We start from the raw sequence: 110,588 nt of genomic DNA, 5'->3' as shown, positions 1-110,588 counted from the left end.
TCTCGATCTTTCCCTTCGGATCGGGCTACTGACCGTGCGTGAAATCCGCAATAGTGGGCGCGACGTCAGAATTGCCCGCTATGCGGCTTCGGAAAAAGCGACCTATGCGATGTTTGCAGGGGGAGGGCTCAAATGGGCGGAGCAGCAGATCAAGAGCGGCCGGTATCTGGTCAAGCCGGGCCGCTACGCGACGAAGCCTGATCTGGCTGGCCTCAGCTGTGACTGGACCCCGTTCCCAAGCCAACGTGGCGAGATCCTGTCGCTGCTGGTCGAGCCAAGCGACCATATCAGTCCCGAGGTCTTTGCGGCGCTGGGGAAACGTGTGCTTGCGGTTTTCGATGCCGCGCCGCGCCAGTCTCATCCGCTTCCCGGCGGTGTTCCTTTGTCAGGAGAAAGTGGGAAGCAGGTCGATGCGAAAGGCTGGTCGGAGGTCGCCGCCAATTCGGATTTCCGCAAGTTCGACGACGGTTTGCGCCTGACGCTGGACTGCACGCCGGAACAGATCGACAGGGTCGAAGCGATCCTCGTTCCGGCAAGGGCGCGCGGCGAGATCAACTTCGGACTGCACCGCCAGTCGCATGCGCTGATGACTTGTCTCGTGCCATCGGACAGGCCGGATTCGCACCTGCATTTCCTCGACGGGATGGGCGGCGGTTATGCGAGGGCGGCCGAGATGATGGAGGCTGGTGCGCTTGGCGACGTCCAGCATCATGCGCGCTGAAACCCGTTCAGCCGGCGAGACGTCGTGACCGCCAAGAGACCTAAGCGGGTGTGCCTGGTTCCCGCATGGCCAGGTTTGCCAGCATCTCAGTGAGCTGAGGCAAGGCCAATTCGGCTTCTTTTTCTATCGCGGCGGCGGTGAACCATCTGAGCTCGGTGTGTTCATCACCGATAAGTCGCGGCCGGCCGTGCCATTTATCGACGTGATAGACATGGAACGTGACGGATGCTTCGGGCGGGCCTCCCGATCCGAACCGTCCTGCAAACTGCCAGAGCTCCGGCGTCACGCCTATTTCTTCCATCAATTCCCGGCACATTGCCGTCTCGGCGTCTTCACCCTCTTCGATATGGCCGCCCGGGAGGCTCCAGCGATCCGGGTGCACCTTGCGCTCCGAACTGCGCCTGGCCAGAAGAACGGTTCCGTTCCGGCTCAAGACGCCCATCGCGATGTCGGGCATGCATTCTCCTCTCCTCATCAATCTCACGCCGATGCTGCCCGCAGCCACGGCTCTTTGCAATGACCAGTCGTCCATCGAGACAGTCGAGGTACAGCCTGACAGGGTAAGTTGACCCCTGTATTGCCCGGGCGCATAGTCCCCGGACAGACGCGAATGACCTGCTGCTGCGAACGAGGTCGGTCAGTCGATCTTCGTCCGTTTCCGAACAGATCAAACGGAGAGGAGAGCGTCATGCCACCCACATCCCTATCAACGCCCACGCGGCGCGAGCTGCTTGCGGCCACGGCCGCCGCCGGAGCCATGACCATGCTTGCAGGGACGCGCATCGCGCAGGCGAATGGTGATGGGCTTATCCCCTTCAGCGTCAATTTTCCCGAGGATCAGCTTGACGATCTGCGCCGGCGCGTCGTGGCCACCCGTTGGCCTGACAGGGAGACCGTCGCGGACGATACCCAGGGCGTGCAGCTCGCAACGATCCAGAAACTCGCGAAGCATTGGGCGACGGATTACGACTGGCGCAAGATGGAGGCGCGGCTCAATCCCTTGCCGCAATTCATCACCGAGATCGACGGGCTGGATATCCACTTCATTCACGTGCGCTCCCAGCATAAAAATGCGCTGCCGTTGATCGTCACACATGGATGGCCTGGCTCGATCATCGAGCAGCTGAAGATCATCGAACCGCTCACGGATCCCACGGCGCATGGCGGGAGCGAAGACGACGCATTTGACGTGGTGATCCCGTCTTTGCCGGGCTACGGCTTTTCCGGGAAACCGACGGGGTCGGGGAACTGGAACCCGCCGCGCATCGCGCACGCTTGGGTGACGCTGATGCAACGTCTCGGCTACACGAAGTTCGTGGCGCAGGGTGGCGACTGGGGCAACGCGGTCACCGAATTGATGGCGGTGCAGGAGCCGCCGGGATTGCTCGGCATCCACACGAACATGGCGGCCACGGTTCCGGCTGACATCGCCAAGGCTCTTGCCGCCGGCGGCATGCCGCCAGCCGACCTGTCGCCGGACGAAAGGCGCGCCTTCGATCAGCTCGACGATTTCTACAAGAATGGGCTGGGCTATGCCATCGAGATGAACAACCGGCCGCAGACGCTCTACGGCATCGTCGACTCGCCGGTCGGGCTTGCGTCGTGGATGCTCGATCACGACATCCGCAGTTACCGGCTAATCGCCCGCGTTTTCGACGGAGAGCCCGAGGGGCTGACCAAGGACGATATCCTCGACAACGTCACGCTCTACTGGCTGACGAACACCGCAATCTCCTCGGCACGCCTCTATTGGGACAACGCGCACCATCCGTCGGGCGGGTTCTTCGACCCCAGGGGCATCAAGATCCCGGTGGCGGTCAGTGCTTTTCCCGATGAGATCTACCAGGCGCCGCAGAGCTGGGCGGAGAAGGCCTATCCGAAGCTCATCCACTACAACCGGCTGCCGAAGGGCGGTCACTTCGCCGCCTGGGAACAGCCGATGGCTTTCACTGCCGAGCTTAGGACGGCGTTCCGGCCGCTGCGGCAGTAGACCCGGCCCGGATCAGGCGACTGATGCCGCGATCACGATTTCCCCGGTTCGCCCTGCGTTGACCGCAGCAGGTTGTCGCGTAGCGTCGTCACCGATTTCTGCACGACGGGAAAGTCGTCGCCGAGGCCGATGGCGCCAAGCAGCGCGTTGCCGGGATCGGTTTCAACCAGTTGGCGTCCTGCCGGCGTCAGGCTGACCCGCACCTGCCGTTCATCGGCGGGATCGCGGTGACGGGTGATAAAACCATTCGACTCCAGCTTCTTGAGGATGGGAGTCAGGGTGTTGGATTCGAGGAACATCTTTTCCCCCAACACGCCGACGGTCTGGTCGTCCTCTTCGGAGAGGGCCACCATAGCGATATATTGGGTGTAGGTCAGGCCAAGCTCGTCCAGGATTGGCTTATAGGCGCGGCCGAAGGCGAGATTTGCCGAATAGACCGCGAAGCACAGGAAATTCGAAAGTTTCCGGCCGTCCTTGCCCGCCGGCGGGGAGGCGGGCGCGGGCATATCCGGCCCCTTAGCTGCTTTAGATGTTGGCATCGGTCCATCCTGTCCGGGCTTTCTAACGATGAGACCTATATAAGTCGTATCCGATTAAATCGCAATGGTGCCGAAGTCGGTTTTCGATCCTGCCGTGGTGACCCGACAAAGATCAGCGGAAACTCCTGGGAGGCTTCCCATACTTCTTGCGAAAAGCGGTCGCGAAATGGGCGGAGTCGGAGAATCCGATTTCAAAGGCGATCGCCGTCATGGGCAGTGGGCTATTTTCGACCAGAAAACGGCCATAGCGCAATCTCGTCTCGACGATAAAGCGCTTCGGGGTCATGCCGATATTGTCCTGGAAGAGACGCGCGAACTGGCGTGGCGACAGGCCGACCATAGAGGCCACCTGTTCCGGTGAGACGTCGCGGCCTTTCCGACTCTCGATGAGAACGACGGCTCGCTGTATGCGCGAATCTTCTGTGCGGCGAAATGTTGTGGCGCGGCCGTGATCGAAGACGCTCATGTGCTTCTGCTCCGTGAGCGAAAGCTGGTGCACCGCCTTAGCCGCCCGATCCGGTCCGCAATGCGTGCGGATGAGTTCAGTCATCAGCGACAGGATCGATACGCCGCCAGGCACGGTAATGCGACCGTTTTCGATCAGGAAATCATCGCGCGTGGAGAAAGCAAGACGCGGAAAGGCAATCCGGAAATCCTCCGCATGAAACGGATGAACGCACGCCTTGCGTCCGGCAAGCAGTCCTTCCTGCGCCAAGACGAAGGCGCCCGTGCAAACACCAATTACCGGGACACCTGCCGATGCCGCCACCCTGAGATAGTCGCGATGCTTGCTGGGTGCAGCGCGCAGATGTGGCAGGAGGCCACCGATAACCACGACGTAGTCGAAGTCGGTCGGGTTGGTGTAGGGCGCATCGGCATGAACCCGGATGCCGCAGCTGGCGACCGCTGCATGGCCCGGAGCCCCCATGATCGACCAGCGACAATGTAATGGACGGGAATTGTCGGCGAAGTCCGCCGCATGCCTGAGAGGCTCGACGATACCCGTCAGCGACATCATCGGGAAGGTCGGCCAGAGGAGAATGCCGACGGAGAGATCGGCCTTTCGGTCGCGTGCGACCAGAAGCCGCTCGGCCCAAAGATCGTCGAGCCAGCGCACATAGTCTGGCTCGCCGGCGGATGCTTCAGGAGGTTGCTCGGATGTGATCATGGCGCAGCCATGTCCTTTTTTCAAAGAAAATGTCTGATTTATAAAATTCAGGCGCGGTCTTCAGTGTCAAGTTTCTTCTCGTCGAACGCGACATCCGGGGAGCAGAAACCACCGGACCGGGGAACCAACAAATCAAGGATCACAGAACAATGGCACTTTCTCTTTCGAGAAGGATGGTGACGTGCGCTCTGCTGGCAGGCAGCTTCATGTCCCTTTCATCTATCGCCAATGCTTTCGAACTTGCCGAGCAGGGCAAGCTGACGGTTGCCTTCACCGGCGACATGCCCGGCTCCGGCTGGCAGGACGGGAAGCTGATAGGCTACGACGGTGAAATCATGCAGCGCATTGCCGACAAGCTCGGCCTCAAGATTGAGCCGGCGCTCATGGAATGGTCGGGTACGATCGCCTCCGTTCAGTCAGGCCGCGTCGACGTCATGCTCGGCACCATGGGCTGGACCGAAAAGCGTACGAAGATCATGAGTTTGTCTGAGCCGATCCACTACTTCAAAAATGGCATCATGCAATCGACGAAGACGAGTTGGGACAAGCTTTCCGATTTGGAAGGCAAGAAGATCGGCACGATCACCGGATTTTCGTTCATTCCGGAATTGAAGAGCATCAAAGATCTTCAGCTCTCGCTCTACGACACGTCCGACGCGGCCGTGCGCGATCTTATTGCCGGGCGCATCGACGCGGTCATCGGCGATCCGCCGGTGGTCTCCTATGCCATCAAGCAGAACCCTGATTGGAATATGCACTTCCTTGCCTTCACCGATAACAGCCCGGACTTCCCGCTGCTGACCGGTCTCGGCCAGGTGGTCTATGGCCTCAATCAGAAGAACGACGATCTGCGCCAGAAGATGGACGCCATCATCGCTGACATGTGGAAGACTTGCGAGATGAAGGAAATCGGCGCCCGCTACGGATTGTCGTCGGATGTCTGGTTCAAGCCGGTGGGCCAAAACTTCCGAGCCGGCGTCGATCGCCCGGCAGATTACAAGCTGCCGTCTTGCGCAGCTGGCGGATGAACGGCCGTGCGGACGGAAGCTGCACGGCAGCTTTCGTCCACCCTCTTCGCCTACTGCATAATTCCTTAAATCGGAATCGATTTCAGGAGAAAATTATGCAGCAATTCAAAGTGCTACAGCGTCCTTGGCGCGTCTGAAAAGACGCGCGGCGCTGTAGATATAGTCGCATAAGGAAACGGCGATGAATGCGCTTCTCAGCGTTGCAGGCCTGCGCAAGAGCTATGGTCCTATCGAAGTTCTCAAAGGCATCGATTTCGATGTCGCGCCAGGTGAGAAGATTGCCCTGATCGGCCCATCCGGCTCTGGGAAATCCACCTGTCTGCGCTGCATGAATTTTCTGGAAAAGCCCAGTGCCGGCGAGATCCGCCTCGACGGCGAGCGGATCGGTGTGCGCAACGGCCATGTCATGAGCGACCGGCAACTTGCACCGCAGCGCGCCGAGATGGGCATGGTCTTCCAGCTCTTCAATCTCTGGCCGCATCTGTCGGTGACGGAAAACGTGGCGATCGCGGCGCGCAAGGTGCGCGGCCTGCCTGCTGCCGAGGCCCGCGAACTGGCGTTGGAGATGTTGGCCAAAGTCCATATGACGCACCGCGCCGACGCCTCACCGCTCGAACTGTCCGGTGGCCAGCAGCAACGTGTCGCGATCGCGCGGGCGCTTGCCCAGAAGCCAAAGCTCATGCTGTTCGACGAGCCGACATCCGCACTCGATCCCGAACTGGTCCAGGAGGTTCTGAAAGTAATGGAGGAGCTGGCAGCCGAAGGGCGCACGATGCTGATCGTCACGCACGAGATCGCGTTTGCGCGCGACATTGCCGATCGCGTCCTGTTTCTTGACGGCGGCACCATCGTCGAAGCCGGGCCGGCGCGCCAGGTCATAACCGCTCCCCGCGAAGCGCGAACGCAAGCGTTTCTCAACAAGATCCGGCACTAGGCGCGTCATGACCGGATTTTCGATATTCTTCTCGGTCGTCCAGGGGCTCGTCGCCGGGCTTGGCGTAACCGTTTTCGTCACGATCGCTTCGCTGGCGCTCGCAGCCGCCTTCGGGTTCCTTCTCGCCCTGCTCAGGCAATTTGCCGGGATCAAATTCATCAATCTGGCGATCGATGTCTGCTGCGAGATTCTCTGCAATGTGCCGGCGTTGACGCATCTGTTCATCCTCTACTTCGGGCTTGCCAGCATCGGCGTGAAATTGACGTCGATCACGGCGGCCGTCCTGGGCCTCGGGCTCATCGGAGCGGCGATCACCTGTGCAATCTTTCGCGCCGGTTTCGCCGCGCTGCCTGGCGGGCAGGCGGAGGCGGCGCTTGCCGCAGGGCTGACCCCGCTCCAGACCATCTTTGAGATCCTGACGCCGCAGGCCATGCGGATAGCGCTTCCAGGGCTCGGGAACTACGCGGTGCAGCTTCTCAAGGATACATCCGTCGTCTCGGCCATCGCGGCGCCGGAAATCATGTTCTTTGCCCGCTCAATGGTGACGTCGTCCTTCCAGACAACAATGATCTACGCGACGGCGGCGGCACTCTACCTGTTGCTGAGCTTGCCATTGATGCAGGTCACGCGGTTCCTCGAAAGACGTTATGGGAGATTGAAAGGATGAGCGCTTTCCTAGCGCCCTATGGCGATTATGGTGCCGAATGGCTGCCTCTCCTGCTGCGGGCGATGGTGAATACGGCCCTGCTTTCTGTTTGTGCCTTTGCCCTGGCATTCGTTTTTGGCTTGCTGCTTTCGCTCTGCCAGAAATCCAGTTTCGCGGCGCTAAGGTATTTTGCGGCCCTTTATGTGACGATCATGCGTGGCGTGCCGCTGCTGGCGGTTTTGTTTCTGCTTTATTTCGGCTTGCCGGGTATCGGGATCGTCTTTGATGCTTTCGGCGCGGCGATTGCGGGCCTGGCGTTGTGTTTCGCGGCCCAGGTCGCAGAGCTTTTCCGCGCCGGCCTGAAGGCTATACCTGCCGGGCAGAGCGAGGCAGCGTTAGCCGCGGGCTTCACCCCGGCCCAGAGCTTCGTCCTGATCATCCTGCCGCAGGTCGCGCGTGTCATTCTGGCGCCCATGATCATCACCTTCGTCTCGCTGCTCAAGGATTCTTCGCTCGCTTCGCTGATTACCGTCAACGAACTGGTTCTCACCGGGCGGTCAATGGCGACCGAGTATTTCCTGCCCTTGCAAATCTACATTGCCGTCGGCCTCTGCTATTTCGCGATAGCCTGGCCTTTCTCGGTCCTCTCGCGCCGGCTAACCCTTCCGGCCACCCGCTAACTCGTCATCACAAGGCCAAGACCATGACCATTGAAACGACCGTTGCCACCGGCGACGCACGTCGGCATGCAACGCAATCGGATGAACCTCGTTGGCCGGTGATCCTCATGACGCCCGACCTCAGCGAAGCGCCTGATGCTCCGACCGAGAAGGAGTATGTGGTACGCGCCAACTATGCGGACGCCATAGCCGAGGCAGGGGGAATTCCGTTGATCCTGCCTTACAATACCCGGAACCTGGCACCGGCCTTGGCACTCGCCGATGGAATCCTCCTTACCGGTGCGCGGCCGGGGACGGAGGTGACAGGCGCGCGCAGGCAGTTCGAAATTCAGCTGGTCGAGCAAGCCTTGAAAACCGGCAAGCCGCTTCTCGGCATCTGCCATGGCATGCAACTGATCGGTGAATGCCTTGGAGGCAAATTTCAAACCGAGCTGCCGGCCGCCGACGTATCCCACATCCCGCAAGATGTCCCCGACGTGCTGGCGCACGAGATCATCGTCGAGCAGGGCAGCGTGCTCGCCAACTGGGTCGGGAAGAGGTCGGCGCGCGTCAACAGCCTGCATCGGCATGCTTTGGCCGGCCACGGACGATTCCGTGTCGCTGCAAGGGCGCCGGACGGCATCATCGAGGCATTCGAAGGAGAAACAGACGGCTTTTGCCTGGGTATCCAATGGCACCCGGAATACCGGCTGACTGAACTCGACAGGAATATCATGAGGGCCTTCGTCGACCGCAGCGCAGAAGCGGCGGCCCGCAAGGCACGCAATGCTTCGTCGGCTGGAAGCAATCGCGTGCGCGAACGGCTGGTACAGCTCGAGCTTGCCCTACCGGAAGCATCCTCGCCGCCGGGTGCATTTTCCGGAGCTGTGCGGACCGGCAATATCATCACCATTTCCGGTCAAGTGCCGTTGAAGGATGGCGTGGTGCTGCAGACGGGACACCTCGGAGCATCAGTCTCCATCGAAGAGGGGCGAGAATGTGCGCGTTGGGCGCTTCTCAATGCGCTTGCCCAGTTGGAGGGAGCTGCGGGCGGCTTCCACAAGATCCTGGGCTTCGTACGGCTGGCGGGCTATGTCGCGGCAGATGCTGCTTTCGAGCGCCACGGCGCGGTCGTCGATGGCGCTTCGGAACTGCTCCGAGAGCTTTTCCCGGATCGATGGACGCATGCCCGCATCGCGGTCGGCGTTGCATCCCTGCCACGTGGGGTTCCTGTTGAAGTCGAGCTGACGGCCATCGTCGGCGACGAGGCCTGAGATGGGGCGCGTTGCGGTGATCGGCGCCGGCGTCATCGGCGTGTCGTCGGCCTATCTTCTCGCCCGGGCGGGGCATGATGTGACGCTTATCGATGCGGCGGGCGAGCCGGGCACGGGGGCGAGTGCCGGCAACGCCGCGCAACTGTCCTGGGCCTACGGTGACGCAATGGCATCGCCAGCCCTGCTGAAGCATCTGCCAGCCATTGCGATGGGGCGCGATCCGGCCATCCGCATCCACTGGCAACTCGACCGGGACTTTCTGCGTTGGGGGCTGAAATTTATTGCCAATACCCCGTTCAGGCGTTGGTGGAACAATACGCAGGACATCCTGCGCCTCGCCGAGCAATCCCGTTACGAACTCGCGATCCTGCTTAAGGAAACCGATGTCGAATTCGATTACCGTGTCGCCGGAAAGCTGCATCTCTACGCCGACCGGCAGAGTTTTGCTGCCGCCCATTCCAGTGTCGTGCGCAAGAATGCCCTTGGCTTCGAACAGCGCCTGCTGACGCGGATGGAGGCGGAAAACATCGAACCGGCGCTTGCCGCGTATCAGGGAGAGATTGCCGGCGCCGTTTATACCCCGGATGATGCCCTCGGCGATGCGGCCGAATTTTGCCGCCAGCTGACCGCCTGGATGATCGGGCGCGGGCAGGTGTCGACGTTTTTCGGCAGAAGGGTTTCGAGCTTTGTCCAAACGGGAGGGGTGCTGACAGGGTTGAGGTTCGAGGATCGCGACGAGCTTCACGTCGACGCCGCCGTTGTCGCCGCAGGACCGCAGATCCGTTCCCTCGTGTCCGATCTGCCCGAGGCCCGGGACATACGCTCCGTCAGAGGCTACTCGCTCACCATTCCAAGATCCGGCCTTGCACCAAGTGTCAGCCTGACAGACGTCAAGCGAAAGCTTGCCTTTGCGGCAATCGGCGACCGTTTTCGTGTTGCCGGACTGGCAGACATCGAGCGTCCCGGAGCCGGTTTTGATGTCGGGCGTTTCGACACGCTCAAGCTGGCCGCGTCCGCAGTGCTGCCCGATCTTTTCGACCGATCGGACGAACTGACGAGATGGTCGGGCGAGAGGCCCATGACTCCGACCTCCAAGCCCATGATCGCCGCCTCCCGACGCATCAAAGGTCTCTACATCAATGCCGGCCACGGCATGTTGGGATGGACGCTCGCATTGGGTTCTGCCCGCCGCGTGGTCGATCTCCTTCGATAAGTCGGTTGTTGGCGCCCGGTGCTCACAGTTGCGGACGCCCACCTGCCGCAGCGTTCCGGCAGATGCGGGGACTTCGCTCAATTCATACCCCTTCACATCCATCGGATCGCTTCGGATCATAAAATCCGGAGCGAAGTGAGTGAGCGCGCGTCACCAATGGAATCTGTGGAATGACCCCTAGCCGAATTTCTCAGTCGTGTCGGCCTTGCCGAACACCCAATAGCCGGATGCCTTGATCCAGCCGAGCGGGCAACCTCGTTCCAGCAGATAGGCGCGGATATCGCGTGTTACCGAGGCTTCCGCCGCGACCCAGATGAAGGTTTCCGGTTGGATATCGACCGTGCTCAACAATTTCAGCAGCGCTGCGGCATCCGTTGCCTGCGAGAGAGGCCGATGCGCCCAGTGGATGTGCAGTTCGACTGATGTCGTGAAGACCTGCTCTTCCAACGGGCCGGTGACGGCTGCGATTGTGGTGATGACGGTTCCGGCACTGCTCTCCTCGATCCGGCGGCCGATTGCCGGCAGTGCCGTTTCGTCGCCGATCAGCAGCCATCGTTTGACTGTCTTCGAAACCACGGCGGAGCCCCTTGGTCCGCCGATCTCGAGCCTGTCGCCGGGGCGCGCGTCGATCGCCCATTGGGTCACGGGGCCTGCCTCGTGCAAGGCGAAGTCGATGGTCAGTCTGCGTTCGGCATTGTCGTAGCGGCGCGGCGTGTAGTCACGGCGTTCTTCCCCGCCATCGGTGGCCGGTACGAAAATCTTGATGTGGTCATCGGGTGCAAGACTGGTGAAGTCGGCGAGATCGCCGCCGGTCAATTCGATGCGGCGCATGCCGGGGGTGATGTCGATGACGCTTTCGACCATCAGGGTGCGCCGTCGCGTGTCGTGGCGGATCCGCTCGATGACAGGGGCGGGTGAAGTCTGTTCTTTGAGTTGATTGTTATCCATGTGTCCTTCCGGGGCTTTGAAGCTCGATCCGCAGGACATAGTCGCGCAGATCGAAGCCGCAAAAGCCGTTCGATCATACGCGTTGAGTGACGTTAACGCTTACGTGGCCGGGTGACCCGACCATTGAGCGCATGATGTAACCGACGCCGGCGGCATGTGCAACGGCAAGGTGGCCAACAAGGGCGATAATTGCCAAAGTTTAACTTTCCGGCGGTGTTTCGGTCGGGCAATGATCATCTGCTCAACGCGCATGAATTTCGTGCAGGCGGTCATGGAGAAGACAATGGGCAGCGGAATCCAGGACGTGCTCGACATCTATCACGCGATGATCGAGACGGAGCATAACAGCCCGCGCGAACTGCCTCCGGGCGGCCGCGACGGAGGACAGGATCAGCGGCTGCGCGCAGTCGGGCCGGAGACTGGGCAGTTCATCAATATCCTCGCCAGGAGCCTCAAGGCGCCGACGATCCTCGAACTCGGCACCTCCTTTGGTTATTCCGGGATATGGCTGGCGGAAGCCGCGCGCGCTTCCGGCGGGCGGCTGATCACCATGGAAATGCACGGTTACAAGTCTGCCTACGCACGCGACATGGCCGTCAGGGCAGGGCTCGCCGAGTATGTGGAATTCAAGGTCGGGGATGCTGTCCAGATGATTGGCGAGCTTTCCTCCGGCATCGACTTCGTGCTGGTGGATCTCTGGAAGGATCTTTACGTTCCCTGCCTCGAAGCCTTCTACCCCAAGCTTAATCCGGGCGCGATGATCGTTGCCGACAACATGCTGCGCCCGGGAGGCGATGATCTCAAACGCTATGGTGAGGCTGTCCGTGCCAAGCCAGGGATATCAAGCGTGCTGCTGCCGGTCGGCAGCGGGCTTGAGGTCAGTCGGTTCGATTGAGGCTGAGGTGAGATTAGCTGTCATTTTGTTTTTTGGTTGCAGAAAAAAAGAAGACACGTTTTAAGCTAATTTCCGACACGTTCCCGATCAAAGCTCTGCGTTATTGCGAGCTTTGGAGATGTGATGTCGGGCATTCTTGTCGCCACCCTTTTGGCAACGGTATCTGCAAAGATTCCAGCCGGGTTTTCCAGCGGTGACGTTCTCTATTCTGATTGCAGCGAGTCCCGGCAGTTTGTCGTCGGGTATGTTGCCGGTTGGTTGGACAAATGGAATAGTGATGAGCAACTCGCTCGTCGCATTTTTACCGAAGCCGCTCCCAGACCCAGCAGGATGGTGAACTCGGCGCATTTTGCAATCGCCGTTGGTGTCAACGTCTGTATCCCAGTCGGAACTACGGCGGAAGCGATCGGCAATACGCTATGCACGTTCCTGGAGGAGAATCCCGGCATACGCGGGGCCACCGGCGACGAGTTGATGACCACCATGGCTCATTATAAATACCACTGCCCGATTCCTTAGGGAGATTCACGCCGGCTTGTTGGCCTCGATGAAACGGCTGAGCGAGGTGGCGGCGTTGAGCATATGGGCGCGCATGCGCCGTGACGCCATCTCGCCGTCGCCTTCGGCGATCGCCTGCATGATGGCCTCGTGTTCGTCGCGGGAGCGGCTCAGCCTTTCGCCCTGGCGCAGTTGCGTGCGTCGGAAGGCGTTCAGGCGGTTGCGGATGGCGATCGCCTGCTCGGCGAGGAAGCCGTTGTGGGTGGCGCGGTAGATGGTCTCGTGGAATTGGCGGTTGAAGCTGTCATAGGCGTCGAAATTTCCGGCTTCGACAATCGGCTCTGAGAGCTCGTGCAGTTCGATCAGGCGGCTGCGCTCCAGCGGCGTCATGCGGTAGGTCGCGAGCCTGACGCAGACGGCCTCGATCTCGGCCACCGTCTCGAACATCTCCATGATGCGCTCCGGCGTCATACGGGCGACGACGCCGCCGCGCCGGGCGCGAAGCTCGACGAGGCCGCCCGCCGCCAGCTGACGCAGCGCTTCGCGAACCGGCGTGCGGGAGGCGCCGAAGCGGTCGGCAAGCTGCTGTTCGTCCAACGCTGCGCCCGCCGCCAGCGTGCCGGCGGCGATCTCGTCCGTCAGGGCGTTGCGAATGCGATCGGAGAGCAAGCCGCGATCATCACCGTCATCCTCGGTTTCGAAACCATTCTCCATTCCGTTATCTCCGATCTGTTTCAACATCGACGGCTCGATCGATTGTGTATGCAAATGCGATTGTGCTTGCCGCTCAGCGTATACACTTATGGCATCACGAAGGTGTTACGTATTCAATAATTGACTTTATATCGAATGGGAATACATAAATCTCCAGCGAGCAGGCTTCTACATACACGAGCCGCTTCAATTACCGAATTTGAATACGACGGGAGCCGCAACGCGACGAGGGCCAGCGCCCGCCGGGCAAAGCGAACCGTTCCGACACGGCATCACAGACCAACCGATTTTGACTTGGCTTCCGTTCTTCGGTCCCGAGCCGACATGCTTTCGATCCTTCAATTCCTGGACGCACAAGGAGCCAGATCATGATGATGAACAGACGGACTTTCTCGGCCGCCCTTGTTGCCGGCGCCGCCGCTTCTCTGCTTGCCACCCGCGGCATGGCCGCGACATCCGCTCCCTTGAAGGCGCGCAACGTCGTGCTGGCGCACGGACTGTTTGCCGACGGCTCGTGCTGGACCGAGGTGATCGCGCGCCTGCAGGTGGCCGGGCTCAATGCCACGGCGGTACAGAACCCGCTGACGACGCTGCCCGAGGCTGTCGCTGCCGTGAAGCGGGTGCTCGACCGACAAGACGGCCCGACGGTTCTCGTTGGGCATTCGTTTTCCGGCATGATGGTCACCGAGGCCGGCGTGCACCCGGATGTTTCGGCGCTCGTCTACGTGGCGGCGCGGGCGCCGGATGCAGGTGAGGATTATACCGCTCTCGCCAAGACCTTCCCAACGCCGCCCGCTTCGGCCGGCATCGTCTTTGACGGTGACGAGGGTCGGCTGAGCGAGGAAGCCTTCCTGCGTGATTTCGCCGGCGACCTGCCGGAGGCGAAGGCGAAAGTTCTTTACGCCGTGCAGCAGCCGTTTCAAAAGGCGCTGCTGACCGGCAAGACGACACAGGCTGCTTGGCGTTCGAAGCCGAGCTGGTATGCCGTCTCGACCGAGGACCGGACGATCAATCCCGATCTCGAACGCTTCATGGCCAAACGCATGGGAGCAAAGACCATTGAAATCCAGGCCAGCCATCTGTCGTTGATCTCCCACCCGGACGAGATCACAAAGCTGATCCTCACGGCGGCGGGGCAGAATAGGGACTGATGCCGAGGCCGGGAAGCGGCAGGGCCGCGGCGGCATCCCTAAAGCGGCGAGGGGCCGCCGCTCCTCTCATATCGGTCGGCGCAGCGGCCTGAACGCTGCTCGAAGCTCGGCGGAGAAGAGCTCCGGCTGCTCCCAGGCGGCGAAGTGGCCGCCCTTGTCGACCTTGTGGAAATAGATAAGGTTGCGATAGGCGCGACGGGCCCATGTCTCAGGGGCCTGGTAGCTCTCCCCAGGAAAGACGGTGATGGCGACCGGAAGCGCGATCTTGGAGGTCTTCTCCCCGGCCGCAAGGACGGGACTGCGCCCGCCGCCATATTCCCAGTAGATCCGGGCCGAGGAAGCGGCGCTGTTGGTCAACCAGTAAAGCGTGATGTCGTCGAGCACCTCGTCGGGAGACTTTTCGGGATCGCTGCTGTCGTAGGTCCAGTGCGTGAAGCCTGGATGACCGAGCGTCCATGCCGCAAGGCCGGCCGGGGAGTCCGATATGGCGTAGCCGATCGTCTGTGGCCTCGTGCCCATCATCGTGGCATAGGACCTGTTCCCCATCTTGGCTGCGGCGCTGAGGGCATCGAACGCCGCGCGTTCCTCGGTGGAGAGTCGCCGCGGCGCCGGCCCGCCCGCGGCGAGCACCGCGGCAACTTCGGGCGGCACGACAGCCGGCAGGTTGATATGGATGCCGAGCAGACCTTGTGGCGCGAGCCGTCCCATTGCGCCGGAGACCGGCGAGCCCCAGTCGCCGCCCTGGGCGACGTAGCTGCTGTAAGCGAGGCGCTTCATCAGTTCCGCCCAGGCCCGCGCGATGCGGTCTGGCCCCCAGCCGGTGCCGGTCGGCTTGCCGGAGAAGCCGTAGCCCGGCATCGACGGAATGACCACGTCGAACGCATCTTCGGCGCGTCCGCCATGAGCGGTCGGATCGGTGAGCGGGCCGATGATCTTGAGGTTCTCGAATACCGATCCCGGCCAGCCATGGGTGATGATGACGGGCAGGGCATTCGGATGTTTCGAGTGGACGTGAATGAAGTGGATGTCTAGGCCGTCGATCTCGGTGATGAACTGCGGCAGCGCGTTCAGCTTCGCTTCCGCCTTTCGCCAGTCGTAGCCGGTGCCCCAATAATCGACGAGCGGCTTGATCTTCTCGAGCTGTATGCCCTGCGTCTGGTCGTCGACCGTCTCGCGTTCGGGCCAGCGTGTTGCCAGCACGCGCCGGCGAAGGTCGAGGAGGTCCGCCTCGGGAGTGTCGACGCGAAACGGGCGGATCGCATCTCCCGTGGCAGCCGATGCCGGATAGGACGGAAACAGGCTGCGCGCGCCCGCGGCGGTGATCCCGATCGCCGCGGTGGTCAGGAACCTGCGCCGGTCGCGGTTCAGGGATTCCGAGCCGGCACTTGTGAGCAGTTTGAAGAGCATGGTCATGGCATTGTCCTTTGAAGCAGACGCCTTGGGCAAGACTTCGATAAGTTCGGCCATCGTCAGAATAGCATGGGCGTAGGTCGGGCCGTTCAGCTTGTGCGCCGCATGCATCATTAGGTGCGAGAAGGCGGCCGTCGCGTCGCTCACCAGGGTCGCGAAATAACCGAGTTCCATGGCGAAGCGGGCGGTGGATTCGATACAGGTATTCCCGCCGGATCATCTCGATGCGAGGCCGGCCGTATTGCGCAGGTGATCGGGATGCGTGCCGCCGCCCATACTTCTCGCCACCATCGCGACGATGGTTTCGAAGAGTTCCTTCTTTGCCTCGCTGGCGGTGATGTCGCCCGACGCGGCGGCATAGGAGAGGGCTTCGGCGGCGCCGAGCATGGCCCAGAGGCCGGCTGCGGCGATCGTGCCGGCACCGGTAAAGGGCGAAAGCGCGATGCGGCATTTCTCGATGAAGGCCGCTTCGTATTCGCGCTTGATCCTTTCGAGTTCCGGCGAGCCGGCAAGTGCTGCGATCACACCGGGGATTTCGCGGCCCTGAAGAAGCACGCAGTCGACATAGGAGGTGGCGATGACTGTGGCCCGGTCGGCGAGCGACGGCTGGCTTGCCGCAAGGGCTGCGTCCATCACAGTCGTCTGGCGGGCGTCGAATTCGCGGTAGAGCGCTGCGAGCAGGCCGGGGCGGGTTTCGAAATGATCATAGACCACTGGTTTCGTTACACCGGCCCGCTCGGAAAGCCGGCCGAGGGTCAGCGCTTCCGTTCCCTCGTCACGGGCGATCTGCCAGGCGACGTCGAGCAACTGGCGATGCCGATCCTGACGCGACAGGCGGCGGCGCGGTTGCGGATCGGTCGGCTGACCTGTTTTTTCGGCGCTTGACATCGCTATATACCAAAAGTAACTTACTGAAAGTAGCTTACCAAAGGTATACAGGCTGCGTCTTCCATCCGCAATCATTCAGCAGGAGTTTTCGCCATGCACGCGCTCATCGTCGTCGCGCATCCCGATCCCCAGTCGCTCACCCACCGCGTCGCCGCCCATCTTGCCGAAGGTGTCACACTTTCCGATGCCGGCCATTCCGTCGAGTTTGCCGATCTCGCGGCCGAGGGCTTCGATCCCCGGTTCACCGCGGCCGATATTGCTCGGCATCTGAGGAAAGGGGTGCTGCCCGCCGACGTTGCCGCCGAGCAGGCAAGGATCGACCGCGCCGATGCGCTGGTGCTCGTCTATCCCGTCTACTGGTGGTCGATGCCGGGGCTTATCAAGGGATGGATCGACCGGGTGTTCACCAATGGCTGGGCTTACGACGATCGCCCGGATACTGGGCTGGTGAAGTTGCTTGGCCGCCTGCCGGTGCATCTGGTCGGCCTCGGCGGCGCCGATGCAGGGACCTATGTGCGGCACGGCTATTTCGGCGCCATGAAGACGCAGATCGATCACGGGATCTTCGACTATTGCGGCGCCCGCGTCGTGACATCGGAGCTGTTGCTCGAAGCCGGACCGAACCATGCGGCCGCCCATCTGGAGACTGCGCGCGCCGTTGGCCGCAGGCTCTTCGACACATCCAGGCGATACGAGGCGACTGACCGCGTAAAGGTGCCCGAGTTCCGGTAAGGTTTATCGGCTGGCTAAGGCAGAGTCTTGCGCCGCCGGCCTTTTCACGAGACAAGCCTTGGATGAGTATTCCGACGACACATCCCTTCGACTTTGATCCGACCTACGGCATGCAGCTCGCAGACCTCCTTGCCGTCAAGCAGCCCGAGGCGCCTGAGGGTTTCGACGATTTCTGGGAGGCGCGTTATCTCAGGGCGCTGACGGTCGATCCGCAGCCGGTGCTGCGCCGGAGCAAAATCAGCCATCCCGACTGGCATGTGCTCGATCTCGTCTATATCTCGACCGGGTCATTCAGGATCGGCGGCTGGCTCATCCTGCCGCGTCAGGGGGAGGTGCGGCGCGGCCTCGTCGTCGGGCATGGTTATGGCGGGCGGGATCGGCCTGAATTCGATCTGCCGGTCAAGGAAACGGCAGTGCTTTTTCCCTGCTGCCGCGGGCTGTCGCTTAGCGCTCGTCCGCCGATCTCGCAGAATCCCTCCTGGCATGTGCTGCACGATATCGACAAGCCTAAATCCTATATCATCGGCGGCTGCGTCGAGGATACCTGGCTTGCCGTCTCGACGCTTGTTGCACTCTATCCCTGGCTTTCAGGGCATATCGGCTATAGCGGCATCAGCTTCGGCGGCGGTATCGGGGCAATGGCGATCGCTTACGACGAGCGCATCGATCGCGGCCATCTGGCGCTGCCAAGTTTCGGGGATCAGCCGTTGCGGCTGACCCTGCCGACAGTCGGCAGCGCGCGATCGGTGCAGGAGTATCATAAGAAACACGCAGATGTGCTTGAGACGCTTCGGCTCTACGATGCGGCAACGGCCGCTTCGCGGATCAAGGTGCCGATGTTGGTTGCCGTTGCGCTGTTCGATCCTTCGGTGGCGCCGCCCTGCCAGTTTGCTGTCGCAAATGCGATGCCGAAATTTAATGAAATCTTCATCCTAGATGCGGGGCATTTCGACTATCCTGGCAGCGCTGAGCAAGAGGCGGTTCTCCGCGACAAGGTGGGACAGTTTTTCAGGGTGCCATGAACCGCGAATATCTGCGCTGGTACAGTCAGCGGCTGCATCGAGACATGGAGATGCTGCTGCATAATTCCTTCAATCGGACTCGATTTAAGGACAAAATTATGCAGCCATTCAAAGTGCTACAGCGTCCTTTGCGTGTCTGAAAAGACGCGCGGCGCTGTAGTGTTCGGCCATGCCGGCGCCAGGGTGCTGGTCTTTCCGACGCGGGACGGGCGCTTCTTCGAATATGAGCAGCTCGGGCTGGTCGCAAGCCTCGCAGACAAGCTGGAGGCGGGCCATCTCCAGCTCTATTGCATCGAGGGCCTGGCGGCCGAGACCTTCTATGCCTTCCACCATCACCCGGCCGAGCGCATCCGCCGGCATGGTGCGCTCGAGGATTACATCCTGAATGAGGTGCTGCCGCTGATGGCGGCGAAGAATTCGCATGACTGCACCATCGTGCATGGCTGCAGCCTCGGCGCCTTCCAGGCGGCAAGCCTGTTCTTTCGCCATCCGCATCTCTTCCGCAAGCTCGTCGCCTTTTCCGGCCGCTACGACCTGACGATGAGGGTGGAATCCTTCGGCGACCTGTTCGATGGCTATTACGACGACAGCGTCTATTTCCACACGCCGACGCATTTTCTGCCCGGGCTCGGCGGCGATTGGAGACTCGCCAGGCTGCGTGAGAGCGACATCATTCTCACCATTGGCGATGCCGACCCTTTCCTCGACAATAACCGCTATCTCAGCCGGTTGCTCGCGGACAAGAACGTCGGCCATCAGTTACATGTCTGGGATGGACGCGCCCACCGCGCCGGCGCATGGCGGAAGATGGCGGCGCTTTATATCTGACACGCTTGGAACGCTGTCACGGCCAATGCAGCGCTGCGGTCGCTACCGGCGCATCCCAGAGCGCGATCTCCTCGTCGGTCAGTAAGGCAAGGGTGACGGACAGTCCCTGCATGTCGAGCGAGGTGACGTAGGTTCCGACCAGTGAGCGCTCGATCGGGATGCCTCTTTCCTCGATGAAACGGCGGGCGCCGTTATAGGCGAGGTAGAGTTCGGCGGGCGGCGTGCCGCCGAGGCCGTTGACGAAGAGCAACGCCTTGGCGCCTGGCGCTGCCGCGATGTCGCCGGCGATGGTCTGGCAGAGATGGCCGATGATGGTGTCGGAGGCGGCGAAGGGCTGCCTGGCATGGCCGGGTTCGCCATGGATGCCGACGCCAATCTCCATTTCGTCGGGTCCGAGCGAAAATGTGGTGCGCTCGGTCTGCGGCACAGTCACGCCATTCAGCGCCACACCCATTGAGCGGATGCGCGTATTCAAACCTTCCCCAAGCTGCTTCAATGCGGAAAGTGTCATGCCGCGTTCGGCCGCAGCGCCGAGGATCTTTTCGACGACCAGCGTTCCGGCGACGCCGCGTCGGCCTCTGCCTTCGCCGATCTTCGATGTTTCGATATCGTCACTGACGACCACCATGTCGAGGCTGTGGCGATCTCCGGCCATTTCAATCGCCATTTCGAAATTCATCAGGTCGCCGTCGTAATTCTTGACCACGAGCAGGCAGCCGGCGCCGGTATCGGTCTCTTCGATCGCGGCGATGATCTGACTCGGCGTCGGCGAGGTGAAGATATGGCCGACGCAGGCGGCGTCCAGCATGCCGTGTCCGACGAAGCCGATATGCATCGGCTCATGGCCGGCGCCGCCGCCTGATATAAGCGCCACCTTGCCAGGGGGGAGATGGCGGCGGCGGATGCATCTGCGCTCAGGCCCGAACACCACGAAGGCCTCATGGGCGCGCACGAAGCCTTCGACGCTTTCGGCGACCATGGTTTCCGCAGTGTTCATGAACTTCTTCATCGAGCCTCTCCCAAGGCCAAAAGCGTTACGTTACGTCAACCAGCTTACTCGTCATTCCGCACCCGATATCGCGACGATTTTCTGCACCAGATCTGAGATCGCCTCTTCCAGCAGGCGGTTTTTCCTGTCGTCGCCGAAGTCGGGCACCATCAGCGACAGGTGCCGCAATTTCTCGGAATGGCCGAGGTCCGGCAGCTTGCCGGGATGGGCGGCTTGATAGGCTTCGAGAAAGCGCTCCTGTTCGGCAGCGCTGAAATGGCAGACGCGGACGATCGTCGCGAGATGGCGCGCCGGCAGCGGCGTTGCATAGGTCGGGCTGGTGATCTGGGTGACGAAGCTGCGATGTTTTCCAAGCGCCGTCGCCAGTCGCTGGCGCGTGCCCGATGGCCTGTTGTCGATGATCTGCGCCAGAATGGACTTGTAGGTGATAATGGCGTCTTCGATGTCTTCGCGCGCCATCCTACTCTCCGGCTGCCCTTGTGCCATCGGCATTGAGGCCGATGATCGCCGATCTTATCGCGGGACGCCGGGCCGGCGCCACGGAAAAATGCCGGAGGCCGGCGGCGAGCAGCCTGGGCAGATAGCTGGGATCTCCGGCCATGTCGCCACAGATACTGACTGGCTTGCCGGCGGAAAGCTTCACCGCCTGGGCGAGCAGCCGGAGCACGGCGGGTGCAGCCTTGCCGGCATCGGCGTCCATATCGTCGCGGGCGGAGGCGGCGAGATATTGGGTGAGGTCGTTGGTTCCGAACGAGAAGAAAGCCGCCGACCCGAAGGCGTCGAGCATCAAGGCGGCTGATGGTACCTCCACCATCATGCCGATCGGCGGCATTCGGTGGGGCAGGGCACGGCGGCCCAGCTTTTCGGCTTCCTCGCGGAATATCTCGCGCATCCTGTCGACCTCGTCGGGAAACGTCACCATCGGCAGCATCACCGACAGCCTGCCGAAGACAGCGGCGCGCAACAGGGCGCGGGCCTGGACGCGGGCGATTTCCGGCCGGGCAAGCAGCAGCCGGATGCCGCGCAGGCCCGAGGCGAGAGCCGGCAGGTCTTCCAGGCCGGCGAGCGGCTTGTCGCCGCCGATATCGAGCATTCTTATGATCACCGGCCTGTCGCCCGCCTGCTCCAGCACGCGGCGATAGATTGCCAGCTGTCGTTCCTCATTGGCAGCATCGGCGACCGAGGCAACTGAAAATTCCGAGCGCATCAGGCCGACGCCCGCCGTTGCCGGATCGAGCGCATCGATCTCGGCGGGATCGTTGATATTGATGGAGAGCAGGATCGGCACGCCGTCCGCCGTGCGCAGCTCACTGCTGCCAGTTTGCGTGTCGCTGGCAGGTGCTTGTGCCGGTGCCGGGATCAGCATGCCGCCGGCCTTCAGGACGACCGCACCGGCGTCGCCATCCACGCGAACGGGATCTCCATCCGCTGCCGAAAAGCGACCCGTGCCGACCACCATCGGCACCGATTTCGCCCGGGCAAGCAGGGCGACATGGCCGGCGGTGCTGCCTGCAAACAGCGCGATGCCGCCGCCTTTCGACCAGTCATGGGCGAGAAAGCGGCTCGGCTCCATATCCTTGCCAACGAAGACCGAGCCAGGCGGGAAATCGGCGATCGGGGTGCCGGCGAGCGCCCCGAGCACGCGGTTCTTGATGTCGAGAATATCGACGGCGCGTGCCCGCATCTGCTCCTCGTCGGCCGCTTCGAGTTCACCGATATAGGCGTCGAGGGTGGCGACCCAGGCGAAGACGACATTCTCGTCGGCCTCCATGCGCGCGCCCGTCGCTTCCGCGATCGTCGGATCGCGCAGCACCTCGATCTGGAAATCGATGATATCCCGGCTTTCGGCATCGGCTCCATCGGCAAGGTGCTCGAGTTCGCCGATCGAGATGTCGATCGCCTTCTCCAGCGCGCTGTATCCACCGACGGCTCGGGATGCAGGGGCGGCGTCCGGCCGCTCGGCAAGAAAGGCCGGGCCAGATGCGATGCCCGGGGATGCGCTCTTCGCTTTCAGTCTAAGCGGTTCGGCCATGTTTCTTTTCCTCATCGAAGTTGCGCTCGATGAGTTCCTTCAGCGCGCGGATCGCCTCTTCGGCGAGAATGCCGTCGGCGCGGATCCTGAGGATCGACCCTTTTCGGATTCTCGCACCCATGATCTTGATGATGCTCTTGCCGTTCAGCCAGACGTCGCTGCCGTTGACAGCGATCTCGATCGAACAGGGGAAGGACTTGGCAAGCCGCGTGAAGGTGACGGAGGGGCGGGCATGCAGCCCGACACCGTGCTTGACTTCCACCTCCGTCTGGCAATTCACGTGCAATGGGTCGGGCTCCTGTTTTTCACTACGCAATCCGCTCGTCATCAGGGGGACAGTTCCTCGGCTGTGGCGACGACTTTGGCCAGCGACGCGCCCCCCGACGCCTCGGCAGCGGCGATGACGGCGCCTTCAACCAAAGGCGCGTTGCAGATGGAGACGAGGGCCGCGCGGGGAAGGCCCAGCATTTCGATCGCCATCTCGCTGTTGGTCTCGGCGCCACCGAGATCGACGAAGACGGCGACGCCGGCATCGGACCATGCGGCCTCGATCGCTCTCAGGATGCCGCCGGCATCGGTGCCGAGGTCGCCGTGGACGTTGCCACCCGACCAGGCGAGCGGCACGCAGTCGCCGACCATCTGCCGCACCATGTCGGCGATCCCCCTTGCCACCAGCGGCGAGTGGGAGACGATCACGATACCCACATTTGCGGTCTTTCCATTCATTGCGGACGGTGCTCCCCGAGATAGCGGCAGATCGCCGTGGTCAGCAGCGCGCAGCTCGACGCGCCGGGATCGACATGACCGATGGAGCGGTCGCCGAGATAGGCCGCGCGCCCGCGCATTGCCTTCATGTCAGCAGTGCGGTTGGCGGAACGCTCGGCCCTGCGGGCGATTGCGCCGAGCGGCGAGCGGCTGGCAAGTGCCGCATGCACGGGATAGAGCACGTCGAGCAGGGTTTTGTCGCCGGCATGCGCGCGACCGCGTCTGGCCACGGCATCGATCGCCTGTTTCAGCACCTGCGAAAAATCGGCCTTTTCATCACTTTTGCGAAGCTCGCGGCCGATCTCCATCAGCAGCGTGCCGTAGAGAGGCCCGGCGGCACCGCCGACATTCATCACCAGCGTCAGGCCGATCTTTTCCATGGCGTCGGGAAAGGGGAGGCTGGACAGGCTTTCGCCTTCGGCGCTCACTGCCTCGCAGCCGCGCCGCATGTTGGTTCCGTGATCGCCATCGCCGATGGCGCGATCGAGCGCGCAGAGATGATCGCTGTTTGCCGCGATCGTCGCGCGGCACACTTCGATCAATCCTGCCACAAGCACCGGTTCCGCCTGCACTGCCGTCCTCCCTGTCGCCGCGCCTCCTGCGGGCATTTGAATTTCACGCCGGTCAGGCGAGGCTTGCCGCCACGCCGAACGCGCCGGCAACCGCGACGGCGCCGGGATCGGCGACACCCGCCAGATCCCTTTCGCCGACATAGGAGGCGCGTCCGGCTTTCGCCTTCATCATCGTCTTCGTCGACTCCGCACCCGCTGCCGCAGCTCTTGCCGCGGCGGCGACATCGCCGGATGCGAGCGCCTGTAGGGCAGGCGACAACGCATCGACCATCGTCCGGTCGCCGACTCCGGCTCCGCCATAGAACGTCATCCTGTCAAGCCCGGCAAGAAGGGCTGCTGATATATCGGCTTTGTCAGCCATCGCCTTTGCCGCGGCGGTGAAGAAGATCGACAGCAGCACGCCGCTCGATCCGCCCATGCTGGTGCCGAGGATATCGCCGAGCGAGGCAAGCGTTGCCGCCGGCCGGTCGAGCGGCAGCGTGTCGAGGCGGGCAAGCACACTGCGGGCGCCTGAGGCCACCGTCGAGCCGGTATCGCCGTCGCCGACGCGCCCGTCCAGCCGGTTGAGTTCGCTTTCCTGCGAGATCAGATGCTCGCAGAGCGCCGTGATGAGGCGCCGGTTGCGATCATTTTCTCCGGCCTTGCCGTTGGCGCCGTTCAATCCGGCTGATGTTCTCGGTGCGGCGACGATCCTGATCTCGTGACGTTCGACGGCCGGCATCCAGGCGTGCGGCTCGACCGCTGCCGTCAGCGCCGCCTCGCGCTCGGCATCCAGCCGGATCAGCGACAGCGAGAAACCGTTCATGTTGAGCGCGGTCATCATAGGTGCCGGGCCGATGATCAGCCGGACGCGGCGGCCAAGCGGCGAGGACAGCACTGCATTGGCGATGACGGTCATTTCTAGCGGCGGCACGGCGCCGAGATTGTTGATGAGAAGGGCGTGGCTTCCCCCTTCACGCAGCGTTGGCGACAGGCGTGCCGCCATGGTGGCGACGATATCGGTGACCGGCTGCAGCGCGATGCGCTCGACGCCAGGCTCGCCATGGATGCCGAGGCCGAGCTCGCCTTCGCCCGCGCCGAGACGGTCTTCATGCGCCTGGCCGGGCACGCTGCAGGTGGACAGCGACATGCCGAGCGAGACGATGTCGCCGGCTGCTGCCGCGGCATGGGCCGCGACCGTCTTCAGATCCTCGCCTCGTTCGGCGTGATGGCCAGCGATCTTGTGAACGAATAGCGTGCCAGCCACGCCGCGCGGCTGATTGATGCCGGGGATGGCGATATCGTCGGCGACGATGACCATCTCGACGTCGAAGCCCTCGGCGCGCGCCTTTTCGGCGGCAAGGCCGAAATTCAGCCGGTCGCCGGTATAGTTCTTGACGATCAGCAGGGCGCCCTTCGGGCCGGCGACGGCGCGGATCGCCGTCAGCACGGCATCGACGCTCGGCGAGGCGAAAATCTCGCCGGATACGGCCGCCGTCAGCATGCCCTTGCCGACAAAGCCGGCATGGGATGGCTCATGGCCGGCGCCGCCGCCGGAGATGATCGCCACCTTCGACTTGTCCCAGTCCGCGCGCAGGATCACCTTGATGTCGGGAAAGCTGTCGAGGCGGGCGAGACGGCCATTGCTGCTCGTCAGAAGCAGACCGTCCAAGGCTTCGGTGACGATGTTTTCCCTGCGGTTGAAGAAATGTTTCATCGATTGAGACCCGTCTGTTTGTTTTTCATGCCATCATCATGTCTGTTTGCCGGTCAGGAAAGGCGCTGTCCACGCGCGTCGAAATAAAGCGGATCGCGCAATGTCAGGCTGATCCGGTCTCCCGGCGCGATCGCCAGATATGGATCCGCAAGTGTGACGAGCTTGTGATTGCCAGCCCTGATATGCAGATGGTTCTGGTCGCCGAGATGTTCGATCCAGTCGATCTCGGCATTGGCATCCTTGCCGACAATGATGTCGAGATGTTCGGTGCGGGCGCCGATGGTCTTCGTGCCGGGCGGCGGCTGGCCGCCCGGGAGCAGGTCCGCAGGCAGTAGGTTGATGTGCGGCTGGCCGAGGCGGGCGGCGACATGCAGGTTGGCGGGATTGCCGTAGATCTCGCGCGGTGTTCCCACTTGCATCAAGCGACCCTCGGCGACGATGCCGATCCGGTCGGCCATGGTCATGGCTTCCACCTGGTCGTGGGTGACATAGAGCAGCGTCGAGCCGAGTTCCTTCTGGATACGCTTCAGCTCCAGGCGCAGTTCGGCGCGCAGCTTGGCGTCGAGCGAGGACAAAGGTTCATCCATCAGGTAGATCGCCGGCCGGCGCACCAATGCCCGTCCGATCGCGACACGCTGCATCTCGCCGCCGGAAAGCCTGGTCGAGCGGTTTTCCAGCTTGTGGTCGATCCTGACCATGCGGGCGACCTCGCGGACGCGGCGGTCGATCTCCTCGGTGCTGAGTTTGCGGACCGGCGCCTTCAGCGGGAAAGCAAGGTTCTCGTAAACCGTCATGTGCGGATAGAGCGAATATTGCTGGAAGACGAAGGCGACGTCGCGTTCGGCGGGGGCTTCGGCGGCGACATTGCGGCCGCCGATTTCGATGCGGCCGCTATCGGGCTTTTCGAGGCCGGCGATCAGCCGCAGCGTCGTGGTTTTGCCGGCACCGGTCGGGCCGAGCAACACGACGAACTCACCGTCGCGGATCGAAAGATCGAGATCGGCCAGAGCCTGGGTGTCGCCGAAGCGCTTGGCAAGGTTCCTGAGGACGACATCAGCCATGCCGGGTCTCCTGATAGAGCGAGGATGGCACCGCACGGCCCGATGTGCAGTCGAAGAGCGCGAGTTTCGCCGGATTGAATTCCAGGCCGACCCTCTCGCCGATCTGGAAGCTGCGATTGGCGGGAACGCGGGCCTTGATCAGCCCGCCCGGGGTTTCCACAGCCACGACCTGATTGGTGCCGAGATATTCGCTGCCATAGACGGCGCCGCGGAGCCGCGAGGCGTCGCTGAAGCGGATATGCTCCGGCCGCACACCGAGCGCCAGCTCGCTTTCGGCCATGTCCTGATGGATCTCGGGAACGGCGACATCGACGCCGTCGAGCAGGATGGAGCGGTCGCCGCTCTTCAGACCCGAGGTGAAACGCATGAAGTTCATCGGCGGCGAGCCGATGAAATCGGCGACATACATGGTCGCCGGCTTTGCATAGATCTCCTGCGGCGTGCCGAACTGCTCGATGACGCCGTGGTTCATGACGGCGATCTTGTCGGCCATCGCCATTGCCTCGTGCTGGTCGTGAGTGACGTAGACGGTGGTCGCGTGGATGCGGTTGTGCAGTTCGCGCAATTCGTGGACCATGATCTCGCGGAACTCGGCGTCGAGCGTGCCGAGCGGCTCGTCCATCAGGAAGCATTTCGGACGCCGGACGATGGCGCGGCCGAGCGCCACGCGCTGCCGGTCGCCGCCGGCAAGGCCGGAGACCGAGCGGTTGAGAATATGATCGATCTGCAGCAGGCGGGCGGTCTCTTCCACGCGTTGACGGATTTCGGCCTTGGCCATGCCCTGCGACAGCAGCGGGAAGCCGATATTCCTACGCACGTTCATATGTGGGTAGAGCGCGAAGAGCTGGAAGACGAAGGCGATGTCGCGGGCGCTGGCGCGGTTGAAGGTGACGTCCTCGCCGTCGAGATAGATCTTGCCGCTGCTTGGCAGCTCGAGGCCGGCGATCATGCGCAGCGTGGTGGTCTTGCCGCAGCCGGAAGGTCCGAGCAGCGCCAGGAACTCGCCGTCATGGACGGTGAAGCTGGAATCCTGAACGGCGACGAAACTGCCGAATTCCTTGCGGAGATTTTCGATCCGGATGTCCGCCATGGTTTACTCCGGGAATTTCGAAACGATGATGAACATGACGGTGCCTGCAAGCAGGGTCACCAGCGAATAGGTGTAGAGCACCAGCAGGAAGGGCTGGAACAGCATCAGGAAGCCCAACCCGATCAGCACGGTCGCGATGGTTTCCATCGGGCCGCGGCGCAGGAAGAACGGCCGTTTCTGGCGAGCGGGCGCAGGTGTTTCGATCAGATGGCTCATTTGCGGACGGCTCCGAAGGTGATGCCGCGCAGCAGCTGCTTGCGCAGGAGAATGGTGAAGACGAGGATCGGGATCAGGAAGATCGTCGTGCCGGCGGCGACCGCCGGCCAGTCCTGCCCGCCTTCGCCGATGATCGTCGGGATGAAGGGCGGCGCGGTCTGGGCCTCGCCCGAGGTCAGAAGGGCGGCGAAGGCATATTCGTTCCAGGCGAAGATCAGGCAGAAGATCGCGGTGGCGGCAATGCCCGTCGTCGCCTGCGGCAGTACGACCTTGCGGAAGGCCTGCAGTCTTGTATAGCCGTCGATCATCGCCGCTTCCTCGTATTCGCGCGGGATTTCGTCGATGAAACCCTTGAGCAGCCAGACGGCGAGCGAGACGTTGACGGCGGTGTAGAGCAGGATCATGCCGAGCGCCGTGTCCGACAGGCCGAGCTCGCGGTACATCAGGTAGATCGGGATGGCGACGGCGATCGGCGGCATCATGCGCGTCGACAGGATGAAGAACAGCAGGTCGTCGGCGAGCGGCACCTTGAAGCGGGAGAAGCCATAGGCGGCGAGCGTGCCGAGAAAGACCGCAAGGAAGGTGGAGCCGAAGGCGATCACCAGCGAATTGACGAAGCGCGGCACGAAGTTCGACGGGCCGGCGATCACCATGTTGCGCCTGCGCGTTACCTCGTCACAGGCGCCGACCGGCGCCGGCAGCGAGGCGATATAATCAGGCGTCTGCCGGGTGCGCGTGGTGAACAGGTTGCAATAGCCTTCGAGCGACGGCGTGAAGACGATCTTCGGGGGATAGCTGATCGAATCCGGCGGTGACTTGATGCTGGTCAGGAAGATCCAGACGAGCGGGATGAGGGTGATCAGCGCATAGATGACGACGATGGTGCCGGCGATGCGCTTGCTGGACAGGCTCGGTTCGACGACCGAATGGGCTGAGTTGGCGGCGCTCATCGTTGTTTCACCTTGTTCAGTGCCTTGACGTAGATGTTGGCGAGACCGAACACCGCGACGAAGAGGATGATGGCAAAGGCCGAGGCCCGGCCGGTCGCCCAGCTTTCGAAGGCGGCGCGTTTCAGCGTGATCGAGGCGACCTCAGTGACTGAGCCCGGCCCGCCGCCGGTGAGCAGCGTCACCATGTCGAACATCTTGAAATTCTCGATGCCGCGGAAGAGCACGGCGAGCATGATGAAGGGCAGGGCCATCGGCACGGTGATCGACCAGAACTGGCGCCACGGCGAAGCGCGGTCGACCTCGGCAGCCTCATAGATATAGTCGGGGATGGAGCGCAGGCCGGCGAGGCAGATCAGCATCACATAGGGCGTCCACATCCAGGTATCGACGATGATAATCGCCCAGGGCGCCAGAGAGACATTACCGAGCATCTGAATATCCGATGTCGGGATGCCAGACACCATCGACACGGCATAGGCGAAGAGGCCGATCTGAGGCTCGTAGAGAAAGCGCCAGAAATTGCCGACCACGGCAGGCGACAGCATCATCGGGATCAGGATGATCGTCGTCCAGAAGGCATGGCCGCGAAACTTGCGGTCGATCAGATAGGCGAGCGTGAAGCCGATCACCGTCTGCAGCACGATCGTCCAGAAAACGAAATGCGCGGTGGTCTGCATCGCCTGCCAGATATCGGGATCGTTGAGGACGCGCTGGTAATTTCCAAGGCCAACGCCCTGGACCGGCGCATTCGGCCGGTTGGCGCGGTAATTGGTGAAGGAGAGGTAGACCGCCCAAAGCAGCGGAAAGATGTTGATCGCCAGCAGCAAGGTGATAGCCGGCGCGATGAACAGCCAGGCGATCGCCCTGTCGGAGAGGCCGCGGACGCGCCGGGCGACCGAGACGGGCGCCGCCCTTGCTGTCGCATCGGCTGTTTTCTCGACGATCGAGGAAGGGGAAATAGTCAAGTTTTCACCCGGTCTTTTGGGATATGGGAAATTTGGCGGCCCGGCTCGTCTGCCGATCCGGGCCGCCATCCTGAGGATGGCACGCATCAGGGATGCCGCGCGCTAGATCTTGCCGTCGTCCTTGAAGACGTCGCTCCAGTCCTTCACCAGACCGTCGAGCGCTTCCTTGGCGGTGCCATTGCCGGCGACCACGTAGTTATGGACGCGCTTCTGCATGGCCTGCAGCAGCGAGGCGTAGCTCGGCTCGGCCCAGAAGTCCTTGACGATGGCCATCGAGTCCAGAAAGGCCTGGGCATAGGGCTGGCTCTTGGCAAAGCCTGGCGCATTGACGACGGAGTTCAGGCAGGAAAAACCGCCGAGTTCCCACCATTTGGCCTGCACATCGGGCTGTGCGAACCACTTGATGTATTGCAGGGCAGCATCGCGCTTGTCGGAGTAGGAGACCACCGAGATGCCCTGGCCGCCGAGCTGGGCGAAGTGCGCCTTTTCAGCCGGATTGGGGAAGAAGCCGATCCTGTCGCCACCGACCTTCTCGTCCTTGTAAAGGCCGGGCCAAGTGAAGGCGAAGTTCATCTGCATGGCGACCTGGCCGGATTTGAAGGCATCGGCGGATTCGACCATATAGACGTTGGAGCTGCCGGGCGGTGTGCAGCAATCATAAAGGGACTTGTAGAATTCGAGGCCCTTGACCGCGTCGGCCGAGTTGACGAAGCCTTCCATGTCATAGGGCTTTTTCGGGTTTTCGTACTGGAAGCCCCAGTCGTAGAGGACGTTGGTCACGCCCATGGTGATGCCTTCGGAGCCGCGCTCGGTATAGATCGAGGCGCCGTAGACGGTCTTGCCGTCGATCTCACGCTTCTGGAAGAACTCGGCGATTTGCTTCAGCTCATCGTAGGTCTTCGGCGCTGCGAGATCCCGGCCGTATTTCGCCTTGAATTCCTTCTGCAGTTCCGGCTTTTCGAACCAGTCCTTGCGGTAGGTCCAGCCGACGACGTCGCCCATGGCGGGCAGCGCCCAGTAGTTCGGCGTGTTCTTCGGCCATTCCGAGTAGCCGACGACGGTCGCCGGCACGAAGTCATCCATCTTGATGCCTTCCTTGTCGAAGAAGTCGTTGAGCTTGACATAGTGGCCGTTCTCGGCCGAGCCGCCGATCCACTGGCTGTCGCCGATGATGAGGTCGCAGAGCTTGCCATGGGAATTCAGCTCGTTGAGGAAGCGGTCGGCATAACTCGTCCAGGGAACGAATTCGAATTTCATCTGCGTGCCGGACTTGGCGGTGAAATCCTTCGACAGCTCGACGAGCGCATTGGCGGGGTCCCATGCGGCCCAGCACAGCGTCAGTTCATCGGCTTTGGCGAGATTGGGCAATGCCGACGACATGACGAATGCCGTGGCCAGCCCCAAAAGGGCTTTCGATGTTTTCTGCATAAGTTCCTCCCAGAACCAAAAGCCGGCTCCCCGCCGGCGTCGCATGTTCACCCACTTCAGAGAATGCTCACATGAACTCCTCAATCATCATGTTTAGCAATATGTTTAGTGATATCTATTTTTATAAACATTGCAAGCCTCAATCGTTGCTGCAATGCGACAAGCGTGGCGCCACATGGGCGGATATTTTTGGGAGCCGATCTATTCGGCCGATCTCGAAAAATTCTTTGGCGAGCGTACCGATGCAGCGACATCTGGCCTCGCTGCGACATGGATCGCACGGTATGGACTGCGCGCCGCTCCTGCTTTTCCCCGGAGCGGATCAAGCTTGGCCTCGCTTCGGCGGGGCCTTTTTCTTGAATCTTTTCTTTAGCTGCCCGTAATCCGGATGCATCGGGAATATTCCTGCGCAGTGCGAGATTTAGCCTTTCCGCCCGGCTGCAACGGGCGTATTCAGCCAGTGCGCGGCTTTCCATGTCCGCGCTCCCCGCGCGGCAGATCTCCGATCGACTTCTTCCTGTTTCCCTGCCGCGTCATCCGGAATTTCTATTGGCAGATCCATGACCACGGCAGAGACGAGCGAGAATGGGCAAGAGGCGGCGAGCGGCCGCCAGGCGAAGATCGTGGCGCTGGTCGTTGCCGTTTCCTTCTTCATGCAGATCCTCGACGGCACGATCGTCACCACCTCGCTGCCGCAGATGGCGGCTAGCTTCGGCGTGCAGCCGGTATCGATGAGCATCGGCATCACCGTCTACATGCTGACGATGGCCGCCTTCATTCCGCTGTCGGGCTGGCTCGGCGATCGGTTCGGTGCGCGCCGTATCTTCCTGATGTCGATTGCCGTCTTTACCGGCGCCTCGCTGTTTTGCGGGCTGTCCGGCAGCCTTGCGGAATTCGTCCTGTGGCGCGCCGTGCAGGGGGCGGGCAGCGCGCTGATGACGCCGGTCGGGCGTATCATCGTGCTGAAAAACGCCCGCAAGTCGGAACTGGTCAAGGCGATCGCACTGATCACCTGGCCGGCGCTGACGGCGCCGGTGATCGGCCCAGTGCTCGGCGGCTTCATCACCACCTATGCCAGCTGGCACTGGAACTTCCTCATCAACATCCCGATCGGCATTCTCGGCATCGCGCTGGTGCTGCGTTTCGTGCCGGAGCAGCGCGAGACCAATCCCGGCCGGCTGGATCTCATCGGCTTCGTCCTTAGTGCTGCGGGCCTGACCTTCCTGCTCGCCGCCCTCGAACTCTCGGTCAAATGGGAGAGCGGGCTTTTGCCCGTCATATCAATGCTGGCGGCGGGCATCGTACTGTCGGTCATGGCGACGCGGCATTTCCTCGCCGTCGACAACCCGCTGCTCGACCTTTCGGCTTTCCGCATCCAGACCTTCTCGATGTCGACGCTGTCGGCGGGCACGGCCTGCCGGATGGCGATCAATGCGACGCCGTTCCTGCTGCCTCTGCTGTTCCAGCTCGGCTTCGGTCTGAGCTCGATTGCCGCCGGCACCTATCTACTCGTTTATTTCCTCGGCAATTTCAGCATGAAGGCGGTGACGACGCCGCTGCTGCGCTTCTTCGGCTTTCGCTCGGTGCTTGGGGTCAACGGGCTGATCGCGGCGCTTTCGATCGCCGCCTGCGGTTTCCTTTCGCCGGAGACGCCGCCGTTTTTCATCCATACGCTGCTCTTTCTCGCCGGCCTGTCGCGGTCGATGGAATTCACCGCGCTGAACACGTTGGCCTTCGCCGATATCGGCCCGGCGCAGCGAAGCTCGGCCTCTACGCTGTCGAGCATGCTGCAGCAGGTATCGATGCTGCTCGGCGTGGCGGTGGCGGCGGCCGTGCTCAACATCGGCTCGGCTCTCAGGGGCGCCGACAATCCCGTTCTTGCCGACTTCCGCTGGGCTTTCGTCGCGGTCGGTGCGATCGGCATCGTCTCGTCGCTGCGCTTTATGCAATTGCCGGCAGAGGCAGGGGCCGAAGTATCCGGCCATCGGAAATTCCAGAAAAATTAGCTTATTGGCGGAACCAATCGAGTCGCTCAGCGTTCACGCATTTCATTTCAGGTTTTTCGTTTCCCATCTCTTTCAAAGGCTTCCATGGGGAACCTCTCCAGGCCAAGGTCATGTTCTAAAAATGCCGGATTCCCGACATCCTCCTTCCGTGCCGACTGCGACAAGAGCGAGGGATAACCGCTGTTTACCCCAGACGGCCAATGCAATACGACATTCCCATGCGGACGACTCGGACGCTTGCGGGCGGTCGTCGCTGCGAGAGAACGCCGGGAGACTGAATGAGCAATTCTAGCGGCGATGCGGATGCCCTGATCCACATCCTCTATGTCGACGACGACGAGGGGCTTGCCCTACTGATGCAGAAAAACCTGCGTCGGTGTGGCTTTTCGGTCGAGTGGGCCGAGAGCGGCGCTGCCGGCCTTGCGAGACTTGGCGAAGGCGGTATCGACGCCGTCGTGCTCGATCATATCCTGGCCGGCGAGACCGGCCTCGACATTCTGCCCTGCATCACGGCGATGCCGGATCATCCGCCAGTGATCTATGCGACGGGTTCGGACGATACCAGCATCGCGGTCGCGGCGCTGAAGGCCGGCGCCGACGATTACATGCTCAAGGGGATCTCAGCCGATTATTTCGACCTGCTCGCGGCCGCGCTCGAACAGGTGCTGGAGCGGGCGCGTTTTCGCCGCGAGACGGCGCAGGCGCAGGAGGTGATCCGCCAGCAGCGCGACCTTGCCGAAATGCTGCTTGCCGAGGTCAATCACCGCATCGCCAACAGCCTCGGCCTCGTCGGCGCGCTGATCCGCATGCAATCCTCGATGACCAAAGACCAGGTGGCGATCGATGCGCTGCACGAAACGCAGATGCGCATCAACGCCATCGCCAGCGTGCACCGCAGGCTCTACACCAACCGGCAGGTCGGCTCGGTGCAGGTCGACGAATATCTGAACAGCCTGCTCACCGAACTCGAAGCCTCGATGCGCGACGACAAGCGGCCGCATCGGATCGTGCTCACCGCGCAGCCGGTCAACCTGGCGACCGACAAGGTGATCACGCTCGGGCTGATCGTCAGCGAGCTCGTCACCAATGCCTTCAAATATGCCTATCCGGACAGCGTGCCGGGCGAGATCCGCGTCATCGTCGACCAGACGGACGAGGCATTGCGCGTCATCGTCGAGGATGACGGCGCCGGTTTCGATCCGTCGAGCCCGGCCCGGGGGACCGGCCTTGGTACACGCATTCTGACGGCCATGGCCGCCAGCTTGAAATCGGATTTCGCCTATGACCCCGGCCATGACGGAACCAAGGCGACGCTGGTGTTCTCGTTGCATGAGGGGAAGTAGGGTATTCCCCGTTCAGTGCTGAGTTTGTCGCCATGCGGAACGCCGTTTCTTCTATTATTACAATAGCTTGCTGACGATACATCAAGAAACATGACGCTAGGGGAGGAACATGGCGACGATCCGCACACCGAAGGAAGTCTATGATTTCTGGTTCGTCAGATGCGGCCGGGAGCTGTGGTTCCGCGCGACGCCTGACCTCGATGCAGAGATCAGCACGGTCTTTCGCGATACTCATCTGGCCCTTGCCGCGGATGTTGGCGCCGAATGGCGGGCGGATGCGGAGAGCCGGCTGGCGGCTGTCATCGTGCTCGACCAATTTCCTCGCAACATCTATCGCGGCACGCCGCTTGCCGTTGCGACCGACGGGCTGGCGCTTCGCGAAGCCAAACTCGCGCTGGCATCCGGCGCCGACCGGGTGGTGGAGGCCGCATGCCGTACCTTCTTCTACTTGCCGTTCGAACATGCCGAAGACCTTGGCGAACAGGAACGATCGGTGGCGTTGTTTACCGCCCTCGGCGATGAAGAATATCTCGATTATGCGATCCGCCACCGCGACGTGATCGCTGCCTATGGCCGTTTTCCGCACCGCAATGCCATGCTTGGGCGGGAGTCGACGGCTGGGGAGCGCGACTATCTTTCCAAGCCCGGCGCCGGTTTCTAGGCCTTTCCAGGGAGCTTCCGCCTTTCTGTCGCCTTTCTTTACTATGACAAGCTGGCATTCTACCTCGACGACAACCCTTCCGGAGGCGCTTTTGCGGCTGAGACCTATCCTGCTTCGCACCATTCTTCTGCTGACGCTGGCGGTCGCTGGCGCGCATTTCAAGGGTGCTGCGGCCTTTGCGCAAGAGCCACAGGCGGCGGCGCAGGCGCCGCTTGCCGATACGCCGCTCGACCAGGCGACAAAGGAGATCGACAAGGCGAAGGTCCAGCTGACGGCGCTTCAGGACGGCGTCAAGCAGAATGCCGACAATGACGATGCCCTGGTCGGGCTTGCAACCAAGGCCGACGAGCTCAGCCGCGCCGTCATCACCATATCGGTCAATCTGAGGCCACGTTTGGATCAGATCAAGAACCGGCTTGCCGAGATCGGCGATCCGCCGAAGGACGGGCAACCGCCGGAGGCCGAGATCGTCACCCAAGAGCGCAACGCGCTCGCCGCCGAGCGCGCGCAGATCAATGCGGTGACGGGCGACGCCGAAAACCTGTCGATCACGGTGACGAAGCTCGTCAACGAGGTCACCGAAATGCGGCGGCGGCTGTTTGCCGACACGTTGCTCAGGCGCACCGAGATCTCTGTCTCGGTGCTCGACGATGCCGGCGGTGCCTTCGTGCATGAGGCCAGCGAATTCTTGCAGGCCCTGTCAAGTTGGGCCACGTTCGTCTGGAAATTCAAGCGTTTCCCGCTGTTTGCCGCGATTTTCCTGTCACTCGCCTCGGCCCTCATCCTGCTTTCCGGCAGTTACCGGCTGTTCGGTTCGTATCTCCGTCGCGACGAAGCAGTCGAGAACCCGTCCTATATCGGCCGGCTGTCGATCGCCTTCTGGTCGACGCTGATCCGCACGCTGGCGCTCTCGGTTCTACTCGTCACGTCGTTCTTCTTCCTCAATGGTTTCAACGTATTGCGACCCGACATCGCACCCGTCATCGGCGCTCTGTTCGGGGCGATCGGTCTCGTCTATTTCGTCGGCCGCTTCGTCAATGCCATCTTCGCGCCGAATGAACCGCGCTGGCGGCTCGTTCGACTTTCCAATCTCGGCGCGCGCTCGATCGGTTATTGCTTGCTGGCGATGGCCGTCGTCAACGCGCTCGATTATCTGTTCGGTACGATCGGCGAGGCGATGAGCTCGCCACTGGTGCTGACCGTGGTCAGGAGCCTGATTGCCGCGCTGATCATCGGCCTGATCCTGATTTCGGTCTCGTTCGGCAAACCGATGCTGGCGAAGAACGGCGATCCAGATGCACCGGGCCGGCATTGGCCGCGCGGCATGGCGATCATCCTGCGTGTCGTCGGCGCCGGCCTCATCCTCACCGCGCTGACTGGTTATGTGGGGCTGGCACGCTTCGTCGCTACGCAGCTGATCATCACCGGCGCGGTCGTCGTCACCATGTATGTCGGTCTGCTCTCCGGCAAGGCGATATCCAGGCAGGAAAGCTTCGGCGATACTTTCTTCGCGCGCTTCCTGACGCGCCGCTTCAAGCTCGGACCGGTGGCGATCGACCAGGCCGGCCTGGTCGTCGGCCTTGCGATCTATGCCGTGGCGCTTCTCGTCGGCATCCCTCTGATCCTGCTGCTCTGGGGCTTCCATGTGCAGGACCTGCAGATGCTTGCCTATAGGCTGTTCACCGAGGTCAGGCTCGGTGGCATCAGCATCTCGCTGCTCGGCATCTGCACCGGTATCCTGCTGTTTGCCGGCGTCTACCTGCTGACGCGCTGGCTGCAGCGCTGGCTCGACGGCAATGTGATGGCGCGAAGCCATGTCGATCTCGGCGTGCGCAATTCGGTCAAGACGGGTATCGGCTATCTCGGCGTCGGCATCGCGGCGATCATCGGCGTTTCGGCCGCAGGCATCGACCTCTCAAGCTTCGCGCTCGTCGCCTCGGCACTCTCGGTCGGTATCGGTTTCGGCCTGCAGAACATCGTCTCTAACTTCGTCTCCGGCTTGATCCTGCTCGTCGAGCGGCCGTTCAAGGTCGGTGATCATGTCGTTTCCGGCACGGCCGAAGGCATCGTCAAACGCATTTCGGTGCGCGCCACCGAGATCGAGACGTTCCGCAAGCAGTCGATCATCGTGCCGAATTCCGAGCTGATCAACGGCCTGGTCGGCAACTGGACACACCGCAACAAGATCGGTCGCTCGGAAATTCCGGTTTCCGTTGCTTACAACGCCGATCCGCAGCAGGTGATGGACATCCTACTGGAACTGACGGCCAAGATACCGCTCGTCATGCGCAATCCGGAGCCGCATGTCGAATTCCTGCGCTTCGGGCCATATTCGCTGGATTTCGAGCTGCGTTTCTTCCTCGCCGACATGGGTGACGGCATGGCGGTGCGCAACAATCTCAGGATCGAGATCCTTAAGCGCTTCAAGGCCGAGGGAATCGAGATCCCGCTGCCACAGACTGATCTTACCATCCATCGGGAGGCTCGTCCCGCGCTTGCCGATGCGGGCAGGGATCAACCCAACGAGCAGGAAAACTCGGCGGACACGCCCATGGAGGAGGAAGAGCAGCCGGTGCGGCAATTGCGCAGCAAGACGGCAGACGGCAATCGGAAAGGCTGAACGGGTCATTCAGCCATCATTCACAGCTATATGTGCATGATCTCCACTATCGGGATCGCTGCCGGGGGCAGCACCGATCGTTCGAGGGGAGGGCGCGCCAGCGCCGCCGCACATGATGGCAAGATTTGCCGCCGTTCTGCTTGTCCCGCTGCTTGCCGCGCCCGCGGTTGAAGCGGCATCCATCACCAACACCGATCCCGCCGCCGTCGTGCTCGTCATCACCGAGAGCGGCCAGCGCGTCGAGGTCGTCGTCGATGCCGGCGCTTCGGAAAGCCTCTGCCCTTCCGGCTGCTTCATGACGACGCCCGACGGCGACCGCATTGGGCTCGACGGCGGCGAGACGATCGACATCGTCAAGGGCTCGGCCGTCGTCAAGTAGCGGCTGCACTGATTAATGCGCTCAGGCTTCTCCGGGGTTGGGAACAGTTTCCGACCGGGCAACCGGGCGCGTCAGCCGCATAATAGCGGAGAATGCGGCGACGGGGATGGTGCTGAGCAATGCTGCGATCGACAGTGACCATGATACGCCGAGATTGCCCATCAGGAAGGCAAGTGCGAACGGCGCCATCGAGGAGACGACGAGACGGGCCGACATGATTTGTCCTTGCCGCCGGCCGTAGCCATCGCTTCCGAAGAGCGCGAGCGGTAAGGTTCCGTAGACGATGCTGTTAAGGCCGGAGCCGAGGCCGAAGACAATGGCGAAGACCAGCGCGCCGGGCACCGAGGGTGCGGTGGCGATGAGGATGACAAGGGCCGCCGGCAGCAGGATGGCGCAGATGATCGCCAGCATCACTTGCGACAAGCTCTCACCAAAGACCATATTGATGAGGCGGCTCAACACCTGTGACGGGCCGAAGAGCGTTCCGACCACCACTGCCATGGTGCCGAGGCCGAGTGCAGACATGACAGGCACCATGTGAACCAGAAGTGCCGAGTTCACGAAGCTTTCCAAAGCAAAGCCCGTTACCATCAGGATAAAGGCCGGCCGGCGCACCGACGGCTGAAGGCTAGGCTCGACGCGTTTGGCGGACTCCTTTCCTGTCCGTCTCCTGGTCTCGCTGACGCCACGGGAGAGCCAGGCATGAATGGGAAGGCAGATGGCGAGATGAAGCGCGGCGAAGATCAGATAGACATTCTGCCATGAGAGATGCGCGTGCAGCGCCGTGGTGATCGGCCAAAAGATGGTCGAGGCGAAGCCGGCGATCAGCGTCAGGTAGGTGATACTGCGCTGGGCGATGCGCGGCCTGATCTGCACGAGCAGGGCGAAGGCGGCGCCATATTGCACCAGGTTCGAGGCGATCTCGATGCCGATCAATGCCGCGACGAAAGCGACCTTTCCCGGCGCGAAGGTGCAGACGACGAGGGCAGCGGCGGCAATCGCCGAGCCCGATGTCATGATCCTGCCTGCGCCGAAGCGATCGATCCATGTGCCCATTAGAGGTGCGGCCAGGCCGCCGATCAGAAGGGCTAGGGAGAGCGCAGCGAAGATCCATTCCGATGACCAGTTGAGATCGCGGGCCATGTCAGGGGCGAGGATGCTGAAGCTGTAATAGAGCGATCCATAACCGATGATCTGTGTAAGCCCGAGTGCAACAATGGCCGCTACCGGCGGTCGTTCGGTGCTGATTGTCATAGGGATCTGAGGCTCACGCGCTGTTCGAGCTTTTCGGCTTCTTCTTTCCGCTCGCTGTAGCGGTCGGTCAGATAGTTCGACGCACCACGGGTCAGCAGCGTGAACTTCACCAGTTCCTCGCAGACGTCGACGACGCGGTCGTAATAGGATGAGGGTTTCATGCGGCCGTCGGCGTCGAATTCCTGAAAAGCCCTGGCGACTGATGACTGATTGGGAATTGTGATCATCCGCATCCAGCGACCAAGGATGCGAAGCTGGCCTACTGCATTGAAGGACTGGGAACCGCCGGAGACCTGCATCACTGCCAGCGTTTTACCCTGTGTCGGCCGGACCGAGCCGACCGACAGGGGGATCCAGTCGATCTGCGCTTTCATGATACCGCTCATTGCTCCATGACGTTCAGGGCTGATCCATACCTGGCCTTCCGACCATGCCGACAATTCGCGCAGTTCCTGAACTTTTGGGTGGCTCGCCGGCTCGGCGTCGGGCAACGGCAGATCTTCCGGATTGAAGATACGCACTTCACAGCCGAAATATTCGAGCAGCCGTGCCGCCTCCTGTGCGAGGAGGCGGCTATAGGACACCGCTCGCAAGGAGCCATAAAGGATCAGGATGCGGGGCTTGTGCGTCGAGAACGCCGGCCTGAGTGCGTCCATATCGGGTTGACGCAGATGCATCGGCGATACGGCAGGCAGATCAGACAATGCGCTTGCCCTCGGCATCGAGCACCTTCTCGCCATCTTCCTTGGTGAAGGCGCCCTTGTGCGTTTCCGGCAGGATTTCGAGGACAAGTTCCGACGGTCGCGACAGGCGCGTACCGAGAGGGGTGACGACGAAAGGCCGGTTGATCAGGATCGGATCTTTCAGCATCGCGTCGAGAAGCTGATCGTCGCTTAGATCGGGATTGTCGAGGCCGAGTTCGGCGTAGGGTGTATCCTTCTGGCGAACGGCATCGCGCACGGTGAGGCCGGCATCGGCAATCATCCCGACCAGTTCCTGCCGTGACGGCGGGTTTTCCAGATATTCGATGATATCAGGTTCTATGCCGGCATTGCGGATCATCGCCAGCGTGTTGCGGGAGGTGCCGCATGCCGGGTTGTGGTAGATGGTGACGTTCATAGCTTTGCCTCTGACGATAGGGTTGATGAAGCGCCTGGCTGCAGCAGCCAGGTGAACAGGAGAAGGGCTGCGACCGCGCCTGTTATTTCGGCGATCCAGAAGCCGGGAAGATCGACCGGGCGGATGCCGGAAAAGGTATCGGTCAGCGAGCGGGCCAAAGCGACGGCCGGATTGGCAAAGGAGGTCGAAGCGGTGAACCAGTATGCGGCGGTGATATAGAGCCCGACCAGCCACGGCACCGCCTTCTGCTCGAACTTGATGCCGGCGAGGATCACCGCCGCCAGGCCGAAGGTCGCCATGCCTTCGGAAAACCATTGCGCGCCGCCGGTGCGCACCTTGCTCGACATTTCTATAAGTGGCAGGGCAAACATCAGATGGGCCGCGACGGTCCCGACGATGCCGCCGAAGATTTGCGCAGCGATATATCCGGCGAGATCGCGTTTTGCCAGCGAGCCCGACATCGCAAAGATCAGCGAGACCGCCGGGTTGAAGTGGGCGCCGGAGATCTGTCCGAGCACAGTGACCAGCACCACCAGGATGGCGCCGGTCGCGAGCGTGTTGCTGAGCAGAACAAGTCCTACGTCCTGCGTCAGCGATGTCGCCATGATACCCGACCCGACAACTGTCGCGACCAGCATGGCGGTGCCGAGACCCTCGGCGACGAGCCGGCGTGGTAGATCGAAGCCCGTCATCAGCCCATCCTCGTCGTGCCGCGGAACGGCGCATCGCCAATGCGGTCTGCGGTCATTGCAATTCCTCTTTCGTCGCAGGTGCACAGCAGGCGGCGACGGCGGCAGCCGGCGCGCAGATCTGAGGGTTTCCGCTGCAGCAATCCTCCATCAGGAAGCGGATTAGGCCGCCCAGCGCCTCGTAATTGGCGGTGTAGATGATCGAGCGGGATTCGCGTTGTTGCGTAATCAGGCCTGAGCGTTCGAGCTCCTTCAGGTGGAAGGAAATATTGGACGGCGAGACCTCCGCCTTCTCCGCGATTGCACCTGCCGCCATGCCATTGGGGCCAGAGACCACGAGCATGCGGACGATGTGCAGGCGAGTCTCTTGCGAGAGAGCACCGAATGCGACGAGGGCTTGACGTTGATCCATATTTCAATGATCCTTGAATTATTGAAATGAGGATTAGCTGATATGAACGCGATCGACAACGGAAAAATTCAAGAGGACGACATCAGCCTTGGCCTGCTGCTCAATACGCTCGACGGCGAAAGGGACGCGCCGCTGGTTTTCTATTATGACGGCCGGCCGGTGAAGCCTGGTTATCATATCACCGAGGTCAAAGCGGGCCAATTCTCGGCCCTCCATTGCGGCGCCAATCCTGAGGCCTGGACGGAGATCTTCATCCAGCTCTGGGACATCGAAGAGGGCGACCGCACACACATGCCGGCCGGCAAGTTCCAGGCGATCATCCGCAAGGTTACCGACCACGTGCAGCTCGATGGTTCGGCGAAGCTGACCTTCGAAGTCAGCGATGGCGTGCGCCCGATGCAACTCTATTGTGCGGCGATGCCGATTCTCAGCGCTGGAACCGTCCATGTTTCGCTTTCGCCACGGCCGGCAAGCTGCAAGCCGCGCGACCGCTGGCTGGCAGAGGAAAACAGCAAGGCGGCGGCCTGCTGTGGGCCGCGAACGGCAACGCGCGGCTGCTGCGCGTAAGGGACACATGATTGTGCGGCAGGGCAGCGCGGGATCTTATTGACTGACCGCCAGTCAGTCATATAAATGGAGGCTGTCGGTTTGATGCCGGCGCCGCCCGTTTCACACCCGGAGATCGCAATGAGCGCGCAGACCCTGTTGAACTCTCTGTTCCGATACAAAGCCAGCGTTGACGATGAGCTTCTCGATGCCCTGAATGCGCTCGGGGCTGAGGCGCGATCTGACGACTTTCGCTCAGCCCTTCGTGTGCTCAATCACGCCCATCTCGTCGATCGTATTTTCGTCGCCAATCTTCAGCGGCTCAATCAATCCTACGCGGCGAGCTGGAGCAGCGAAGCGCCGCCGTTGGCGCAGCTGTCGTCCGATATCCGGGAAACCGACCGTTGGTATACCGACTATACCTCGCGTATAACGCTTCCGGAAATGGAGGAAGTCATAGACTTCACCTTCACCGATGGTGGGCGCGGGCGCATGTCCCGCGAAGAGATGCTGGCCCATGTGGTGACGCATGCCGGTTATCATCGCGGTGAGGTCGGTCGCCTGCTGCCAGAAATCGAGAGCATCGCCATGCGCGACGTTTTTACCGGCTACCTGCACAGGACCGACCCCACGCGCCGTCAATGAGAGTGGAAGCACCGTGTCGATGCCGGCCGATCCTGTTTCTAAACCGAGAACCAAGCCTCCCGAGGAGCGACGCGACGAGCTGATGACCGCAGCCGAGCGGCTGTTTCTGCAAAAGGGCGTGGAGCTGACCACGATCGAGGAGATCACGACGGGGGCGGGGGTCGCCAAGGGCACCTTCTATCTGCACTTTTCCTCGAAGGCCGATGTTCTCCAGGCGCTGCGCGCCCGTTTCGTGCAGGGCGTGCTGGATGGCATCGTCGCGGCGGTCGAAGGACGGAGACAAGAGGATTGGCGCGGGAGACTGGCGGCCTGGTCCATGGCATGCGCCACCGGCTATCTCGACGCGGCCGGGCTGCATCATCTCGCCTTCGTGACAGCACCTCCCGCAACAAGGGAAGGGCTTTCGCGCAACATCCTGATCGACCATTTGAGCGAATTGCTCGCCGCTGGCGCGGGCGAGAATGCCTGGTCGGTCGGCGATCCTGGCTTCACGGCGGTGTTCCTGTTCAATGCCCTGCACGGCGTGGTCAATCAGCCGGGCATCGGCGAGACGCCATCCGATCGCGCCGAATTGCTGCGGGCGATCGAGGCGCATTTCCTGCGCTCGCTGGGTTTGCCGTCAGGCATTGATTGAGGGCTGGGCATTCCACCATCTCAGCACCCGCATAGCCCGGAGCGTCACCCATCGCGACGGCTTGCCTTGCCCGTCGTCGATCTCGAACCACACCCGACCTGCAGGGCTCCCGTCGAGCTGCCAGCTGCCGTCCCGAAGGCGTCTGGAACGCAGGTGCTCGATCGCCTCGCCGAGACGCGGATCGGGATTATTGCCGGTCAGGATCGCGCTGGAGCGGAAATAGTCGAGCGCACGCAGAATGTCGTAGCGCCAGCGGTTCGGGTGCAGGAAGTGCAAGAAGCGCTCGTCGGCCGGCTCGCCGGTGCCGAGGCGGCGGAAGAGGTTGCGGGCCAGTAGAAACTCCTCGCCCGTCCTGCGCGCCTCTTGAGACCGATGCGTGCCGCCGGTCGACCTCTCGTATTCCAGCAAGCCTTCCAGCACGTTGATGGTGCTGGCGAAAGATGAGCGGACAGAGCCATTGATCCGCTCGCAGTTCCAGCCGCCGTCGTCGAGACGCTCGCCGGCCAGCCTGTCGACGATGGGCGAGACGTCGATCCCGAAATAGGCGCCATCGGCAATGGTGCGGCCGTTGATGCACTCCTCGACTTCGCCTTCCCAGTAGGGCTGGCCGCCTTCTTCCCAACGGGCGCTGGCGCCGATCAATTCGACGGTGCGCCTGGCGCACCCGCAGGCGGGATCAAGACCGAACTCCCTCAATTGCGATAGCGAGAAAGTCGTGGCCGTCCACGGCTGGCCACGCTCCTTCCACTCGAGAGCGTCGAAACCGGCGGGCAGGAAGGCGCCGCCCGCCCACTGCCCGTCCTCATCCTGGCAAGAGAGCAGCCTGGCGCCCCAACCCTCGGTCTCGACTTTGGCCCGCTCGGCCATCCATTCCCTATCTGGGGCATCGAGCAGGTCGCGCATCACCTGCCACCGGATCGACGGATCGGAGTCGAGAAGCCATTCGATCACCGGATCGGATTGGATCATGGGGCGAACCTGTTGGCGGATCGGGTCGATGGCTCGGTTATAATCGCTTCGGCTGAGCAGTGCCACCCGGACAGGCCTACGGGAAATCGTCTAAATCCGACGGGTCGCGTCAGGCGCTGGCGCTTGCGAAACCGCGGCCGGACTATGCCAAGGAAAGCACGAAGCTGAAGATCAAAATGCTCGGTTCGACCTATAATGCGACGGTTGTCGGCGAAAGCCCGCTCGATGCCTGAAATGCGGCGCTTCGCGCCTGATTTCTTAATCATATCCGCAAAGAAATCGGAGGCGGCGCCATTGAGCCGCCTCTTCGTTTAGAACTGGGCGCGCCGATTAATAATTATTCAAATCAATTGATGTATCAGTTTGATCCGGGGACAGATTTTACATCAAAGGTTTGCTATGGCGTTTCTAGGTATTTCGGGGATGCAATATTCCGGGGAAATGTTTGCTGGTGCGCGTATTATTGTCGCGGAAGATTCCAACGTATTCACCTCGATGATCAGCAAACGCCTCAAGGAGCTGTTCGACATCGATGTCGAGATTTGCCGCAGCTTCGAGGATCTGCAGGTTTCCTACGACAAGTCTTCCGATCCGATCACGCTGGCGATCTCGAACATCAATCTGCCCGGCGCCGAAAACGGCGAAGCGCTCGAATATCTGGTCGATCTCTCTATACCCACAATCGTCTTTACCGGCACTTTCCATGAAAGCATGCGCGACAAGCTGATGGCCAAGGATATCGTGGACTATATCCTCAAGGACAATATCTTCGCCGTCGACCTGCTGGCGGAATCGATCTGCCGCTTCCTCACCAATCACCGCCATCACGTGCTGATCGTCGATGATAGTGCGACGGCGCGCGCCCTGCTGTCGAGCCGGCTGAAGCGCTACAATTTCCGTGTCAGCGTCGCCGAGAGCGGCGGCAAGGCGCTGGAGATCCTGAAGGCCAACCGCGATATCGGCCTGATGATCACTGACTACAACATGCCCGACATCGACGGCTTCGAACTGACGCGGCGCATCCGCGCCAGTATCGGCTCGCACGAGCTGCGCATCATCGGTGTTTCCTCCTCCTCGAACCGGCTGCTTTCGGCGCGATTCCTGAAGGCCGGCGGCAATGATTTCATGCTGCGTCCCTTCATTGACGAGGAGTTCTATTGCCGCGTCAACCAGAACCTCGATACGCTGCTGCAGATTCAATCGATGCGCAAGGAGCGGGCGGTTGCCTGACGGCCCTTCCAGTATCGGTATCGCCAGAGGGGCGAATATCACGCTCGGGGACAGTCGTCGAATTTCTGCAATTACAGGTAATGTCGCTGTTATTTGTCCCCTTCACGCGTACAGGCCTCTCGGTTATCGTCCCCGCCGGGGAGAGGGCCGAGTCGAGCCCATCGGACGCATCGGGGAGTAGGGTCTGTGGCTTTTCAAGCGGATTTCCAGCGGGATGGTATCGGGCTGCGCTCCGGCGGGCTCAAGATACTTCTGGTTGAGGATTCCCGGATGTTTTCCGCCGTGCTCTGTCACCGATTCCAGACGGAGCTCGGCCTTGCCGTCAAATCCTGCCCGTCGCTGAAAGCTCTTCGCAAGGAACTTGCTGACGACGGTCACGGCTACACCATGGCCGTCGTCGACCTCAACCTGCCGGATTCGCCCTATGGTGAAGCGCTCGACTGCACGATCGAGCACGATATCCCGGCAATCGTCTTCACGGCGACATTCGATCTCAACACGCGCAACAAGATCATGGAGCGCAATGTCATCGATTACGTGCTGAAGGACAATGAATTCGCGCTCGACAATCTGGTCGCCACCGTCCGCCGGGCGATCTCCAACCGCAAGACGCGAGTGCTCGTCGTCGACGATGTCGTCTCGGCACGCCAGGTGCTCGTCGACCTGCTCAAGGCACAGCAATATCTCGTCGTCGAGGCAAATTCGGGGCTCGAGGCGCTGGCGGCGCTCGAGGCCTACAGCGATATCGAGCTCGTCGTCACCGATCACCACATGCCCGATATGAGCGGCTACGAGCTGACGCGGCGCATTCGCCATCGCTTCGGCTCGGACAGGCTGCGTGTCATCGGCGTTTCCTCCTCCAATGACCGCATGCTTTCGGCGAGTTTTCTCAAGGCCGGCGCCAGCGATTTCGTTTACCGGCCCTTCGTTGCCGAGGAGCTGCAATGCCGCATCGCCAACAATGCCGAAACGCTGGCGCAGATGCGGCAGCTGAGGGCGGCAGCGGCCTGCGACTACCTGACCGGCCTCTATAACCGCCGCTATTTCTACGACAATGGCCCGAAGCTGGTGAACGAGTGCCTGCGGCTGAAGGTACCGAGCTCCGTCGCCATTCTCGATATCGATCATTTCAAGCGGCTGAACGACACCTATGGCCACGAGATCGGCGACAAGGTGCTGAAGGCTGTCGCAAACAGGCTGTTTACGATCTTCGAGGGCAGCGACAATCTTCTATCGCGCCTCGGGGGCGAGGAATTCGCCATCCTCTTTCCGCAGATGGATTCCGCTGCTGCGACCAAGCTCTGCGACGAGATCCGCTCGGATATTTCGCGGCTGAAGGTCACGGCCGACGATGAGGAACTCGGAGTCACGATTTCGATCGGCATCGCCGAGATCGGCGGTTACGAGACCTTCGAGAATTACCTCAACGCTGCCGACCAGTTTCTCTACATGGCCAAACACAGGGGCCGCAACCAGGTCTATTCCGACGCCAGGATGACGGAAGAGGCGGCGCAATAGCGCTATCCGAAGGGCAGAGCCAAGCCGCCGCCTTTCATATCAGGCGGCAGATGGCCGTCTTATCGTCTCAAGCGGCGACCGTCTTTTATTGTCTCAGGCGGCGACCGTCCTCTATTGTCTCAGGCGGCGACGGCCTGGCGAGCGGTCGCCATGGTCATCTTGCGCTCGGCGCGCTCCTGCTGCGGTGAGCGATGGTAGAGTTCGCGATAACACTTGGAGAAGTGCGAGGCCGAGACGAAGCCGCAGGCGACTGCGACCTCGACGACGGGCATTGAGGACTGCACCAGGAGGTGGCGCGCACGGTCGAGGCGGATTTCCAGATAGTAGCGGGCCGGCGAGCGGCCCATCTCCTGGCGGAACAGCCGTTCGATCTGGCGGCGGGAGAGGCCGGCGCCGTCGGCGATCTCGATCAGCGACAGAGGCTCGGCGAGATTGCCTTCCATCAACTCGATGATCGACAGCACCTTGGCGTTCTGCACGCCGAGGCGGGCGCGCAGCGGCAGACGCTGGCGGTCGTGCGGGTTGCGCACGCGATCGGTCAGGTGCTGCTCGCAGATGCGGTTGACAAGGCTTTCGCCGAAATCCTCGCCGACGAGGTTCAGCATCATGTCGAGCGAGGCGGTGCCGCCGGCGCAGGTATAGAGATTGCCGTCGATCTCGTAGAGATCGGCATAGACCTCCGCCTGCGGGAAGGCTTCCGAAAAGCCCGGGAGGTTTTCCCAGTGGATGGCGCAGCGCTTGCCGTTCAGGAGGCCGGCCTGAGCAAGCACATGCGCGCCCGTACAGAGGCTGCCGACGGCAACGCCGCGATTGTAGCATTCACGCAGCCAAGCATTGACCGATTTGTTGTTGAACTGCTCGACATCGATGCCGGAACAGACGAGCACCATGCCCGGCCGGTTTTCGCCGCCGAGATGGCGGCGCTCCTCGGCAAGCGAGGAATTGGCCTCGACGCCGATGCCGCAGGAGGAATAGACTTTTTCCCCATCGACGGAGGTCAGTCGCCAGGTATAGGCCTGATAACCGAGCATGCGATTGGCGATGCGCAAGGTGTCCACGGCCGCCGAAAAGGGCAGCATGGTGAATTGCGGTACCATAAAGAAGACCAGCGAACGCTTTTTGATCTGCATCCTGTTCATAGCGAAATCCATGCTCGAGGGACGATGACACATTCGTTGCGCGGAATGCGTCGCGCCGATGTCCTGAAAGCGACACTGGCATGGAAAAATGCGGCCGGGAAGAGCAAATATGCGACATCGGCCACGATTTGGCCGATCAAACTGCCTGAATGGCTGCGGATAGGGCTGATGACGGGCGGATAGGCGACTGAAATTCAAGACTGAAAAGGGCTTGGGAATGGACGGTCAGGCCACGAAAAAGGCGGCATTGCGCAAAGCAGACGCCGCCCTTATCTTGGGTGGAATGTCGCATTCATTACATGGTCCGGTGTTTGCTGTCGTCCGTGCTCGGCCAGCCGATGTCCTTGCGGATGTCGAAGGGCATGGCTTCGATTTCACGAGCCGTCTGCCAGCGCGTCCAGGCGAGGGTGAGCTTGCGGGCATAATGTGCCAGATCGAAGCGGCCTTGGCCGGAGGTGAGGGACTTACCACCACCGCGATAGGTGAGCGTGGTCATTTTCCGGTTCCTTTCTAGGGTCAGGGGCATGGTCGTCAATGGGAGGTTCGTCCATGTCCATGATCGTAATATGGGCCTTGGGAACTCATCATTCAAACGAATAGAACTTATGGATAACATCAGAGATATTGAATGATGGCGGTGAGCCGGCTAGCCCGTCGAAGGCCACTATAGGGTCGGTCATCCTCATGGGCCTCCTGGCTTTCCGTGCAAGGAGATCTGCGGAGCGGAGCATAATACCGAAAGGAGTGTGCTGTTTTCGGACGACGTCATGCTCTGTTTGATTTAGTGGGCGGCGGATCAGACCGGTGACGAGTATCGCGCTGGCGATCGAGACGACTTTGCCGGAGGCGATGATAGTGGCCGTGATGCCGACTCGCGAGCCTTCTGCGAGCCACTCAGCGCGGGCATACGTCCCAGAAGCCCGTCGTCTTGTCGGGTGAGGTGTAGTACCAGCACTGACCGGACTGAGGCGGCGTACCTGCCAATGAAACGGCTGCAGCTCCGGCGACGAAGCCGATGGCGGCGCCTGCGGCGATGGCGGTACCCGGACGCCAGTAGCGGCGAGGGGTCACCACCACGACGTCGCGCCGGACGGGCGGCCGAACGGCAGGACTGGTGCGTCCGACCGCGGCGCACCGCGCGGTCCGCAAGCCGCAGCGCCGCAGCCCCTCGGACCGCAGGCCGCAGCGCCGCGACGGGCTTCGGCCGTCGCCGGTACGAGGAGGGGCGCGCAGACCGTCATCAGCACGGCAAGTGTCGCAAGCACATGCGATAGGTTGACCGGGAACTTCATTTCATTTCCTCCCATTGCTTTCGTGTCTTGTTTAAGGGCCTGAAGAATGCCGCGCTCAGGCCGGGTTCGTGGCGCTCGCCGCACTATGCGCCGCGAGCGTCTGCTGGGCAGCGGCTGCAACAGCGTCGTCCTTTCCGCCCGAGACCTGGACGGTTGGCACGGCGAGCTTGATGCCGTTTTCGTTGAACGCCTGATGGATCATCCGCAGGGCGCGCCGCTTCAGCGTGAACTGCTGGCCCGGAAGCGTCATGACCTTCATCCGCAGGAGCAGGCCGGAGTCACCCAGGCTGTCGATCCCCTGCATTTTCAGCGGCTCGATCGTCGTCGGTTTGAATTCCGGATCCTCGAACAGTTCGAGGCCGATTTTCTTGATGATCTTGCGGGCCTTCTCGATGTCGGAATCGTAGGTGATGGTGATAGTCATCTTCTCGATCACCCAGTCGCGGCTCATGTTCTGGACCGCTCCGAGCTCGCTGAAGGGGACGATGTAGACGGCGCCGCGGTGGTGCCGGAGCTTGATGGATCGCAAACTGAAGGACTCGACGGTGCCCTTGTAGCTGCCGCTCTGAATATATTCGCCCACCCTGAAGGCGTCGTCGAGCAGGTAGAACATCCCGCTGATCACGTCCTTGACCACGGTCTGCGCACCAAAGCCGATGGCGACGCCAACTACGCCGGCACCGGCGATCAATGGGCCGATTTCCACGCCGAGCGATGACAGCGCCATCATGATCGCGATGGCGACGAAGAGGATCATGAGGAAATTGCGAAGGATCGGCAGCAGGGTCCTGAGACGCGTGCGCCGCCGCTCCCGTTCGCTGCCGACTTCAAGGACGGCCTCGGTGTCGCCCAGCTTGCGATCGATCAGCACTTTCACCACATTCCAGGCGAGATCGACAACCAGGAGAATGATCCCGGCGCTGAAAAGACCGCGCACGAGGCGGAGAAGCGGCGAATCCTGCATCGTCATCTGCGTCAGCCTGACGTCCAAGGCGTCCGCAAGCAGAACGATCGCACCAACGATCAGCGCCGCCCTTATACCGCGCTCGATAATCACCGAAGCGACGGTGCTTCTTTGCTGGCCGTCCTCCTCGTCCGCGGAAGAGTGCAGGATATTGTTAACCGACGCCTTGGTGAGGGCGATGGCGCCGGGCAATGCCGCGCAGACCACCGCGATCCAGAACAGCTTCATGGCTCCCACCACCCACAGCAGCCAGACGCCAGCGAAATAGACCGTCCAGAGCCAATTCCGGGCGCGTAGTCCGATCCGGCTGGCTTGGCCGGCAGACAATCGGGACGGACGTCTCCAGACAGCTTCGATGCCGATGACGAGCAACACGAGGCCAAGCGAATAGGCGACCAGTTGCCGGGCCGGGTCGGAAAAGCCGAGAGTGCCGAGCAGGCGGATGGTCACCCAGCCAAAGGCATACCAGCCAACGAGATAGCCCAGGCGTTTCGCCCAGTGGCGGGCGGCATCCTTCGTGATCGGGACGACACGGAATCGGCCCTCGTCCTCTGCCCGGGGCGCGAGAAGCACGTCGAAAAGCGCGCTCGCCAGGCGGAAGACGACGATCGCGAAGAGATAGCCGACGACGATCTCCCGGATAACAGGCGGCCATTGGAACAGCAGGAAGAAGCCGATGCTGCCAAGCCCGAAGGAGAGGACGTAACATGCCGCCCACAGAAGCCTCGCGGCCAGTGCCACCACCCTCTCGCGGACCGTGGCAAAGGGCGCGCGCGCCATCCATGCGCGCCAGCCGGCGCTGATCCACCAGAACAGCCATTGCGCGGCCAGACCGACAGCGACGAAGGCCGCGACCAGGAAGATCGGCCTCGTCCCGCCATTCGCCTGGATGTCCCGTTCGAGCACTGCCCCGCCTTGCATCGTCTCCAGGGGAAAGGACTGGATAGCGCCGAGAAGGCCGGAGGCGTGGGTACGGAATCGCATCGCGAATTCCGAGAATGATGGGTCGGAGTTCGGGGTTGCCAAGGGCGGTTTCGCCGCAGCCTGGGCTGCTTGGGACTGCTGTTGCAGGAAGCGCTGGACGTCAGGATCCGAGAACATCCCAATGAAGCGTTGAACGCTTTCAGGCTGCGCGTTCGCAGGCGTCACGCTCTGAGCCACGGCAATGGAGGCACAAAGGAGAACGGCCGCCAGGGCGGCCGCCGTGAGAAGCGATCTAACCATGCGGATCTTGGAAACTCGTGGCATTGTCTATCCTGATCTTTGTGAACTGTCAGTTGCCAATTCCTGAACCGTTATTGCCTGCACGACTCCTTCGATCGGCCTCCGGCAGTGCAGTCGGGCGCCCGCTGCTGTTTGCCCATAGGACCCGTGAGGCCGCTGACCTGGCCGGCATAATTATCTCTGGTGTCGGCATCGACGACTGCGACCGGGGCGGCAAGGATCAGGCCGGCGGCGCTGCCCGCGGCGGCGGCTGTACTCGTCGTCGCGGCAAGGATCTTGTCCCCGAGCCCGACCTTGCTGTCAGTCAGCGTCTGGCCGTCGGAAATCCGCGCTCCGATCAGCTGAACAACCTCGGGCGATTCTGCAAATTTCCCGTGGTTCAGCCTGTCGCCCGCTTTGACTTTGGTGAGGTCGATCACCGTGATCTGGCTGTCGGCCAGTTCCTTCTTGAAGGGGGCCTGCTCGGGATCGATGGCGCCGAGTCTCGCGACGTCACCCCATACCCTGCGGGATACTGCGAGCGCGCGGTCATCTCGCGAGACGAACAAGGTGAACTGTGGATGCTGCTTGCCCATGTCGACGATCTGCTGCCGGAAGACATCGACATCCACGTCGGGCGAGGCCAGCATCACATTCTCGAACTTGGCAGGGAGGCGGCCGTTGCGGATCGCCATCTGGCGAAGCGCTTCCAGCGCCAGCCAGTTCCCCATGGAATGCGCGAGGATGGAGACTTCCTTCACTTCAGGATCCCTGGCGAGATATTGGAAGAGCATCTCCAATGCGTTGCGCGTGTAGTTCGTGCTCTCCCTGTCATATCCGTATGCAAGCAGACTGCCGCGCGACGGCCATGTCACGAGCACGGGAGCACTATGGACGCCGGAATCCTTGACGATCTGAGCGAAGCGATAAACGGAGTCTTCGAAGCGGTTGTTGAAGCCGTGGATGAACACCAGCACGCTGCGGTCGTGGCTCTTCCTGACCGAGGCGCTCAGCCATTTCTTGGCGTCGTCGCGCGTGATCTCGTCGGCTTTCAAGGTTGCGAAATCGGTTGCGGGATTGGATGGAAGCCTCTTCGGCCAGGCGACTTCGCCGACCTTTCGGACGTTTGCAGGGGGGATGGATACGGTGATGTCGGCAAAGGCCGGGGCGAGTGCGCGCTCGCCTGTAAACATTTCGCCCCGTATCGTGGAGCGGCTGCGCGTCGTGGTCACTAGCATGTCGACCTTGGTGGAATTCGGCGCGCTGTCGGCAACGGGGATGAGCACATTCTTCGGGTGGCCGCCACATCCGACCAATACGCAGAGCAGCAGAAGAGCCAAGATCCATTCCAGACCTGGGTAAAGTCTCGGTTGAATTCGGCCATTATGACATCTTGCTGTGCTCACTGCGGCTGCTCCTCATAACTCTGCCGAGTTCAGGCAGGCCTCGACGCCGCACGCCGCGGCGGTCGAAGTCTGCACAAGGCAAGACTACGCGAAGATCGGAGACGTTACCCGTATAATCGGGGTATGTTACGCAGAGACAGTGTCAGCGGGGTTGCAGATCCGAGACGGTGGGAGCAGCCGACGCCGATTATCGGGCACCGCCGCTCCCGCCTCGCGAACTGGCATCCGGACCTTCAACCCGGACGACAATTGGGACGTGACTGCTGATTGAACACGGTCGCGCGTGTTGGGAACCAAGTCTGCTCCACCTCGTTGCCGCTTCGTACCTGACAATGATGCAAAGGAGGAAACGATGATTTCCGCAGAGCAGATCCGTGAACATATGGAAGTGCGGGCTGCCGACGGCACCCATGTCGGCACAGTCGATCATCTCGACGGCCCCACGCGCATCAAGCTGACGAAGCTCGATTCGGAGGACGGCAAGCACCACTTGATCCCGATCGATTGGGTCGATCACGTGGATGCTCACGTCCATCTGTCGAAGAACGCCAGGGATGTTCGAAGCCAGTGGGCCACCATCAACTGACAGCCGGTCGGCTGCGGCTTGCGGGCCGCAGCCTCCTTAGAACAAGATAGTTAGAGCATGATGACTTTGACGCCGGCCACCGCCCGTTCAAGCGATAGGAGATCGATATGCCAGCCAAGTCCAGGGCCCAGCAGAAGGCCGCAGGCGCCGCCCTCTCGGCCAAGCGCGGCGAGACACCCAAGAGTGAACTCAAAGGCGCCTCGAAACAAATGGTCGAATCCATGAGCGAAAAGCAGCTCGAAGAGTTCGCCTCAACCAAGAGGAAGGGCAAACCCCAGCACGTTTCGAAATGAGGGTGCCGAGCACCGCCATGTGTTGCTGAACGTTTCCGCCGCTCAACAGCTACGGGGCGGTGACCTTGAAAGCGGGCTGCCTCTGCCGCCGGCGCCGGCCGCCTATCAACCGAGATTGGCGGTTCGTCCGCGGTCGGTGTATGGTTCCGACAATCGTTTCGCGGCAATTGCCCATCAGCTAGAAGAGCGCATCGCGCTAAAACGGAGTCCGAGATTGGCCGTCGCTTTTACCAAGGAAGAGAGTTTCGAAACCGCTTCGGAAACCCTGCTGCCCGATCGTCCGATTTCGGCGCATCCGAACCTTGTTACGGAAGCAGGACTGAAGGCTCTCGAGCTGCGCTTCAAAGAGGCTCGCGAGGCCTATGATGGCGCGAGCACCATCGACGACGTGAACGAACGGCGGCGGCAGACAGCCAGTCCCTTGCGTGATCTTCGCTACTTAGCCGCAAGACTTCGCACCGCCCAGCTCGTGCCTGACCCTACGTCAATCGACACCGTCGCCTTCGGCAGCACGGTGACTTTCCGCCGTGACGACGGGCGCGTGCAGACCTATCGTATCGTCGGAGAGGACGAAGCCGATCCCAAGGCCGGATCGATTTCCTACGTATCCCCGGTGGCGCGGTTGCTGATGGGCAAGGCTGTCGGCGATGTGGTGGAGACAGGCGGCCAGGAACTGGAAATCATCGCCATCGCATAGGAGCGCGCTATTTGCGTAGCCATCCCCGTTATTTTGGTACTATCCGGTACTTTATTTATCGAACCTTTACCATCCGTGGCTAGAACGATGACATTCCACCAGTGAAAGTCATGCTCATGGTCAGCGCAATTTCCAGTTCTGCATCCACCATTTTGAGTTCAGCCGCTACAACCTCGTCTTCCAGTTCGTCGGATCAGCTTGCCTCTCTCGAGGCACAGCTTGCCGAAAAGAAGGCAGCCCTGTCGGAAACGCAGGACGAGCAAGAGAAGGCCACGATCGAAAAATCCATCGATACGCTGGAAGCGAAGATTGCCAAGCTCGAAGCGAGCGAGAGCAGCCAAACTCAGGCGTCTGCTGCATCGAAGCCTGCCGGTGACGCTCCGAAAGAATTTTCCGGCGAAAGCGAGCGTATCGGCACGACGAATTTTGACGAGACCAGTGAGTTCGGCAGCCGCACGGCTTACGTTTGATAAAAGGGACCCGGTTCTGCTGCATTCTTGAGTGACGCGTCAAAGACGGCGCTTGGCCACTGTGACGACTTCGCGCGTCAGATCCGCCAGGCGATCGGCGGCGAGGCGGTTTATCTGCCAGTAGAGCGGGACATCGAGCGGTGTGTCGGGCACCAGCTCGACCAGCCGTCCGGACGCGAGATGCTCGCGGGTCAGCTGGGTCGGGTTCATCCCCCAACCCATGCCCGAGAGGCTGGCTTCGACGAAACTTTGCGGCGACGGCAGCCAATGGGTAGGATAGTCGAGATCGCGTCCGAACATCCGCCGCACCCAACTGCTTTGTAACCTGTCCTTCTGATTGAAGGTCAGAGCCGGGGCGTTGCGGATTGCCTCTGATGTCACGCCATGCGGAAAGTGCCGTGCGACGAAATCGGGTGTTGCAGTTGCGTGGTAACGCAGAATGCCGAGTGCAAAACGTCGGCATCCGCGGACCGGCTTTTCCAGGCTGGTGACAGCGGCGATCACCCGCCCGCGCTGTAGCCATTCGGCGGTGTGGTCCTGGTCGTCGACGGCGACGTTCAGCAGATAGGAAGAGCTCCTGGCGAAACTCGACATGGCCTCGACGAACCATGTCCCGAGGCTGTCGGCGTTCGTCGCGATTTGAAGCGTGACCCTTTGGCGAGGTTCGTCGGGATCGATGAGGGCCGGCAGCTGCCCGAAGAGTTCTGCTTCGAGCATGCCGACATTCTCCATATGGCGGCAGAGCCATTCTCCCTTTTCCGTCGCCGTGCACGGCGTGCCTCTGACGATGAGGACGACGCCGAGACGCTCCTCGAGCTGCTTCACGCGCTGCGAAATGGCCGACGGGGTCACGCTCAGGACGGTCGCGGCTCTCTCGAAGCTGCCTGTCTGGACAATGGTTGCGACGGCACGAAGAGCGGAATAGTCGAGCATGGATTAGTTTCACTTAATCTAGGTAAGTCAGATTAACTAGCCTAATTCTCCCAATCGCGATAGCGCAACCTTACCGAAATGAGGGGCGTTGGCCGAAGAGATGAATTTTTCGATCTATATAACCGGCTTGATGATGGGCCTCAGCCTGATTGTCGCCATTGGCGCGCAGAACGCCTTCATCCTCCGGCAAGGCTTGCGAAACGAACATGTCTTTGCCGTCTGCCTCGCATGCGCGGTATCGGATGCCGCGCTGATCGTACTTGGTGTGACCAGCCTCCAGCAGATCGCCAGGTTCATGCCCTGGCTCGACCCGGTCATGCGCTATGGCGGAGCCGCATTTCTGGTCTGGTACGGGGCAAGAAGCCTCTATTCCGCCTTGCGGTCGTCCGCTGCTCTGACGACCGGGGAAGCAAAGTCGTCGAGTTTTCGGCAGACGCTGGCGACCTGCCTCGCACTCACCTGGCTCAATCCCCACGTCTATCTCGACACGGTCGTGCTGCTCGGCACGATATCGACGCGATATCCGGGAGAGCAGGCTTCCTTTGCGGCAGGGGCGGTGACGGGTTCCTTCCTGTTCTTCTTTTCGCTCGGATATGGCGCAAAGCGGCTGAGGCCGATCTTCTCGAAACCCTCATCCTGGCGCATGCTGGAAACGCTCGTTGCTTTCACGATGTGGATCATAGCGTTCAAACTGCTGGGCGGGATGTGATCGGCGTTCGACCGTCGATCATCCGCTGCGGCGCAAGTCGAGTAAGACGTTGCGAGTTGCCCGGCATCGATGTGCCCAGATCCTGAGCGGATTCAAAGGGATGAAGCGTCTCTACCGCGTCCCATCGCACGCGCGGCGCTCCGGGACGGTCAACTCTAGCTCGCGCTGGCAATCTGCCAGCAGATGTGGCGGAAAGCGCCTTAGCTCTCGGAGCGCATGCTCATGGTTCGCATCCCTGCGCCTCTGCGACTTGAATGCGGAAAGGGCCTGTACGATATTCCAGATGTTTGTTTGAGGCATGTCGGGCCTCCTTTGCTGCATTTAGCTGCCGACGCCCGAAATATGAGGGTCAATTGACATTCAATCAAACAAAATGATATGGGGTTATGAATCAGAAAAATTGAAAGATGCGACGATGAGCATTCCCTTTCGCCGTCCCATTCCGCTGCTTGATAACGAGGTGCTGCGTACCTTCGTGGCTATCGCAGAGACAGGCAATTTTTCGACCGCCGCAGAGGCGGTCTTCCGCACGCCATCGGCGGTGTCGATGCAGATCAAGAAACTTGAAGAACAACTGGGGGCAACGCTGTTTCTGCGCGACGCCCGCTCGGTATCGCTGACGCGCCACGGCGAGATGTTGCTGTCCTACGCGCGCAACATCCTGGCGCTGTCGAACGAGGCGGTGTCGCGCTTCATCATGCCGGAGCTTAGCGGCGTCGTGCGGCTCGGCGCGCCTGAGGATATCGGCGAACGGCTGCTGCCGAGCATCCTGAAGAGTTTCGCCGAGAGCTATCCCGGCATCATGGTCGATGTGACGATCGACATGAGCATCGGACTGAAGAAGCGCATGGAGGAGCAGCGGCTCGACCTCGCGTTGATCAACTGTGCGACACGGCCGTTCCCGACGGGCGGCGAGGTCGTGTTCCGCGAGCGGCTGGTCTGGGCTGGCGCCAGGTGCGGTTCGGCGCATCGCCGAGATCCCCTGCCGATCTCGATCTGGGAGGATGGCTGCATCTGGCGCCAGGAGGCGCTCTCCCAACTCGAACGCAACAAGCGGCATTATCGCGTCGCCTATCTCAGCGGCCACACGATGGCGCAGCGCGCCGCCGTGCTTTCTGATCTCGCCATCGCGCCACTGCCGCTGTCCTATGTCAACGAGGACATGGCGATCCTCGGGCCTCAGGAAGGGCTGCCGGAACTCGGCGCCTTCGATATCCGGCTGCTAACCGCCTCGCAGGTGTCGGGGCCGATCGAGACGGTGGCCGACAGCATTCGCGGCGCCTTTGCCGAGAGAGCAAAGGCGGTCGCCGCCTAATCCCCGAAAATCCGATTCGATTTTCGCAAAGGATTATGCGCGGATAGTCTGACAGGTATCCTTCTAGCCGGTGAACCTTTTGGTTTGTCGTGCGTTATCGGCGCGGACGGCAATTGTCGCCGTTCGGGGTTGATTTCAAACAAGGATATCCGAGATGACGACAACGGCCAAAATTGCCGCAGCCTTGATGGTTCTTCTTGCCCTTTCCTCCTGCGGAAACACGATCCGCGGCATAGGAAAGGATACAGCAAATACCGTGAACGCCACGCAGGATGCCGGCCGCTCAGTCGACCGCGCCGCGAAGAAGTAACGACCGTTCAGATCGCTGCCAGAATCGCCGGATCAGGTGCTGACCGGAGTCGGATCATCCTAACGGATGACCGGGGCCGGACCATCCTAACGGATGACCGGGGGATAAACCTTTTCCAGCCCGCCGGATCGGTCGAGACCGGTCCGGAAGGCTTGGTAGGCGGGATGTTGGCTGGAGCGGGCGGTTTCCATCAGTCGGATCTGTAACCGGTCCGGCGCCTGGGTTCCGAGCCAAATTCCCAGATTTTCGAGCTTCAGCGAGTTCAGGAAACGCGATCCGGCGGCAAGATCGAGATGGCGGCGCAGGCCGTCGAGCAGGTTGTCGTCCTGGGCGGCGTTTTCCATCAGTAGCGCCACATACGACTTGTCGGTCTCCGACAGCGCGGCAAGCTTTTCCGCAACGGTATCGCGGTCGGGAAAGGGAACATTGCCTGTCATCGAATCGTCCATGCTTGCTCGTGTCTTGTCGTTATAAGCTCCCCTTGACCTTCTCGGCTACATCGACAGGCACCCATTTCGTCCACAGGCCCTCGTAATTGCGAAGGAAATAGATCGCGGCATCCTCGTTGCTTTCGCGTTTTTCGTCCTGCCAGGCGAGCACCTGGTTGATCGTCTCATTGTCCCATTTGCGGGTCTTGAGATAGGTCGTGACAGGTCCGGCACGGCTGGCGAAAGACCGGGTCATCAGTGTGAAGGCGCGCGAGACCGGGTAGGAATTCAGCTGCGGCCTGGCGCAGCCGGCAACTGCGGTACAGCGGTCCCATTCGTTCTTGTTGTGGCCGACGCCGAAGCTCAGGCGCGTCATGTCATATTTGCCGAGGATGGCGGTCGGCGCCCAGTAATAACCGAGCCAGCCGACCTTGTTTTCGAAAGCGCGGGCAATCGAGGCATCCAACTGTTCGGGACTGCCGGTTTCGACAAGCTCGAAGCTTTTCTTGTCGGCAGCAAGCGCCTTGAACAGGTTGGTGGTTGATATCTGGCAGCTCCAGTCGGCGGGACAGTTGTAGACTGCGCCCTTCGATGGGTCGTCCTCGGCGGGGAAGAGCTCGGGATGTCTCAGCGCGTCTTCGACCGAGCGGATGTCGGGGTGGGCGTCGGCGATGAATTTCGGGATCCACCAACCCTCGACGGCGCCGTCAGCCAGGATTTCGGCCCCCTGCACCAGCCGGCCGCTGTTGACGGCTTGATCGAGCAGGGCCCTGACGGAATTGATCCAGTATTCCGAGGCGATGTCAGGGGTGCCTTTCTCATTCATCGAGGCAAAGGTCGGCAGGGTGTCGCCATCGACAATGGTGACGGAACAGCCGTAGCCCTTTTCCAGGATGATCTTGTCGAAGCTCGCCGCAATTCCTGCCGAGGCCCATTTCATTTCGGCGATCGAAACGCTGCCGCATTCGGCTGCTTCAGCCGGCGCAACGGTAGAAAGAGCCGCGGCAAAGACGGCCGGAATCAGAAACGTCTTCATCGTCATTCCCCGAATTCTTCTTAGGCGGACGCGCAGGCTCTGAAATCAACCGACATATATCTCTGGCACCTGAGGGGAAAACGCCTGCCGGGCGATACAGCAACAGGCTTTCCGGTTCATGGCACCGTCCGTCCTTGCGGCTCCGGCAACTCGTCGCAGGCCATGTTCAACAATGGCGCATTATGACGGAGCCTACGCGTTCGCTCGCAGAAATCAACCATCTTCTGCTCATGGTTGCGTGACTAAATGATTGAATTCGAAGAATTTATGTGAAGATCCCGAAAATGGCGCCCCTGGGCGAAATGCACGCTCTTCGCGATCGGCGGCGGATCTTCGGCAGAAATTTCGACGAGAATGTCAAAAAAGATCAAAATTAACATTTGCGTAAGCCTTCAATAACCCTCCGGTAAGAATGTGCCGTTATCAGTTGGGTCGTGGCAGCAATGACCGCCGCTTCTCTGGTTCAGGTAGTGCGTACCGGAGAAAGCGAGCTTCGCCGTGTAGGGGCGAAGACGCCTGAGTTTCCGGCAAACCGCGCAGAGCCAAGGCCATGCGCGGTTTTCGCGTTTGCGGCACGGAACTTTGGGGCAAGTCTTGACCCGGGATTACCGCCTATTGTAGGCCTCGCCTGAACGAGAGGCGGATGCGGGCCACCATGGCAAGAGCGATCATGCTGCAGGGAACCGGCTCCGATGTCGGCAAGACGGTTCTGGTTGCAGGCCTCTGCCGGCTGGCGGCCAATCGCGGGCTGACGGTCCGGCCGTTCAAGCCCCAGAATATGTCGAACAATGCGGCGGTCGCCGATGACGGCGGCGAGATCGGCCGGGCGCAGTGGCTGCAATCGCTGGCCGCGCGCACGCCATCCTCGGTGCACATGAATCCGGTGCTGCTTAAGCCGCAATCGGAGAATGGCAGCCAGATCATCGTGCAGGGCAGGGTGTTCGGCCAGGCGAAGGGGCGCGACTACCAGCGGCTGAAGCCACAGTTGCTCGGCGCCGTGCTCGAGAGCTTCGAAAAAGTGGCTGCGGGCGCCGACCTCGTTATCGTCGAGGGTGCCGGATCGCCGGCAGAGATCAATCTCAGGGCAGGCGATATCGCCAATATGGGCTTTGCGACGCAGGCGGGCGTGCCTGTCGTGCTCGTCGGCGATATCGACCGCGGCGGCGTCATCGCCTCGCTGGTCGGCACGCATGCAATCCTCGACGATGGCGACCGGGCGATGATTGCGGGTTATATCATCAACAAGTTCCGCGGCGACGTCTCGCTGTTTGACGACGGCATCCGCGCCATCGAGGGCTTTACCGGCTGGCCGTGCTTCGGCGTCGTGCCGTGGCTGCCGGGTGCGGGACGCCTGCCGGCCGAAGATTCTGTCGTGCTCGAACGGCTGGCGAGGGGCGGGACGGGCGCGCTGAAGATCGCCGTGCCGGTGCTGCCGCGCATCGCCAATTTCGACGATCTCGATCCGCTGAGGACCGAGCCGGATGTCGAGCTGGTGTTCGTGCGATCAGGCGAGCGGATACCTGCCGATGCGAGCCTCGTTGTGCTTCCTGGCTCGAAATCGACGATATCGGATCTCGCCGACTTCAGGGCTGAGGGCTGGCACCGCGATCTCAAGGCGCATGTCAGGCGCGGCGGCCGGGTGATCGGCATCTGCGGCGGCTACCAGATGCTCGGCCGGACAGTGCGCGATCCGCTCGGCATCGAGGGCGGGACGCTCGAGACGCCGGGGCTTGGGCTGCTCGACATCGAGACCGAGATGGCGCCGGAGAAGACCCTGCGCAACAGCCAGGCTCGCTCGACCGAATATGACGCGCCGCTTGCCGGCTACCAGATCCATCTCGGCATCACCCGCGGCCCGGATTGCGATCGGCCCTCGGCGATCATTGACGGCGCGCCCGACGGCGCGCTGTCGGCCGACGGTCGGATCATGGGCACCTATCTGCACGGGCTCTTCGGCAGCGACGCCTATCGTGACCGGCTGCTTCAAAGCTTCGGCCTATCAGGTGGGCGGAGGAATTACCGCGAGAGCGTCGAGCAGGCGCTCGACGACGTCGCCGGGGAGTTGGAACGCCACCTCGATTCGCGCTGGTTGGCCGGGCTGCTCGGTTAGACCGGATGTGTACCGGACGGGCTGCCTCACCGTCATCCGGTCTCGTCGTTCGGCTATTGCCAAATTAGTTGACTGAGTCCATTAATTGTCGCGACGGACCCGGTTGAGAGCGACGAAAACCATGAGCATATTGGATAGATTTTCACTGGCAGGTCAGGTGGCGCTCGTCACCGGCGGCGGCCGTGGTCTGGGCTTCGAGATGGCGCGCGCCCTTGCCGAGGCCGGCGCGCATGTCATCGTCAACGGACGCAGGGCGGCGACGCTGGAAGGCGCCGTCAGGACCATCCGTGCCGCTGGCGGCACGGCGGAGGCCGCCGCATTCGATGTCGCCGACCGCGAGGCACAGCGTGCTGCGATGGCCGATATCGACAAGATCCATGGTCGTCTCGATATTTTGATCAACAATGTCGGCGCCCGCGACAGGCGGCCGCTGGCCGAATTCGACGATGATGCGATCATCGAGCTGCTGCGCACCGACCTTGCGGCGGCGATGACGCTTTCGCGCGACGCTGCCGTGTTGATGAAGCGACGCAATCACGGCCGCCTGATCGCAGTGACCTCGATCAGCGGCCATGTCGTAATGCCCGGCGACTGCGTCTATCCGGCAGCCAAGCAGGGACTGACCGGACTGATGCGCGGCATGGCGGTCGAATTCGGCCCGCGCGGCATCACCAGCAACGCAATTGCGCCCGGCTGGTTTGCCACCGAGACGAACGCGGCGATGGCTGCGAACGAGGAATTGATGCCCTTCGTGCGCCAGCGCATCCCGGTTCAACGCTGGGGACGGCCGGACGAGATCGCCGGCGCCGCGCTCTTTCTGGCAAGCGCCGCCGCTTCCTTTGTCAACGGCCACGTACTAACGGTCGACGGCGGCATGACGGTCAGGATGTGAGCGGAGCCCGCAGCTGCCGTGGCGCCGGCGTGCTTTTTCGCGTCTGCTGCCAGTCGGCCGAAGTTTAATGTCGACTTCTTAGGCGCGCCTGACAGGTGGGCTAAGTTCGCGGACGAGCTGCTGCAGGCTGCGCTGGTCTTCCGCTCCCGTCTTGTCGTAGATGGCGGCCAGTTGCGATTTGACGGTACCGTCGGCAACGCCCTGTGCATTTGCGATCTCGGATCGCGTCATGCCTTCGGACACGTAGCCGACCACGCGCCGTTCGGCAGGCGTGAGAGCAAAAAGGGCAGCAACGGCTTCGACGGCCGACTGGATCACCGTTCCAGCCGCGGCGAGAAAGATCGCCGCCGCCGCCCGGCTTTCGAAGCGTCCCCTTTCGGTGCGCCGCTGCAACGGCAGAACGTGAGCGACGGCGGGGCGTTCGGCCGAGGCAAGGGGAACATCGATCCCAGCGGCTGCGAGACTGATTTCGTCGCGCGCGCCAAGCGTCACGGCGTTGGAAAGGGCGGCGCCTGCATAACTGTAGCGAGCAGCCAGCCGGCCTGAAAGCGAGTGCACCACCTGCTGCTCGCGCAGCCGTGCTTCGGCGGCATCATTGGCGAAGAGGATCGTCATGTCTTCGGCGACGATGAAGACCGCATGGTCGAGAGCGTCGATGACCTCCCTGAGGACGGCGGCTTCGGCGCGCTCCATCTCGAACATATCGTGGATCGTCACGGCACGGCGGATATGCGGGCCGAGCAGCCCGACGATGTCGAAGACGCGTCGTTCGCTCGGTTCGTATTGCACCGAAATGTTGATCGTCCCGACACGGGTCGGGCGCTTCAGCACGGCCATGTCGATCGAGTTTAGAACCCCATACCTGGCATGAAAGTTCTGGTATAGCGCACCGCTCTTCCAGACGGCTTCGCCATCGGGTCCATAGAGGGAAAACATCCGCTCCAGCGTATCCGGCTGATCGATCTCCATTCGGTGAAGAAGGTGGAAGAACGGGACGTCCTTCGCATGCGCGACGAGGGTGCGGATGGCCTCTCCGTCGTCGCAGGCGATCTGGGCCAGACGTGCGGAACGCGTGGTCGTGTCGAAGACGGCAAGCGTGGTTAGAAAACCATTGGCCTGGCCATTGATCAGACGAAGAGCGTTTGGCCAGGCATCCTCCCGGGCCACGCAATCATAAATAGCGCCAATAATTTCCGACAGCTGCTGTTCCATGATCACAATCCTGCATCAGCCCGGCCAGCGCGGTCAATTGTCGCCGGCCATGGCGCCTTCATTTCCGGGATTTGCGGAAGATTTCATCCCCCACGCGGGAGATGTTTCATCGCGCAGATTTTTTACAACGCACTGCCGGCCGGAATCCAATCGGCTTGGACAACCAGAAATTGGAGGGCAATCTTCATGAAAGCGACAAAAGCGCCGATCGCGGCGCTTCTCATTATGGCAGCTCTTCCGGCTGCAGCGCTCGGCGGCGGCCTGCCGGAACAGGTTCGGGAGGCCAATGCGCGCTTCCGCGACGTCAACCAGGCCGTCAAGGAAGGCTATTCGCCGATCCCATGCACCAGCGGCATAGATGGAGGTGCGATGGGTATCCACTATGTCAGTGCCGACCTCATCAAAGATGAGGCCATTGATCTCTCCAAGCCGGAGGCTGTGATGTACGAGCCTGACGAACACGGCAAGATGAAACTCGTCGCTGTCGAATACATCACGACAAAAGGCCCCGCCAATCTCGGCGGCCAGCTGTTCAGTTTCACGAACGCACCGAACCGCTATGGCCTTCCGGCTTTCTACGAGCTGCACGTCTGGGCATGGAAGAACAATCCGAAGGGACCGTTCGCCGACATGAACCCCGACGTCAGCTGCCGGCATGCGCACGATTGATGAAGCGCTGCGTCACTCAAAACTTCATGGAAGGATAAAACAATGCCGCAATTCGTTGTCGAACGAAACATTCCAGGTCTCGGGGACATGGACAAGGAAACCCTGCGGGAGATCTCGGCGAAATCCAACGCCGTCGTGGCCTCTCTCAGCGAACCCTATACCTGGATCACCAGCTATGTGACCGGGGACAAGATGTACTGCGTTCATGAGGCCGAGAGCGCCGATGCGGTCTATCGGCACGCAGAAAAGGGTGGCTTTCCAGCGGACCGCGTGACGGAGATCACCACGCTCATCGGCCCTCATTCGGCCGCGCGTTAAGACCGCGTTCAATCCACGCATAACCCTTTCACCAAACCGATCTCGATTCCGAGGTCTGCGCTAGGGCGCGGGATCCGGCCGGCGGACGAGGCGCCGACCGGCTCGCAGGGCGCACCGATCTTTGTGATCGGCGCACGACTCCTGGGGACGATCATGAACGAGAAGCTCTTGTCAGGCGGGTTCGAACTGCGACTGCGCAAAGCGGTGCTGCTACTGTTGTCTCCGGCTCTTAGCCTCATGCTGTGGCGACGACGGCGATCGGTGGAAAATCGGCTTGGGGCGTTGTCGGACCACATGTTGAAGGACATTGCGGTGTCGAGAGGCGAGATCCCGTTCGTCGCCTCGCGGGACGGAGACTGGAACAGATTCCGCTAACCGAGCAGCCCTTCACATATCGAAGTGAAGCCGAACGGTTGAGGAAAAGCGCCGGCGCTCCTTGTTGTCATCATTGGATTCCCTATCACTTCCATTCGCCCAGGAGTGGTATAGCGACGCGAAGCAGGCTAATGAATGGGATGCGTGATATCGCTCTTTCAGCGCGTATCTGCGGTTCGTGTTGCCGGGCTTTGGTGGCGAAAACGGTCATTCCCGGTTCCCGGTCCCATGCGGAGGTTCGAAAATTAACGATCATATTCAGTGGCTTATAGAGCAGGGACTCACCAGCGAGCATATTGGCGATCTCGTCGCCGGCCTGTGCGACCGGCTGATCGCAGATGGCATTCCGATCTGGCGGGCCAGCATTACCATGCCATCCCTTCATCCCATGTATCGCGGCGTCTCGGCCAATTTCGTGCGGGGCGGTGCAACCGTTCTCGAAAATGCAGCGCATGGCAGCGTAGAAGAGCGCAACTTCGAGAAAACACCGATATTTTACCTGCTGAACCGCGGCGAGAGAACAGGGCGCTGGATATTGGCCAGGGGTGAGGGGCTCGACTATCCGCAGCTCGCGGAATTTGCGCTTGCCGGCGGCACGGACCATCTGGTCAGCCTTTGCGAATTTCCGAAGGAGGTCGCGTTGCGCGGGCTTGGTTTCTCCCTGACCAGCGATGCGCCGGGCGGATTTTCCGATGATCAGCTGGCGATCGTCAAAGCGCTTGTCCCGGCGCTGGGTCTGGCGGCTTACCGTGTGGCGGCATCGAAAACCGCCACCGACATCCTCGCGGTCTATACCGGCGCCAGGACGAGCGCGCGCATTCTGGCCGGGGAGACCCAGAGGGGAACCGGCGGCTCCATCAATGCGGCGATCCTGATTGCGGACCTCAGAAATTTCACGGCCTTGACCGAGGTCTATCAACCCAGCGAGATCGTCGGGTTTCTGAACGAACATTTCGAGCTGATCGACCGGCATGTCGAGGAAAATTCCGGCGAGATCCTCAAGTTCATGGGCGACAGCGTGCTTGCGATCTTTCCGACCGACGCCGAGGATCCGCAGAAGGCCTGCATGGCCGCGCTGGCTTCTACGAAGAATCTGCTGAAAGCAAACGAGGCGCTGAACCGTGAGCGGACGAAAAACGGCGGCCCCGATATCGGCGTCGATGTCGTCCTGCATCTCGGCGAGGTTTTCTACGGGAACGTCGGCGCCCGTGGCAGGCTCGATTTCACGGTGATCGGCAGGGCCGTCAACGAGGCCTCGCGGTTAGAAAAGCTCTGCGGCACGCTTGAACAACACCTGCTGATGTCGGAGAGCTTCGCGGCCACCTGCGCCGTGGCCTGCGAGTATCTAGGATCGTTCGAGCTGCGCGGCGTTTCGAAGCGGGCCGACGTGTTCAAGCTCGCCGACGCCGTATCCTGAAGCGTCGATCCGATCGGCGCGACGACGCTCAGATCTCGCCTGAGACCTCGCGGCGGCGGCGGTCGAGTTCTTCGCTGTAGCGGCGCAGCGTATAGCTTTCGCTGAGCTGGCCGATCACCTTGCGTTCGATCAGGTTGTTGACGACGGCGAGTGCTTCGCTTTCGCTCTTGTCGAAGATCGCCGCCGCTTGCCTGGCATTCATCTGCGGCTGCAGGAAATCGTTGCGGTAGTGGATGAAATCGGCAAGCGTCTTGCCCTCGTCCTGGGCGTCGGTTGGGTTGGCGTAGATCTCCGGCACCAGCACGAGGCCCGCATATTTTTCGCTCTCCTCGACGAGGATGACGCGCTGGGTCGAGCCGATCGGGAAGGCCTGCTTGAATTCCTCCAGCGAGATGCCCGCCCTTGCCGTCTTGACATCAGCGCGCATCAGCTTGTCGACCGTCAGGTTGCGGATCCAGCCGACGTCATGGGCGCTGCGGATGCTTTCGCCGCGCAGATGGAATCGCCATGTGGCGAAGGAGTAGCCGAAGGTCGAGCGCACGACGAGCGAGGAGGTGATGACGGCGGCAAGCACCAGCGCCGTGATCGGGAAATCGCCGGTGATTTCGAGCGCCAGGAACGTCATGGTCAGTGGACCGCCGATGACGGCGACCGCGAGCGAACTCATGCCGACCACGGCATAGATGACGGGCGTCAGCGTCGCATCGGCGAAATAGGGGCCGCAATAGGCGAAGACCTTGCCGAGCAGGGCGCCCATGAACAGCGAGGCGAAGAACAGCCCACCCCTGAAGCCGGAGCCGATCGAGATCGCCGAGGCGAAGGATTTCAAGAGGAAGAGGCCGATCAGGGTCGGGATCGCCACCTCACGGGAAAGGTTGAGATGCAGCGCGCCGTGGCCGGCCGAGAGCACCTGCGGTGAGATCATCGCCAACAGCCCGACGATGATGCCGCCGAGTGCCGGGCGGAAGGGTGGGGCGATCGAGCTCTTGCGCGCCAGCTCTTCGACAAAGGCGACGCCCTGCATGATCAGGATGCCGACACCGGCGCAGAAAGCACCGAGCAGCAGTGCTGGGATATAATCGGCTGGCACGACCGAGCCGAAGCTGCCGATATCGATGGTGAAATCGCTGCCGGCAAGCAGCCTTGCGATCAGGGTGGAGACAAGGGCGGAGACGACGACAGGCGTCAGCGACACGATCGTATAGGTGCCGATGATCAGCTCAAAAGCATAGAAAGCGCCGGTCAGCGGCGCGTTGAAGGCGGCGGCGATGGCGCCCGCCGCGCCGCAGCCAACGAGGGTGCGCAGGTCCGAGCGGCGAAGCTGCAGCTTCAGGCCGAATTTGGAGGCGAGGCCGGCGGCAAGCTGGGTATAGCCGGCCTCCAGGCCGACGGAGGCGCCGAAACCGTTGGAGATCAGGTTCTGCACGGCAACGATGATGCTGTCGGTCAAGGACAGGCGGCCGCCATGCAGCGCATTGGCCTCGATCGGGTCGACCATCGGCTTCTTGCGTCGTTTCGCCAGCACTAGGAGCAACAGGCCGAGCAGGGCGCCGCCAATGACGGGGGCAGTGAGCAGCAGCATCTTGTTCTCGATCTCGGACGAGCTCAGTCGCTCGCTGTCGGCGATGCCGAAGACCAGCTGATGCAGCTCGTTGGAGACGAAACTCATGCCGGTGACGGCGAGACCCGAGATGATGCCGACGACGGCGCCCGCCAGCGACAGGCCGACCTCGCTACGGCGGGTCAGCGCCCGCAGGCGTCCCGGATCGAAGAAAACACGCAGCGCACGAAAACGGCGCCGATCCAATTTCATAAGCATGGCTAGACAACTAGGCGGGGAGAGGCCCGGTCAAGGGCAGAGATGGTCGCGCAGTCCGCTTGCGACGCAATTGCGGCGAAAAGCCGGCGGATGGGATAAATTTTTATGACGTAAGTCTCTGATAAATGACGATATTTTAGGTAGAGTAAGTCGTGTTGGCGGAGTTGCTTCCTCTGGCCGGCCATTGCCCGGTCGCCAAGGCCGGTTGACTTCACCTCTGAGCTTGCCTAACCATCCCTCAACGGATGGTCGCCCGACCATCCTGACATAACGGATGGTTCCGGATCGGTGTTACGCCCTTCCGGATGAAAAGGGAATGTGACGGGGCGGACCCAAGCCGGGCGCCTTCATCACAGCCGACCCCGCGACTGTAGAGCGGTCAGGGTCTTCCATCCGGCATCAAGCCCTTCCGGCTCGGAGCCTGCAATCGCGCGGGCCGGCGGGACGGGCGGCATGCCGGAAAAGCCACTGGATATGCATGGTGATCAACCGGGGTCGGACGCCTCTCAAGTCTACGAATCGTCCACCTTTTCACTGATGCAGCCGGGAAGGCGAGGATGATCCGCTGGCACGATCAGGGCGACCGGTTTCCGGTCTGCCCCGATCGCGGCCGATAACCGCGAGCCAGGAGACCTGCCATGCGTGCCGGGCGAGAAGCCCACACCTGGGCACTATGCCCGTTGCCAGCACGGAGGTTGTCTTGGCTGAACGATTGAATTCAGCGCAGCCTGGTGCGGCGCGAAGGGGCATGACGGCTGCCCCCTCAAACACTGTCTTCATCCTCGGCGGCGCACGTTCCGGCAAGTCCCGGTTCGCCGAAGGCCTCGTCACGGCAACCAGCCTCGATCGCCATTACCTCGCCACCGGCCGCGCCTGGGACGAGGAGATGCAGGCGCGCATCGCGCAACACAAGGCCGATCGTGGTCCGTCCTGGACGACGCATGAGGAGCCGCTCGATCTTGTCGGCAAGCTTGCCGACATCGATGGCGAAGGGCGCATCGTGCTGATCGATTGCCTGACGCTGTGGGTCACCAATCTGATGATGGAGAAGCGTGAGATGGCGGCGGAATTTGCCGCACTTGCCGATTTCCTGCCCGCCGCGAAGGCGCGGCTCGTTTTCGTTTCCAACGAGGTCGGTCTCGGCATCGTGCCGGATAATCGCATGGCGCGGGATTTTCGCGATCATGCCGGCCGGCTGCACCAATCGATCGCGGCGAGGGCCGCCGAAGTTTATTTCATCGCGGCAGGCCTGCCGCTGAAAATGAAGGGTTAAGTCCATGAACCAGCAGAAGATTCCCGCAACCGTCATTACCGGCTTCCTCGGTGCCGGCAAAACGACGATGATCCGCAACCTGCTGACCAATGCCGGCGGCAAGAAGATTGCGCTGATTATCAACGAATTCGGCGATCTCGGCGTCGACGGAGACGTGCTGAAGGGCTGCGGTGCGGAGAATTGCACTGAGGACGACATTATCGAGCTCACCAATGGCTGCATCTGCTGCACGGTCGCGGACGACTTCATCCCGACGATGACGAAGCTGCTCGAACGCGAACAGCGGCCCGACCATATCGTCATCGAAACCTCGGGCCTTGCTTTGCCGCAGCCGCTGGTCGCCGCCTTCAACTGGCCCGACATTCGCACCCAGGTGACCGTCGACGGTGTCATCACGGTGGTCGATAGTGCTGCCGTTGCCGCCGGCCGTTTCGCCGACGACCATGATGCCGTCGATGCGCGCCGTGCCGAGGATGAATCGCTCGATCACGAAAGCCCGATCGAGGAGCTGTTCGAGGACCAGCTCACCTGCGCCGACCTCATCGTGCTCAACAAGACCGACTTGATCGACGCCGCGGGCCTTATCAGGGTGCGCGACGAGGTCGCCTCCCGCACGGTGCGCAAGCCCGTGATGATCGAGGCGAGAAATGGCGAGGTGTCAGCCGGCATCTTGCTCGGCCTTGGCATCGGCACGGAGGACGATGTCGCCAATCGCAAGTCGCATCACGAGCTGGAGCATGAGGATGGCGCGCCGCACGATCACGACGAATTCGACAGCTTTGTCGTCGATCTCGGAGCCATTGCCGATCCCGCCGGTTTCGTCGAAGCGCTAAAGGACATCATATCAGCCCATGACGTGCTGCGTCTCAAGGGTTTCGTCGACGTTTCAGGCAAGCCGATGCGTTTGCAGCTCCAGGCCGTCGGCAGCCGCATCGACCATTATTTCGACCGCGCCTGGGCAGCCGGAGAAAAGCGCGGCACACGCCTCGTTGTCATTGGCCTGCACGAAATGGACCAGGACGCGGTGAGGGCGGCGATCGAAGCGCTGGCATAGACCGATGCATCTGCTTCTGGCCCAGCAGGGAACGATCAGCGACGGCGAGGAGGCAATCGACCTTGGGCAGACGCCGGGCGATATCCTGTTCCTGTCGGCGGCCGACAGCGAGCTTGCCGCGATCGCAGCCGCCCATCGCGATCGCCGGACAGCACCTTCGCTGAGGCTCGCCAGTCTGATGAGCCTCAAGCATCCGATGTCGGTCGATACCTATGTCGAGCGCACCGCGCGGCATGCGAAGCTGATCATCGTGCGTGCGCTCGGCGGCGCCAGCTATTTCCACTATGCGCTGGAAGCGCTGCATGCGGCTGCGGCTCGCGCCGGTGCACTGATTGCGGTCTTGCCGGGTGATGCCAGGCCAGATGCGGGGCTGGTTCCTTTCTCCAATGTTGATCTCGACGATCTCAACGCGCTCTGGGCCTATCTGATCGAGGGCGGCGATGCTAATGCGCGGGCGTTTCTCGATTATGCCGGGGCGATGCTGTCGGGCACAGAGAAGCCGGCACCGGCTGTGCCTTTGATGAAGGCAGGTATTTGGTGGCCGGGGCGGGGGTTGATCGGGGTCGAGGAGTGGCGGCGGGTCGTTTTAGATATGTCTTCGGGTGCGGGGATGGTAGCGGAGGAGGGATTTGAATCCCCTACAGTCGCCATCAGCTTCTACCGCGCCCTGGTGCAGAGCGGCGAGACCGGGCCGATCGAAGCGCTTGTCGAGGCGCTGGCCGGACTCGGCCTCCGGCCGCTGCCGGTCTTTGCCTATAGCCTCAAGGATCCCATCTCCACCGGCATTCTCGAAAGCGTATTTTCGGCGCTGAAACCCGACGTTGTCATCAACACGACGGGCTTTGCGGTCTCGGCACCGGGTGCGGACCGGCAGCCGACGGTGCTGGAAGCGAATGATGCGATCGTGCTGCAGGCGATCCTGTCGGCCTCGTCGAAGGAGGCATGGGCGGCTTCTCCGCAGGGCTTGTCGGCGCGCGATCTCGGCATGAACGTGGCACTGCCTGAAGTCGATGGCCGGGTGCTGGCGCGGGCGGTGTCCTTCAAGACGGCGGCGCGCTACGATGCGCTGGTCGAGACGAATATCGTCGCCAGCCAGGCCGATGCCGGCCGGGTGCGCTATACGGCTGAACTTGCCGCCAATTGGGCGCGGCTGCGGAAGACTTCCGCCGGCCACCGGCGCATCGCGCTCGTCATGGCGAACTATCCGAACCGCGACGGCCGGATCGGCAACGGCGTCGGCTTGGATACGCCGGCCGGCACCGTCCAGGTGCTGAAGGCTATGCGGGTGGCGGGATATCCGGTCGCCGAGATTCCGGCCGACGGCGATGCGCTGATCCGCCACCTGATGGAAGGACCGACCAATTCCGGTTCCGACGGAAAGATCATCCGCGAGACGCTTTCCCTGAGTCTGTACAACAGCTTCCTGGAATCTCTTCCCAGTAAGATTCAGGATGAGGTGAGAGCCCGCTGGGGCAACCCGCAAGACGATCCGTATTTTCGCGAAGGCGTCTTCGCCCTGCCTTTTGCGCGCTTCGGCGAGGTGCTCGTCGGCATCCAGCCAGCACGCGGCTATAATATCGACCCGAAAGAGAGTTATCATTCGCCGGATCTCGTGCCGCCGCACGGTTATCTCGCCTTCTACGCTTTCCTGCGCCGCGCGTTCGGCGCCCATGCCGTCATCCATATGGGCAAGCACGGCAATCTTGAATGGCTGCCGGGCAAGGCGCTAGCGCTGTCAGAAAGCTGCTATCCCGAGGCGATCCTCGGGCCGTTGCCACATCTCTATCCCTTCATCGTCAACGATCCGGGCGAGGGCACGCAAGCCAAGCGCCGAAGTGCGGCCGTCATTATCGATCATCTGACGCCGCCGTTGACGCGGGCAGAAAGCTACGGGCCGCTGAAGGATCTGGAGGCGCTGGTCGACGAATATTACGAGGCGTCGGGCGGTGATCCCCGCCGCATTCGTCTGCTCAGCCGCCAGATCCTCGAGCTCGTTGCCGATATCGGCCTCGACCGTGATGCCGGTATCGCGAGCGGCGAAAGCGAGGGCGAGGCGCTGAAGAAGCTCGACGCCTATCTCTGCGACCTCAAGGAGATGCAGATCCGCGATGGACTGCATGTGTTCGGGGTCTCGCCTGAAGGACGGCTCTTGACTGACCTGACCGTGGCGCTGGCGCGGGTGCCGCGCGGGCTTGGCGAGGGCGGTGATGCGAGTTTGCAGCGGGCGATCGCGGCGGATGCGGGATTGGGCGGCGGCGTGCGGGGTGCCTCCTCCTTCGACCCTCTCGACACCGACATGGCTGACGTTTGGGCCGGTCCGCGTCCTGATATCCTCGCAGATGTTCTCGATGCCCCATGGCGAACCAACGGCGACGCCGTCGAGCGCATCGAACTGCTGGCAGCGAAGTTCGTTTCCGGCGAAATGGAGTGCCCAGCGGACTGGAAGGCTACGCAGGCTGTACTCTTGGAGATCGAAACCCGCCTCAAACCCTCTATCCTCGCCTGCGGCCCCGCTGAGATCGCAGGTCTGCTCGCTGGCCTCGACGGTCGCTTCGTCGCACCCGGACCCTCCGGTGCACCAACACGCGGGCGGCCCGATGTGCTGCCCACCGGCCGCAATTTCTATTCGGTCGACAGCCGCGCCGTGCCGACGCCGGCCGCCTACGAGCTCGGCAAAAAATCGGCGGAACTGCTGGTGCGCCGCTATGTGCAGGATCATGGCGAGTGGCCTGTCTCCTTCGGGTTGACGGCCTGGGGTACGTCAAACATGCGCACCGGCGGCGACGATATCGCCCAGGCGCTGGCGCTGATCGGCGTCAAGCCGCTGTGGGACATGAGTTCGCGCCGTGTCACCGGCTACGAGATCATTCCGCCGGCGATGCTCGGGCGGCCGCGCGTTGACGTGACGCTCCGGATTTCCGGCTTCTTCCGCGATGCCTTTCCCGAGCAGATCGCGCTGTTCGACAAGGCAATCCGTGCCATCGGCGCGCTTGAAGAGGACGAGGCCGACAATCCGATCGCAACACGCATGCGCGGCGAGGCGGCAAGGCTTGGCGCCGCCGGTCTGGACGAAGTCTCGGCAAAGCGCCGGGCGGGTTACCGCGTCTTCGGCTCGAAGCCCGGCGCCTATGGCGCCGGCCTGCAGGCGCTGATCGATGAAAAGGGCTGGGAGCGGCGCGCCGATCTCGCCGAGGCCTATCTCGTCTGGGGCAGCTATGCCTATGGCGCCGGCGAGGAGGGCAGGGCCGAACGCGGCTTGTTCGAGGAGCGGCTGCGCTCGGTGCAGGCTGTGATCCAGAACCAGGACAATCGCGAGCACGACCTGCTCGACAGCGATGACTATTACCAGTTCGAGGGCGGCATGGCCGCCGCCGCCGAGCAGCTCACTGGTGCGCGTCCTTCGATCTATCATAACGACCATTCCAGGCCGGAAAAGCCGGTGATCCGCTCGCTGGAAGAGGAGATCGGCCGCGTCGTGCGCGGGCGCGTCGTCAATCCGAAATGGATCGCAGGCGTCATGCGCCATGGCTACAAGGGAGCGGCAGAGATTGCCGCCACCGTCGACTATCTCTTCGCTTTTTCGGCGACGACGGGTGCGGTCGGCGCGCATCATTTCGAGGCCGTTTATCAGGCCTTCGTCGCCGATGCCGGCGTGCGCGATTTCATGATCGAGAAGAATCCGGCTGCATATAACGAGATGAAGGAGCGGCTGCTTGAAGCAATCGACCACAGTCTCTGGACGCCGCGCAGCAATTCGGCCCGGTTCGACCTGGCCGCCAGACAACAGAATGAGGTGAACCAATGAGCGACGAGACCACGAACAGCGAGATCGGAGAAGCCGGGAGCGGCAAGGACGACGCCCGCCACGCCGAGAAGATGGCGAAGAAGAAGGCCGCGCGCGACAAAATCATGGCGACCAAGACCGACGGCAAGGGCCTGATCATCGTCCATACCGGCAAAGGCAAGGGTAAGTCATCAGCCGCCTTCGGGATGATCTTCCGCCATATCGCCCACGGCAAGCCGTCGGCCGTCGTGCAGTTCATCAAGGGCGCGATGTGGACCGGCGAACGCGACCTGATCGAGAAGCATTTCTCCGATCTCTGCCAGTTCCACACGATGGGCGAGGGTTTCACCTGGGAAACGCAGGACCGCGCCCGCGACGTCGCCGCAGCCGCGGCCGCCTGGGAAAAGGCCAAGGAACTGATCCGCGACGAAAGCAACTCCATGGTGCTGCTCGACGAGATCAACATCGCGCTGCGCTACGATTATCTCGACATCAACGACGTCGTCGCCTTCCTGACGAGCGAGAAGCCCGCCATGACGCATGTCGTGCTGACCGGCCGGAACGCCAAGGAGGAATTGATCGAGATCGCCGATCTGGTGACCGAGATGGAACTCGTCAAGCACCCCTTCCGCTCCGGCATCAAGGGCCAGCCGGGCGTGGAGTTCTGAGACGGTCAGTTGAGCGCGAGGCTGCGCAGGATGGCAGCCGTTTCCTCATCCGCCGGAAAGAAAGATTCGACCGCGAGTTCCGACAAAGTGATGTCGACGGGCGTGCCGAAGATCGTTGTTGTCGAGATCAGGGAAAGCAAGCCAGCCTTGGTCCAAAGCTGAAGGGGAACGACGATTCCGGCATAGTCGGTATGGACCTCGCCAGCAGTTTTAGGCGCTGGATAGGACAACAACTCCTTCAAAAGCTTGTCCAACATTGGATCGCCCGAAGCCGAGAACTGTTGGCGCAGCCTGCCGATAAGGTGGACGCGCCACTCGGAAAGGTTTTTGATATGGGGCGCCAATCCTTGTGGATGCAGGCTGAGGCGCAGCACGTTGACGGGTGCCGTGAGCAGAGACTGGTCAGCAACGGCTGAGAGCAGCGGAGCGATGGCCGCATTGGCCGCGATGAGTGTCCAATGGCGGTCGACGGCGATTGCTGGGAAGGGCTCGTGCCCTTTCAGCACTATGTCGATGGCGAGACGGGCCGGTTCCATTGCGGGATCGTGGAGCGCGCGTTCGGCAAAAACAGGAGCGAAACCCGCCGCGAGCAGCAGCGGGTTCCGATCGCGAAGGGGCACGTCGAGCCGTTCGGCAAGATGCAGCAGCATGTCGCGGCTCGGTGTCGAGCGCCCGCTCTCGATGAAGCTCAGATGGCGCTGCGAGATCTCCGCCTCCAGCGCGAGGTCGAGCTGGCTCATGCGGCGACGTTGGCGCCATTCGCGCAAATGGTCTCCAAGCGAGCGGGCGGTCGGCGTCATCAGGCGGCTTCCGGCAGCAAATCTATGAACCCGCGAACGGATTTCAGCTTGCCGCCTTGGAGTTCAGCGAAATCCGTGCCCTTTATCAGCGCTTCGCCATTTTCCGGGCCGAGGCCCCAGGAGAAGCGCAGGTTGTCGCCGTAGCCGTCGGCCGCCCCGATCAGGGCGAAGCGGAAGCCGGGGAAGCGGCTTTGTACGGCCTCGACCAGCGAATTGATCTGCTCATGGCCCTCGCCGCGCATCAGTGGGTCGATATAGGTTGCGGCTTCGCTCCAGCTCTCGGCGAAGAGAGCGCGGCGGCGAGCGGCATCCGTCTCATTCCAGATGGCGAGATAGCGCTCTGCGTTAGTGTTTGCTTCGTTCATCGGGTCATCTCCTTCTGATCGCCCATCAGTTCCAGGCAGCCCGATCATGCGGGAAGGCGGTGCACCTTATCAATTACGCCAGAGGTAATGGAAGATGGTCGAGGGTTTAGACGCCGAGCCACAGGCGCAGCGGATTTGCCGGGTCGGCGAGCAGCTTTACCGCAAGGGCGACGCAGACGATCACAAGCAGCGGCTTGATGAGCTTTGCGCCGATGCGTATGGCAAGCCGCGAGCCCAGTTGCGCGCCGAGGAATTGGCAGACACCCATCAACAGGCCGATCTTCCAGAGTATCGCGCCGAAGCTTGCGAAGACGATTAGCGCGCCGAAATTCGAGCCGAGATTGAGAAGCTTGGTGTGGGCCGTCGCCTTCAGCATGCCGAAGCCGGCGAGCGTGACGAAGGCCAACATGAAGAAGGAGCCCGTGCCGGGGCCGAAGACGCCGTCATAAAAGCCGATGACAGGTACCAGCGTCAGACCGAAGGCGAAGGGAGTCATGCAGCGGTGGGTGTCGAGGTCGTTGAGGTTCGGCTTGACGGCGAAGAAGACGGCGATCGCCACCAGGAGTACCGGCATGATGGCCTGCAGCACCTGGCCTGGAATGATCGTCGCGAGTGCCGCGCCGAGCGCGCCGCCCATGATGGCCATCAGCGCCATCGGCAGTTGTTCGGCAAGCTGCACATGGCCCCTGCGGGCATAGGCGATCGTGGCCGAGGCGGCGCCGAAGAGAGACTGCACCTTGTTGGTGCCGAGGGCCTGGAGTGGTGGAATACCTACGATCAGCATGACGGGAACGGTGATGAGGCCACCGCCGCCGGCAATGGAATCGACGAAACCGGCAAAAAAGGCCGCCGCGCAGAGCAGCGGAAGCAGATGGAAAGCGATATCGGGCAAGGTGGTATTCCGGGGGAGGGACTTCAGACGGCCTTGTTGCATTTGCCGCGCCAAGCTGCAATGGCTGCAACGACACGGGCAGGGCGCATTCGACGGTTTCCATGAGCGATCTCTCTTTCGATACGGCGAGGCACCACGTGCTCGGCCTCGGCTGCGAGCGCGGGACGTCGCCTGCCGAGGTGCTGGCGCTTGCGATCGAGGCGCTCGACGTAGCCGGTATCGGCGCGGCGGAACTCGCAGCCATCGCCTCGATCGACAGCCGAAGACTGGAGCCGGCGATCCTTGCGGTTGCTGCGCATTTTTCCGTGCCTGGCGTCTCCTTCGATGCGCTGCGGCTGGAGCAGGAGACGCCGCGGCTCGCGAATCCCTCTGCGATCGTCTTTGCCCGCGTCGGCTGCCATGGGGTCGCCGAGGCAGCTGCGCTGGCGGCTGCGGGGCCGGATGCCGAGCTTGCTGTCGCCAAGATCAAATCTGCGCATGCGACGGCGGCAGTTGCCCGCAGCGGGTTGCAGAAAGCCTAGTGGGCGTTATGGTGGCGCCAATTCGCGGCGCCGTCCGGCAGCTTCACGGTTCACATCTAGAGGATATCTCATGCACAAGGTCATCTATGACACCGACCCTGGCGTCGACGACGCCATGGCGCTTCTCTTCCTGCATCGTCATCCCGAAATCGACCTTCTCGGCATCACCACGGTCTTCGGCAACGCCTCGGTCGAGACGACGACGCGCAATGCGCTCTTCCTCAAGCGTGAATGGAATATACCGGCACCCGTTTCCAAAGGCGCCAGCGTCACTATCGATTCCTCGCGCGCGGAGCGGCCATGGCCCGCCATGGTGCATGGCGAGAACGGCCTCGGTGATATCGACGTGCCCGAGACGATCGACCTGCCGCTCGATCCGCGCCCGGCGCATCGTTTTATCATCGACACGGTGCGCGCCCACCCGGGCGAAGTGCGACTCGTCGCCGTTGGCCGTATGACCAATCTGGCGCTGGCGCTGAAGGAAGATCCCGAGATTGCGACGCTGGCCAAGGACGTCGTCATCATGGGCGGCAATTTCTATGTGCCGGGAAATGTCTCGCCAGTCGCCGAGGCCAATATCCACGGTGATCCTGAGGCTGCCGACATCGTCATGACCGCGCCCTGGAAGGTGGCCGTCATTGGCCTCGACGTCACCGCGATCACCACGATGAGCCGCAGCTATCTCGGCGATATGGCGGCTATGGGCGACAAGGCGGTCAAGCAGCTCGACGCACTCTCGCAGTCCTACATCGATTTCTACAAGCACGCGGTTGAAGACGGCATGATGGTGCATGACAGCTGCGCCTGCGTCTATGTCGTGGTGCCGGAGCTGTTCTCGTCAATATCGGGTGCAGTGCGTGTCGTCTGCGGCGGCATCGCCGATGGCCAGACGATCGTCAGGCCAGATGGGCGGCGTTTTCCGCCTGATGGCGCTTGGGATGGCTTGCCGAGCCAGATCGTCTGCACAGGCATCGAGTCGGAAAGGGTCCTGGACCTCATCCGTAATACGCTGCTTGCAGCCTGACACGCTTGAGGGCCGGCAGCATCGCGGCCGGCCTTCGGGATATATTGTAATATATTCATTGCGTTGTACGGGTTCTCCGAGGATTTGAATCCGACGCTTCACAAAGTGATTCATGATCATCTCAGCAACTTCAAGTGAGGCGATGGGCGCGGCGTTGACCTTGCCCTTTGCGGGGCCTAGATCAGCAGGATGATCGATGCCGCATTCTCCAATCTTCCGGCGCTTGAGCCGGGCAGCGTCTGGCTCGTCGGCGCCGGTCCCGGCGATCCCGGGCTTTTGACGCTGCTCGCCGCCAAGGGGCTTTCCGAGGCCGACGTCATCGTGCACGACGCTTTGGTCAACGAGGAATGCCTGGCGCTGGCGCGGCCGGAAACGCTTGTGGAATATGCCGGTAAACGCGGCGGCAAGCCTTCGGCGAAGCAGCGCGACATCTCGCTACGGCTGGTGGAGCTTGCGCGCGCCGGCAAGCGAGTGCTGCGGCTGAAGGGCGGCGATCCTTTCGTCTTCGGTCGCGGCGGCGAAGAGGCGCTGACGCTGGTCGAGCACAACATCCCCTTCCGCATCGTGCCCGGCATCACCGCCGGTATCGGCGGGCTCGCCTATGCCGGCATCCCGGTGACGCATCGCGACATCAACCATGCCGTGACCTTCCTCACCGGCCATGATTCCTCCGGCATCGTGCCCGACAGGATCAACTGGGAGGCGATAGGCCAGGGCTCGCCCGTCATCGTTATGTACATGGCGATGAAGCATATCGCCGAGATCAGCGCCCGGCTGATCGCCGCGGGACGGTTGGCGTCGGAACCCGTCGCCTTCGTCTGCAATGCGGCCACTGGCCGGCAACAGGTGCTGGAAACGACGCTCGGGGAGGCGACCGAGGCCGTCGCTGTCTCCGGGCTGGAGCCGCCGGCGGTGGTCGTCGTCGGTGAGGTGGTCCGGCTCCGAGCTTCGCTCGACTGGCTTGGTGCGCTGGCGGGGCGGCGCCTGCAACCCGATCCATTCCGCCGGTCCGGCAAGGTGCGGGCATGAGCGGCCTCCTGATCGCAGCCCCTTCCTCCGGCGCCGGCAAGACGACGGTAACGCTCGGGCTGCTCCGAGCGCTTCGCCGGCGCGGCATTGCGGTCGCGCCCGGCAAGGCCGGCCCTGACTATATCGATCCGGCCTTCCATGCGGCAGCGAGCGGCACGCTCTGTCTGAATTTCGATCCCTGGGCGATGCGCCCGGAGCTGATCTCGGCCAATGCGGCCCTTCACCGTTCCGGCGACCGCATCCTGGTCATCGAGGCGATGATGGGGCTTTTCGACGGGGCGGCTGACGGAAGGGGGACGGCGGCCGATCTGGCGGCCCAGCTTGGGCTTTCCGTGGTGTTGGTCGTCGATGCCTCGCGCATGTCGCAGTCGGTGGCGGCGCTGGTTACTGGTTTTGCCGGTTTCCGTGCCGATGTGCGGGTTGCTGGCGTCATCCTCAACAAGGTCGGCAGCGACCGGCACGAGGCGATGCTGCGGCAGGCGCTCGAAGCTATCCGTATGCCTGTCATCGCCGTCATCGGCAGCGACAAGGCGCTTTCCCTGCCGGAGCGCCATCTCGGCCTCGTCCAGGCCGGCGAACACGCAACCCTCGACAATTTCATCGACCATGCGGCGGATGCCGTCTCCGAGGAATGTAATTTCGAATTCCTGCTGCGCATCGCCAGGCAGGGGCTCAACCGGCCGTCGGCCGCCAATATCGACCGGTTGCCGCCACTGGGTGCCCGCATCGCCGTGGCGCGCGATGTCGCCTTTGCCTTTTCCTACGAGCATATGCTGCTCGGCTGGCGCCGTCGGGGTGCTGCGATTTCCTTCTTCTCGCCGCTTGCCGACGAGGCGCCGGCTGGTGATGCCGATGCGATCTATCTGCCCGGTGGTTATCCCGAGCTGCATGCCGGGCGGCTGGCAGAGGCGCAGAATTTCCGCGCCGGCATGCTCGATGCGGCAGCGCGCGACATCCGGATCTATGGCGAATGCGGCGGCTACATGGTGCTTGGCGAGGGCTTGATCGATGCAAAGGGGCATCGCCATGAAATGCTCGGCCTGCTGCCCGTCGTCACTACCTATGCCGAGCGAAAGCGCCATCTCGGCTATCGCCGTGTTGTGCCCCTCGACGGCGCCTTCTTTGCTCGGATGATGACGGCCCATGAATTCCACTATTCCAGCGTCGTTTCCGAGGGCGAGGGCAAACGGCTTTTTCAGGTGCAGGATGCGCTCGGAACCGATCTGGGCGCCGCCGGTCTCAGGCGCGACCAGGTGGCAGGCTCCTACATGCATCTGATCGATCTTGCCGGAGCTGCAGGATGAGCGCACCGATCGTCCACGGCGGCGGCATCACCGCCGCTGCCGCTACCTTCGGCGGTAGACCGGAAGATTGGCTCGATCTTTCCACGGGCATCAATCCGTGCCCCGTCGCCCTGCCTGACATTCCGGCAAGGGCCTGGCATCGCCTGCCGGACCGGCATCTCCTCGATGAGGCAAGGCGTGCGGCGCGAGATCATTACCGCAGCGGCGAGATCTTGCCGCTGCCGGTGCCAGGCACACAATCGGTGATCCAGCTTCTGCCGCGCCTCGTCGAGGCGGATAGGCTGGTTGGCGGCACGGACAACAGTGTCGCGGTGACGGATAACAGGGTTGCCGTGACGGACAACAGGGTTGCCGTGGTATCGCCGACCTATGGCGAGTATGCGCGCGCCTTCGCCTCGGCCGGTTTTGCCGTCGATGCGGTCGACGATATTGCCGCGATCGGAGCCGGACATCGGCTGGCTGTCGTCGTCAATCCGAACAATCCTGATGGGTTGATATGGCCGGCCGAAACGCTGATTGCCCTGCACGACAGGATGAAGGCAGCGGACGGACTTCTCGTCGTCGACGAAGCCTTTGGCGATACCGATCCGGCGCTCAGCCTTGCATCCCGCGCGCCGCAGCTTTCCAATCTGGTGATCTTTCGTTCTTTCGGCAAGTTCTTCGGGCTTGCCGGCCTGCGGCTCGGTTTTGCGATTGCGCGCAGCGATATTCTCGCGCGTTTCGAAGACTGGCTCGGCCCCTGGGCGGTCTCCGGCCCGGCTCTTTCGATTGCAGCTTCGCTGCTGCGCTCGGACGTTTCTCCGATTCGCGGCCGCATCAATGAACGCTGCGCCGGCCTGCATGGGGTGCTGACGGGCGCCGGGTTGCAGCTTTCAGGAGGCACGGCGCTCTTCACCCTTGTCGCCGATGCGAGAGCCGACGACATTTACACACATCTCTGCCGCCATCATATTCTCGTCCGCAAGTTCGACTATGCGCCGGAGTGGCTGCGTTTCGGGCTGCCGCCCGATCCGGCGGCAGACAGGCGGCTTGGCGAAGCCCTTCAGAGATTTGAGCGATGACGATCGACGAAAACCTTCTCGTACTGCTTCTGGCGCTGCTGCTCGACCGGATCGCCGGCGATCCGCAATGGCTGTGGTCGCGGATGCCGCATCCCGTTGTCATGTTCGGCGCGGCGATCTCCTATGCCGAGCGGCAGCTCAACCCGGCAAGCCTCACGGGCTCGCAACGCCGAATGAACGGTATTGCCGCCATCCTGGCGCTGCTTCTTTTGGCGGTGGCCGCAGGCTTCGTGTTCAACCGGTTCTTCGCGCTGTTCGGCCCTGTCGGCATCTTGCTGGAGACCGGGCTGGTGGCGATCTTCCTGGCGCAAAAAAGCCTTGCCGATCACGTCGCGGCCGTCGCTGTCGCCTTACGCCACGAAGGGCTTGCCGGCGGGCGAGCCGCCGTTTCCCGCATCGTCGGACGCGATCCCGAGACGCTGGACGAGCCGGCCGTCTGCCGCGCGGCGATCGAAAGCCTTGCCGAAAATTTCTCCGACGGCGTCGTGGCGCCGGCGCTCTGGTATGCCGTCTTCGGGCTGCCGGGGCTCTTCGCCTACAAGATGCTGAACACCGCGGATTCGATGATCGGCCATAAGTCGGAAAAATACATCGACTTCGGCTGGGCGGCCGCCCGGCTCGACGATGTCGCCAACTGGCCGGCCGCGCGCCTCTCCATCCTGCTGATTGCCGCCGGCGCCTGGATCCGGCGGGGAACAAGCGCCGGCCGTGAAGCGATCCGCGTGGCCATGCGGGACGGGGCCTTACACCGCTCGCCGAATTCCGGTCGGCCGGAGGCGGCCATGGCGGGTGCGCTGAACGTCCAGCTCGCCGGGCCGCGCATCTATGGCGGCGTCATCGTGCGTGAACCGATGATCAACGACGCCGGCCGCGACGTGGCGACCTCAGGCGACATCGAGGACGGCGTATCGGTGTTCTACGCCAGCTGCATGGTGCTCGCCGGTGTTACGTTCGGGCTGTTTTTGTGTTTTCTGTAGGGTTGTGCCGTGCGTGCCCCAGTGGACAGGTCAGGCTCAAACGTTTATTCCGACCGCCTCATATCTCATCAGACCGGAAGCAGAGCGATGACAGTTCAGGTTGAATTACCGTGCCCGAAGTGCAAGAGCACCAAGATGAAGTTCGAGCGGCCCGAGATCCGGGAGACCGACATCATCACCTGTGCGGCCTGCGGGCATAATCTCGGCACGATGGCCTCGATCCGCGAGAAGATGAACAAGGCCTACCAAGGGCTCAAGAAGCCTTCGGCGGCACGCAAGCTCCAGTGAACAGGTGCCACTATCTTCCAGCGCTAGCTCCCGCTTTGGCTCGTTAAAATTGTGATTACCATTCGGATTAAAGCAATATAACAAGTATTGCCGTAGTCTCTCTTTCGTGAGGGCGCAATTAAGCTGCGCGAGTTCGAAGAGGGCTATGATGAAGACGATTTTGGCGGCTGCGGCCGCAAGTTTATTGCTGCAGTTTTCTCCCATTGCCGCTCAGGCAGCAACGCTCGTCGCCAATATCAGCATCGGTAAGCAGATGATGACCGTTTCCGAGAACGGCTTCGTCAAGTATCGCTGGAAGGTTTCGACCGCGCGCAACGGCTATGTCACGCCGACCGGTTCGTGGAGCGCCAAGTGGCTGTCGCGCGATCACCGCTCCAGAAAATACGACAACGCGCCGATGCCCTTTGCCGTCTTCTTCAACGGCGGCTACGCTGTTCACGCCACCTTTGACCTGAAACGCCTGGGTCGGCCGGCCTCGCATGGCTGCGTTCGCCTGCATCCCGACAATGCCGCCCAGTTCTTCTCGCTGGCGCGGCAGGCCGGCCTTGCCAATACCCGGGTCGTGATCACACGCTAATCCCGAATCAGCGCGTGAATCCGGGTTCGGTATCGGATCCCGTTTTACGCGCTAATCCCAGATCAGCGCCGTCCCCGAAATCGGCAGTTGACCCCAGTTTACGCGCTGATCATCCGCTCCAGCTCATCCATGTCGGGGACGATGATATGCCGGAAGTTCTCGATGCGAATGACGCCGCTCTTGCGCAACCTCGTCATCTGGCGGCTGACGGTTTCGATCGTCAGACCGAGGAAATCGGCGATCTCGGCGCGGGATAGCGGCAGGTCGAAGGCGGTGCTTGTGGCCGTTTGCGGTTCGGCATGGGTGGCGATGAGGTGGAGCAGGCTTGCGACCTTCTCCTCGGCGGTGCGCCGGCCGAGCGTCAGCATCCATTCACGCGCGGCATCCAGCTCCTTCAGCGCCTGATCGTGCAGGCTGCGCTGCAGTTCCGGCGTCTCCGATATCATGCGGTCGAGCAGGCTGCGCGGGAAGACGCAGATTTCGGCATCGGTCGCAGCCTCGGCCGACAGCGTGCTTTCGCGCACGAAGGGCCTGCCGACGAAATCGGGAGCGAATTGCAGGCCGACGATCTGCTGGCGCCCGTCCGGCATCACCTTGCAGAGCTTCACCACCCCGCTCATGATGTTCGAATAGAAAGAGCTTTCCGACCCTTGTGCGATGATCTCGCAGCCGGCATCGACCTTGCGGCGCAGCGAGTGGCGGCCGAGGTCCTTCAACTGACCGCTCGACAGTACGCCGCAGACGACGCCGTGCCGCGCCTGGCAGGAACGGCAGGCGACGGGGATACCAACCTCGAGAACCCCACTATGTGCGACGTCCATATCCTGATCCCTTCGAAATCCGCATGTGCCGGGCGTAGATGCGCATGCCGGGCATACCGGGCATACCGTAGACGATTACGCCGCGATTGCGGGTTCGGCTATCCCGATTTCTTCCAGCGCGGCTTGATGATTATCAATTTCGCCGGGATCGCGATTTGATCCAGATCAAAGTTTGCGTGCCCTGGTTGTTAATGGAAGTGCGGCGTCGAGACGAGGCCGTCCGTGGGTTTGATTCGTGCGGCTTCTTCGCCCTCGCTGGTGAGACGGGTTTTCTGCAGCGGCATCGCCTCGCGCCTTGGGTGACGGCAAAGGCCGGCATTCCATTGCTGTTTAGGCAACACCCAGCCGGCAAATTGCCCCAACGCCGGGACGAAAGCATTGGCTTTTGAAATGGATTTGCCTATGAGGGGGTTTAAATCGTCATTTCATGAGGTACAGCGCGTGACCGCTACATTCGATAAAGTTGCCGACATTATTGCAGAAACCAGTGAGATCGACCGCGCGACGATCACGCCGGAGAGCCATACGATCGACGACCTTGGTATCGACAGCCTCGATTTCCTCGACATCGTCTTCGCGATCGACAAGGAATTCGGCATCAAGATCCCGCTCGAAAAGTGGACGCAGGAAGTCAATGAAGGCAAGGTTTCCACCGAAGAATACTTCGTGCTGAAGAACCTCTGCGCCAAGATCGACGAGCTCAAAGCAGCCAAGGCCTGAGCGATATAACAGTCTTTTTTGAACGCCCTGCCGCCCTGAATATGGCGGCCGGGCGATTTTGTTCCTAAGTAGGCGTCACCGGCGGGCGGATCTGGCCTGTCGGGCCGGAGGATCCGAATGCTGCTGGAATATTTCCAGATGATTGACCGCGTCGAAGCGGTGGACCTGAAGAAGGGCACGCTTAGGGCGCGATCCGTCGTGCCGGCGCAGAGCCCCGTCTTCGAGGGTCATTTTCCCGGCATGCCGCTCGTTCCCGGCGTGCTCCTGATCGAGACCATGGCGCAGGCCTCCGGCATGCTGGTGCTTGCCGTCACCAATTTTGCCGCCATGCCCTTCCTGATGACAGTCGACGGCGCCAAGATGCGCACCTTCGTCGAACCGGAAGCCGTGCTCGACATCGAGGCGGTGCTCGAGCATGACGGTTCGGGGTTCGCGGTCACCAAGGCTAAAATCACCAGCGGCGGCAAGAAGGTCTGCGATGCGCAGCTGAAACTCCGCACCATGCCGTTTTCCGAGGTGCCGCTCGGCGATATCGTGAAGAAACGTGCCGGCGAGATCGGGCTTCTCGAAGCGATCGCGGCGCAGGGAGTGATTGGATGAGCAAGGCTGCAAACGACGTCGTCATCTCGGGCATCGGCATCGTCACCTGTCAGGGCGTCGGCAAGGATGCGCATATCGCGCTGCTTTCGGCCGCCAGCACGCCGAAGGCGATCGTCGAGACCGAGAAGTTCAAGCCCTATCCGGTGCATCCACTGCCCGAGATCGACTGGTCGCAGCAGATCGCCAAGCGCGGTGATCAGCGCCAGATGGAGAACTGGCAGCGCATCGGCGTCTTCGCCGCCGGCCTTGCGCTCGATGATGCCGGTTTCAAGGATGATATCGAAGCCTGCGGCACGATGGACATGATCGTGGCGGCCGGCGGCGGCGAGCGCGACATCAATGTCGACACACTAATCGTCGACGAAGCGCTGAAGCGCAATGACCGCGAGCTGCTGCTCAACGAGAAGCTGACGACGGAGCTCAGGCCGACGCTGTTCCTCGCCCAGCTTTCCAATCTGCTCGCCGGGAATATCTCGATCGTGCACAAGGTCACCGGCTCGTCGCGCACCTTCATGGGCGAGGAAGCGGCCGGCATATCCGCCGTCGAGACCGCCTTCTACCGCATCAAATCAGGCGAATCCTCGCATGCGCTTGTTGGAGGCGCCTTCGCGGCCGAACGGCCGGATATGATCCTGCTCACCGAAGCGATCGGCGCCCATGCGCGCGGCGACTGGGTGCCGCTCTGGTCGCGCACGCCGAGCGACGGCGGCGGCATGATCACCGGTTCGGCAGGCGCCTTCCTGGTGCTCGAATCGCGCAAACACGCCGAAGCCCGCGGCGCCCATATCTATGCGGTCATCGACGCGGTCGAGGGTGACCGTGGCAACCGCAATTCCGGCAATCTCGAAGTCCGGCTGGAGCGGCTTTTGGCACCGGCTGCCGGGCTTGCGGCCGAAAGCACGGCGATCTTTTCCGGATCGACCGGCATGCACGATCTTGCCGCCCGTGAGCGGGCGGTGCTCGAACATCAATTGCCGGACTTTGCGATCCGCGGCTTCGGCGGCGTCACCGGCCATACGATTGAGACGCAGTTTACGCTGGGTCTTGCGCTCGCCGCCCTTGCCGTCGACGGCAAGGCCAAGGTTCCGCCCTTCGATGCCGCCCATGAGGCGCCGATGCGGGCAGGGGCCACCGCCGCCGTCGTGACCACGGTCGGACACCAGCGCGGCGAGGGCGTTGCCGTTCTTTCCGCAGATGCGTGAGGAGTGAGAGATATGACAGCTTCCGCTTATAGAGATCACCTCGGCCGTCCGATCGTGGCGGTTACCGGCATGGGCATCATCACCTCGCTCGGCCAGGGCCTCAGCGACAACTGGGCAGCGCTTTCGTCAGGCACGTCGGGCATCCACGAGATCAACCGCTTCCCGACCGAGGGCCTGTCGACGCGGATCGCCGGCACCGTCGATTTCATCGGCATTCCGGTGCCGAACGCCGTCGAGCGCTCCTATGCCTTTGCGCGCGAGACGACGATCGAGGCGCTGGCCGATGCCGGCCTTTCCGGTGATTTCAACGGTCCGCTATTCCTCGCCGCCCCGCCGATCGAGCCGGAATGGAGCGCGCGCTTCGAGCTTGCCGACCGTTCGCCGGCCTCCGACCATCCGGGTGATGCCTATGAGCGTTTCCTGACGGCGCTGCGCCAGCGTCCGGACCCAGCCTTCCATGAGGCGGCTCTGTTCGGCGCGATTTCCGAGCGCCTTGCCGACCGGTTCGGCACCCGCGGCCTTCCCGTGACGCTGTCGACAGCCTGTGCCTCCGGCGTCACGGCGATCCAGCTTGGCATCGAGGCAATCCGCCAAGGCCGCACGGATCGCGCGCTGACGGTCGCGACCGACGGATCGCTGAGTGCCGAAGCACTGATCCGATTCTCGTTGCTGTCAGCCCTTTCGACGCAGAACGATCCGCCGACCAAGGCTTCCAAGCCATTCAGCAAGGATCGTGACGGCTTCGTCATCGCCGAGGGTGCGGCGACCCTGGTGCTGGAATCGCTGGAATCAGCTGTCGCCCGCGGCGCCAAGGTGCTCGGCATCATGAAAGGCGCCGGCGACAAGGCCGACAGCTTCCACCGCACCCGGTCGTCGCCCGATGGCGGCCCGGCAATCGCGACGATCCGTGCAGCCCTTGCCGATGCCGGCATCGACGAGAGCGGCATCGGCTACATCAATGCGCACGGCACCTCGACGCCGGAGAATGACAAGATGGAGTATGGCGCGATGTCGGCTGTGTTCGGCGAGCGGCTGGTCGGGATTCCGGTTTCGTCGAACAAGTCAATGATCGGCCATACGCTGACGGCGGCGGGCGCCGTCGAGGCGGTGTTCTCGCTGCAGACGATGTTGACCGGAACGCTGCCGCCGACCATCAACTACAACAACCCCGATCCGTCGATCGTTCTCGATGTCGTGCCGAACAAGAAGCGGGAAGCACAGGTTTCAGCCGTGCTTTCCAACTCCTTCGGCTTCGGCGGGCAGAATGCCAGCCTTGTCATGGCGCTCGAACCGGCTTAAGCGGTTCCCGACAAATTTTCGAGACGAGATGACGCCTTCAGGCGAGGGATTTTGCCATGCGCGCTTTGCAACTGATCGACGACCGCAAGCTTGAGATCACCGATCTGCCGGAACCGGATGCTCCAGCCGCTGGCGAGGTGACGCTGCGCGTCAAGGCGGTGGCGCTCAACCATATCGACGTCTGGGGCTGGCGCGGCATGGCATTCGCCAAGCGCAAGATGCCGCTGGTCATCGGTGCGGAAGCCTCCGGCGTGGTGGAATCGATCGGCCCGGGCGTCGCCAACGTGCTGCCGGGCCAGCTCGTCTCCATCTACGGCGCGCGCACCTGCGGCCTCTGCCGCCCCTGCCGCGAAGGCCGCGATAATCTCTGCGAACATGTCTCGGGCGTGCACGGCTTCCATCTCGACGGCTTTGCGCAGGAGAAGGTCAACCTGCCGGCGCGCCTGCTGGTGCCGGCTCCTCCCGGCGTCGACGCGATCGGCGCGGCGCTTGCTCCGGTCACTTTCGGCACGGTCGAGCACATGCTGTTCGACAATGCCAAGCTTGAGCCGGGCGAGACGATCCTCGTCCATGCCGGCGGCTCCGGCATCGGCACGGCGGCAATCCAGCTTGCCAAGAAGATCGGCTGCACCGTCATCACCACGGTCGGCTCGGACGACAAGATCGAGAAGGCCAAGGCGCTCGGCGCCGATCACGTCATCAACTACCGCACCGACCGTTTCGAGGGCGTGGTGCGCAAACTCACCAAGAAGAAGGGCGTTGACGTCGTCTTCGAACATGTCGGCAAGGACACCTGGGCAGGCTCGATGCTCTGCATGAAGCGGGGCGGGCGGCTCGTCACCTGCGGCTCGACCTCGGGTGTTTCCACAGAGATGAACCTGATGATGCTGTTCCAGCAGCAGCTGAAGCTCTTCGGCTCGTTCGGCTGCCGCATGGAGAACATGGCGGATGCGATGCAGAAGATGGGCCGCGGGCTCGTCCATCCGGTCATCGATACCGAGGTCAGTTTCGGCGATATCGATCGGGCACTGGAGCGGATGGAATCGCGCCAGATCTTCGGCAAGATCATCCTGAAGATGGATTGACCGCGTGAAGCTGTTCATCACCCGGATCGTTCTGGCGCTCAGGAATTTCCAGCAATGGCTGGTGGCGCAGATGATGTTCGGCTTTCTGAATTTCCTGAAGCTGTTTCCGGCCGATGGCGCGATCCGCTTCGCCGACAGGATGATGCGCCGCCTCGGCCGGCTGACCAGCCGCCACAGACTGATGCTGACCAATCTGCGCAACGCCTTTCCTGAGAAGAGCGAGGCCGAGATCGAGGAGATCGCGCTCGCCAGTTGGGGCAATATGGGCCGGCTTGCTGCGGAATACGTCTTCCTCGACCAGCTGTTCGACTATGATCCCGAAAAGTCGGAGCCGGGCAGGGTGGAGGTGTCGGGCATCCCTATCTTCCTCGACCTGCGCGACAATCCGCGCCCCTTCATCGTCTTTACCGGCCATACCGCCAATTTTGAGCTGCTGCCGGTGGCGGGTGCCGCCTTCGGGCTCACGGTAACCGTGCTCTTTCGGCCGCCGAATAATCCTTATGTCGCCAAGAAAGTGTTCGACTTCCGGAGCGCGCGCATGGGCAAGCTGGTGCCCTCGCATGCCGGCTCCTCCTTCGCGCTCGCCCGTCAGCTGGAAGCAGGTCAGGGCGTCGGCGTGCTGGTCGATCAGAAATTCCGCAAGGGGCTGAAGGGCACCTTCTTTGGCCGCGACGTGAAGACCAATCCGCTGCTGCCAAAGCTGGTGCGCCAGTTCAACTGCGAAGTCTATCCGGCGCGTTGCATCCGTCTGCCGGGAAATCGCTACCGGCTGGAAATCGAGCCACGGCTGGACATGCCGCGCGACGCCAATGGCAATCTCGACCTGCCGGCGGCCGCCCAGCTGCTCAACGACAAGGTGGAAAGCTGGGTGCGGGAATATCCGGAACAGTGGCTCTGGTATCACGACCGCTGGCAAATCAAGCAGACGCTCGCGCCTTAGAGCAGGATGATTAAATAATTAGAGCACGATGTCGCGTGAAAACCGCTCACACTTTCGGCATCATGCTCCAAAAACGTCCACCCTCATTTATCAGCGGTGAAAAGCGGCAGGTGCTCTCGGATTGAAACTGAGGGCACTTCATGTTACCCGTCACCACCAGACGCGAATAATGTCTACCGGAAGGCGCATTTTTGGGAAATGCAGCCATATGAGGTTTCGGACTCGTCTCTTGGGAAAATGGGAGTGGAGGCGTCTTGCTGGAGCTTTTTCGAGCTTTTTCCTTGCGTTGCGTGCAAATTGAGGAAGCCATACGCCTGGGCGACGACCAGCGCGTCACGGCGCTCGACCGCCATGTCGAGCCGCTGGTCGAGGCAATCCTCGCCTACCGGGCAGTCAATCTGCTCGAAGTTTACATGCAACTGCAGTTTGTGAGCCATCTGATCAACCAGGATGCCGACGACAGCGCCAGCGTCACGGAGCACACGTCGGTGCTTTCCTACCTGCTCGACCGCTATTTCGGGGCGCATGGGCCGGACTGGCGCGTGCCTTCGCCGCAGGATGTGCGCATCGAGCCGCCGCCGGCCTATGTGCCTGATACCGACAATGGCCAGTTCCTCAACGCGGTAATCCTTGAAAGCCTGCCGGACCGCGTGGCGGTGCTGACAAGGGACTATCGCTACCTCTATTCCAATCCAGCCAACAGCGCCCATCTCAACAGGAAGCCGATGGAGCTCATCGGCCGCCACCTTTCCGAATTCATCGGCGAGGAGCGGTTTGCCGAATGCGCCAAGCATAAGCTCGATGCCTGTTTTGCCGGCGAACAGATCGACTATTCCTATGAGCGCTCGGCCGGCAGCGGCGAATCGCGGCAGGTGCGCTGTCGCATGTCGCCGCTGCGCGATGCGGGCGGTACGGTGATTGGCGCCCTGCTCGTCATGGAAGATCTCGATCGCCTGTCGCAGGCTGCCTGATCCCGGTCGGCAGCCTTAGGCAGCCTGACCAACTCGGCCGCCTTGGGTAGTCTGGCTAAGCCGCCGCCCAGACGGCGAGCTCGTAACCATCGCGGTCGAGGAAGTGGAAGCGACGGCCGCCGGGAAAATCGGTGATCGGCCGGCAGATCGTGCCACCGGCTCTTTCGACTGAGGTCAGCACTTCTTCCAGATCGCTGGCATAGACGACGACAAGCGGGCCGCCGCCCGGCCGCACGGGTCCGAAATCGGTAAAGCCGCCCTTCAGCCGGCCATCGTCGAATTCGCAATAATTGGGACCGTAATCGGTGAAGCGCCAGCCGAAGGCCGAGCCGTAGAAGGCTTTGGCGGCGGCGATGTCGGCGACGTTGAATTCGACATAGTCGATGCGGCGGTCGTGGTTTTCTGTCTTCTCGGCCATCTATCTCTCCATCAGGGCTTTCAGCATGGCGAGATCCTTCTCGACATGGGCGGCATCGGCGGAAAACTGTGTGTCGGTCATGCCGGGCAGACGCAGCAGCGTGAACATGACCTCGCAACCATCGCCGTTCGGCACGATGCGCAGGGCATTATAAACCCTCAGGCCGGATTCGATGGTCACCGTATGGTCGATCACGCCGAATTCATTGGCAGGAACGAAGCTCACCTTGACGCTGCCGAGAGTGCCGTGGGCGATCCAGTCGGCGCCGTGAGGCTCTAAGCCGGTCGCAAGGCCGGAGGCCCAGAGCGGCATGTTCTCCGGCTTGCCGGCGAAGTCATAGACGTCGCGCCAGTCGCGCTCTATCGACAGGTGGATGATTTTCGCGGGCATTGTCGACATGGCTTGCAGGTCCCTGGCATTTGGTTTCGTCAGAATAACAGACCGGCCAGCAGCGTCTTGAACAAAACGGTCAATCGGCTCTTTGCCGTATACTGAGCTGGTCGAGAATGACGGCAGGTGTCAGCGTCGAGAGCTCGCCGACCTCGCGTGTCATGTGGGGCTGGTCGGCAAAGCCCGCTTCGAGCGCAAGGCGGGCAAGCGGCATCGCGCCCGACCTGTGGCAGAGGTCGAGGAAACGCTGGAACCGGCGAATCCGTTCCAGCGTCTTTGCGCCGTAGCCGAAATGGTGGTGGCAGCGGCGGCGCAGCTGCCTCTCACTCATGCCGAGGTGCTCGAGCAGGCTGGACGCCGGGCGAGAGCTGTCGGCGGCGGCGAAGATCATGGCGGCATCGCGGGCGGGCTCCTCCTCATCGCGCGCGGTCTCTTCGAGCAGGCGGCTAAACAGCGCCCTGGCGGCCGAGGGGTCGGGACAATCCGCAAGCCGCGCTTCGAATTCGGCGGTGTCCTTCCGGCCGATGTCAGCGAGGGGCACCGAGCAGCCGACCAGTGCCGAGAGCGGCGTCTTCAGCCAGGGGGCTGCGGCGCCGGGCGCAAAACGTGCGCCGATGACTGTCGCGCCCGGCCGGATGACGGGAAAGGACGCTGTCCTGTCGGGACCGGCGACAACCAGCCGGCCGTCGATCCAGAGGAGATCGCAATAACCGTCAGGCACGATCGCCACCATTGCCGGCGGTCCGTCATGAAGCGCATGCGACCAGAGGCGGCTGAAATGGCGTCGCAGCGCCGGCGGCGGCATAGACTCGCGGTAGCAGCCGGCGCGGGCCGCCAGGAGAGCCGTATCTGTTCGTCTTCCCGATGCCAATGCGATATCTCCCGAGGCACTGATGATTACATGAGATAGGGCGTTGCGGGCGGGGCGCACGAAAAAACCTAAGGCTTCCGGAGTGGGCGCCAGCCGGCGGGTTGTCGGACAAGCGGCGATATTGCAAGCTTCATTTCATTGGCTTTTGCGAACCGATTAGACCCTTGCGAGACTTGCCGTTTGATTGAGACAGTGCCACAACACCGGTCCAAATGACACATCGGAGGTTTGTCGTGGAAAAGGCAGAAATCGGACTGATCGGCCTTGCGGTCATGGGCTCCAACCTGGCGCTCAATATCGCGGAAAAAGGCAATAAAATCGCGGTGTTCAACCGCACGCCGGAGAAAACCGACGAATTCTACGAAAGCGCCGGCGATCTGAAGAAGCAGATTATTCCCTGCAAGACGATCGAAGAGTTCGTCGATGCGATCCGGCCGCCGCGTCCGATCATCATCATGATCAAGGCGGGCGAGGCCGTCGACCAGCAGATGGAGCTGCTGCGCCCGCATCTCTCCAAGGGCGACATCATGATCGATGCCGGCAACGCCAATTTCCGCGACACCGTCGCCCGCTTCGACCGGCTGAAGAATACTGATCTGACCTTCATCGGCATGGGTGTTTCTGGGGGCGAAGAAGGTGCGCGCCATGGCCCGTCAATCATGGTCGGCGGCACCGAAGAGTCCTGGAAGCGCGTCGAGAAGGTGCTGACATCGATTGCCGCCCGCTACAATGACGAGCCCTGCGTCGCCTGGCTCGGCAATGACGGCGCCGGCCATTTCGTCAAGACCATCCATAACGGCATCGAATATGCCGACATGCAGATGATCGCCGAAATCTACGGCATCCTGCGCGACGGCCTCGGCAAGAGCGCCTCCGAAATCTCCGGCATCTTCGGTGAATGGAACAAGGGCCGGCTGAACTCCTACCTGATTGAAATCTCCGAGAAGGTGCTTGCGGCCACTGATCCGGTCTCCGGCGGGCCGATGGTCGACATGATCCTCGACAAAGCAGGCCAGAAAGGCACCGGCAAGTGGTCGGCGATCGAGGCGCAGAATATGGGCATTCCGGCAACGGCGATCGAAGCCGCCGTCGCCGCCCGTAGCCTCTCTTCGATGAAGTCGCAGCGCGAAGCCGCCGAAAAGATCTTCGGCACCCAGGCTGTGTCCTTCCCGATCGCTTACGGCCCCGAACTCAACAAGGATCTGGAACTGGCGCTGTTTGCCGCCAAGATCGGCGCCTATGCGCAGGGCTTCGCGGTGATGGCGGAAGCATCGCGCGAGTTTAACTGGTCGCTGCCGATGCCGACGATTGCCAGGATCTGGCGCGCCGGCTGCATCATCCGCTCGCAGTTCCTCGACGAGATCACCTCGGCTTTCACCAAGGCGCCTGATGCTGCCAACCTGATCGTCACGCCTGCCTTCTCCGACATGGTCAAGGAATCGATCCCGGCGCTACGCCGCGTCGTCGGTGCCGCGATTGCCGCCGGCCTGCCGGTTCCGGCGCTGACCTCGGCGCTGACCTATTTCGACGCCTATCGCCAGGCCAGGGGAACGGCAAACCTCATCCAGGCGCAGCGCGACTTCTTCGGCGCCCACGGTTTCGACCGCCTGGACGGCAAGGATTTCCACCACGGCCCCTGGGGCAGCGGTGCGTCGACCTTCTGAGGTTGCTGAGAAGAGATCGAGGAGAAGCCCGGCCGTCGCGCCGGGCTTTTTCGTGGTTGCTGCCTCATGCTACCGTCGGCAATCCGCTGTCTTGGCGCTGCTTGCACAAGCCTGACCGGGTAGGCTGCAAGACGTCCCAACGCGGAGATCAAGGTGAAGAGCACTCGGATAGCCGCCGCGCAGACGCCGGAATTTCGGGAGAATGTCGCGGCAGCGTTGGATTATGCCGTTAAGGTCGCAGCGCTTGCTGAGGCTGATGGTGCGGCCTTGCTGGTCTTTCCCGAAGGTTTTTTGCAGGGGTACTTGGTCGATGAACCATCGGCGCGGCGTGTTGCTCTCGATTTCACATCCGCCGAGTTCGCCGCGGTCCTGGACCGACTGCCGAAGTCGGGACCGGTGCTGGTCATGGGGCTCATTGAGGTCGATGACGGGCGATTGTTCAACAGCGCTGTTGTCATCGAGCACGGCGTTCTCGTTGGCCGCTACCGGAAAGCCCACCTGCTGCGCGGCGAACGGGCTTTCGAGGCGGGAAAGGAAAGCCCGCTTTTTGCGGTCGGAGACCTGCGCTTCGGGATAACATCTGCTACGACACGAACTTTCCTGAAGCAGCCGGAATGATCGCCGCGTCCGGCGCATCCCTGATCCTATGCCTCTCCAACAACATGATGCCAAGGGACAAGGCGGAAATATTCAGGGAGCGGCACAACTCGGTTTGCGGCGAACGATGCCGCGAAACCGGCCTGTGGCTGATCTCGTCCGACGTGACAGGCGAGCGCGACGGGCGCATCGCCTGGGGGCCGACGGCGGTGCTGAACCCGGAAGGGCAGGTCGTGGCGCAGCTGCCGCTGGAGGGGCCTGGCTTGCTGGTCTTCGACTTTCCTTGCATAGAACCTGTGAGCTATCGCGATTGAGGATTGATAAAGATGCTTATCCGAGACGAAACGCCGGAGGATTTCGACGCGATCCATGATCTGACCTCGACCGCCTTCAAGCCGATGCCTTACAGCGACGGGACGGAAGCGGAGATTGTTCGAAGACTTCGTGAAAACGGTGATCTGACAATATCGCTGGTCGCAGAGCTGGACGGCGAGATCCTGGGGCATGTCGCGTTTTCACCGGTGGCGATCGACGGCGCGCATGATGGCTGGTTCGGGCTGGGGCCGATATCGGTCAAGCCGGAGAGACAACGGCAAGGCATCGGTAAGGCGATGATTGCAAGAGGTCTCGAACTGCTGAACGAGATGGGTGCCAGCGGATGCGCGTTGATCGGTAATCCCGACATCTATAGCCGTGTCGGTTTCAGCAGCGACGGGCAGCTGAAGTATCTCGACCTCGATACGCGGCTCGTGCAGCGGATTGTTTTTCGCGGATCCCCGCCAAGCGGGACGTTGCAATTCGCCCCGGCATTTGAAAGCTAGGATATTCCGTTCAACGGCCGAAACTTCAAAACCAAGCTGACAGAGAAGGCGGCGACATGTCCGAAACGGGCGCGATGACCATCCGAACCGAGCGTCTCAGGCTCCGCATGCCAGATATCGACGATTTCGCCGCCTATGCGCAGTTGATGGCGTCGCCGCGATCGGTCGGAATGGGCGGCCCGTTCGATCTGCGCGCGGCGTGGGGGATGTTCTGCCACGACGTCGCTCTCTGGCAGCTTTTCGGGCACGGAGCGCTGACGATCGAGCTTGGCGAAACCGGCGAATGCGTCGGTCAGGTGGGGATCAATCACGGACCGCTCTTTCCAGAGAAGGAACTGGGCTGGTTCGTCCATGAGGAATATGAGGGCAAAGGCTATGCTACCGAAGCGGCCTTGGCGCTGCGCGACTGGGCCTTTGCGACACTCAAGCTGCCATCGCTTGTCAGCTATATCGCTCCCAGCAATGCCGCATCCGTTGCGGTTGCGGAACGGCTGGGAGCGCGTCTCGATCCCGCAGCACCCCGAACCGATCCCGCCGATCTCGTTTACCGGCACCTCCCTTCCTGAAATGCGGAACGGGGTCTTGGGAACTGCATTGGTTGCGGACGTCTCAGTTCTTACATGTTGATCTGTTAGGATATCGGGCTCCGCAAGAGATGGGGATATCGGATGACGGGCGCGAAGCGGGAACACTGGGACGAGGTCTACCGCACAAAAGCTGCCGACAGCGTCAGCTGGTATCAGCCGACGCCCGGGCCTTCCTTGCGGGCGCTTGACGAGCTGCAACTGCCGGTCACGGCCTCGCTGATCGATGTGGGCGGCGGCGCATCGAACCTTGTCGACTGTCTTATTGAGCGCGGGTGGTCTGACCTCACCGTCCTCGACATCGCCGCGCCGGCGCTCGAGGTCGCCAAGGCGCGGCTGCGGGATGAAGCCGGCCGGATCGCCTGGGTGGTTGCTGACGTCACTTCATGGCAACCCGACCGGCATTACGATGTGTGGCACGACCGCGCCGTCTTTCACTTCCTCACCGAGCCCGAGCAGCGGCTGGCCTATCGGCATGCGCTCGAAACCGGCACGGCGCCGGACAGCGCCGTGATCATCGCCACCTTCGCGCCGGACGGGCCGGAACGGTGCAGCGGCCTGCCGGTCCAGCGCTATGACGCGGTAGCGCTTGCGAGTGAATTCTCGTCCACCTTCGCGCTTCAGCGCGACTGGCGCGAGGAACACACGACACCCGCTGGTGGCCGGCAGTCGTTCCAGTGGTGCGTCTTTCGCAGGCGCTGAGCCCTCGGAGAGGGCGGCCGAGGCACGACCCTGCTGATCGCGTCTACTGCTGCCTCGTTTCCCGAGAGAGGCAGTCGAGGATGAAATCCGCCCGGTCTGCGACCGCGATTTTCGGCAGTATGATGATGTCGTAGCCGAGCGTCGGATAGATCGCGGCCAACCGGTCATATTCGTCGCCAGCCTCGTCGAAGCCATGGCGCCGCTCGGGATCGGTCGTGTAGATTTCGGGCCATGGCGGGGTCCGAAAAACCCTCTGGTGATAGCGGTGGGCTACGCTCAATTTTTCCAGGATAGGTTCTCCGGTGAGGTGCTGAAGCGCTGCCGCCGCATCGACCAGCCCGCGATCGAAAAACATCCAGCCGGTCTGCTCACACGCCGCTGCATGGTCGGCGATCGCCATCTCGATCGCGCGGCGCGCAAAGGCCACCATGTCGACCCAGGGCAGGGCTGCGCCGTCGCCTTCAAGTTCTTGCTTGACGATACGCCGGCCGGGCTCTTCGACGACGGCATGACCGCGGGCAACAAGCTCCTGAAGCAGTGTCGATTTCCCGCCGCCGGAACATCCCGAAATCAAGACCGACCTGTTCATGTTCGAGCTCCCGCCTAGGCGACCCGGCGGGCGCGCGCCAGGCCGTGGTCGACGAGCCTGTCGATGATTTCGGCGTATCCGACGCCGCTTGCCGCCATCGCTTTGGAATACATGCTGATATTGGTGAAGCCGGGGATGGTGTTGATTTCATTGACCAGGAACTGCATGTCATCAGTCAGGAAGAAGTCGATGCGGGCCATGCCGTCGCAACCGACGGCCCGGAAGGCTCTTGCGGCCACGTCGTGCATGGCAGCCTCGACTTCCTCAGGCAGTTCGGCCGGCACTTTCAGCGCCGCACCTTTCTCGTCGATATATTTGGCATCGTAACTATAGAAGCCGTGGCTTTCCGCCGGCACGATCTCGCCCGGCCGGGAGACGAAGAGTTCTCCTGCCGCATCCTCCAGCACGCTGAATTCGATCTCGCGGCCGCGCACGAATTCTTCGGCGAGCAGCGTGCGATCATGGCGGAACGCCTCAGTAAGGGCGGGCGCGAATTCCTGGCTGGTATGGACCTTGGCGACACCGACCGACGATCCCTGCCGCGCCGGCTTGATGAAGAGCGGCAGGCCGAGTTCACCTTCGAGGGCTGCCAGCGAAGGGGCAGCACCCTGATGGATCGTCACCGCACGCGCTACCGGCAGGCCCGCCGCCCTCAGCAGGCGCTTGGCGATGTCCTTATCGAGTGCTGCGGCGGAGCCGAGAATGCCGCAGCCGGCGAGCGGAACGCGGGCTACCTCCGCCACGCCCTGCACCGAGCCGTCTTCGCCATGCGGGCCGTGCAGCACGGGAAACAGGATGTGGATCCTTGCCAGTTCATGCGGCGCGCCATGGACAGGGATCGCCAGCATCCGGCCCCGTCCGCCCGGCACGAGGCAGATTTCCGCACCCGATGAAGGTGTCGCCAATATGCCGTCCTCGAAACTGCTCAGCAGCCATTGCCCCTCACGGGTGATGAAGATGGGGACGGCATCGTATTTTTCGGGCTTGAGCGCGCCCAAGACATTGGTTGCCGAGAGCACGGAAACCTCATGCTCGGCCGAGCGGCCGCCGAAGAGCACGGCAATGCGCAGCCTGTGTGGGGAAGGGGTCATGAAAGCCTCCGAAACGATCTGGTGTTGAAAAGGTCAGGCGTCGACCGATATGCCGCGATTGGCGAAGAAGCGGTCGAAGACGGCAAGCGGCAGCGTCACATCGGCCTGGCTCGCCGCGTCGTGGCCGGACGGGTTGTGGAATCGGATTGCCCCCTGCGAGGCCGCCGTCACCAGCACCAGATGCCCGCCCTTCGACGGCGGTTCGCGCTCCGGCCAGCGGATGCCCGAGTTCACCGAGGCGATGAAGAACCGGCGCTTCGACAGAAGCTCGGGAATGGCTGATGTCTCGACGCCGGTCATCGTCTCGGCGCTAAGTGCGAAACGGTCGGTGGCGAAGCGGACGAAGGGCGCGTAGATCAGCCCTTTGATCGAGGCATCGATTTCGTTGACGACATAACCGCCATAGGCGGTGCAGGCGCGGGCAAGTTCGAGTGTCGGATGGATCTCGCCGCGTGCGGCAAGAATCATCTTCAGGCAGGCCATGCCGCAGACATTGACTGCCCAGCGCGCATATTCCTCGATCGTTGCGGCCCCCGATTGATGCCAGAGCGGGTCGCCGAGCAGGGCCTGTTGTCCCTCGGCAAGCACCGGCAACGTCATGCCGGGTGTTTCCCATTGGCTGAAATAGGGCACGCCGCTTTGCTGCATCCTGTCGATATCCCCCTGGTTCGTCTCATGAGATGGCCGGCAATCTTGGCTTTTTTCGAACCGATGCCCGCTTGCGAATCCAAGGCTAAGGTGCAGCTTTCTTCAGGTCCACTTAATTAAAGTAAGTATATAGGTTAGAAATTATGGCCAATTGATCGGCCGGGGAAACAGGCTTGGATTTCTTCCGATTGCGCACACTTCGCGAGCTTTCGCGCCGCGAGACGATGGCGGCGGTCGCCGACGCGCTGGGTATTTCCTCATCGGCCGTTTCTCAGCAGATCGCCCAACTGGAGGACGAAGTGGGAATCCCGCTCGTCGAGCGGCGCGGGCGAGGGGTGATGCTGACACGGCCGGCCAGAGGCTCGTCCTGCATGCCGACCGGATATTCGCCGTCGTCGAGGAAGCCAAAACCGATATTGCCGAGCTGCAGAAAATCGTCGCCGGCGACTTGAGGATCGCCGCCCAACCGTCCGCGGCGTCCTCCTTCATCCCGGCCGCGATGCGCCAGCTCGCGATCCACCATCCGCATCTCAACATCGTCATGACGACGATGGGACCTGCCGAAGGCGTGGCCGCGCTCCGGGCCTGGCAGGCCGACATCGTCGTTGCCGACGACATATCCTTCGATCCACACACGCTGGAGGGCACGGCCGACACGCTGTTCCTCTGCCGCGACCAGCTCTTCGTGCTGCTGCCCGCTGGCCACAGGCTGGAGAGCGAGCCCGTCATCGGACTCGCTCAGCTGAGGGATGAATATTGGGCGCTCGACGTCGCCTCCAGCGCCTATTCCATGGCGATCCGCCAGGCCTGCCGCGACATCGGTTTCGAGCCCCTCATCAACGGTTTCAGCGACAGTTTCGAAGTGGTGTTCGCGCTCGTCGAAGCCGGATGCTCGATTTCGGTGATGCCCGGACTGGCGCTTCGAGATTTTGGCGAAGGCCTCACCGTCAAGCCGCTGGCGCCAGCCGCCTACCGCGGCATCCATGCGATTAGCCGGCGCGGCGAGGTGCGCAACCCGAAGGTCGCGGCGGTGCTCGATCAACTGGTAAAGAGCGCGCAGCGGGATTTGAACAGATCCTGATTTCGCGCGAATGCACTCTTGGCAGAAGCGATCATATCGGGCACTCTTGGTTCATGACTATGGCAACTCAAGCAGCAGACGTTCGCGCACGCGACGCACGACTTACCACCACGGCCTCCTGATCGGAGCCGAGTTAACACTGTCGTTTGCTTTCTCCTTATTTGCCTTGAGTCACCGTCCATGGACACCAGATCGTTTCCAAAGCCACATCGCGCTTTTTTCGTCCGGAGAGTCGCGCGGACGTTCTGCGTCGCAACTCCGCACGCGTTTCGACTTAGCCGCGGCTGCCGGACGTCACCGGAGCGCCGGCAGCCGTAGCTGCTCCTGAACCAAAGAACGCCTCCATTTTTCAGGATATGCCGCCGCCAGAGCCGGTCGGCGCCAGGAGTGATGCATGCCTTATGATCCCAGGACGATCGAACCGAAGTGGCAGGCCTATTGGGCCGATCACCATATTTTTCGCGCGGAAATCGATCCGGCCAGACCGAAATTCTACGCGCTCGACATGTTTCCGTATCCTTCGGGCGCGGGCCTGCATGTCGGCCATCCCCTTGGCTACACTGCCACTGATATAATGTGCCGCTACAAACGCATGCGCGGCTTCAACGTCCTGCATCCGATGGGATGGGACAGTTTCGGCCTGCCGGCGGAGCGCCACGCCATGCGGACCGGTGTGCATCCCGATGTCACGACGAAGCGCAATATCGAGACGTTTCGCGGACAGGTGCAAAGGTTGGGTTTCTCCTATGACTGGAGCCGCGAGTTCGCCACCACCGATCCTGCCTACGTGCGCTGGACACAGTGGATATTCCTGAAGCTGTTCGAGAAGGGCCTCGCCTATCAAGCCGAGGTCGCAGTCAACTGGTGCCCGGCACAGAACGCCGTGCTCGCCGACGAGGAGGTCAAGGACGGGTGTTACGTCGAGACCGGCGATCCCGTCATCCGCCGCAGAATGCGCCAGTGGATGCTGCGCATCACGGCTTATGCTGACCGACTGCTGGAGGGACTGGATGGCCTCGATTGGCCCGAAAGCCTGAAAACCATGCAGCGCAACTGGATCGGGCGTTCTGAAGGGGCCGAAATCCGTTTTTCGCTCGAGCATGGCACGGAGGGCATTACCGTCTTCACGACGCGCCCCGAAACCCTATTCGGAGCAAGCTATATCGTGCTCGCACCGGAGCATCCCGCTGTCGCCACCACCGTCACGCCCGAAGCAAGAGAGGCGGTTGCCGCCTATATTGCCGAGGCCAAGGCATTGGAGGAAACGACGCGTACCGATGCTGGACGCGAGAAGACCGGCGTCTTCACCGGCGCCTATGCCGTCAATCCCGCAACCGGCGCCCGGCTACCGATCTGGGTGGCCGATTACGTCCTGGCGGGCTACGGCACCGGCGCCTTGATGGCGGTGCCGGCCCATGACGCGCGGGACTACGCCTTTGCCTGCGCGCACGGCCTGCCGATCATTCGCGTGATCGACAGTGCGGACGACATCGAAAAGGCGGCCCTTGAGGGCGAGGGGAGGATGGTTAATTCCGACTTCCTGAATGGTCTGGCCGCGCCGGGGGCCAGGAAAGCCATGATTGCTTGGCTGCAGGCGAGTGGCGCAGGCTGGCCTAAAGTCACCTATCGCCTACGCGATTGGCTGTTTTCCCGCCAGCGCTACTGGGGCGAGCCGATACCGGTGCTGCATCTGGCGGATGGCTCGGTGATGCCGCTGCCCGAGGAATGCCTGCCGCTGCTGCCGCCTGGGCTGGACGACTACGCCCCGACGCCGGACGGCGAACCGCCGCTTGCCCGTGCGCATGCCTGGGTCGAAACGATCGTGCCGGCCACCGAGATTCCGGCACGGCGGGAGACTAACACGATGCCGCAATGGGCGGGCTCCTGCTGGTATTTTCTCAGATTCCTCGATCCCGGCAACGCCCGCGAGCCCGTCGGGCGCGAGGCCGAGCGCTATTGGATGCCGGTTGATCTCTACGTCGGCGGTGCCGAGCATGCGGTCCTGCATCTGCTCTATGCCCGCTTCTGGCACAAGGTTCTCTACGATATCAGGGTCGTTTCGACGGAAGAGCCGTTCCAGCGTCTGTTCAACCAGGGCATGATCCTTGCTCATTCCTACCGCGATGCGGCGGGCCGGTATTACGCGCCGTCTTCCGTCGTCGAAGAGCAGGGCAGATGGTTCGCTGGGCCGGTCGAAGTGCAGCGCGCCGTCGAGAAGATGTCGAAGTCGCGGTTGAACGTCGTCAATCCCGACGATGTCGTCGATCAGTTCGGGGCCGACGCCTTGCGGTTGTACGAAATGTTCATGGGACCTCTGGATGCGGCAAAACCCTGGCAGACCGCTGGCGTGATCGGTGTGCGCCGGTTTCTAGAGCGCGCCTGGCGTATTGTTTGCGACGAGAGCGACGGACTCGTTTCAGCGGTGCGGGAGGCGGCCCCGAGCCCGCAGCTTCTGTGCTTGCGCCACCAGACGGTGAAGACCGTGACGGCGGATATAGAAGCAATGCGGTTCAACACCGGGGTTTCCCGGCTGATGGAACTGGCCAACGCACTGACGGTGGAAGCCGCGCGTCCGCGCGAAGTGGTGGAGACATTCGTGCTGTTGCTGGCACCCTTTGCGCCTCACATCGCGGAGGAGTTATGGAGCAAGCTTGGTCACGGGGAAACACTGACATGGGTTTCCTGGCCGACCTTCGACCCTGCGATGATCGAGATGGAAACCCGCGAATATGTCGTGCAGATAAACGGCAAGGTTCGCCACCGCTTCGAAGCTGCCGCCGACCTCGGCGAGGCGCTGCTGGCGGCGGCGCGATCGGAACCCGCTGTCATGGCCTTGCTCGACGGCAGAATGGTGGTCAACGAAGTTCTGGTCCCGGGGCGACTGGTGAATTTCGTCGTCGCAGACCTGTGATGATCCAAAGCTGATCGTCGGATTTGAGCCCGACGGTCCGTTCCCTCAACCGACCGCCTACCTGCCGCTCTCCGGCCAAGTCGGCTGGCTGACGCTCTGCAGCAGTTCCGGTTCGACGCCGTCGATGCGGGCGATGACGGCTTTGGCCATTTCGCGGCCGGCCTGGCGCACGTCTTCCTGGGCGGTGATGATCTCGGGGCGGATCCAGTTCAGGATCGGTACCGATTGCTTGGAAACCATGTCGAGATCGCGGCCGAGCGCCTTGCCGGCGGCCTCGATGCCGGCATTGACGGCGATTGCCGCGCTACCGGCCGAACAGACGATACCGTCGGGGGCGTTGGCCGAGCGCATCATCACCTCGACGATGTCGCGGATGTCGGCGAGCGGGGCGTCGGTGTTGACGCGCAGCGGCACTTCCTCGGCGCCGTAATCATGCAGGCCGGTCTGGAAGCCGATGCGGATATGGGCGTAGTAGGTGAGCTTGCTCGGCGGCTGCAGCAGGGCAATGCGGCGCCGGCCGCGCTTGACGAGCTTTTCCACCGCCTGATGCGCGAAGGCCTCGTTGTCGAAATCGTGGAACGGGTGCGTGAGACCCGCATCGGTGCGCCCATGCGTGGCGAAGGGCATGCCGCGCTCGCTCAGCAGCCGCACGCGCGGATCATCCGGCTCGATGCGGGAGATGATGACGCCGTCCGCCGAGCCGGTATCAAGGATATAGCGCACCGGCAGCATCGGGTCCTTGCTGTGGGAATGCGGCGTGATGACGATATGATAAGGCGTGCCGGATAGCACCTCGGAGATGCCGAAGACCATCTGGCTCGAGAAGCCCATGATCTCCTCGTCGATGCTGAGAACGAGGGCAATGACGTTGGTCTTGCCGGTGCGCAGGCGCACACCTGCCCTGTTCGGCTGGTAGCCAAGCTGGCGGGCGACCATGCGCACCCGCTCCTTGGTTTCCGCTCCGATATCCGGCGCATCCTTCAGCGCGCGCGACACCGTCGTCACGCCAAGGCCGGTCATGTAGGCGATCGTCTTCAACGTCGGGCGCTCGCGCGCTGCCGGCGTCGATGCCGTGTTCTCGAAATTTCCCTTGTTTTCCATCCCTTTAGGCCTGCCTCGCGCGAATTGGTGTCGCTTATAGAGGCTTTTTCCAGCGTCGTAAGCCCGCCGCCTGCCAAAATCGCGCCTCCCTGAGGAATGCAATCTGTAACGATACAGTAGAAATGTCGAGTGCTTTTTGTTGTGTGCGTTGCAACATTGTACGCATAGGTTGAATCGGCAATTCGTGCTCTGTTTTTTTGCGCTTGCGAAGAGGCTGAATCGCACGGCTCAATTTATCGTGTAAAATTATTATGTTTATTCAAGTAGATAAATTGAAAACGCATGTGCGAGAATGGCCGACTGTATTTCGCTTCAGGGGATGCGGCGCTTCCGATGGAAACAGGCACAAGTAGCATTTGCCGTTATCGCGGAAAAATTTGCCTGCGGGCAGTTGCGTGGAGAAATCGATTGATCTAAGTTTTTCCGGCAACGTTTCAGTGAGGGAGGAGAACTCATGAAAATCCGTATAATGGCGGCCGTGCTTGCCGCTTCGGTCGCGCTTCCGTTCGGCGCCGCCAACGCCACCGATCTCGAAGTCACGCACTGGTGGACTTCGGGCGGCGAATCCGCTGCCGTCGCCGAGCTGGCAAAGGCATTCGACGCCACCGGCAACCACTGGGTCGACGGTGCTATCGCCGGTTCCGGCGGCACTGCCCGTCCGATCATGATCAGCCGCATCACCGGCGGCGATCCGATGGGCGCCACCCAGTTCAACCATGGCCGCCAGGCCGAGGAACTCGTCCAGGCCGGCCTGATGCGCGACCTGACCGATGTGGCGACCGCCGAGCACTGGAAGGATATCATTCGTCCGTCGAGCCTGCTCGATTCCTGCACCATCGACGGCAAGATCTACTGCGCTCCCGTCAACATCCACTCCTGGCAGTGGCTGTGGCTTTCGAACGCCGCCTTCAAGAAGGCCGGCGTCGAGGTTCCGAAGAACTGGGATGAATTCGTCGCTGCGGCTCCGGCACTCGAAAAGGCCGGCATCATTCCGCTCGCCGTCGGCGGTCAGCCGTGGCAGGCGACAGGCGCCTTCGACGTGCTGATGGTTGCGGTTGCCGGCAAGGATACCTTCAACAAGGTCTTCAAGGACAAGGACGCGGAAGTTGCCGCCGGGCCCGAAATCGCCAAGGTGTTCAAGGCGGCCGACGACGCTCGGCGCATGGCCAAAGGCAGCAACGTCCAGGATTGGAACCAGGCCACCAACCTTGTCATCACAGGCAAGGCCGGCGGCCAGATCATGGGCGACTGGGCGCAGGGTGAGTTCGCGCTCGCCGGTCAGAAGGCCGGTACCGACTATACCTGCCTGCCGGGCCTCGGCGTGAACGAGATCATCTCGACTGGCGGCGACGCCTTCTACTTCCCGCTGCTGAAGGACGAAGAAAAGTCCAAGGCGCAGGCCGTGCTTGCCAAGACCCTGCTCGATCCCAAGACCCAGGTTGCCTTTAACCTGAAGAAGGGTTCGCTGCCGGTTCGCGGCGACGTCGATCTCGCTGCCGCCAACGATTGCATGAAGAAGGGTCTCGACATCCTGGCCAAGGGCAACGTGATCCAAGGCACCGACCAGCTCCTTTCGGCCGACAGCCAGAAGCAGAAGGAAGACCTTTTCTCCGAATTCTTCGCCAATCCGTCGATGACGCCGGAAGACGCTCAGAAGCGTTTCGCCGGGATCATCGCTTCAGCTGACTGATCAGCAGATTCGCTGCCCTTGCGGTCCGGCTCCCATCGGGGCCGGATCGTTCCGGACGGTCGGTGATGGTCCGGCGGGCGGCGGCGTCTCTCTGGTATCTTCAGCAGGTTTCAGAGGTGGAGACGACAGGCGGCGCCTTGCCGATCTGTCACTGGTCGCAGCTGCGATTTGAGGAGAAGTATTCATGACGGGTCAAGCGCGAGCAGGCCGGCCAAATAAGTTACTGCGCAATCTGAATGCCAAGATTGCGTCCATTCCGATGATCCTGACGGCGCTGGTGATCTTTGTCGGCGGCACGTTTTGGACGGTCATTTATTCATTCACCAATTCCAAGCTCCTTCCGCGGTTGAGCTTTGTCGGCTTCGATCAGTACCAGCGCCTCTGGGCGGCACCCCGCTGGGTGACGGCGATCGAGAATCTGGCTGTCTACGGCATCCTCTCGCTGATTTTCAGCCTGGTCATCGGTTTCATGCTCGCGGCGCTGATGGACCAGAAGATCCGTTTCGAAAACACTTTCCGCACCATCTTTCTTTATCCCTTCGCGCTGTCCTTCATCGTGACGGGCCTCGTCTGGCAATGGGTTCTGAACCCCGATTTCGGCATTCAGGCGGTGGTGCGCTCGATGGGGTGGACGAGCTTCACCTTCAATCCGCTCTATACGCCTGAAATCGTCATCTACGGCATTCTGATCGCGGCGCTGTGGCAGGGAACGGGCCTCGTCATGTGCCTGATGCTTGCCGGCCTGCGTGGGATCGACGAGGACATCTGGAAAGCGGCGCGCGTGGACGGCATTCCGATGTGGAGGACCTATCTCTTCATCGTGATCCCGATGATGCGGCCGGTCTTTATCACGACGATCGTGATCATCGCCTCCGGCATCGTCAAGGTCTACGACCTCGTGGTCGCGCAAACATCGGGCGGACCGGGCATCTCCTCGGAAGTGCCGGCGAAATATGTCTACGATTACATGTTCCAGGCGCAGAACCTGGGGCAGGGCTTTGCTGCCTCGACCATGATGCTCGTCACAGTCGCGATCATTATCGTTCCGTGGGCCTATCTGGAATTCGGCGGAGGGCGCAAGCGTGGCTGATGTAGGAACTCTCAACACCACCGCTGCCGCCATTGACGCCGTCGCGCCTAAACTCGCCGAAGGCCCCAGCGGCCCCAGGCCGCGCCCGGCGGTGTCGGCGCGCAACATCATGCTCTACGGCACGCTTATCATCGCAGCGCTCTACTATCTGTTGCCGCTCTACGTGATGGTGGTAACGTCGCTGAAGGGTATGCCTGAAATCCGGCTCGGCAACATCTTTTCGCCGCCGGTAGAGATCACCTTCGAGCCCTGGGTGAAAGCCTGGGCGCAGGCTTGTACCGGGCTCAACTGCGATGGCCTGTCGCGCGGTTTCTGGAATTCGGTGCGCATCACGGTGCCATCGGTCATCATCTCGATCGCGATCGCCTCGGTGAACGGCTACGCGCTGGCGAACTGGCGCTTCAGAGGATCTGAGTTTTTCTTCTCGATCCTGATCATAGGCGCATTCATTCCCTATCAGGTGATGATCTATCCGATCGTCATCATCCTGCGCGAAATCGGCATCTACGGCACGCTGAGCGGCCTCGTGATCGTGCATTCGATCTTCGGCATGCCGATCCTGACGCTGCTCTTCCGAAACTATTTCGTGTCGCTGCCGGAGGAACTGTTCAAGGCGGCGCGTGTCGACGGGGCGGGCTTCTGGCAGATCTTCCTGCGGATCATGCTGCCGATGTCGCTGCCGATCTTCGTGGTTGCGATGATCCTGCAGGTAACCGGCATCTGGAACGACTTCCTGTTCGGCGTGGTGTTCACCCGGCCGGATACCTATCCGATGACCGTGCAGCTCAACAACATCGTCAATTCCGTCCAGGGCGTGAAGGAATACAACGTCAACATGGCGGCAACGATCCTGACGGGTCTCGTGCCGCTCATCGTCTACTTCGTGTCGGGACGGCTTTTCGTCCGCGGCATCGCCGCCGGCGCAGTGAAGGGTTGATCTCATGAATATGAATGCAAGCGTTTCCATCAAGGATCTGTCCCTGAACTTCGGTGCGGTGAGCGTGCTGAAGGATCTCAACCTCGACATCAACGACGGCGAATTCCTCGTGCTGCTCGGCTCGTCCGGCTGCGGCAAGTCGACCTTGCTGAATTGCATCGCCGGCCTGCTCGATGCGTCGGAAGGGCAGATCTTCATCAAGGGCAAGAACGTTACCTGGGAAGAGCCTAAAGACCGCGGCATCGGCATGGTGTTCCAATCCTATGCGCTCTATCCGCAGATGACCGTCGAGAAGAACCTGTCCTTCGGTCTTCGCGTCGCCAAGGTGCCGCAGGCTGAGATCGACAAGCGCGTGGCGCGCGCCTCCGAAATCCTGCAGATTCAGCCGCTCCTGAAGCGCAAGCCGGCCGAGCTTTCCGGCGGCCAGCGCCAGCGCGTGGCGATCGGCCGGGCGCTGGTGCGCGACGTCGACGTCTTCCTGTTCGACGAGCCTCTGTCCAACCTCGACGCCAAGCTTCGCTCGGAGTTGCGCGTTGAGATCAAGCGCCTGCACCAGTCGCTGAAGAACACGATGATCTACGTCACCCACGACCAGATCGAGGCGCTGACGCTTGCCGACCGCATCGCCATCATGAAGAGCGGCATCATCCAGCAGCTCGACGATCCGACGACGATCTACAATAGACCGCGCAATCTGTTCGTCGCCGGCTTCATCGGTTCGCCGTCGATGAATTTCCTGCATGGCGAGCTGGTCAAATCAGGCGACGGCATTGCCTTTTTGGCCAACGGCGTCATTTTCTCGCTCGCTGCCTACGACGCTAGCGAGACGCTGCAGCCCGGCCGCAAAGTGGTGCTCGGCGTTCGTCCAGAACACATCAAGGTCAACGAGAATACCGGCGGCGAAGAACATGACGCCACCGTCGATATCGAGGAGCCGATGGGCGCGGACAATCTGCTGTGGCTGAAACATGCTGGTCACACGATGTCGGTACGTGTCAACGGCGCACGCCGCTTCAACGTCGGAGCCAAGGTGAAGCTCAGCTTCGACATGACGGTCGCCTCGGTCTTCGATGCCGAAAGCGAGCTGCGTCTCTAGAGAACTCTGCGGGCGGGGCCGAAATGGCGCCGCCCTACCTCCAATCGGCCATCAGGCCAGCCAAATTCGGCCGCGGTCCGGCTTGTCCGGCGTCCCAGGAGCGGCCCGATCGGGATACGACTATGACATCCTTGCCGAAGAACGGTTTCAACATCGACCTTTCCGGTTCGTGGCAGCTTGCCTCTGTCGATGGCGAGATCCGCACTACAATCATCTTGCCGGGCGACGTGCACACCGCGCTCCACCGGGCAGGACTGATCCCCGATCCCTATTTCGGCCGCAACGAGGAAAAGGTGCAGTGGGTCGCCGAGCGCGAATGGGCGGTCGAGCGCAGCTTCACGCTTCCTGAGGTCGAAGGCGACTGGTATCTCGATATCGACTATCTCGACACG

The 110,588-nt window shown here is 62.0% G+C and carries 116 protein-coding genes, 3 pseudogenes and 1 riboswitch (2 of these 120 cut by a window edge); of the genes and pseudogenes, 70 read left to right on the top strand and 49 right to left on the bottom strand.

What is annotated here, in order from left to right; genetic code table 11:
- Nucleotides 1-721, top strand: the 3' portion of a protein-coding gene (locus tag U5G49_RS12295; RefSeq protein ID WP_047621028.1) for a DUF3095 family protein. It extends 323 nt beyond the left edge of the window; 721 of the gene's 1,044 nt are visible here — the last part of the coding sequence; the start codon falls outside the window, past its left edge; its stop codon occupies nt 719-721.
- A 40-nt stretch (nt 722-761) separates the two neighbouring features.
- Here the strand turns inward: U5G49_RS12295 and U5G49_RS12290 are convergent, their stop codons facing one another.
- Complete coding sequence (locus U5G49_RS12290; protein ID WP_168331922.1) at nt 762-1,178, bottom strand: NUDIX hydrolase; 417 nt, start codon at nt 1,176-1,178, stop codon at nt 762-764.
- Nucleotides 1,179-1,409: 231 nt separating this feature from the next.
- Here U5G49_RS12290 and U5G49_RS12285 point away from each other — a divergent pair, with 231 nt between their 5' ends.
- On the top strand, nt 1,410-2,711 hold the full coding sequence (locus U5G49_RS12285; protein ID WP_193446588.1) for an epoxide hydrolase: 1,302 nt from the start codon (nt 1,410-1,412) through the stop codon (nt 2,709-2,711).
- 32 nt (nt 2,712-2,743) lie between these two features.
- On the opposite strand, the gene U5G49_RS12280 is transcribed toward U5G49_RS12285, so the two are convergent.
- A complete protein-coding gene (locus U5G49_RS12280; protein WP_018242473.1) occupies nt 2,744-3,217 on the bottom strand; it encodes a MarR family winged helix-turn-helix transcriptional regulator in 474 nt (157 codons plus the stop codon).
- A 145-nt stretch (nt 3,218-3,362) separates the two neighbouring features.
- On the bottom strand, nt 3,363-4,418 hold the full coding sequence (locus tag U5G49_RS12275) for a GlxA family transcriptional regulator (protein WP_193446587.1): 1,056 nt from the start codon (nt 4,416-4,418) through the stop codon (nt 3,363-3,365).
- A gap of 149 nt (nt 4,419-4,567) precedes the next feature.
- Between U5G49_RS12275 and U5G49_RS12270 the strand changes: the two genes are divergently transcribed.
- The 6 genes from U5G49_RS12270 (at nt 4,568) to U5G49_RS12245 (ending at nt 10,172) form a co-directional block, all read left to right on the top strand.
- Nucleotides 4,568-5,446 carry an ABC transporter substrate-binding protein gene (locus U5G49_RS12270; protein WP_018242471.1) on the top strand — a complete coding sequence of 293 codons (879 nt, stop codon included), beginning with the start codon at nt 4,568-4,570 and terminating at the stop codon, nt 5,444-5,446.
- Nucleotides 5,447-5,627: 181 nt separating this feature from the next.
- Nucleotides 5,628-6,380, top strand: coding sequence for an amino acid ABC transporter ATP-binding protein (locus tag U5G49_RS12265; protein WP_047610405.1), 753 nt, complete (start codon nt 5,628-5,630; stop codon nt 6,378-6,380).
- Nucleotides 6,381-6,387: 7 nt separating this feature from the next.
- The gene (locus tag U5G49_RS12260) at nt 6,388-7,047 is read left to right on the top strand and encodes an amino acid ABC transporter permease (RefSeq protein ID WP_193446586.1); all 660 of its coding nucleotides are present in this window, start codon (nt 6,388-6,390) and stop codon (nt 7,045-7,047) included.
- Nucleotides 7,044-7,706: an amino acid ABC transporter permease gene (locus U5G49_RS12255; protein WP_193446585.1), complete on the top strand. Its 663-nt coding sequence runs from the start codon at nt 7,044-7,046 to the stop codon at nt 7,704-7,706. The genes U5G49_RS12260 and U5G49_RS12255 overlap by 4 nt, the downstream gene beginning before the upstream one ends.
- 23 nt (nt 7,707-7,729) lie before the next feature.
- Nucleotides 7,730-8,959 carry an Atu1372/SO_1960 family protein gene (locus U5G49_RS12250; protein ID WP_193446584.1) on the top strand — a complete coding sequence of 410 codons (1,230 nt, stop codon included), beginning with the start codon at nt 7,730-7,732 and terminating at the stop codon, nt 8,957-8,959.
- 1 nt (nt 8,960) lies between these two features.
- Nucleotides 8,961-10,172, top strand: coding sequence for an FAD-dependent oxidoreductase (locus tag U5G49_RS12245; RefSeq protein ID WP_193446583.1), 1,212 nt, complete (start codon nt 8,961-8,963; stop codon nt 10,170-10,172).
- A 177-nt stretch (nt 10,173-10,349) separates the two neighbouring features.
- Here U5G49_RS12245 and U5G49_RS12240 read toward each other — a convergent pair whose 3' ends face one another.
- Complete coding sequence (locus U5G49_RS12240) at nt 10,350-11,120, bottom strand: siderophore-interacting protein (RefSeq protein ID WP_193446582.1); 771 nt, start codon at nt 11,118-11,120, stop codon at nt 10,350-10,352.
- A 283-nt stretch (nt 11,121-11,403) separates the two neighbouring features.
- Here U5G49_RS12240 and U5G49_RS12235 point away from each other — a divergent pair, with 283 nt between their 5' ends.
- Complete coding sequence (locus U5G49_RS12235; RefSeq protein ID WP_193446581.1) at nt 11,404-12,015, top strand: O-methyltransferase; 612 nt, start codon at nt 11,404-11,406, stop codon at nt 12,013-12,015.
- Between the two features lie 123 nt (nt 12,016-12,138).
- On the top strand, nt 12,139-12,534 hold the full coding sequence (locus tag U5G49_RS12230; RefSeq protein WP_018242463.1) for a hypothetical protein: 396 nt from the start codon (nt 12,139-12,141) through the stop codon (nt 12,532-12,534).
- Between the two features lie 6 nt (nt 12,535-12,540).
- Here the strand turns inward: U5G49_RS12230 and U5G49_RS12225 are convergent, their stop codons facing one another.
- The gene (locus U5G49_RS12225) at nt 12,541-13,227 is read right to left on the bottom strand and encodes a GntR family transcriptional regulator (RefSeq protein ID WP_193446580.1); all 687 of its coding nucleotides are present in this window, start codon (nt 13,225-13,227) and stop codon (nt 12,541-12,543) included.
- A 368-nt stretch (nt 13,228-13,595) separates the two neighbouring features.
- Between U5G49_RS12225 and U5G49_RS12220 the strand changes: the two genes are divergently transcribed.
- Complete coding sequence (locus U5G49_RS12220) at nt 13,596-14,378, top strand: alpha/beta fold hydrolase (RefSeq protein WP_193446579.1); 783 nt, start codon at nt 13,596-13,598, stop codon at nt 14,376-14,378.
- Between the two features lie 66 nt (nt 14,379-14,444).
- Here the strand turns inward: U5G49_RS12220 and U5G49_RS12215 are convergent, their stop codons facing one another.
- Both U5G49_RS12215 and U5G49_RS12210 read right to left on the bottom strand, forming a co-directional pair.
- Nucleotides 14,445-15,962: an epoxide hydrolase family protein gene (locus U5G49_RS12215; protein WP_193446578.1), complete on the bottom strand. Its 1,518-nt coding sequence runs from the start codon at nt 15,960-15,962 to the stop codon at nt 14,445-14,447.
- Between the two features lie 42 nt (nt 15,963-16,004).
- Entirely contained in the window at nt 16,005-16,676 is a 672-nt protein-coding gene (locus U5G49_RS12210; RefSeq protein ID WP_193446577.1) for a TetR/AcrR family transcriptional regulator, read from the bottom strand.
- A gap of 93 nt (nt 16,677-16,769) precedes the next feature.
- Between U5G49_RS12210 and U5G49_RS12205 the strand changes: the two genes are divergently transcribed.
- The 3 genes from U5G49_RS12205 (at nt 16,770) to U5G49_RS12195 (ending at nt 19,258) form a co-directional block, all read left to right on the top strand.
- The gene (locus tag U5G49_RS12205) at nt 16,770-17,408 is read left to right on the top strand and encodes an NAD(P)H-dependent oxidoreductase (RefSeq protein ID WP_168319297.1); all 639 of its coding nucleotides are present in this window, start codon (nt 16,770-16,772) and stop codon (nt 17,406-17,408) included.
- Nucleotides 17,409-17,470: 62 nt separating this feature from the next.
- Complete coding sequence (locus tag U5G49_RS12200) at nt 17,471-18,430, top strand: acetylxylan esterase (protein WP_193446576.1); 960 nt, start codon at nt 17,471-17,473, stop codon at nt 18,428-18,430.
- A 132-nt stretch (nt 18,431-18,562) separates the two neighbouring features.
- Nucleotides 18,563-19,258 carry an esterase family protein gene (locus tag U5G49_RS12195; RefSeq protein WP_193446575.1) on the top strand — a complete coding sequence of 232 codons (696 nt, stop codon included), beginning with the start codon at nt 18,563-18,565 and terminating at the stop codon, nt 19,256-19,258.
- Between the two features lie 16 nt (nt 19,259-19,274).
- Here the strand turns inward: U5G49_RS12195 and U5G49_RS12190 are convergent, their stop codons facing one another.
- The 14 genes from U5G49_RS12190 to U5G49_RS12125 all read right to left on the bottom strand — a co-directional run bounded on the left by U5G49_RS12190 (nt 19,275) and on the right by U5G49_RS12125 (nt 31,518).
- On the bottom strand, nt 19,275-20,267 hold the full coding sequence (locus U5G49_RS12190; protein WP_193446574.1) for a dihydroxyacetone kinase subunit DhaK: 993 nt from the start codon (nt 20,265-20,267) through the stop codon (nt 19,275-19,277).
- A gap of 51 nt (nt 20,268-20,318) precedes the next feature.
- Nucleotides 20,319-20,726, bottom strand: coding sequence for a hypothetical protein (locus U5G49_RS12185; protein WP_028733135.1), 408 nt, complete (start codon nt 20,724-20,726; stop codon nt 20,319-20,321).
- A gap of 1 nt (nt 20,727) precedes the next feature.
- A complete protein-coding gene (locus U5G49_RS12180) occupies nt 20,728-22,299 on the bottom strand; it encodes a putative PEP-binding protein (protein ID WP_193446573.1) in 1,572 nt (523 codons plus the stop codon).
- Nucleotides 22,283-22,627 (bottom strand): HPr family phosphocarrier protein, encoded by a 345-nt coding sequence (locus U5G49_RS12175; RefSeq protein WP_026230806.1) that lies wholly within the window; start codon nt 22,625-22,627, stop codon nt 22,283-22,285. The genes U5G49_RS12180 and U5G49_RS12175 overlap by 17 nt, the downstream gene beginning before the upstream one ends.
- Nucleotides 22,627-23,025, bottom strand: a complete 399-nt coding sequence (dhaM, locus tag U5G49_RS12170) for a dihydroxyacetone kinase phosphoryl donor subunit DhaM (RefSeq protein WP_018242452.1) — start codon at nt 23,023-23,025, stop codon at nt 22,627-22,629. The genes U5G49_RS12175 and dhaM overlap by 1 nt, the downstream gene beginning before the upstream one ends.
- Complete coding sequence (dhaL, locus tag U5G49_RS12165) at nt 23,022-23,672, bottom strand: dihydroxyacetone kinase subunit DhaL (protein ID WP_193446572.1); 651 nt, start codon at nt 23,670-23,672, stop codon at nt 23,022-23,024. The genes dhaM and dhaL overlap by 4 nt, the downstream gene beginning before the upstream one ends.
- Nucleotides 23,673-23,688: 16 nt before the next feature.
- On the bottom strand, nt 23,689-25,332 hold the full coding sequence (locus tag U5G49_RS12160) for a dihydroxyacetone kinase subunit DhaK (RefSeq protein ID WP_193446571.1): 1,644 nt from the start codon (nt 25,330-25,332) through the stop codon (nt 23,689-23,691).
- A gap of 53 nt (nt 25,333-25,385) precedes the next feature.
- A complete protein-coding gene (locus tag U5G49_RS12155) occupies nt 25,386-26,393 on the bottom strand; it encodes an ABC transporter ATP-binding protein (protein ID WP_193446570.1) in 1,008 nt (335 codons plus the stop codon).
- Nucleotides 26,386-27,483 carry an ABC transporter ATP-binding protein gene (locus U5G49_RS12150; RefSeq protein ID WP_028733129.1) on the bottom strand — a complete coding sequence of 366 codons (1,098 nt, stop codon included), beginning with the start codon at nt 27,481-27,483 and terminating at the stop codon, nt 26,386-26,388. The genes U5G49_RS12155 and U5G49_RS12150 overlap by 8 nt, the downstream gene beginning before the upstream one ends.
- Nucleotides 27,484-27,486: 3 nt before the next feature.
- On the bottom strand, nt 27,487-27,699 hold the full coding sequence (locus U5G49_RS12145; protein WP_047621006.1) for a hypothetical protein: 213 nt from the start codon (nt 27,697-27,699) through the stop codon (nt 27,487-27,489).
- Nucleotides 27,696-28,649: a carbohydrate ABC transporter permease gene (locus tag U5G49_RS12140; RefSeq protein WP_193446569.1), complete on the bottom strand. Its 954-nt coding sequence runs from the start codon at nt 28,647-28,649 to the stop codon at nt 27,696-27,698. Before U5G49_RS12140 ends, U5G49_RS12145 begins: the two co-directional genes overlap by 4 nt.
- A complete protein-coding gene (locus U5G49_RS12135) occupies nt 28,646-29,614 on the bottom strand; it encodes a carbohydrate ABC transporter permease (RefSeq protein ID WP_193446568.1) in 969 nt (322 codons plus the stop codon). Before U5G49_RS12135 ends, U5G49_RS12140 begins: the two co-directional genes overlap by 4 nt.
- 102 nt (nt 29,615-29,716) lie before the next feature.
- A complete protein-coding gene (locus tag U5G49_RS12130; RefSeq protein WP_193446567.1) occupies nt 29,717-31,042 on the bottom strand; it encodes an ABC transporter substrate-binding protein in 1,326 nt (441 codons plus the stop codon).
- Between the two features lie 80 nt (nt 31,043-31,122).
- Nucleotides 31,123-31,518, bottom strand: coding sequence for a hypothetical protein (locus U5G49_RS12125; protein WP_193446566.1), 396 nt, complete (start codon nt 31,516-31,518; stop codon nt 31,123-31,125).
- Between the two features lie 84 nt (nt 31,519-31,602).
- On the opposite strand from U5G49_RS12125, the gene U5G49_RS12120 reads away from it, so the two are divergent.
- The 5 genes from U5G49_RS12120 to U5G49_RS12100 all read left to right on the top strand — a co-directional run bounded on the left by U5G49_RS12120 (nt 31,603) and on the right by U5G49_RS12100 (nt 38,051).
- On the top strand, nt 31,603-33,048 hold the full coding sequence (locus U5G49_RS12120; protein ID WP_193446565.1) for an MFS transporter: 1,446 nt from the start codon (nt 31,603-31,605) through the stop codon (nt 33,046-33,048).
- Between the two features lie 278 nt (nt 33,049-33,326).
- Nucleotides 33,327-34,391 (top strand): histidine kinase dimerization/phosphoacceptor domain -containing protein, encoded by a 1,065-nt coding sequence (locus U5G49_RS12115; protein WP_193446564.1) that lies wholly within the window; start codon nt 33,327-33,329, stop codon nt 34,389-34,391.
- 109 nt (nt 34,392-34,500) lie between these two features.
- Entirely contained in the window at nt 34,501-35,052 is a 552-nt protein-coding gene (locus tag U5G49_RS12110; protein WP_193446563.1) for a DUF924 family protein, read from the top strand.
- 91 nt (nt 35,053-35,143) lie between these two features.
- Nucleotides 35,144-37,672: a mechanosensitive ion channel family protein gene (locus U5G49_RS12105; protein WP_193446562.1), complete on the top strand. Its 2,529-nt coding sequence runs from the start codon at nt 35,144-35,146 to the stop codon at nt 37,670-37,672.
- Nucleotides 37,673-37,784: 112 nt separating this feature from the next.
- On the top strand, nt 37,785-38,051 hold the full coding sequence (locus tag U5G49_RS12100; RefSeq protein WP_018242438.1) for a hypothetical protein: 267 nt from the start codon (nt 37,785-37,787) through the stop codon (nt 38,049-38,051).
- Nucleotides 38,052-38,072: 21 nt separating this feature from the next.
- On the opposite strand, the gene arsK is transcribed toward U5G49_RS12100, so the two are convergent.
- Genes arsK through U5G49_RS12075 form a run of 5 tightly spaced genes read right to left on the bottom strand, consistent with a single transcriptional unit; the run spans nt 38,073 to nt 41,525 of the window.
- Complete coding sequence (gene arsK / locus U5G49_RS12095) at nt 38,073-39,305, bottom strand: arsenite efflux MFS transporter ArsK (protein ID WP_193446561.1); 1,233 nt, start codon at nt 39,303-39,305, stop codon at nt 38,073-38,075.
- The gene (gene arsH, locus U5G49_RS12090) at nt 39,302-40,027 is read right to left on the bottom strand and encodes an arsenical resistance protein ArsH (RefSeq protein ID WP_193446560.1); all 726 of its coding nucleotides are present in this window, start codon (nt 40,025-40,027) and stop codon (nt 39,302-39,304) included. The genes arsK and arsH overlap by 4 nt, the downstream gene beginning before the upstream one ends.
- Entirely contained in the window at nt 40,002-40,424 is a 423-nt protein-coding gene (gene arsC, locus U5G49_RS12085) for an arsenate reductase (glutaredoxin) (protein WP_193446559.1), read from the bottom strand. The genes arsH and arsC overlap by 26 nt, the downstream gene beginning before the upstream one ends.
- Complete coding sequence (locus U5G49_RS12080; RefSeq protein WP_018242434.1) at nt 40,421-41,116, bottom strand: aquaporin; 696 nt, start codon at nt 41,114-41,116, stop codon at nt 40,421-40,423. Before U5G49_RS12080 ends, arsC begins: the two co-directional genes overlap by 4 nt.
- Nucleotides 41,117-41,168: 52 nt before the next feature.
- Nucleotides 41,169-41,525: an ArsR/SmtB family transcription factor gene (locus U5G49_RS12075; RefSeq protein ID WP_018242433.1), complete on the bottom strand. Its 357-nt coding sequence runs from the start codon at nt 41,523-41,525 to the stop codon at nt 41,169-41,171.
- Nucleotides 41,526-41,567: 42 nt separating this feature from the next.
- Between U5G49_RS12075 and U5G49_RS12070 the strand changes: the two genes are divergently transcribed.
- The 3 genes from U5G49_RS12070 to U5G49_RS12060 all read left to right on the top strand — a co-directional run bounded on the left by U5G49_RS12070 (nt 41,568) and on the right by U5G49_RS12060 (nt 43,350).
- Entirely contained in the window at nt 41,568-42,092 is a 525-nt protein-coding gene (locus U5G49_RS12070) for a DUF6428 family protein (protein WP_193446558.1), read from the top strand.
- Between the two features lie 120 nt (nt 42,093-42,212).
- On the top strand, nt 42,213-42,716 hold the full coding sequence (locus tag U5G49_RS12065; protein ID WP_193446557.1) for a DinB family protein: 504 nt from the start codon (nt 42,213-42,215) through the stop codon (nt 42,714-42,716).
- 19 nt (nt 42,717-42,735) lie between these two features.
- Nucleotides 42,736-43,350, top strand: a complete 615-nt coding sequence (locus U5G49_RS12060; protein WP_193446635.1) for a TetR/AcrR family transcriptional regulator — start codon at nt 42,736-42,738, stop codon at nt 43,348-43,350.
- Here U5G49_RS12060 and U5G49_RS12055 read toward each other — a convergent pair.
- Nucleotides 43,336-44,319, bottom strand: a complete 984-nt coding sequence (locus tag U5G49_RS12055; RefSeq protein ID WP_193446556.1) for a squalene cyclase — start codon at nt 44,317-44,319, stop codon at nt 43,336-43,338. The two genes, U5G49_RS12060 and U5G49_RS12055, sit on opposite strands and share 15 nt — an antisense overlap.
- A gap of 59 nt (nt 44,320-44,378) precedes the next feature.
- Here U5G49_RS12055 and U5G49_RS12050 point away from each other — a divergent pair, with 59 nt between their 5' ends.
- The 3 genes from U5G49_RS12050 to U5G49_RS12040 all read left to right on the top strand — a co-directional run bounded on the left by U5G49_RS12050 (nt 44,379) and on the right by U5G49_RS12040 (nt 47,067).
- Nucleotides 44,379-44,552 (top strand): hypothetical protein, encoded by a 174-nt coding sequence (locus tag U5G49_RS12050; protein WP_193446555.1) that lies wholly within the window; start codon nt 44,379-44,381, stop codon nt 44,550-44,552.
- A gap of 166 nt (nt 44,553-44,718) precedes the next feature.
- Nucleotides 44,719-45,549 (top strand): response regulator, encoded by an 831-nt coding sequence (locus tag U5G49_RS12045; protein ID WP_047620984.1) that lies wholly within the window; start codon nt 44,719-44,721, stop codon nt 45,547-45,549.
- Between the two features lie 186 nt (nt 45,550-45,735).
- Nucleotides 45,736-47,067 carry a diguanylate cyclase gene (locus tag U5G49_RS12040; protein ID WP_018074553.1) on the top strand — a complete coding sequence of 444 codons (1,332 nt, stop codon included), beginning with the start codon at nt 45,736-45,738 and terminating at the stop codon, nt 47,065-47,067.
- 119 nt (nt 47,068-47,186) lie between these two features.
- Here U5G49_RS12040 and U5G49_RS12035 read toward each other — a convergent pair whose 3' ends face one another.
- From U5G49_RS12035 to U5G49_RS12015, 5 genes and pseudogenes are all read right to left on the bottom strand, one after another.
- On the bottom strand, nt 47,187-48,206 hold the full coding sequence (locus U5G49_RS12035) for a GlxA family transcriptional regulator (protein WP_018242426.1): 1,020 nt from the start codon (nt 48,204-48,206) through the stop codon (nt 47,187-47,189).
- Nucleotides 48,207-48,501: 295 nt separating this feature from the next.
- Entirely contained in the window at nt 48,502-48,702 is a 201-nt protein-coding gene (locus U5G49_RS12030) for a hypothetical protein (protein ID WP_018447267.1), read from the bottom strand.
- Between the two features lie 398 nt (nt 48,703-49,100).
- Nucleotides 49,101-49,498, bottom strand: a pseudogene (locus U5G49_RS12025) (hypothetical protein).
- Between the two features lie 55 nt (nt 49,499-49,553).
- The gene (locus tag U5G49_RS12020) at nt 49,554-51,710 is read right to left on the bottom strand and encodes a mechanosensitive ion channel family protein (RefSeq protein WP_193446554.1); all 2,157 of its coding nucleotides are present in this window, start codon (nt 51,708-51,710) and stop codon (nt 49,554-49,556) included.
- A 47-nt stretch (nt 51,711-51,757) separates the two neighbouring features.
- The gene (locus U5G49_RS12015) at nt 51,758-53,071 is read right to left on the bottom strand and encodes an alpha/beta hydrolase (protein WP_028733116.1); all 1,314 of its coding nucleotides are present in this window, start codon (nt 53,069-53,071) and stop codon (nt 51,758-51,760) included.
- A 352-nt stretch (nt 53,072-53,423) separates the two neighbouring features.
- Between U5G49_RS12015 and U5G49_RS12010 the strand changes: the two genes are divergently transcribed.
- From U5G49_RS12010 to U5G49_RS11995, 4 genes are all read left to right on the top strand, one after another.
- Complete coding sequence (locus U5G49_RS12010; protein ID WP_012757858.1) at nt 53,424-53,657, top strand: DUF2171 domain-containing protein; 234 nt, start codon at nt 53,424-53,426, stop codon at nt 53,655-53,657.
- Nucleotides 53,658-53,764: 107 nt separating this feature from the next.
- Nucleotides 53,765-53,950, top strand: coding sequence for a DUF3008 family protein (locus U5G49_RS12005; RefSeq protein ID WP_028733115.1), 186 nt, complete (start codon nt 53,765-53,767; stop codon nt 53,948-53,950).
- A 214-nt stretch (nt 53,951-54,164) separates the two neighbouring features.
- Nucleotides 54,165-54,647 (top strand): transcription elongation factor GreA, encoded by a 483-nt coding sequence (gene greA / locus U5G49_RS12000; protein WP_047621449.1) that lies wholly within the window; start codon nt 54,165-54,167, stop codon nt 54,645-54,647.
- Between the two features lie 110 nt (nt 54,648-54,757).
- A complete protein-coding gene (locus U5G49_RS11995; RefSeq protein WP_115157398.1) occupies nt 54,758-55,117 on the top strand; it encodes a hypothetical protein in 360 nt (119 codons plus the stop codon).
- Between the two features lie 39 nt (nt 55,118-55,156).
- Here U5G49_RS11995 and U5G49_RS11990 read toward each other — a convergent pair whose 3' ends face one another.
- Nucleotides 55,157-56,050: a LysR family transcriptional regulator ArgP gene (locus U5G49_RS11990; protein ID WP_193446553.1), complete on the bottom strand. Its 894-nt coding sequence runs from the start codon at nt 56,048-56,050 to the stop codon at nt 55,157-55,159.
- 100 nt (nt 56,051-56,150) lie between these two features.
- On the opposite strand from U5G49_RS11990, the gene U5G49_RS11985 reads away from it, so the two are divergent.
- Complete coding sequence (locus tag U5G49_RS11985; RefSeq protein WP_032994612.1) at nt 56,151-56,759, top strand: LysE/ArgO family amino acid transporter; 609 nt, start codon at nt 56,151-56,153, stop codon at nt 56,757-56,759.
- A 111-nt stretch (nt 56,760-56,870) separates the two neighbouring features.
- On the opposite strand, the gene U5G49_RS11980 is transcribed toward U5G49_RS11985, so the two are convergent.
- Nucleotides 56,871-57,059, bottom strand: coding sequence for a hypothetical protein (locus U5G49_RS11980; protein WP_018242412.1), 189 nt, complete (start codon nt 57,057-57,059; stop codon nt 56,871-56,873).
- A gap of 73 nt (nt 57,060-57,132) precedes the next feature.
- On the opposite strand from U5G49_RS11980, the gene U5G49_RS11975 reads away from it, so the two are divergent.
- Both U5G49_RS11975 and U5G49_RS11970 read left to right on the top strand, forming a co-directional pair.
- On the top strand, nt 57,133-58,074 hold the full coding sequence (locus U5G49_RS11975) for a LysR family transcriptional regulator (protein ID WP_018242411.1): 942 nt from the start codon (nt 57,133-57,135) through the stop codon (nt 58,072-58,074).
- A 154-nt stretch (nt 58,075-58,228) separates the two neighbouring features.
- Nucleotides 58,229-58,384: an entericidin domain-containing protein gene (locus U5G49_RS11970; RefSeq protein ID WP_003540537.1), complete on the top strand. Its 156-nt coding sequence runs from the start codon at nt 58,229-58,231 to the stop codon at nt 58,382-58,384.
- Between the two features lie 86 nt (nt 58,385-58,470).
- Here U5G49_RS11970 and U5G49_RS11965 read toward each other — a convergent pair whose 3' ends face one another.
- Together U5G49_RS11965 and U5G49_RS11960 are read right to left on the bottom strand one after the other, a co-directional pair.
- Complete coding sequence (locus U5G49_RS11965; RefSeq protein ID WP_028733111.1) at nt 58,471-58,833, bottom strand: hypothetical protein; 363 nt, start codon at nt 58,831-58,833, stop codon at nt 58,471-58,473.
- 19 nt (nt 58,834-58,852) lie between these two features.
- On the bottom strand, nt 58,853-59,854 hold the full coding sequence (locus tag U5G49_RS11960; protein WP_193446552.1) for a glycine betaine ABC transporter substrate-binding protein: 1,002 nt from the start codon (nt 59,852-59,854) through the stop codon (nt 58,853-58,855).
- Between the two features lie 649 nt (nt 59,855-60,503).
- On the opposite strand from U5G49_RS11960, the gene U5G49_RS11955 reads away from it, so the two are divergent.
- Nucleotides 60,504-61,958, top strand: a complete 1,455-nt coding sequence (locus U5G49_RS11955; protein ID WP_193446634.1) for a cobyric acid synthase — start codon at nt 60,504-60,506, stop codon at nt 61,956-61,958.
- A gap of 121 nt (nt 61,959-62,079) precedes the next feature.
- Nucleotides 62,080-62,850 carry an SDR family oxidoreductase gene (locus U5G49_RS11950; RefSeq protein ID WP_193446551.1) on the top strand — a complete coding sequence of 257 codons (771 nt, stop codon included), beginning with the start codon at nt 62,080-62,082 and terminating at the stop codon, nt 62,848-62,850.
- 78 nt (nt 62,851-62,928) lie between these two features.
- Here the strand turns inward: U5G49_RS11950 and U5G49_RS11945 are convergent, their stop codons facing one another.
- Nucleotides 62,929-64,062 carry a helix-turn-helix transcriptional regulator gene (locus tag U5G49_RS11945; protein ID WP_193446550.1) on the bottom strand — a complete coding sequence of 378 codons (1,134 nt, stop codon included), beginning with the start codon at nt 64,060-64,062 and terminating at the stop codon, nt 62,929-62,931.
- A 186-nt stretch (nt 64,063-64,248) separates the two neighbouring features.
- Here U5G49_RS11945 and U5G49_RS11940 point away from each other — a divergent pair, with 186 nt between their 5' ends.
- From U5G49_RS11940 to U5G49_RS11925, 4 genes are all read left to right on the top strand, one after another.
- Nucleotides 64,249-64,731, top strand: a complete 483-nt coding sequence (locus tag U5G49_RS11940) for a hypothetical protein (protein WP_193446549.1) — start codon at nt 64,249-64,251, stop codon at nt 64,729-64,731.
- A gap of 42 nt (nt 64,732-64,773) precedes the next feature.
- Nucleotides 64,774-65,049 carry a DUF4242 domain-containing protein gene (locus U5G49_RS11935; RefSeq protein WP_193446548.1) on the top strand — a complete coding sequence of 92 codons (276 nt, stop codon included), beginning with the start codon at nt 64,774-64,776 and terminating at the stop codon, nt 65,047-65,049.
- A 153-nt stretch (nt 65,050-65,202) separates the two neighbouring features.
- Nucleotides 65,203-65,424 (top strand): DUF1127 domain-containing protein, encoded by a 222-nt coding sequence (locus U5G49_RS11930; protein WP_193446547.1) that lies wholly within the window; start codon nt 65,203-65,205, stop codon nt 65,422-65,424.
- 178 nt (nt 65,425-65,602) lie between these two features.
- The gene (locus tag U5G49_RS11925) at nt 65,603-66,841 is read left to right on the top strand and encodes an adenylate/guanylate cyclase domain-containing protein (RefSeq protein ID WP_309232513.1); all 1,239 of its coding nucleotides are present in this window, start codon (nt 65,603-65,605) and stop codon (nt 66,839-66,841) included.
- Between the two features lie 28 nt (nt 66,842-66,869).
- Here U5G49_RS11925 and U5G49_RS11920 read toward each other — a convergent pair whose 3' ends face one another.
- Entirely contained in the window at nt 66,870-68,660 is a 1,791-nt protein-coding gene (locus U5G49_RS11920) for a chloride channel protein (RefSeq protein ID WP_193446546.1), read from the bottom strand.
- Nucleotides 68,661-68,918: 258 nt separating this feature from the next.
- A riboswitch (cobalamin riboswitch) is annotated at nt 68,919-69,315 on the top strand.
- Between the two features lie 93 nt (nt 69,316-69,408).
- Between U5G49_RS11920 and cobU the strand changes: the two genes are divergently transcribed.
- From cobU to cobO, 4 genes are read left to right on the top strand one after another with little or no spacing between them, the layout of a single operon-like run.
- Nucleotides 69,409-69,933 carry a bifunctional adenosylcobinamide kinase/adenosylcobinamide-phosphate guanylyltransferase gene (gene cobU / locus U5G49_RS11915; RefSeq protein ID WP_193446633.1) on the top strand — a complete coding sequence of 175 codons (525 nt, stop codon included), beginning with the start codon at nt 69,409-69,411 and terminating at the stop codon, nt 69,931-69,933.
- Nucleotides 69,934-69,937: 4 nt separating this feature from the next.
- Nucleotides 69,938-70,987 (top strand): cobalamin biosynthesis protein CobW, encoded by a 1,050-nt coding sequence (gene cobW / locus U5G49_RS11910; RefSeq protein WP_130652576.1) that lies wholly within the window; start codon nt 69,938-69,940, stop codon nt 70,985-70,987.
- Nucleotides 70,988-70,991: 4 nt separating this feature from the next.
- Nucleotides 70,992-74,792 (top strand): cobaltochelatase subunit CobN, encoded by a 3,801-nt coding sequence (cobN, locus tag U5G49_RS11905; RefSeq protein WP_193446545.1) that lies wholly within the window; start codon nt 70,992-70,994, stop codon nt 74,790-74,792.
- Entirely contained in the window at nt 74,789-75,439 is a 651-nt protein-coding gene (gene cobO / locus U5G49_RS11900; protein ID WP_018242395.1) for a cob(I)yrinic acid a,c-diamide adenosyltransferase, read from the top strand. Before cobN ends, cobO begins: the two co-directional genes overlap by 4 nt.
- A 5-nt stretch (nt 75,440-75,444) precedes the next feature.
- Here cobO and U5G49_RS11895 read toward each other — a convergent pair whose 3' ends face one another.
- From U5G49_RS11895 to U5G49_RS11885, 3 genes are read right to left on the bottom strand one after another with little or no spacing between them, the layout of a single operon-like run.
- On the bottom strand, nt 75,445-76,239 hold the full coding sequence (locus U5G49_RS11895) for a helix-turn-helix domain-containing protein (protein WP_193446544.1): 795 nt from the start codon (nt 76,237-76,239) through the stop codon (nt 75,445-75,447).
- Nucleotides 76,239-76,652, bottom strand: a complete 414-nt coding sequence (locus U5G49_RS11890) for a nuclear transport factor 2 family protein (RefSeq protein WP_193446543.1) — start codon at nt 76,650-76,652, stop codon at nt 76,239-76,241. Before U5G49_RS11890 ends, U5G49_RS11895 begins: the two co-directional genes overlap by 1 nt.
- Before the next feature lie 58 nt (nt 76,653-76,710).
- Entirely contained in the window at nt 76,711-77,496 is a 786-nt protein-coding gene (locus U5G49_RS11885) for a TSUP family transporter (RefSeq protein WP_193446542.1), read from the bottom strand.
- 101 nt (nt 77,497-77,597) lie between these two features.
- Here U5G49_RS11885 and U5G49_RS11880 point away from each other — a divergent pair, with 101 nt between their 5' ends.
- From U5G49_RS11880 to U5G49_RS11845, 8 genes are all read left to right on the top strand, one after another.
- Nucleotides 77,598-78,017 (top strand): cobalamin biosynthesis protein, encoded by a 420-nt coding sequence (locus U5G49_RS11880; protein ID WP_193446541.1) that lies wholly within the window; start codon nt 77,598-77,600, stop codon nt 78,015-78,017.
- 70 nt (nt 78,018-78,087) lie between these two features.
- A complete protein-coding gene (locus U5G49_RS11875; RefSeq protein WP_130652570.1) occupies nt 78,088-79,041 on the top strand; it encodes a nucleoside hydrolase in 954 nt (317 codons plus the stop codon).
- A 189-nt stretch (nt 79,042-79,230) separates the two neighbouring features.
- Nucleotides 79,231-80,070: a uroporphyrinogen-III C-methyltransferase gene (gene cobA / locus U5G49_RS11870; RefSeq protein ID WP_018242389.1), complete on the top strand. Its 840-nt coding sequence runs from the start codon at nt 79,231-79,233 to the stop codon at nt 80,068-80,070.
- Entirely contained in the window at nt 80,067-81,374 is a 1,308-nt protein-coding gene (locus U5G49_RS11865) for a cobyrinate a,c-diamide synthase (RefSeq protein WP_018447294.1), read from the top strand. The genes cobA and U5G49_RS11865 overlap by 4 nt, the downstream gene beginning before the upstream one ends.
- Complete coding sequence (cobD, locus tag U5G49_RS11860; RefSeq protein ID WP_028733093.1) at nt 81,371-82,435, top strand: threonine-phosphate decarboxylase CobD; 1,065 nt, start codon at nt 81,371-81,373, stop codon at nt 82,433-82,435. The genes U5G49_RS11865 and cobD overlap by 4 nt, the downstream gene beginning before the upstream one ends.
- Entirely contained in the window at nt 82,432-83,412 is a 981-nt protein-coding gene (gene cbiB / locus U5G49_RS11855; protein ID WP_130716549.1) for an adenosylcobinamide-phosphate synthase CbiB, read from the top strand. Before cobD ends, cbiB begins: the two co-directional genes overlap by 4 nt.
- 87 nt (nt 83,413-83,499) lie before the next feature.
- Nucleotides 83,500-83,700 carry an ECs_2282 family putative zinc-binding protein gene (locus tag U5G49_RS11850; protein WP_018074603.1) on the top strand — a complete coding sequence of 67 codons (201 nt, stop codon included), beginning with the start codon at nt 83,500-83,502 and terminating at the stop codon, nt 83,698-83,700.
- Between the two features lie 145 nt (nt 83,701-83,845).
- Nucleotides 83,846-84,277, top strand: a complete 432-nt coding sequence (locus U5G49_RS11845) for a L,D-transpeptidase (protein WP_028733092.1) — start codon at nt 83,846-83,848, stop codon at nt 84,275-84,277.
- 98 nt (nt 84,278-84,375) lie between these two features.
- On the opposite strand, the gene U5G49_RS11840 is transcribed toward U5G49_RS11845, so the two are convergent.
- Complete coding sequence (locus U5G49_RS11840; RefSeq protein WP_018242384.1) at nt 84,376-85,098, bottom strand: Crp/Fnr family transcriptional regulator; 723 nt, start codon at nt 85,096-85,098, stop codon at nt 84,376-84,378.
- A 155-nt stretch (nt 85,099-85,253) separates the two neighbouring features.
- Here U5G49_RS11840 and U5G49_RS11835 point away from each other — a divergent pair, with 155 nt between their 5' ends.
- The 8 genes from U5G49_RS11835 to U5G49_RS11800 all read left to right on the top strand — a co-directional run bounded on the left by U5G49_RS11835 (nt 85,254) and on the right by U5G49_RS11800 (nt 91,915).
- The gene (locus U5G49_RS11835; protein WP_130716548.1) at nt 85,254-85,487 is read left to right on the top strand and encodes a hypothetical protein; all 234 of its coding nucleotides are present in this window, start codon (nt 85,254-85,256) and stop codon (nt 85,485-85,487) included.
- A 52-nt stretch (nt 85,488-85,539) separates the two neighbouring features.
- On the top strand, nt 85,540-85,818 hold the full coding sequence (locus U5G49_RS11830; protein ID WP_003540486.1) for an acyl carrier protein: 279 nt from the start codon (nt 85,540-85,542) through the stop codon (nt 85,816-85,818).
- Nucleotides 85,819-85,935: 117 nt separating this feature from the next.
- The gene (locus tag U5G49_RS11825) at nt 85,936-86,418 is read left to right on the top strand and encodes a 3-hydroxyacyl-ACP dehydratase FabZ family protein (protein WP_018447301.1); all 483 of its coding nucleotides are present in this window, start codon (nt 85,936-85,938) and stop codon (nt 86,416-86,418) included.
- Complete coding sequence (locus U5G49_RS11820; protein WP_193446540.1) at nt 86,415-87,620, top strand: beta-ketoacyl-ACP synthase; 1,206 nt, start codon at nt 86,415-86,417, stop codon at nt 87,618-87,620. The genes U5G49_RS11825 and U5G49_RS11820 overlap by 4 nt, the downstream gene beginning before the upstream one ends.
- Before the next feature lie 12 nt (nt 87,621-87,632).
- Complete coding sequence (locus U5G49_RS11815; RefSeq protein ID WP_018242382.1) at nt 87,633-88,919, top strand: beta-ketoacyl-ACP synthase; 1,287 nt, start codon at nt 87,633-87,635, stop codon at nt 88,917-88,919.
- A gap of 56 nt (nt 88,920-88,975) precedes the next feature.
- A complete protein-coding gene (locus U5G49_RS11810) occupies nt 88,976-90,004 on the top strand; it encodes a zinc-binding dehydrogenase (protein ID WP_018242381.1) in 1,029 nt (342 codons plus the stop codon).
- A gap of 4 nt (nt 90,005-90,008) precedes the next feature.
- Nucleotides 90,009-90,944, top strand: a complete 936-nt coding sequence (locus tag U5G49_RS11805) for a lipid A biosynthesis lauroyl acyltransferase (protein WP_018242380.1) — start codon at nt 90,009-90,011, stop codon at nt 90,942-90,944.
- A gap of 254 nt (nt 90,945-91,198) precedes the next feature.
- A complete protein-coding gene (locus tag U5G49_RS11800; protein WP_193446539.1) occupies nt 91,199-91,915 on the top strand; it encodes a PAS domain-containing protein in 717 nt (238 codons plus the stop codon).
- 55 nt (nt 91,916-91,970) lie between these two features.
- Here U5G49_RS11800 and U5G49_RS11795 read toward each other — a convergent pair whose 3' ends face one another.
- The 3 genes from U5G49_RS11795 to U5G49_RS11785 form a co-directional block, all read right to left on the bottom strand.
- The gene (locus U5G49_RS11795) at nt 91,971-92,333 is read right to left on the bottom strand and encodes a VOC family protein (protein ID WP_018242378.1); all 363 of its coding nucleotides are present in this window, start codon (nt 92,331-92,333) and stop codon (nt 91,971-91,973) included.
- Nucleotides 92,334-92,732 carry a polyketide cyclase gene (locus tag U5G49_RS11790; protein WP_018242377.1) on the bottom strand — a complete coding sequence of 133 codons (399 nt, stop codon included), beginning with the start codon at nt 92,730-92,732 and terminating at the stop codon, nt 92,334-92,336.
- A gap of 70 nt (nt 92,733-92,802) precedes the next feature.
- On the bottom strand, nt 92,803-93,594 hold the full coding sequence (locus tag U5G49_RS11785; protein WP_193446538.1) for a helix-turn-helix domain-containing protein: 792 nt from the start codon (nt 93,592-93,594) through the stop codon (nt 92,803-92,805).
- Between the two features lie 212 nt (nt 93,595-93,806).
- On the opposite strand from U5G49_RS11785, the gene gndA reads away from it, so the two are divergent.
- From gndA to U5G49_RS11760, 5 genes and pseudogenes are all read left to right on the top strand, one after another.
- Nucleotides 93,807-95,258 (top strand): NADP-dependent phosphogluconate dehydrogenase, encoded by a 1,452-nt coding sequence (gene gndA, locus U5G49_RS11780; protein ID WP_193446537.1) that lies wholly within the window; start codon nt 93,807-93,809, stop codon nt 95,256-95,258.
- Between the two features lie 153 nt (nt 95,259-95,411).
- Nucleotides 95,412-96,169 (top strand): annotated as a pseudogene (locus U5G49_RS11775) (carbon-nitrogen hydrolase family protein).
- A 12-nt stretch (nt 96,170-96,181) separates the two neighbouring features.
- Nucleotides 96,182-96,676 (top strand): GNAT family N-acetyltransferase, encoded by a 495-nt coding sequence (locus tag U5G49_RS11770; RefSeq protein WP_193446536.1) that lies wholly within the window; start codon nt 96,182-96,184, stop codon nt 96,674-96,676.
- A gap of 56 nt (nt 96,677-96,732) precedes the next feature.
- Nucleotides 96,733-97,242 carry a GNAT family N-acetyltransferase gene (locus U5G49_RS11765; RefSeq protein WP_193446535.1) on the top strand — a complete coding sequence of 170 codons (510 nt, stop codon included), beginning with the start codon at nt 96,733-96,735 and terminating at the stop codon, nt 97,240-97,242.
- Between the two features lie 102 nt (nt 97,243-97,344).
- Entirely contained in the window at nt 97,345-97,962 is a 618-nt protein-coding gene (locus tag U5G49_RS11760; protein WP_193446534.1) for a class I SAM-dependent methyltransferase, read from the top strand.
- A 43-nt stretch (nt 97,963-98,005) separates the two neighbouring features.
- On the opposite strand, the gene U5G49_RS11755 is transcribed toward U5G49_RS11760, so the two are convergent.
- The 3 genes from U5G49_RS11755 to U5G49_RS11745 are packed head-to-tail and all read right to left on the bottom strand — an operon-like array spanning nt 98,006 to nt 100,290.
- Nucleotides 98,006-98,551 carry an AAA family ATPase gene (locus tag U5G49_RS11755; protein WP_193446533.1) on the bottom strand — a complete coding sequence of 182 codons (546 nt, stop codon included), beginning with the start codon at nt 98,549-98,551 and terminating at the stop codon, nt 98,006-98,008.
- A gap of 14 nt (nt 98,552-98,565) precedes the next feature.
- Nucleotides 98,566-99,642: a D-alanine--D-alanine ligase family protein gene (locus tag U5G49_RS11750; RefSeq protein ID WP_193446532.1), complete on the bottom strand. Its 1,077-nt coding sequence runs from the start codon at nt 99,640-99,642 to the stop codon at nt 98,566-98,568.
- Nucleotides 99,643-99,675: 33 nt separating this feature from the next.
- Entirely contained in the window at nt 99,676-100,290 is a 615-nt protein-coding gene (locus U5G49_RS11745) for a C39 family peptidase (RefSeq protein WP_018242369.1), read from the bottom strand.
- Nucleotides 100,291-100,463: 173 nt separating this feature from the next.
- Here U5G49_RS11745 and U5G49_RS11740 point away from each other — a divergent pair.
- Together U5G49_RS11740 and leuS are read left to right on the top strand one after the other, a co-directional pair.
- Nucleotides 100,464-101,371 (top strand): annotated as a pseudogene (locus U5G49_RS11740) (LysR substrate-binding domain-containing protein).
- 394 nt (nt 101,372-101,765) lie between these two features.
- A complete protein-coding gene (gene leuS, locus U5G49_RS11735; RefSeq protein ID WP_193446531.1) occupies nt 101,766-104,282 on the top strand; it encodes a leucine--tRNA ligase in 2,517 nt (838 codons plus the stop codon).
- Nucleotides 104,283-104,339: 57 nt separating this feature from the next.
- Here leuS and U5G49_RS11730 read toward each other — a convergent pair whose 3' ends face one another.
- Nucleotides 104,340-105,383, bottom strand: a complete 1,044-nt coding sequence (locus U5G49_RS11730; protein ID WP_018242366.1) for a LacI family transcriptional regulator — start codon at nt 105,381-105,383, stop codon at nt 104,340-104,342.
- A gap of 454 nt (nt 105,384-105,837) precedes the next feature.
- On the opposite strand from U5G49_RS11730, the gene U5G49_RS11725 reads away from it, so the two are divergent.
- From U5G49_RS11725 to U5G49_RS11705, 5 genes are all read left to right on the top strand, one after another.
- Complete coding sequence (locus U5G49_RS11725; protein WP_018242365.1) at nt 105,838-107,073, top strand: ABC transporter substrate-binding protein; 1,236 nt, start codon at nt 105,838-105,840, stop codon at nt 107,071-107,073.
- Nucleotides 107,074-107,257: 184 nt separating this feature from the next.
- The gene (locus tag U5G49_RS11720) at nt 107,258-108,163 is read left to right on the top strand and encodes a carbohydrate ABC transporter permease (RefSeq protein WP_193446530.1); all 906 of its coding nucleotides are present in this window, start codon (nt 107,258-107,260) and stop codon (nt 108,161-108,163) included.
- Nucleotides 108,156-109,100, top strand: coding sequence for a carbohydrate ABC transporter permease (locus tag U5G49_RS11715; protein WP_193446529.1), 945 nt, complete (start codon nt 108,156-108,158; stop codon nt 109,098-109,100). Before U5G49_RS11720 ends, U5G49_RS11715 begins: the two co-directional genes overlap by 8 nt.
- A 4-nt stretch (nt 109,101-109,104) precedes the next feature.
- Nucleotides 109,105-110,196, top strand: coding sequence for an ABC transporter ATP-binding protein (locus U5G49_RS11710; RefSeq protein WP_003540428.1), 1,092 nt, complete (start codon nt 109,105-109,107; stop codon nt 110,194-110,196).
- Nucleotides 110,197-110,318: 122 nt separating this feature from the next.
- On the top strand, nt 110,319-110,588 hold the beginning of the coding sequence (locus tag U5G49_RS11705; protein WP_193446528.1) for a beta-mannosidase. Its footprint extends 2,193 nt past the window's final position; 270 of the gene's 2,463 nt are visible here — the first part of the coding sequence; the start codon lies at nt 110,319-110,321; its stop codon lies off the right edge, out of view.

Origin of the sequence: Rhizobium indigoferae (genome assembly GCF_034554815.1) — a bacterium.
GTDB classification, from domain to species: Bacteria; Pseudomonadota; Alphaproteobacteria; order Rhizobiales; family Rhizobiaceae; genus Rhizobium; species Rhizobium leguminosarum.
This window is presented reverse-complemented; position numbering and strand designations above follow the sequence as displayed.

Excerpts from the sequence above, each read along its gene's own strand:
- U5G49_RS12290 (WP_168331922.1), bottom strand. The coding sequence starts at position 1,178 with ATGCCCGACATCGCGATGGGCGTCTTGAGCCGGAACGGAACCGTTCTT.
- U5G49_RS12285 (WP_193446588.1), top strand. The coding sequence starts at position 1,410 with ATGCCACCCACATCCCTATCAACGCCCACGCGGCGCGAGCTGCTTGCG.
- U5G49_RS12280 (WP_018242473.1), bottom strand. The coding sequence starts at position 3,217 with ATGCCCGCGCCCGCCTCCCCGCCGGCGGGCAAGGACGGCCGGAAACTT.
- U5G49_RS12275 (WP_193446587.1), bottom strand. The coding sequence starts at position 4,418 with ATGATCACATCCGAGCAACCTCCTGAAGCATCCGCCGGCGAGCCAGAC.
- U5G49_RS12270 (WP_018242471.1), top strand. The coding sequence starts at position 4,568 with ATGGCACTTTCTCTTTCGAGAAGGATGGTGACGTGCGCTCTGCTGGCA.
- U5G49_RS12265 (WP_047610405.1), top strand. The coding sequence starts at position 5,628 with ATGAATGCGCTTCTCAGCGTTGCAGGCCTGCGCAAGAGCTATGGTCCT.
- U5G49_RS12260 (WP_193446586.1), top strand. The coding sequence starts at position 6,388 with ATGACCGGATTTTCGATATTCTTCTCGGTCGTCCAGGGGCTCGTCGCC.
- U5G49_RS12255 (WP_193446585.1), top strand. The coding sequence starts at position 7,044 with ATGAGCGCTTTCCTAGCGCCCTATGGCGATTATGGTGCCGAATGGCTG.
- U5G49_RS12250 (WP_193446584.1), top strand. The coding sequence starts at position 7,730 with ATGACCATTGAAACGACCGTTGCCACCGGCGACGCACGTCGGCATGCA.
- U5G49_RS12245 (WP_193446583.1), top strand. The coding sequence starts at position 8,961 with ATGGGGCGCGTTGCGGTGATCGGCGCCGGCGTCATCGGCGTGTCGTCG.
- U5G49_RS12240 (WP_193446582.1), bottom strand. The coding sequence starts at position 11,120 with ATGGATAACAATCAACTCAAAGAACAGACTTCACCCGCCCCTGTCATC.
- U5G49_RS12235 (WP_193446581.1), top strand. The coding sequence starts at position 11,404 with ATGGGCAGCGGAATCCAGGACGTGCTCGACATCTATCACGCGATGATC.
- U5G49_RS12230 (WP_018242463.1), top strand. The coding sequence starts at position 12,139 with ATGTCGGGCATTCTTGTCGCCACCCTTTTGGCAACGGTATCTGCAAAG.
- U5G49_RS12225 (WP_193446580.1), bottom strand. The coding sequence starts at position 13,227 with ATGGAGAATGGTTTCGAAACCGAGGATGACGGTGATGATCGCGGCTTG.
- U5G49_RS12220 (WP_193446579.1), top strand. The coding sequence starts at position 13,596 with ATGATGATGAACAGACGGACTTTCTCGGCCGCCCTTGTTGCCGGCGCC.
- U5G49_RS12215 (WP_193446578.1), bottom strand. The coding sequence starts at position 15,962 with ATGGAACTCGGTTATTTCGCGACCCTGGTGAGCGACGCGACGGCCGCC.
- U5G49_RS12210 (WP_193446577.1), bottom strand. The coding sequence starts at position 16,676 with ATGTCAAGCGCCGAAAAAACAGGTCAGCCGACCGATCCGCAACCGCGC.
- U5G49_RS12205 (WP_168319297.1), top strand. The coding sequence starts at position 16,770 with ATGCACGCGCTCATCGTCGTCGCGCATCCCGATCCCCAGTCGCTCACC.
- U5G49_RS12200 (WP_193446576.1), top strand. The coding sequence starts at position 17,471 with ATGAGTATTCCGACGACACATCCCTTCGACTTTGATCCGACCTACGGC.
- U5G49_RS12190 (WP_193446574.1), bottom strand. The coding sequence starts at position 20,267 with ATGAAGAAGTTCATGAACACTGCGGAAACCATGGTCGCCGAAAGCGTC.
- U5G49_RS12185 (WP_028733135.1), bottom strand. The coding sequence starts at position 20,726 with ATGGCGCGCGAAGACATCGAAGACGCCATTATCACCTACAAGTCCATT.
- U5G49_RS12180 (WP_193446573.1), bottom strand. The coding sequence starts at position 22,299 with ATGGCCGAACCGCTTAGACTGAAAGCGAAGAGCGCATCCCCGGGCATC.
- U5G49_RS12175 (WP_026230806.1), bottom strand. The coding sequence starts at position 22,627 with ATGACGAGCGGATTGCGTAGTGAAAAACAGGAGCCCGACCCATTGCAC.
- dhaM (WP_018242452.1), bottom strand. The coding sequence starts at position 23,025 with ATGAATGGAAAGACCGCAAATGTGGGTATCGTGATCGTCTCCCACTCG.
- dhaL (WP_193446572.1), bottom strand. The coding sequence starts at position 23,672 with ATGCCCGCAGGAGGCGCGGCGACAGGGAGGACGGCAGTGCAGGCGGAA.
- U5G49_RS12160 (WP_193446571.1), bottom strand. The coding sequence starts at position 25,332 with ATGAAACATTTCTTCAACCGCAGGGAAAACATCGTCACCGAAGCCTTG.
- U5G49_RS12155 (WP_193446570.1), bottom strand. The coding sequence starts at position 26,393 with ATGGCTGATGTCGTCCTCAGGAACCTTGCCAAGCGCTTCGGCGACACC.
- U5G49_RS12150 (WP_028733129.1), bottom strand. The coding sequence starts at position 27,483 with ATGGCGGACATCCGGATCGAAAATCTCCGCAAGGAATTCGGCAGTTTC.
- U5G49_RS12145 (WP_047621006.1), bottom strand. The coding sequence starts at position 27,699 with ATGAGCCATCTGATCGAAACACCTGCGCCCGCTCGCCAGAAACGGCCG.
- U5G49_RS12140 (WP_193446569.1), bottom strand. The coding sequence starts at position 28,649 with ATGAGCGCCGCCAACTCAGCCCATTCGGTCGTCGAACCGAGCCTGTCC.
- U5G49_RS12130 (WP_193446567.1), bottom strand. The coding sequence starts at position 31,042 with ATGCAGAAAACATCGAAAGCCCTTTTGGGGCTGGCCACGGCATTCGTC.
- U5G49_RS12125 (WP_193446566.1), bottom strand. The coding sequence starts at position 31,518 with ATGGAAAGCCGCGCACTGGCTGAATACGCCCGTTGCAGCCGGGCGGAA.
- U5G49_RS12120 (WP_193446565.1), top strand. The coding sequence starts at position 31,603 with ATGACCACGGCAGAGACGAGCGAGAATGGGCAAGAGGCGGCGAGCGGC.
- U5G49_RS12115 (WP_193446564.1), top strand. The coding sequence starts at position 33,327 with ATGAGCAATTCTAGCGGCGATGCGGATGCCCTGATCCACATCCTCTAT.
- U5G49_RS12110 (WP_193446563.1), top strand. The coding sequence starts at position 34,501 with ATGGCGACGATCCGCACACCGAAGGAAGTCTATGATTTCTGGTTCGTC.
- U5G49_RS12100 (WP_018242438.1), top strand. The coding sequence starts at position 37,785 with ATGATGGCAAGATTTGCCGCCGTTCTGCTTGTCCCGCTGCTTGCCGCG.
- arsK (WP_193446561.1), bottom strand. The coding sequence starts at position 39,305 with ATGACAATCAGCACCGAACGACCGCCGGTAGCGGCCATTGTTGCACTC.
- arsH (WP_193446560.1), bottom strand. The coding sequence starts at position 40,027 with ATGCCGAGGGCAAGCGCATTGTCTGATCTGCCTGCCGTATCGCCGATG.
- arsC (WP_193446559.1), bottom strand. The coding sequence starts at position 40,424 with ATGAACGTCACCATCTACCACAACCCGGCATGCGGCACCTCCCGCAAC.
- U5G49_RS12080 (WP_018242434.1), bottom strand. The coding sequence starts at position 41,116 with ATGACGGGCTTCGATCTACCACGCCGGCTCGTCGCCGAGGGTCTCGGC.
- U5G49_RS12075 (WP_018242433.1), bottom strand. The coding sequence starts at position 41,525 with ATGGATCAACGTCAAGCCCTCGTCGCATTCGGTGCTCTCTCGCAAGAG.
- U5G49_RS12070 (WP_193446558.1), top strand. The coding sequence starts at position 41,568 with ATGAACGCGATCGACAACGGAAAAATTCAAGAGGACGACATCAGCCTT.
- U5G49_RS12065 (WP_193446557.1), top strand. The coding sequence starts at position 42,213 with ATGAGCGCGCAGACCCTGTTGAACTCTCTGTTCCGATACAAAGCCAGC.
- U5G49_RS12060 (WP_193446635.1), top strand. The coding sequence starts at position 42,736 with ATGCCGGCCGATCCTGTTTCTAAACCGAGAACCAAGCCTCCCGAGGAG.
- U5G49_RS12055 (WP_193446556.1), bottom strand. The coding sequence starts at position 44,319 with ATGATCCAATCCGATCCGGTGATCGAATGGCTTCTCGACTCCGATCCG.
- U5G49_RS12045 (WP_047620984.1), top strand. The coding sequence starts at position 44,719 with ATGGCGTTTCTAGGTATTTCGGGGATGCAATATTCCGGGGAAATGTTT.
- U5G49_RS12035 (WP_018242426.1), bottom strand. The coding sequence starts at position 48,206 with ATGAACAGGATGCAGATCAAAAAGCGTTCGCTGGTCTTCTTTATGGTA.
- U5G49_RS12030 (WP_018447267.1), bottom strand. The coding sequence starts at position 48,702 with ATGACCACGCTCACCTATCGCGGTGGTGGTAAGTCCCTCACCTCCGGC.
- U5G49_RS12020 (WP_193446554.1), bottom strand. The coding sequence starts at position 51,710 with ATGCCACGAGTTTCCAAGATCCGCATGGTTAGATCGCTTCTCACGGCG.
- U5G49_RS12010 (WP_012757858.1), top strand. The coding sequence starts at position 53,424 with ATGATTTCCGCAGAGCAGATCCGTGAACATATGGAAGTGCGGGCTGCC.
- U5G49_RS12005 (WP_028733115.1), top strand. The coding sequence starts at position 53,765 with ATGCCAGCCAAGTCCAGGGCCCAGCAGAAGGCCGCAGGCGCCGCCCTC.
- U5G49_RS11995 (WP_115157398.1), top strand. The coding sequence starts at position 54,758 with ATGCTCATGGTCAGCGCAATTTCCAGTTCTGCATCCACCATTTTGAGT.
- U5G49_RS11990 (WP_193446553.1), bottom strand. The coding sequence starts at position 56,050 with ATGCTCGACTATTCCGCTCTTCGTGCCGTCGCAACCATTGTCCAGACA.
- U5G49_RS11985 (WP_032994612.1), top strand. The coding sequence starts at position 56,151 with ATGAATTTTTCGATCTATATAACCGGCTTGATGATGGGCCTCAGCCTG.
- U5G49_RS11980 (WP_018242412.1), bottom strand. The coding sequence starts at position 57,059 with ATGCCTCAAACAAACATCTGGAATATCGTACAGGCCCTTTCCGCATTC.
- U5G49_RS11975 (WP_018242411.1), top strand. The coding sequence starts at position 57,133 with ATGATATGGGGTTATGAATCAGAAAAATTGAAAGATGCGACGATGAGC.
- U5G49_RS11970 (WP_003540537.1), top strand. The coding sequence starts at position 58,229 with ATGACGACAACGGCCAAAATTGCCGCAGCCTTGATGGTTCTTCTTGCC.
- U5G49_RS11965 (WP_028733111.1), bottom strand. The coding sequence starts at position 58,833 with ATGGACGATTCGATGACAGGCAATGTTCCCTTTCCCGACCGCGATACC.
- U5G49_RS11960 (WP_193446552.1), bottom strand. The coding sequence starts at position 59,854 with ATGACGATGAAGACGTTTCTGATTCCGGCCGTCTTTGCCGCGGCTCTT.
- U5G49_RS11955 (WP_193446634.1), top strand. The coding sequence starts at position 60,504 with ATGGCAAGAGCGATCATGCTGCAGGGAACCGGCTCCGATGTCGGCAAG.
- U5G49_RS11950 (WP_193446551.1), top strand. The coding sequence starts at position 62,080 with ATGAGCATATTGGATAGATTTTCACTGGCAGGTCAGGTGGCGCTCGTC.
- U5G49_RS11945 (WP_193446550.1), bottom strand. The coding sequence starts at position 64,062 with ATGGAACAGCAGCTGTCGGAAATTATTGGCGCTATTTATGATTGCGTG.
- U5G49_RS11940 (WP_193446549.1), top strand. The coding sequence starts at position 64,249 with ATGAAAGCGACAAAAGCGCCGATCGCGGCGCTTCTCATTATGGCAGCT.
- U5G49_RS11935 (WP_193446548.1), top strand. The coding sequence starts at position 64,774 with ATGCCGCAATTCGTTGTCGAACGAAACATTCCAGGTCTCGGGGACATG.
- U5G49_RS11930 (WP_193446547.1), top strand. The coding sequence starts at position 65,203 with ATGAACGAGAAGCTCTTGTCAGGCGGGTTCGAACTGCGACTGCGCAAA.
- U5G49_RS11920 (WP_193446546.1), bottom strand. The coding sequence starts at position 68,660 with ATGCTTATGAAATTGGATCGGCGCCGTTTTCGTGCGCTGCGTGTTTTC.
- cobU (WP_193446633.1), top strand. The coding sequence starts at position 69,409 with ATGACGGCTGCCCCCTCAAACACTGTCTTCATCCTCGGCGGCGCACGT.
- cobW (WP_130652576.1), top strand. The coding sequence starts at position 69,938 with ATGAACCAGCAGAAGATTCCCGCAACCGTCATTACCGGCTTCCTCGGT.
- cobN (WP_193446545.1), top strand. The coding sequence starts at position 70,992 with ATGCATCTGCTTCTGGCCCAGCAGGGAACGATCAGCGACGGCGAGGAG.
- cobO (WP_018242395.1), top strand. The coding sequence starts at position 74,789 with ATGAGCGACGAGACCACGAACAGCGAGATCGGAGAAGCCGGGAGCGGC.
- U5G49_RS11895 (WP_193446544.1), bottom strand. The coding sequence starts at position 76,239 with ATGACGCCGACCGCCCGCTCGCTTGGAGACCATTTGCGCGAATGGCGC.
- U5G49_RS11890 (WP_193446543.1), bottom strand. The coding sequence starts at position 76,652 with ATGATCGGGCTGCCTGGAACTGATGGGCGATCAGAAGGAGATGACCCG.
- U5G49_RS11880 (WP_193446541.1), top strand. The coding sequence starts at position 77,598 with ATGAGCGATCTCTCTTTCGATACGGCGAGGCACCACGTGCTCGGCCTC.
- U5G49_RS11875 (WP_130652570.1), top strand. The coding sequence starts at position 78,088 with ATGCACAAGGTCATCTATGACACCGACCCTGGCGTCGACGACGCCATG.
- cobA (WP_018242389.1), top strand. The coding sequence starts at position 79,231 with ATGATCGATGCCGCATTCTCCAATCTTCCGGCGCTTGAGCCGGGCAGC.
- U5G49_RS11865 (WP_018447294.1), top strand. The coding sequence starts at position 80,067 with ATGAGCGGCCTCCTGATCGCAGCCCCTTCCTCCGGCGCCGGCAAGACG.
- cobD (WP_028733093.1), top strand. The coding sequence starts at position 81,371 with ATGAGCGCACCGATCGTCCACGGCGGCGGCATCACCGCCGCTGCCGCT.
- cbiB (WP_130716549.1), top strand. The coding sequence starts at position 82,432 with ATGACGATCGACGAAAACCTTCTCGTACTGCTTCTGGCGCTGCTGCTC.
- U5G49_RS11850 (WP_018074603.1), top strand. The coding sequence starts at position 83,500 with ATGACAGTTCAGGTTGAATTACCGTGCCCGAAGTGCAAGAGCACCAAG.
- U5G49_RS11845 (WP_028733092.1), top strand. The coding sequence starts at position 83,846 with ATGATGAAGACGATTTTGGCGGCTGCGGCCGCAAGTTTATTGCTGCAG.
- U5G49_RS11840 (WP_018242384.1), bottom strand. The coding sequence starts at position 85,098 with ATGGACGTCGCACATAGTGGGGTTCTCGAGGTTGGTATCCCCGTCGCC.
- U5G49_RS11825 (WP_018447301.1), top strand. The coding sequence starts at position 85,936 with ATGCTGCTGGAATATTTCCAGATGATTGACCGCGTCGAAGCGGTGGAC.
- U5G49_RS11820 (WP_193446540.1), top strand. The coding sequence starts at position 86,415 with ATGAGCAAGGCTGCAAACGACGTCGTCATCTCGGGCATCGGCATCGTC.
- U5G49_RS11815 (WP_018242382.1), top strand. The coding sequence starts at position 87,633 with ATGACAGCTTCCGCTTATAGAGATCACCTCGGCCGTCCGATCGTGGCG.
- U5G49_RS11810 (WP_018242381.1), top strand. The coding sequence starts at position 88,976 with ATGCGCGCTTTGCAACTGATCGACGACCGCAAGCTTGAGATCACCGAT.
- U5G49_RS11795 (WP_018242378.1), bottom strand. The coding sequence starts at position 92,333 with ATGGCCGAGAAGACAGAAAACCACGACCGCCGCATCGACTATGTCGAA.
- U5G49_RS11790 (WP_018242377.1), bottom strand. The coding sequence starts at position 92,732 with ATGTCGACAATGCCCGCGAAAATCATCCACCTGTCGATAGAGCGCGAC.
- gndA (WP_193446537.1), top strand. The coding sequence starts at position 93,807 with ATGACACATCGGAGGTTTGTCGTGGAAAAGGCAGAAATCGGACTGATC.
- U5G49_RS11770 (WP_193446536.1), top strand. The coding sequence starts at position 96,182 with ATGCTTATCCGAGACGAAACGCCGGAGGATTTCGACGCGATCCATGAT.
- U5G49_RS11765 (WP_193446535.1), top strand. The coding sequence starts at position 96,733 with ATGTCCGAAACGGGCGCGATGACCATCCGAACCGAGCGTCTCAGGCTC.
- U5G49_RS11760 (WP_193446534.1), top strand. The coding sequence starts at position 97,345 with ATGACGGGCGCGAAGCGGGAACACTGGGACGAGGTCTACCGCACAAAA.
- U5G49_RS11755 (WP_193446533.1), bottom strand. The coding sequence starts at position 98,551 with ATGAACAGGTCGGTCTTGATTTCGGGATGTTCCGGCGGCGGGAAATCG.
- U5G49_RS11750 (WP_193446532.1), bottom strand. The coding sequence starts at position 99,642 with ATGACCCCTTCCCCACACAGGCTGCGCATTGCCGTGCTCTTCGGCGGC.
- U5G49_RS11745 (WP_018242369.1), bottom strand. The coding sequence starts at position 100,290 with ATGCAGCAAAGCGGCGTGCCCTATTTCAGCCAATGGGAAACACCCGGC.
- leuS (WP_193446531.1), top strand. The coding sequence starts at position 101,766 with ATGCCTTATGATCCCAGGACGATCGAACCGAAGTGGCAGGCCTATTGG.
- U5G49_RS11730 (WP_018242366.1), bottom strand. The coding sequence starts at position 105,383 with ATGGAAAACAAGGGAAATTTCGAGAACACGGCATCGACGCCGGCAGCG.
- U5G49_RS11725 (WP_018242365.1), top strand. The coding sequence starts at position 105,838 with ATGAAAATCCGTATAATGGCGGCCGTGCTTGCCGCTTCGGTCGCGCTT.
- U5G49_RS11720 (WP_193446530.1), top strand. The coding sequence starts at position 107,258 with ATGACGGGTCAAGCGCGAGCAGGCCGGCCAAATAAGTTACTGCGCAAT.
- U5G49_RS11710 (WP_003540428.1), top strand. The coding sequence starts at position 109,105 with ATGAATATGAATGCAAGCGTTTCCATCAAGGATCTGTCCCTGAACTTC.